Source organism: Paraburkholderia adhaesiva (assembly GCF_021390575.1).
Classification (GTDB): domain Bacteria; phylum Pseudomonadota; class Gammaproteobacteria; order Burkholderiales; family Burkholderiaceae; genus Paraburkholderia; species Paraburkholderia adhaesiva.
In genome coordinates, this window is record NZ_JAJEJQ010000001.1 from 743,115 (window position 1) to 858,457 (window position 115,343).

The window sequence follows — 115,343 nt, forward strand, 5'->3', positions numbered from 1 at the left end:
GACATGCTCGCGCGTTCGCTGCGAGCCGGGCACGCATTCGCGGCAGCGATCCAGATGGTCGGCGACGAGTTTCCCGAGCCGATGGGCGGCGAATTCCGTGTGACGTTCGACGAGATCAACTATGGCTTGTCGCTCAACGACGCGCTCACGAATCTCGCGCAGCGCGTGCCGATCCACGATTTGCGCTACTTCGTGATTGCCGTGCTGATCCAGCGCGAGACAGGGGGCAATCTTGCCGAGCTGCTGGACAGCATCACGTCGCTCGTGCGCGAGCGCTTCAAGCTGTTCGACAAGGTGCGGGTGCTGTCGGCCGAGGGCAGGATGTCGGCGTGGGTTCTCATCCTGCTGCCGTTCGTGACCGCGGGGCTGATGATGCTCATCAATCCTGGCTTTCTCGACGTGCTGTGGGAGGACCCGGCAGGCCTGAGCGTCGTCCAGACGGCGGCCGTGCTGATGGTGCTCGGCGTGTTCTGGATCCGGCGCACGATCGCGATTCGCGTGTAGTCGCGAACGCAATAACGCAAAAGCAACGGGGAACGACGATGGACCTCTTCAACATAAGCATGAGCTCGATGCTGCTGCTAGGCGGCGTGTTCTTCTTCGTATTTGCACTTGCGTTCGCGGCGATGCATATCGTCGCGTCGCGCGACCTGAGTCACCGGATCGGCCAGCCGGGCGCCGCGCCCGTCGACTCGCGCTATGGCAACGCCGGCAATGCCAGCGACGCCGGAGCGGGAGACGGCAATGTCTGGTTCGAGCGGCTCGTCGAAATCTCGCGGCCGATCTCGAAGCTCTCGGTGCCGAAGGAGGGCTGGGAAGCGTCAGCGCTGCGCGTGCGGCTCATGAACGCGGGCTGGCGCGCGCCGGGCGCGGGCGCCGTCTATTTCGCCGCGAAAACCGTGCTTGCGCTGTTGTTTCCGTTGCTTGCGGCGATCTGGCTGTTCGGCTCGCCCACGTCGACCAGCACGCTCAATTTCACGGCGTTGCTCGTCGCGCTCGGCGCGGTGGGTTATTACCTGCCGAACGTCATCGTCGCGCGTCGGGTCGAGGCGCGTCAGCGCACCATCTTCGAGGACTTTCCCGACGCCATCGACCTGATGACCGTCTGCGTCGAAGCGGGCCTCGGCCTCGATGCCGCGCTGATGAAAGTGGCCGAGGAAGTGCGACTGCGCAGCCCCGCCGTGGCGGACGAACTCGAACTGCTGTTGCTCGAAATCCGCTCGGGTTTCTCGAAGGAAAAGGCGCTGCGCAACTTTTCGCTGCGCACCGGCGTCGAGGACATCGACGCGTTTGCCACGATGCTGATTCAGGCCGAGCGCTTCGGCACGAGCATCGGCTCGTCGCTGCGTGTGCTCTCCGACACGCTGCGCGTGCGCAGACGCATGCGCGCGGAAGAGCAGGCCGCGAAGATTGCGCTGAAGCTACTGTTTCCGCTGATGTTCTGCATTTTTCCCGCGCTGATGGTGGTGCTGATGGGGCCGGCGGCACTGCACATCTATCGGTCGCTGCTTCCTGCGATGGGTAGCGGCGGCTAGGCGGTGGCGGGAAGACACGACGGGAACATCGGCGATTCGATTGGGGGAGTCATGGACACTGCAAAGACTGGCGCGCCGTCACTTCTGTTGCGCGCGGGACGGGGAGGACGGGGCGAAGCGAGCCTGCGGCTTCGACGCTGGCGGCGCGCGCAGCGCGGCGTGGCTGCGGTCGAGCTTGCGATTGTGCTGCCGTTACTGCTGCTCGTGCTGTTCGGCATCGTTGAAATGGGCGTGCTCTTTTACGACAAGGCCGTCATTACGAATGCCAGTCGGGAAGGCGCACGCGCAGGAGTCGTGCTCAAAAGCCCGAAGCCCACCACGAGCGACGTGCAAACGGTCGTGACGAACTACACGTCGAGCTATCTGATGACGTTCGGCACGCAGAACACACCGGCGGTCGTAACGTCTGGCGCCGGCGGCACTTTCGGTCAGCCGCTTTCGGTGACTGTCACTTACCGGTACCAGGGAATGGCTTTGGGGCGGCTGATAGCGCCCATCACGGGTCCAATTACGCTGTCCGCCACTACCGTCATGAACAACGAATAGAGGGGACCATCATGCGCAGCGGGAGCAGGGCGAAACAAAAAGGCGCAGTGGCCGTTACGGTCGCGCTGAGCATGGTGGCGATGCTTAGCTTCGCGGCGCTGGCCATCGACATCGGCAATCTGATGGTCGCGCGCAACGAACTCCAGAATGCGGCTGACGCGGCCGCGTTGGCGGGTGCAGGGTGCCTGAAGCCGCGTAGCGAGTGCGGCAACAGCACCGCTACCCAGCCGGATTGGACGACCGCGGCAGCAAGAGCTTCAACGTTTTCCACGGCGACCACTTCCAATAAGGTCCAGGGTGCATATCCGACTGCGAGTACTGTCGCGACCGGATACTGGAACGCTACGGGAACACCGTATGGCCTCGAGGCGCTGCCGTTCACGCCGGGCCCGAACGATCTGCCTGCCGTGCGGGTGACCATTCGCAAAGACGGCTCGGATTCGAACGGAGCCGTGCCGGTTTTTCTGGCTAGCGTGTTCGGCGCCACATTCCTGAAAGCCAGTGCGGTGGCGACGGCAGTGTTGTCCTCGCCAGGCAATGTGGGAGCGGGCGGGCTGTTTCCTTTAGCGATGTCGCAATGCTTGTTCAACACCTACTGGAATACGTCGACCGATTCGCCATCACTTTCACCCACCAGCGGCACGGTGACCGGTTTTTCGGACCCTCAGGTTGCGGGGCAGCCGTACATTTTCCGGATCGGATCCAGCTATCAATACAGCACCTGCCAGTCCGGCCAGTGGACGACTTTCGATTCCAATGACCAAAGTGCGAGCTTCGCCAAGAACCTGGTTACTAATGGCAACACCACCACGTTTTCCGTCAATGGTTCGAATGGGACGTGGATCCAGTCCGGTGAGGAAAACTCGGTCTATAACACTGTCCACGCCTGTAGCGCTGCCGGCAATGGGCAATGCGAGTGGGTAACGGTGGTCGTGGTGGCCGATCCGTCGGCGACAGGCTCGACTCAAACCGTCCAGGCATTTGCTTGCCTGCACATTCTTGATGCACAAAACGGCTCCAATCCCTATGTGGAAGCTCAGATGAGCAACGATATGAGCCACTGTGAGACAGACAATTCGGGAGGGGTCGGGCCGAGTTACGGCGCTTACACACCGCCGAGACTGGTGCAGTAAGGGCGTTCTGCCGCAGTGCACGCGTCTTGCGCGCCGCAACGCAACAGCCGCGTGCCGCGCGCTCTTGCACACCGGACGCGAGCGCGCGTGCGACTCCACGATCGCGTTATTTCCTGCGCTGCCGGTTGCAGAGCGCTTTGATGCGTTTAGGGCGCCGATACGCGCGCCCATCTCAACACTTTCTTCGGGCTTTTTCGCTCAACTCCCTCCGGCGCGCTAAAATTGCGGACCTCGTAACCCGTCGGCCCGTTTCTGCCTTGAGCGTCCAAAAGATCCTGATCGTGCGCGTATCGTCGCTTGGCGACGTCGTCCACAACATGCCCGCGATCGCCGACATCCGGCGGCGCCATCCCGATGCGCAGATCGACTGGCTCGTAGAGGAAAGTTTTAAGCCGCTCGTCGAACTCGTGCATGGCGTGCGCCGCGCGATCCCGTTTTCGCTGCGCCGCTGGCGCAAGAGCCTGCTCTCGGCGGCGAACTGGCGCGAGATCGGCGCATTCCGCCGCGCGCTCGCCGCCGAGAAGTACGACCTCGTCATCGACTGCCAGGGCCTCATCAAGACCGCGTGGGTCGCGAGCTGGGCCCATGGCCCGCTCGTCGGCCTCGGCAACCGCACCGACGGCGCGGGTTACGAATGGCCCGCGCGCTACTTCTACGACCGCTCGATCACCATCGAGCCGCACACGCACGTCGTCGAGCGCACCCGGCAACTGGTCGCCGCCGCCCTGAACGAGCCGGCGCCGCAGCCCACCGACGAAATCGACTTCGGCCTCGATACGGGCCAGGCCGCCAAGGCGCTGGCGGGCGCGGGGCTGAATCTGCCCGTGCCTTACGTCGTGTTCGTGCACGCCACCTCGCGCGCCGACAAGCAATGGCCCGACGCGAACTGGATCGAGCTGGGCCAGGCGCTGGTGCGGCGCGGCGTGTCGCTCGTGCTGCCGTGGGGCAGCGACGCCGAGCGCGCGACGAGCGAGCGTCTCGCGCGCGAGTTCGGCGAGGCGGCCATCGTGCCGCCGAGGCTGACGCTTCCAGCCGTCGTCGGTCTGATCGACGGCGCGGCGGCGACCGTGGGCGTCGACACGGGCCTCGTGCACATCGCGGCGGCGCTGAAGCGGCCTACCGTCGAGTTGTACAATTTCGCGACCGCCTGGCGCACAGGCGGCTACTGGTCGCCGGAAGTCGTCAATCTCGGCACGGCCGGTCAGCCGCCGACGCTCGCGCAAGTCAAGACCGCGCTGGCGGGTTTCGGGCTGCTGTAATACGGCGCACTGCCTTGACCCTTGACCCGCCGCACACTGCCGCCGGTCAAGGCGCCGAGCCGGGCCAACCGGTATAAGGATTGCCGCGCACGTGCGCGTGCCCTGCACGCCGTGCGCTCCCGGGAGCGGCCCGCCGCAATGCGCCCAGACGTGGCGCGCGAGGCGCGACTGCTTAGCTACGCAACCCGAACCATCGCTTTCAGGGGCGACCATGACAGAATCCCAGATCATTGAAGTCACTTCCGCCGACTGGCACGGCCAGCAGCTCTCGCAGCCGCGCAAGGTGCTGCTCGACGGCGTCGAGCAGGGCAAGGTGCTCTATTTTCCGAACCTGGCGTTCGCGGTAGAAGGCGGCGAGCGCGCTTTGCTCGACCCGGCCATCGCCGATCCGAAGCGCAAGAACATCAGCCTCGACCCGAACGGCGGCGCGCTGCACGGCGTGCTCGGCGACGCGGTCACGCAGTCCGCGGTGCGTGCGCTGGTCGCGCGTTACCAGGCCTGTGCGCGCACGCTCGTCGATGGTCTTTTCCCCGAGTACGTGGGCAAGCTGCGCGTCGCGCCGACGAGCCTGCGCCTGCGTCAGGTGGAGACGCGCCAGACGTCGTGGCGCAAGGACGATGCGCGCCTGCACGTCGACGCGTTTCCGTCGCGTCCGACTTACGGCGAGCGCATCCTGCGCGTCTTCACGAACGTGAACCCGAACGGCGTGCCGCGTGTGTGGCGCGTGGGCGAGCCGTTCGAGGACATGGCCAAACGCTTCTTGCCGAAGATCAAGCCGCAGGTGCCGGGCTCGGCGTGGCTGCAGAATCTCCTGCACATCACGAAGTCGCCGCGCAGCGCTTACGACCATCTGATGCTTCATCTGCATGACGAGATGAAAGCCGATCTCGACTATCAGAAGACGTCTCCGCAAGAGACCATCGGTTTTCCGCCGGGCAGCGTGTGGGTGTGCTTCTCCGATCACGCGTCGCACGCCGTGATGTCCGGCCAGTTCATGATGGAGCAGACGTTCTTCCTGCCCGTCAAGGACATGGTGCATCCGGACTGGGCGCCGCTCGGCATCCTCGAACGCCTCAAGGGCAAGGAACTGGTTTGAGCCTGGGCGTGTTGTCTCTGCGACCTTTTCCGCCGCTTTCTGCGCGGGTTTTCGCATCGCGTCGCGCGGTGGCGGAGGCGCGATGCTGAGGGCCGTCTATCGTGCGGTCTGGTGGATCGTCGCGCCGCTCGCGGTGCTGCGGCTCTTTATCCGTTCGCGTCGCGAGCGCGGCTATCGCGAGCATATCGGTGAGCGCTTCGGCTATTCGGCCGGGCGGCTGCCCGAGGATGACGCGCCGCTCATCTGGGTTCACGCCGTGTCGGTGGGCGAGACGCGGGCGGCTCAGCCGCTCGTCGATGCGCTTCTCGCCGCGCGTCCCGACGCACGCGTCCTTCTCACGCACATGACGCCGGGCGGGCGCGCGACGGGCGAGCAACTGTTCGGCGATCGTGTGCTGCGCTGCTATCTGCCCTACGACATGCCGCACCTCGTGCGGCGTTTTCTGCGCGCATGGCGTCCGTCGCTCGGGCTTGTGATGGAGACCGAGGTATGGCCGACGCTCATCGACGAATGCCGTCGCGCCGACGTGCCGCTCGTGCTCACCAATGCACGCATGTCCGCGCGCTCGTTCAAGCGTGCGGCGAAGTTCGGCGCTGCTGCGAAAGAGGTGTTCGGCGGCTTTGCGCGCGTGCTGGCGCAGAGTCCATCGGATGCCGAAAGGCTCACGGCGCTCGGCGCGCGCAACGTCGCGGTGCTCGGCAATCTGAAGTTCGACATGACGAGCCCGCCCGGGCTTATCGCGCGCGGACACGAATGGCGGCGCGTGATCGGTGCTCGGCCCGTCTGGGTCGCGGCGAGTACGCGCGAGGGCGAAGAGGAGCTTGTGCTGCAGGCTTTCGCGGCGCTCGGCGTGGACGACGCCCTGCTGATTCTCGTGCCGCGCCACCCGCAGCGTTTCGACGAAGTGGCGGCACTCGTTGCGCGCAGGAATCTCAAGCTCGTGCGTCGCTCGCAATGGGCCACGAGCGCCGCTGCGGGCGAAGCGGCGGGCGCGACCAGCGCCGCGGCCGCATCGGCGCACGCCGCGCCGCGTGCGTTGCCGCAGGATGTGAATGTGCTGCTCGGCGATTCGATGGGCGAGATGGGTGCGTATTACGCGGCGGCGGATCTCGCGTTCATCGGCGGGAGCCTGTTGCCGCTCGGCGGCCAGAACCTGATCGAGGCGTGCGCCGTGGGCGTGCCCGTGCTGATCGGCCCGCACGTGTTCAACTTCACGCAGGCCACTGCCGATGCCGTCGCTGCTGGCGCTGCGCTGCAGGTGCCCGATCCTGCTGGTCTCGCGACGTCGTTGCGCGAACTCTTCAACGACAAGCCACGCCGCGTGGCAATGGGCGCTGCGGCGGCCGCGTTCGCGGCGCGCCATCGCGGGGCGACGGAGCGCACTGTCGATGTGCTGACGACGTTGCTGCCCGAATCCACATCCTCTTCATCGACGCTCGACACCTGAGCGCACGACGTGGCGCGCGCTTCAGCCCGCCACGATCAACCCCCTTTTCTCGATAAACGTAACGAACTGAGCACGTCAGACGACGGACGGCAGGTACTTGACGGCACAACTGTCCTGTCGTGCGTCAACGTGGCGCAGTGCCGCGACTAGATCGTTGCGGCCGTGAGGGCGCAGGCCATGCGAGCGACATCCTCGTGTCCTGGCCACTACTAATTCTGAGCATCGAAGCAGCCTTCGGCGATTTGCGTGATCCACGCAGCCGAATCCCTGCGCACGAACTGCAGAAAATGCTGGCGGTGGCGCAATTGCGTTGCCCCGGGACAGGGATGCCAGATCCGACCAGGCTATGCCGGTGAACAGCGTCGGCACGCGACCGCACGCACCGGACAGCTTCATTGCCCGCATCGCCTTTTCGAGAATCCGCGAATCATGCGGACGCGCTCACGGTTGTATCAGCACATACAAATTAATCCGGGTCGCGACGTAGTCAAGCTACGAATGTAGCGATACCGGATCGGATTGTCTTCGCCGATCACGTCGTCGATTCGCTCCGGCGAAAGCGTTGACTCATTGCGGGCCGCACCCTCGACAAATCGCCACCATCCTCTCCTGTCGCAACAAAAGGTTGCGCGGTCCACGTGATCGGGCACGTTTTTACATCCCCCGCCGATCAGGGACGCAGAGTCTTCTGGGTCCCCGATGGTTGCCACCTCAACTTACTGTCCCCACTAAACGTTCGGAAGCAGGCGGCCATCCTGTTGCCGTCGATTTTCCAGGCTCGAATTCGGAGGTGCGGAATTGCGGCGTCAATTCCACCAGTGGCTGGTCATCTCGCGAATTCTGACAGTGCCCGATTTTTTTCAGAGCGATGTCGGGCCGTCAGTCAGTTCAGAAAATTGATGAGGCCCAAAAACGAAGTCAGAAACGTCTTAATTTGACGATCTTTAGCGTTGTCGAATTGTGAGGCGGCCAGATAATCCCCTCCGAATACCTCGCGCACTCCGCCTGGACCATATCTCAATATTCCGCCATTTGGCACGCCGAATAAACACGAAGTTAGGATCACTATGAACAAGGGACGATTCAGGAAGGTCTTCAGTAAGCGGTTGGGCATGCTTGTGGCCGTCGAGGAGACTGCAAAGAGTCAGGGCAAACAGCCGGGAGAAGGCGGCGGTATTGCGGTTCCCGTTGTCAAGTATGGCGCTGTCTCATTATTGACCTCGATTGCTCTCGCCTTTTTGCTTGTCGATCCAGCGACAGTTCTGGCGCAGTCGCTGCCTACGGGCGGGCAGGTCGTGGGCGGACAGATCGGCATCAGCGAAAGCGGCAACACGATGACGATCAACCAGACCACGCAGCGCGGTGCGATCAACTGGAACACGTTCAACATCGGTTCGGGCAACACGGTCCAGTTCAATCAGCCTAATTCCACGTCGCAGACACTGAACCGGGTCGTGGGCGGCGTGCCTTCGAATATTCAGGGCCAGCTGCTGGCCAACGGTCAGGTGCTGATCCAGAACGCGAACGGCATCCTGTTCGGCAGCGGCGCGGTGGTGAACGTGGGGTCACTGCTTGCGACGACAAAGAATATCGATCCGACCCAGTTCATGGCGGGCGACACGCTGAACCTGAGCTCGACGGGCATCAACGCCGGGATCGTCAACAACGGCACGATCAACGCGCAAGGCTATGTCACGCTGATCGGCGACCAGGTGCGGAACTCGGGTTCGATCACGGCGCCGGGCGGCAATGTGGTGCTGGCCGCGGGGGACAGCGCGACGGTGGCGCTGAATAACGGGCAGGGGATCTCAGTCACGCTGAACAATGCCACGGCCAACGCGCTGGTGGACAACAGCGGGAATATCCAGACGGGCAACGGGACGGTGCTGCTGACTGCTCGCGGCGCCGATACGGTGCTTGAGACCGTGATCAACATGTCTGGCGTGGTCAAGGCGGGAACCGTGGTGGCCGACGCGGGCAACACGGGCGATGCGATCGTGACGGGCACAATCGACGCCTCGAACACGACGCCGGGTGGCGTGGGCGGCACGGTTGTCGTCACGGGTGACCGGGTTGGCGTGCTTGGAAACGCCAGCATCAACGTGAGCGGCGATGCCCAGGGCGGAACGGTGATCCTGGGCGGCGACTCCCTGAATCACGTGTCCAACAGCTCAGCCGCATCGCTGATCTCGCGCGTGAACTTTGCGAACCTGACCGTGGTGGGTGCAGGCGCAACGATCGACGCGGGATCGGCGCACGGTAATGGCGGTTTCGTGGAGACGTCGGGTCATGACCTGGACGTTGCGGGCACCATCACGGCGGCGGCGGCCAATGGTCGCGCGGGTGAGTGGCTGATCGACCCGACGAACGTGACCATCAGTACCGGGACGGACGCGAACTATTCCGGAAACCTGGGTGACGGCACGTTTAGTGGCGGCAGCAACACGACCGCGACAGTGAGTAGTGCCACGATCAGCAACTCGCTGAGCGCCGGCACGAACGTGACGATCACGACGGCGAGCAGCGGCACTGCGACGGGCACCATTACGCAGCAGGCGGGTGCGGATATCGTTGACACCTGCACCAGTGAGACCGCGCTGACGATGCTGGCCAACGGCAGCATCACCCTCAACGGCAACATTACTGCTACGGGCGGCGGTGCGCTGGACCTGAACCTGATGGCCGATATCGGCAATAACGGTTCGGGCACAGTGACTACGTCCACAGGGACAAAGATCGATCTCGCTGGCGGTGCGCTCAATGTCTCGGGCAACACGACAAGCGGAAACGCCGTCAACCTCAGCGGTAACCTGACCAACATCGGCAGCGGCCTGGTCACCGGTAATGCGACCACCGGCACGGGTGTGCTGCTGGCGACAAATGTCGGTCTCCAGAACGACAGCAGCAGTCTGAACATTTCCGGCAACTCGACCAGCGGCGTTGGTGTGAATGTGTCTGCGTCGAACCTGGCGGTGGGCGTAGGCAGCCTGAACATCTGTGGCAGCTCGAATACCAGCAGCGGCGTTCAGGTGAATTCGAACCTGAACGTAAGCAACGGCTCGCTGAACATCGTCGGAAACACGCGCAGTACCACTGCCGGGGCTGCAGGTGTGAACCTGTCCGGGAACATCACGGTAAATGAAGGCGGGACACTGAACATCAGTGGCGTGTCAAGTTGTACGAGTGCCGCCCAGGTGTCGGGTGTCTACGTCGGCGGAAGTTCGACGACCATTCTCGGCAACGCCGCGATCACTGGCAGCTCGAACTCAACTTCGGAAGGTGCCTATGCCACCCTGTATGGCGTTGGTGTCGGCTTTAACACGGCCCTGACCGTCTCTGGCAATGGCTCGTTGACCGTGACGGGTACGGGAACCGGCACGGACGGCGTCGGCGTGGCGTGTCTGAGCGTTGTCAACGTCGCTGGCGGTGAGCTTGTCCTCAACGGGACGTCGAACTCCGGAATGGGGGTGCAGTCGCTTGGCACCGTGAACATTGGTGGCGGGGTGTTCAGCATCATCGGCCAGTCGCAGACAAGTTACGGTATCGGTCGGGCAGTAGCCGCTGGTTCGAGCCCGCTCAGCGTCACGGGCGGCACCGCGATATTCAATGGGACGACGAATACCGGCGGTGCGGGCGTGTGGTGGCGTGAGGACGGCACCACAAATGGCACGACGGTATCCGGAAACGCCAGCCTGACCATCGTCGGGAGTGCGACAAATGGGACTGGCTACGGCGTGTGCGTCGGCGGCAACGTGGCCGTGGTGGGCGGTGGAAGCTTTACGGTTACGGGCACCGCGAGCAGCGGTACGGGTGTCAATGTACAGGGCGGCTCCATCAATATGCCGGGTAACGGCACGGTAAATATCACGGGTGTGTCGACTAACACGGCCGGAAGTGGCAGTGGCGTTTATCTGCAGAACTGCATCAGCACGAACGTCGGCACCGTCACCATCAACGGTACGGCCCAGGGTTCAGGTATCGGCCTGTGCCTGTCTTCCGGGGCAGCAGTTGGGGGTACCGGTAACCTGACGCTGATCGGCAGTTCGAACAGCCAGGTTGGCGTGTCCCTGAATAACGTGCAGATAACCGGCGGCACACTGGCTGTGAGCGGCCAGTCGAACAGCTCCTACGGTGTCTACACGGCCAGTGCGCTGAATATCTCCGGTGGTGCGCTGAATATCACGGGCGTATCGAATAGCTCGACGGGTTTTTACGACACCAGCACGGTGAGTGTGACCAATGGCGGTGTCGCGACGATCAGCGGTACGACGAACGGCGGCAGCGCCGCTGGCGTGTGCACGACGGGTGCCGTGACGGTCGGTAACGCGAGTACGCTGACCATTACCGGTACGGCGAACAACGCCACCGGCAGCAGCGCTGGTGTCTATCTGGCTAGCGCAGTGAATGTGAGCGGTGGCGCATTGAATGTCGCCGGTACGTCGAACAGTTCCTACGGCGTGTACGGATGCAGCTCGGTGAACGTGACCAATGGTGGTGTCGCGACCATCAGCGGTACGACGAACGGCGGTAGTAGCGCTGGCGCGTACGTGGCTGGGACCGTTTCGGTCGGCAACGCGAGTTCGCTGAGCGTTACCGGTATTGCGAGCAATACGGCTGGTAGCGGAACTGGCGTGTACGTGGGCAACGCGCTGGCTGTGTCGGGCGGCTCCGTGACGCTCAACGGCACATCGGCTGGTTCTGGCACCAGTGTGGGCCTGGCCTCGGGTGCGACGGTCAGTGGTGCCGGCGTCCTGACGCTCATCGGCACGGCGAATACCGGCGTAGGCCTGAACATGTCGGGCGTATCGGTTACCGGCAACGGAACGTTGAACGCCACGGGTACCTCGAACGCGACCTACGGTGTTAGCGGACTCGGTTCATCGCTGACTGTGAGCTCCGGCAATGTGACCATCAATGGCACGTCGCAAGGCGATGTCTCTGGTGTGAACCTGACGGGTCCGGTGGTAGTGAATGGCACCGGCAACCTGACGCTTACGGGTGCATCTGATAGTGGGACAGGTCTGGACCTGTCGCAAGGGGTCTCGGTTAGTGCCAATGGCACGCTGAACGTGATGGGCGAGTCCAACACGGGCGTTGGCCTTGGGCTTGTCGGCAGCAATGTCAGCCTGAACGTGACGGGCGGCAGTGCGAACCTGTCGGGTACGTCCAATACGGGCTCAGGCGTGTACGTCAACGCGACCTTGAATGCCAGCGTTTCGGGCAATGGCACGCTGAACGTGACGGGTCAGTCCAACACGGGCGTTGGCCTTGAGCTTGCCGGCAGCAACGCCAACCTGAACGTGACGGGCGGCAATGCGAGCCTGTCGGGTACGTCGGATTCGAATTCTGGTGTTGACGTCAACACGACCTTGAATGCCAGCGTCTCGGGCAATGGCACGCTGAACGTGACGGGCGAGTCCAACACGGGTGTTGGACTTGGGCTTGTCGGCAGCAACGCCAACCTGAACGTGACGGGCGGCAATGCAAGCCTGTCGGGTACGTCCGATTCGAATTCTGGTGTTGACGTCAATACGGCCTTGAACGCCAGCGTTTCGGGCACTGGCACGCTGAACGTGACGGGCGCGTCCAACACGGGCGTTGGACTTGGGCTTGCCGGCAGCAACGCCAACCTGAACGTGACGGGCGGCAATGCAAGCCTGTCGGGTACGTCCGATTCCAATTCCGGTGTTGACGTCAATACGGCCTTGAATGCCAGCGTTTCGGGCAATGGCACGCTGAACGTGACGGGCGCGTCCAACACGGGTGTTGGACTTGGGCTTGTCGGCAGCAACGCCAACCTGAACGTGGCGGGCGGCAAGGCAAGCCTGTCGGGTACGTCCGACGTGAATTCAGGCGTCTATGTCAATACGGCCTTGAATGTCGGCGTTTCGGGCACTGGCACGCTCAACGTGACGGGCGACTCCAACACGGGTGTTGGACTTGAGCTTGACGGCGGCAACGCCACCCTGAACGTGACGGGCGGCAATGCCAGCCTGTCGGGTACGTCCGATTCGAATTCTGGTGTTGACGTCAACACGACCTTGAATGCCAGCGTCTCGGGCAATGGCAAGCTGAACGTGACGGGCGCGTCCAACACGGGTGTTGGACTTGAGCTTGCCGGCAGCAACGCCACCCTGAACGTGACGGGCGGCACTGCGACCCTGTCGGGTACGTCTGATACGAATTCTGGCGTTGACATCGACACGGCCTTGAATGCAAGCGTCTCGGGCAATGGCACGCTGAACGTGACGGGCAATACGTCGACGGGCATCGCGGTGGGTCAGGACGTCAATAGCACCCTGGACCTGAGCGGTAACGGCACGGTAACAGTCAATGGCACGGCGACGGGCAACGGGACGGGCGTGCGCCTGAACGGCAGCACGAACGTGTCGGACAACGCGACGCTGAACATCAATGGCAGTTCGGTGGACGGCATCGGGGTACTCGAGAGCATGACGCCGCACGCCACGATGAACATCAGTGGCAATGGCGTGGTCAACGCGTTCGGCAGCTCGGTGAACGGCACGGGTAACGATTTCAACGGCGATACGCAGATCACGGGTAACGGTGCGCTGCACCTGGCAGGCACGTCGGTCAACGGCACCGCCGTGGAGCTGAGCGCGAACCTCAGTGCAACGGACAACGGCGCGATTACGGTTTCGGGTAATTCGACCAGTGGTACGGGCTTCCAGGAGGATGTGGGCAGCAGCCTGACGCTGGGTGGCAACGCGACGGCGAATATCTCGGGCAATTCGACCACGGGCGACGGCGTAGACCTGATTGGTAACACCACGTTGACGGGGAATGCCACCCTGATTGCCCAGGGCAGTTCGGATAGCGGCAATGGCCTCGGCCTGGGCGGGACGCTCAAGTCCGCGTCGGGCACGAACGTGTCGCTGGATGGTACGTCGAACACGGGTGCGGCGATCTACCTGGGCGCGGGCGATGGCCTGACGCTGGATGGCAACACCACGATGAACATGGCGGGCAGCTCGAACGCGGGCACCGGCGTGGAACTCGGCAATGTCACGGTGACGGACACTGCGTCGCTGAACGTCACGGGCAGCACCGTGACGGGCGTTGGCGTGGGCCAGGACGCCAACGGGTCGCTGAATATCGGCAGCAACGGCACGGTAGCCCTCGATGGCACGGCGACGGGCAACGGGACGGGCGTGCGCCTGAACGGCAGCACGAACGTGTCGGACAACGCGACGCTGAACCTCAATGGCAGTTCGGTGGACGGCATCGGGGTACTCGAGAGCATGACGCCGCACGCCACGATGAACATCAGTGGCAATGGCGTGGTCAACGCGTTCGGCAGCTCGGTGAACGGCACGGGTAACGATTTCAACGGCGATACGCAGATCACGGGCAACGGTGCGCTTAACCTGGCGGGCACGTCGGTCAACGGCACCGCTGTGGAGCTGAGCGCGAACCTCAGCGCGACGGATAACGGCGCGATTACGGTTTCGGGGAGTTCGACCAGTGGTACGGGTTTCCAGGAGGATGCGGGCAGCAGCCTGACGCTGGGTGGCAACGCGACAGCGAACATCTCGGGCAATTCGACCACGGGCGACGGCGTGGATCTGATGGGCAACAACACGCTCACAGGTAACGCGGCGCTCATGGTGCAGGGAAACTCGGACAGCGGCACGGGCCTGGATCTGGGCGGAACGCTGAACGCGACGTCGGGCACGACGATGTCGCTGAACGGTACATCGAACACGGGCGTGTCCATTCAGGTGGGCGTGGGCAGCGGCCTGACGCTGGAAGGCAACACGGCGCTGGACCTGGCGGGTTCGTCAAACGCAGGCATCGGCGTGGAACTCGGCAATGTCACGGTGACGGACACTGCGTCGCTGAACGTCACGGGCAGCACCGTGACGGGCGTTGGTGTGGGGCAGGACGTCGACGGGTCGCTGAATATCGGCAGCAACGGCACGGTAACGCTCGATGGCACGGCGACGGGCAACGGGACGGGCGTGCGCCTGAACGGCAGCACGAACGTGTCGGACAACGCGACGCTGAACCTCAATGGCAGTTCGGTGGATGGCATCGGGGTACTGGAGAGCATGACGCCGCACGCCACGATGAACATCAGTGGCAACGGCGTGGTCAACGCGTTCGGCAGCTCCGTGAACGGCACGGGTAACGATTTCAACGGCGATACGCAGATCACGGGTAACGGTGCGCTTAACCTGGCGGGCACGTCGGTCAACGGCACCGCTGTGGAGTTGAGCGCGAACCTCAGCGCAACGGACAACGGCGCGATTACGGTTTCGGGTAATTCGACCAGTGGTACGGGTTTCCAGGAGGATGTGGGCAGCAGCCTGACGCTGGGTGGCAACGCGACGGCGGACATCTCTGGCAACTCCAGCACGGGCATTGGCGCGGAACTGAACGGCACGACCAGTGCGTCGGGTAACGCCACGATTAACGTGTCGGGCGACTCGGGGACGAATACGGGCGTGGAGATCGGATCGAACGGTTCCACGGACGCAACCGAAAACGGCACGATCACGATCCAGGGTTATTCGACGAGCGGGACGGGCGTCGAAAACAACGGTTCGATAAATACCGATAACGGTACAACCCATATTACGGGCAACTCGGCCAGTGGTACGGACGTTGCGAATAACGGCACGATCAATACGACCGGCAATGGCTCGACGACCATCTCAGGCAATCTTACGAACGACGGTACGATCGACACCAGCAATGGCGGGATGACCGATGTCAACGGCAGCCTGTCGAACAACGGGACGGTGGCGACGGACAACGGCTCGCTGAACGTCAACGGCAGCGTGGACAACAGCGGCACGCTGAATACGACCGGTGACAACGGCACGACCAGCATCGGTGGTGACCTGAACAACAGCGGCAATGTCAGCACGACCGACAACGGCTCGCTGAACGTGGGCGGCAACGTCACGAACGACGCGAACGGCACGATCGACACCAGCAATGGCGGCACGACTGATGTTAACGGCAGCCTGTCGAACAACGGGACGGTGGCGACGGATAACGGTTCGCTGAACGTCAACGGCAGCGTGGACAACAACGGCACGCTGAATACGACCGGTGACAACGGCACGACCAGCATCGGTGGTGACCTGAACAACAGCGGCAATGTCAGCACGACCGACAACGGCTCGCTGAACGTGTCGGGTAACGTCACGAACGACGCGAACGGCACGATCGACACCAGCAATGGCGGCACGACTGATGTCAACGGCAGCCTGTCGAACAACGGGACGGTGGCGACGGACAACGGCACGCTGAACGTCAACGGCAGCGTGGACAACAACGGCACGCTGAACACGACGGACAACGGCACGACCAGCATCGGTGGTGACCTGAACAACAGCGGCAACGTCAGCACGACCGACAATGGCTCGCTGAATGTCGGTGGCAACGTCACGAACAACGGGACGGTCGACACGGACAACGGTTCGCTGAACGTCAATGGCAGCGTAGACAACAACGGCACGCTGAACACGACCGGTGACAATGGCACGACCAGCATCGGCGGCGACCTGAACAACAGCGGCAATGTCAGCACGACCGACAACGGCTCGCTGAACGTGTCGGGTAATGTCACGAACGACGCGAACGGCACGATCGACACGAGCAATGGCGGCACGACCGTTGTCAACGGCAGCCTGTCGAACAACGGGACGGTGGCGACGGATAACGGTTCGCTGAACGTCAATGGCAGCGTGGACAACAACGGCACGCTGAACACGACCGGTGACAACGGCTCGACGAACATCGGTGGCGACCTGAACAACAGCGGCAATGTCAGCACGACCGACAACGGCTCGCTGAACGTGTCGGGTAACGTCACGAACGATGCGAACGGCACGATCGACACGAGCAATGGCGGCACGACTGATGTCAACGGCAGCCTGTCGAACAACGGGACGGTGACGACGGATAACGGTTCGCTGAACGTCAACGGCAGCGTGGACAACAACGGTACGCTGGACACGACCGGTGACAACGGTTCGACCAGCATCGCTGGTGACCTGAACAACAGCGGCAATGTCAGCACGACTGACAACGGCTCGCTGAACGTGGGCGGTAACGTCACGAACGACGCGAACGGCACGATCGACACGAGCAATGGCGGCACGACCGATGTCAACGGCAGCCTGTCGAACAACGGGACGGTGGCGACGGATAACGGTTCGTTGAACGTCAACGGCAGCGTGGACAACAACGGCACGCTGAACACGACCGGTGACAACGGCACGACGAACATCGGTGGTGACCTGAACAACAGCGGCAATGTCAGCACGACCGACAACGGCTCGCTGAACGTGGGTGGCAACGTCACGAACGACGCGAACGGCACGATCGACACGAGCAATGGCGGCACGACTGATGTCAACGGCAGCCTGTCGAACAACGGAACGGTGACGACGGATAACGGTTCGCTGAACGTCAACGGCAGCGTGGACAACAACGGCACGCTGAATACGACCGGTGACAACGGCACGACCAGCATCGGTGGTGACCTGAACAACAGCGGCAATGTCAGCACGACCGACAACGGTTCGCTGAACGTGGCTGGCAACGTCACGAACGACGCGAACGGCACGATCGACACGAGCAATGGCGGCACGACCGATGTCAACGGCAGCCTGTCGAACAACGGGACGGTGACGACGGATAACGGTTCGCTGAACGTCAACGGCAGCGTGGACAACAACGGCACGCTGAATACGACCGGTGACAACGGCACGACCAGCATCGGTGGTGACCTGAACAACAGCGGCAATGTCAGCACGACCGACAACGGTTCGCTGAACGTGGCTGGCAACGTCACGAACGACGCGAACGGCACGATCGACACGAGCAATGGCGGCACGACCGATGTCAACGGCAGCCTGTCGAACAACGGGACGGTGACGACGGATAACGGTTCGCTGAACGTCAACGGCAGCGTGGACAACAACGGCACGCTGAACACGACCGGTGACAACGGCACGACCAGCATCGGCGGCGACCTGAACAACAGCGGCAATGTCAGCACGACCGACAACGGCACGCTGAACGTGGCTGGCAACGTCACGAACGACGCGAACGGCACGATCGACACGAGCAATGGCGGCACGACCGATGTCAACGGCAGCCTGTCGAACAACGGGACGGTGGCGACGGATAACGGTTCGTTGAACGTCAACGGCAGCGTGGACAACAACGGCACGCTGAATACGACCGGTGACAACGGCACGACCAGCATCGGTGGTGACCTGAACAACAGCGGCAATGTCAGCACGACCGACAACGGTTCGCTGAACGTGGCTGGCAACGTCACGAACGACGCGAACGGCACGATCGACACGAGCAATGGCGGCACGACCGATGTCAACGGCAGCCTGTCGAACAACGGGACGGTGACGACGGATAACGGTTCGTTGAACGTCAACGGCAGCGTGGACAACAACGGCACGCTGAACACGACCGGTGACAACGGCACGACCAGCATCGGTGGTGACCTGAACAACAGCGGCAATGTCAGCACGACCGACAACGGTTCGCTGAACGTGGCTGGCAACGTCACGAACGACGCGAACGGCACGATCGACACGAGCAATGGCGGCACGACCGATGTCAACGGCAGCCTGTCGAACAACGGGACGGTGACGACGGATAACGGTTCGCTGAACGTCAACGGCAGCGTGGACAACAACGGCACGCTGAACACGACCGGTGACAACGGCACGACCAGCATCGGTGGTGACCTGAACAACAGCGGCAATGTCAGCACGACCGACAACGGTTCGCTGAACGTGGCTGGCAACGTCACGAACGACGCGAACGGCACGATCGACACGAGCAATGGCGGCACGACCGATGTCAACGGCAGCCTGTCGAACAACGGGACGGTGACGACGGATAACGGTTCGCTGAACGTCAACGGCAGCGTGGACAACAACGGCACGCTGAACACGACCGGTGACAACGGCACGACCAGCATCGGCGGCGACCTGAACAACAGCGGCAATGTCAGCACGACCGACAACGGTTCGCTGAACGTGGGCGGTAACGTCACGAACGACGCGAACGGCACGATCGACACCAGCAATGGCGGCACGACCGATGTCAACGGCAGCCTGTCGAACAACGGGACGGTGACGACGGATAACGGTTCGCTGAACGTCAACGGTAGCGTGGACAACAACGGCACGCTGAACACGACCGGTGACAACGGCACGACCAGCATCGGTGGTGACCTGAACAACAGCGGCAATGTCAGCACGACCGACAACGGCACGCTGAACGTGTCGGGTAACGTCACGAACAACGGTACGATCGACACGAGCAATGGCGGCACGACCGATGTCAACGGCAGCCTGTCGAACAACGGGACGGTGACGACGGATAACGGATCGCTGAACGTCAACGGCAGCGTGGACAACAACGGCGCGCTGAATACGACAGACAACGGCACGACCAGCATCGGTGGTGACCTGAACAACAGCGGCAATGTCAGCACGACCGACAACGGCTCGCTGAACGTGGGTGGCAACGTCACGAACGATGTGAACGGCACGCTGGACACCAGCAATGGTGGGGCGACGAACGTCAACGGCAGTGTTGATAACAACGGCACGATCGCCACGGACAACGGATCGCTGAACGTCAACGGCAGCGTGGACAACAACGGCACGCTGAACACGACGGACAACGGCTCGACGAACATCGGTGGTGACCTGAACAACAGCGCCAATGTCAGCACGACCGACAACGGCTCGCTGAACGTGGGCGGTAATGTCACGAACAACGGGACGGTCGACACGGATAACGGATCGCTGAACGTCAACGGCAGCGTAGACAACAACGGCACGCTGAACACGACCGGTGACAATGGCTCGACCAACATCGGTGGCGACCTGAACAACAGCGGCAATGTCAGCACGACGGACAACGGCTCGCTGAACGTGGGTGGCAACGTCACGAACGACGGTACGATCGACACGAGCAATGGCGGCACGACCGATGTCAACGGCAGCCTTGCGAACGACGGGACGGTGGCGACGGACAACGGCACGCTGAACGTGTCGGGCAACGTCACGAACGACGCGAACGGCACGATCGACACCAGCAATGGCGGCACGACCGATGTCAATGGCAGCCTGTCGAACAACGGGACGGTGACGACGGATAACGGTTCGCTGAACGTCAACGGCAGCGTGGACAACAACGGTACGCTGGACACGACCGGTGACAACGGCTCGACGAACATCGGTGGCGACCTGAACAACAGCGGCAATGTCAGCACGACTGACAACGGCTCGCTGAACGTGGGTGGCAACGTCACGAACAACGGGACGGTCGACACGGATAACGGTTCGCTGAACATCAACGGTAGCGTGGACAACAACGGCACGCTGAATACGACCGGTGACAACGGCACGACCAGCATCGGTGGTGACCTGAACAACAGCGGCAATGTCAGCACGACCGACAACGGTTCGCTGAACGTGGGCGGTAACGTCACGAACGACGCGAACGGCACGATCGACACGAGCAATGGCGGCACGACCGATGTCAACGGCAGCCTGTCGAACAACGGGACGGTCGACACGGATAACGGTTCGCTGAACGTCAACGGCAGCGTGGACAACAACGGCACGCTGAACACGACCGGTGACAATGGCACGACCAATATCGGTGGTGACCTGAACAACAGCGGCAATGTCAGCACGACCGACAACGGCACGCTGAACGTGTCGGGTAACGTCACGAACAACGGTACGATCGACACGAGCAATGGCGGCACGACCGATGTCAACGGCAGCCTGTCGAACAACGGAACGGTGACGACGGATAACGGTTCGCTGAACGTCAACGGCAGCGTGGACAACAACGGCACGCTGAATACGACCGGTGACAACGGCACGACCAGCATCGGTGGTGACCTGAACAACAGCGGCAACGTCAGCACGACCGACAACGGCTCGCTGAACGTGGGCGGCAACGTCACGAACGACGCGAACGGCACGATCGACACGAGCAATGGCGGCACGACCGATGTCAACGGCAGCCTGTCGAACAACGGGACGGTGACGACGGATAACGGTTCGCTGAACGTCAACGGCAGCGTGGACAACAACGGCACGCTGAATACGACCGGTGACAACGGCACGACCAGCATCGGCGGCGACCTGAACAACAGCGGCAATGTCAGCACGACCGACAACGGCTCGCTGAACGTGTCGGGTAACGTCACGAACGACGCGAACGGCACGATCGACACCAGCAATGGCGGCACGACCGATGTCAACGGCAGCCTGTCGAACAACGGGACGGTGGCGACGAATAACGGTTCGCTGAACGTCAACGGCAGCGTGGACAACAACGGCACGCTGAACACGACCGGTGACAACGGCACGACCAGCATCGGTGGTGACCTGAACAACAGCGGCAATGTCAGCACGACCGACAACGGCTCGCTGAACGTGTCGGGTAACGTCACGAACGATGCGAACGGCACGATCGACACCAGCAATGGCGGCACGACCGATGTCAACGGCAGCCTGTCGAACAACGGGACGGTGGCGACGGATAACGGCACGCTGAACGTCAACGGCAGCGTGGACAACAACGGCACGCTGAACACGACCGGCGACAACGGTACGACCAGCATCGGTGGTGACCTGAACAACAGCGGCAATGTCAGCACGACCGACAACGGTACGCTGAATCTCAGCGGTGACTTGGATAACGATGGAACAATTGACAACGACAACGTTTCGTTCAACGTTCCCGGGAACGTGACCAACAACGGCACGATTAATACAACCGGGGATGACGGTCACATGAATATTGGCGGCAATTTGACCAACAATGGTTCAATTGATACCACCAATAACGGCACGCTGAACGTGTCAGGTAATGTCACGAACGACGCGAACGGCACGATCGACACGAGCAATGGCGGCACGACCGATGTCAATGGCAGCCTGTCGAACAACGGGACGGTGGCGACGGATAACGGCACGCTGAACGTCAACGGCAGCGTGGACAACAACGGCACGCTGAACACGACCGGTGACAACGGCACGACCAATATCGGTGGTGACCTGAACAACAGCGGCAACGTCAGCACGACCGACAATGGCTCGCTGAATGTCGGTGGCAACGTCACGAACAACGGGACGGTCGACACGGACAACGGTTCGCTGAACGTCAACGGCAGCGTGGACAACAACGGCACGCTGAACACGACCGGTGACAACGGCACGACCAGCATCGGCGGCGACCTGAACAACAGCGGCAATGTCAGCACGACCGACAACGGCTCGCTGAACGTGGCTGGCAACGTCACGAACGACGCGAACGGCACGATCGACACGAGCAATGGCGGCACGACCGATGTCAACGGCAGCCTGTCGAACAACGGGACGGTGGCGACGGATAACGGTTCGCTGAACGTCAATGGCAGCGTGGACAACAACGGCACGCTGAACACGACCGGTGACAACGGCTCGACGAACATCGGTGGCGACCTGAACAACAGCGGCAATGTCAGCACGACCGACAACGGCTCGCTGAACGTGGGCGGTAATGTCACGAACAACGGGACGGTCGACACGGACAACGGTTCGCTGAACGTCAATGGCAGCGTGGACAACAACGGCACGCTGAACACGACCGGTGACAATGGCTCGACCAACATCGGTGGTGACCTGAACAACAGCGGCAACGTCAGCACGACCGACAATGGCTCGCTGAACGTCGGTGGCAACGTCACGAACAACGGGACGGTCGACACGGATAACGGATCGCTGAACGTCAACGGCAGCGTAGACAACAACGGCACGCTGAACACGACCGGTGACAACGGCACGACGAACATCGGTGGTGACCTGAACAACAGCGGCAACGTCAGCACGACCGACAATGGCTCGCTGAACGTCGGTGGCAACGTCACGAACAACGGGACGGTCGACACGGATAACGGCACGCTGAACGTCAACGGCAGCGTGGACAACAACGGCACGCTGAACACGACCGGTGACAACGGCACGACGAACATCGGTGGTGACCTGAACAACAGCGGCAATGTCAGCACGACCGACAACGGCTCGCTGAACGTGTCGGGTAACGTCACGAACGACGCGAACGGCACGATCGACACCAGCAATGGCGGCACGACTGATGTCAACGGCAGCCTGTCGAACAACGGGACGATGGCGACGGATAACGGCACGCTGAACGTCAACGGCAGCGTGGACAACAACGGCACGCTGAACACGACGGACAACGGCACGACCAGCATCGGTGGTGACCTGAACAACAGCGGCAACGTCAGCACGACCGACAATGGCTCGCTGAATGTCGGTGGCAACGTCACGAACGACGGGACGGTCGACACGGACAACGGTTCGCTGAACGTCAACGGCAGCGTGGACAACAACGGCACGCTGAACACGACCGGTGACAACGGCACGACCAGCATCGGCGGCGACCTGAACAACAGCGGCAATGTCAGCACGACCGACAACGGCTCGCTGAACGTGTCGGGTAACGTCACGAACGACGCGAACGGCACGATCGACACGAGCAATGGCGGCACGACCGATGTCAACGGCAGCCTGTCGAACAACGGGACGGTGACGACGGACAACGGTTCGCTGAACGTCAACGGCAGCGTGGACAACAACGGCACGCTGAACACGACCGGTGACAACGGCACGACCAGCATCGGTGGCGACCTGAACAACAGCGGCAATGTCAGCACGACCGACAACGGCTCGCTGAACGTGGCTGGCAACGTCACGAACGACGCGAACGGCACGATCGACACGAGCAATGGCGGCACGACCGATGTCAACGGCAGCCTGTCGAACAACGGGACGGTGGCGACGGATAACGGCACGCTGAACGTCAACGGCAGCGTGGACAACAACGGCACGCTGAACACGACCGGTGACAACGGCACGACGAACATCGGTGGCGACCTGAACAACAGCGGCAACGTCAGCACGACCGACAACGGCTCGCTGAACGTGGCTGGCAACGTCACGAACGACGCGAACGGCACGATCGACACGAGCAATGGCGGCACGACCGATGTCAACGGCAGCCTGTCGAACAACGGGACGGTGGCGACGGACAACGGTTCGCTGAACGTCAACGGCAGCGTGGACAACAACGGCACGCTGAACACGACCGGTGACAACGGCACGACGAACATCGGTGGTGACCTGAACAACAGCGGCAATGTCAGCACGACCGACAACGGTTCGCTGAACGTGTCGGGCAACGTCACGAACAACGGCACGATCGACACGAGCAATGGCGGCACGACCGATGTCAACGGCAGCCTGTCGAACAACGGGACGGTGGCGACGGATAACGGCTCGCTGAACGTCAACGGCAGCGTGGACAACAACGGCACGCTGAATACGACCGGTGACAATGGCACGACCAGCATCGGCGGCGACCTGAACAACAGCGGCAATGTCAGCACGACCGACAACGGCTCGCTGAACGTGTCGGGTAATGTCACGAACGACGCGAACGGCACGATCGACACGAGCAATGGCGGCACGACCGATGTCAACGGCAGCCTGTCGAACAACGGGACGGTGGCGACGGACAACGGCTCGCTGAACGTCAATGGCAGCGTGGACAACAGCGGCACGCTGGACACGACCGGTGACAACGGTTCGACCAGCATCGCTGGTGACCTGAACAACAGCGGCAATGTCAGCACGACCGACAACGGCTCGCTGAACGTGGGCGGTAACGTCACGAACGACGCGAACGGCACGATCGACACCAGCAATGGCGGCACGACCGATGTCAACGGCAGCCTGTCGAACAACGGAACGGTGACGACGGACAATGGCTCGCTGAACGTCAACGGCAGCGTGGACAACAACGGCACGCTGGACACGACCGGTGACAACGGCACGACGAACATCGGTGGTGACCTGAACAACAGCGGCAATGTCAGCACGACCGACAACGGTTCGCTGAACGTCGCTGGCAACGTCACGAACGACGCGAACGGCACGATCGACACGAGCAATGGCGGCACGACCGATGTCAACGGTAGCCTGTCGAACAACGGGACGGTGGCGACGGATAACGGCTCGCTGAACGTGTCGGGCAACGTCACGAACAACGGTACGATCGACACGAGCAATGGCGGCACGACTGATGTCAACGGCAGCCTGTCGAACAACGGGACGGTGGCGACGGATAACGGCTCGCTGAACGTCAACGGCAGCGTGGACAACAACGGCACGCTGAATACGACCGGTGACAACGGTTCGACGAACATCGCTGGTGACCTGAACAACAGCGGCAATGTCAGCACGACCGACAACGGCTCGCTGAATGTGGGTGGCAACGTCACGAACGACGGGACGGTCGACACGGACAACGGCTCGCTGAACGTCAATGGCAGCGTGGACAACAACGGCACGCTGAATACGACCGGTGACAACGGCACGACCAGCATCGGCGGCGACCTGAACAACAGCGGCAATGTCAGCACGACTGACAACGGCTCGCTGAACGTGGGCGGCAACGTCACGAACGACGGGACGGTCGACACGGACAACGGTTCGCTGAACGTCACCGGCAGCGTGGACAACAACGGCACGCTGAACACGACCGGTGACAACGGCACGACGAACATCGGTGGTGACCTGAACAACAGCGGCAATGTCAGCACGACCGACAACGGCTCGCTGAACGTGGCTGGCAACGTCACGAACGACGGGACGGTCGACACGGACAACGGTTCGCTGAACGTCAACGGCAGCGTGGACAACAACGGCACGCTAAACACGACCGGTGACAACGGCACGACCAACATCGGTGGCGACCTGAACAACAGCGGCAATGTCAGCACGACCGACAACGGCTCGCTGAACGTGGGCGGTAACGTCACGAACGACGCGAACGGCACGATCGACACCAGCAATGGCGGCACGACTGATGTCAACGGCAGCCTGTCGAACAACGGGACGGTGGCGACGGACAACGGTTCGCTGAACGTCAACGGCAGCGTGGACAACAACGGCACGCTGAACACGACCGGTGACAACGGCACGACGAACATCGGTGGCGACCTGAACAACAGCGGCAACGTCAGCACGACCGACAACGGCTCGCTGAATGTGGGTAGCAACGTCACGAACGACGGGACGGTCGACACGGACAACGGTTCGCTGAACGTCAACGGCAGCGTGGACAACAGCGGCACGCTGAACACAACCGGTGACAACGGCACGACCAACATCGGTGGCGACCTGAACAACAGCGGCAATGTCAGCACGACTGACAACGGCTCGCTGAACGTGGGTGGCAACGTCACGAACGACGGGACGGTCGACACGGACAACGGTTCGCTGAACGTCAACGGCAGCGTGGACAACAACGGCACGCTGAACACGACCGGTGACAACGGTTCGACCAGCATCGGTGGTGACCTGAACAACAGCGGCAATGTCAGCACGACCGACAACGGCTCGCTGAATGTGGGTGGCAACGTCACGAACGACGGGACGGTCGACACGGACAACGGTTCGCTGAACGTCAACGGCAGCGTGGACAACAACGGCACGCTGAACACGACCGGTGACAACGGCACGACGAACATCGCTGGTGACCTGAACAACAGCGGCAATGTCAGCACGACCGACAACGGCTCGCTGAACGTGGGCGGTAACGTCACGAACGACGCGAACGGCACGATCGACACCAGCAATGGCGGCACGACTGATGTCAACGGCAGCCTGTCGAACAACGGGACGGTCGACACGGACAACGGTTCGCTGAACGTCAACGGCAGCGTGGACAACAACGGCACGCTGAACACGACCGGTGACAACGGCTCGACGAACATCGCTGGTGACCTGAACAACAGCGGCAATGTCAGCACGACCGACAACGGTTCGCTGAACGTGGGTGGCAACGTCACGAACGACGGGACGGTCGACACGGACAACGGTTCGCTGAACGTCAACGGCAGCGTGGACAACAACGGCACGCTGAACACGACCGGTGACAACGGCACGACGAACATCGGTGGTGACCTGAACAACAGCGGCAATGTCAGCACGACCGACAACGGCTCGCTGAACGTGGGCGGTAACGTCACGAACGATGCGAACGGCACGATCGACACCAGCAATGGCGGCACGACTGATGTCAACGGCAGCCTGTCGAACAACGGGACGGTCGACACGGATAACGGTTCGCTGAACGTCAACGGCAGCGTGGACAACAACGGCACGCTGAACACGTCCGGTGACAACGGCACGACCAACATCGGTGGTGACCTGAACAACAGCGGCAACGTCAGCACGACCGACAACGGCTCGCTGAATGTGGGTGGCAACGTCACGAACGACGGGACGGTCGACACGGACAACGGTTCGCTGAACGTCAACGGCAGCGTGGACAACAACGGCACGCTGAATACGACCGGTGACAACGGTTCGACGAACATCGCTGGTGACCTGAACAACAGCGGCAATGTCAGCACGACCGACAACGGCTCGCTGAACGTGTCGGGCAACGTCACGAACAACGGCACGATCGACACGAGCAATGGCGGCACGACCGATGTCAACGGCAGCCTGTCGAACAACGGGACGGTGGCGACGGATAACGGTTCGCTGAACGTCAACGGCAGCGTGGACAACAACGGCACGCTGAACACGACCGGTGACAACGGCACGACGAACATCGGTGGTGACCTGAACAACAGCGGCAATGTCAGCACGACCGACAACGGCTCGCTGAACGTGGGTGGCAACGTCACGAACGACGGGACGGTCGACACGGACAACGGTTCGCTGAACGTCAACGGCAGCGTGGACAACAACGGCACGCTGAATACGACCGGTGACAACGGTTCGACGAACATCGCTGGTGACCTGAACAACAGCGGCAATGTCAGCACGACCGACAACGGCTCGCTGAACGTGGGTGGCAACGTCACGAACGACGGGACGGTCGACACGGACAACGGTTCGCTGAACGTCAACGGCAGCGTGGACAACAACGGCACGCTGAATACGACCGGTGACAACGGTTCGACGAACATCGCTGGTGACCTGAACAACAGCGGCAATGTCAGCACGACCGACAACGGCTCGCTGAACGTGTCGGGCAACGTCACGAACAACGGCACGATCGACACGAGCAATGGCGGCACGACCGATGTCAACGGCAGCCTGTCGAACAACGGGACGGTGGCGACGGATAACGGCTCGCTGAACGTCAATGGCAGCGTGGACAACAACGGCACGCTGAACACGACCGGTGACAACGGCACGACGAACATCGCTGGTGACCTGAACAACAGCGGCAATGTCAGCACGACTGACAACGGCTCGCTGAACGTGGGCGGCAACGTCACGAACGACGGGACGGTCGACACGGACAACGGTTCGCTGAACGTCAACGGCAGCGTGGACAACAACGGCACGCTGAACACGACCGGTGACAACGGCACGACGAACATCGGTGGTGACCTGAACAACAGCGGCAATGTCAGCACGACCGACAACGGCTCGCTGAACGTGGGTGGCAACGTCACGAACGACGGGACGGTCGACACGGACAACGGTTCGCTGAACGTCAACGGCAGCGTGGACAACAACGGCACGCTGAATACGACCGGTGACAACGGTTCGACGAACATCGCTGGTGACCTGAACAACAGCGGCAATGTCAGCACGACCGACAACGGCTCGCTGAATGTGGGTGGCAACGTCACGAACGACGGGACGGTCGACACGGACAACGGCTCGCTGAACGTCAATGGCAGCGTGGACAACAACGGCACGCTGAACACGACCGGTGACAACGGCACGACGAACATCGGTGGTGACCTGAACAACAGCGGCAATGTCAGCACGACTGACAACGGCTCGCTGAACGTGGGCGGCAACGTCACGAACGACGGGACGGTCGACACGGACAACGGTTCGCTGAACGTCAACGGCAGCGTGGACAACAACGGCACGCTGAACACGACCGGTGACAACGGCACGACGAACATCGGTGGTGACCTGAACAACAGCGGCAATGTCAGCACGACCGACAACGGCTCGCTGAACGTGGGTGGCAACGTCACGAACGACGGGACGGTCGACACGGACAACGGTTCGCTGAACGTCAACGGCAGCGTGGACAACAACGGCACGCTGAACACGACCGGTGACAACGGCACGACCAACATCGGTGGTGACCTGAACAACAGCGGCAATGTCAGCACGACGGACAACGGCTCGCTGAACGTGGGTGGCAACGTCACGAACGACGGGACGGTCGACACGGACAACGGTTCGCTGAACGTCAACGGCAGCGTGGACAACAACGGCACGCTGAACACGACCGGTGACAACGGCACGACCAACATCGGTGGCGACCTGAACAACAGCGGCAATGTCAGCACGACTGACAACGGCTCGCTGAACGTGGGTGGCAACGTCACGAACGACGGGACGGTCGACACGGACAACGGTTCGCTGAACGTCAACGGCAGCGTGGACAACAACGGCACGCTGAACACGACCGGTGACAACGGCACGACCAACATCGGTGGTGACCTGAACAACAGCGGCAATGTCAGCACGACGGACAACGGCTCGCTGAACGTGGGTGGCAACGTCACGAACGATGCGAACGGCACGCTGGACACGACAGACAACGGCTCGACCAGCATCGGTGGCGACCTGAACAACAGCGGCAACGTCAGCACGACTGACAACGGCTCGCTGAACGTGGGCGGTAACGTCACGAACGACGCGAACGGCACGATCGACACCAGCAATGGCGGCACGACTGATGTCAACGGCAGCCTGTCGAACAACGGGACGGTCGACACGGATAACGGTTCGCTGAACGTCAACGGCAGCGTGGACAACAACGGCACGCTGGCCACGACCGGTGACAACGGCACGACGAACATCGGTGGTGACCTGAACAACAGCGGCAATGTCAGCACGACCGACAACGGTTCGCTGAACGTGGGTGGCAACGTCACGAACGACGGGACGGTCGACACGGACAACGGTTCGCTGAACGTCAACGGCAGCGTGGACAACAACGGCACGCTGAACACGACCGGTGACAACGGCACGACGAACATCGGTGGTGACCTGAACAACAGCGGCAATGTCAGCACGACCGACAACGGCTCGCTGAACGTGGGTGGCAACGTCACGAACGACGGGACGGTCGACACGGACAACGGTTCGCTGAACGTCAACGGCAGCGTGGACAACAACGGCACGCTGAACACGACCGGTGACAACGGCACGACGAACATCGGTGGTGACCTGAACAACAGCGGCAATGTCAGCACGACCGACAACGGCTCGCTGAACGTGGGTGGCAACGTCACGAACGACGGGACGGTCGACACGGACAACGGTTCGCTGAACGTCAACGGCAGCGTGGACAACAGCGGCACGCTGAACACGACCGGTGACAACGGCACGACCAACATCGGTGGTGACCTGAACAACAGCGGCAATGTCAGCACGACCGACAACGGCTCGCTGAACGTGGGTGGCAACGTCACGAACGACGGGACGGTCGACACGGACAACGGTTCGCTGAACGTCAACGGCAGCGTGGACAACAACGGCACGCTGAACACGACCGGTGACAACGGCACGACGAACATCGGTGGCGACCTGAACAACAGCGGCAATGTCAGCACGACTGACAACGGCTCGCTGAACGTGGGTGGCAACGTCACGAACGACGGGACGGTCGACACGGACAACGGTTCGCTGAACGTCAACGGCAGCGTGGACAACAACGGCACGCTGAACACGACCGGTGACAACGGCACGACGAACATCGGTGGCGACCTGAACAACAGCGGCAATGTCAGCACGACCGACAACGGTTCGCTGAACGTCGCTGGCAACGTCACGAACGACGCGAACGGCACGATCGACACCAGCAATGGCGGCACGACTGATGTCAACGGCAGCCTGTCGAACAACGGGACGGTCGACACGGACAACGGTTCGCTGAACGTCAACGGCAGCGTGGACAACAACGGCACGCTGAACACGACCGGTGACAACGGCTCGACGAACATCGGTGGTGACCTGAACAACAGCGGCAATGTCAGCACGACCGACAACGGCTCGCTGAACGTGGGTGGCAACGTCACGAACGACGGGACGGTCGACACGGACAACGGTTCGCTGAACGTCAACGGCAGCGTGGACAACAACGGCACGTTGAACACGACCGGTGACAACGGCACGACGAACATCGGTGGTGACCTGAACAACAGCGGCAATGTCAGCACGACCGACAACGGTTCGCTGAACGTGGGTGGCAACGTCACGAACGACGGGACGGTCGACACGGACAACGGTTCGCTGAACGTCAACGGCAGCGTGGACAACAACGGCACGCTGAACACGACCGGTGACAACGGCACGACGAACATCGGTGGCGACCTGAACAACAGCGGCAATGTCAGCACGACCGACAACGGCTCGCTGAACGTATCGGGTAACGTCACGAACGACGCGAACGGCACGATCGACACCAGCAATGGCGGCACGACTGATGTCAACGGCAGCCTGTCGAACAACGGGACGGTCGACACGGACAACGGTTCGCTGAACGTCAACGGCAGCGTGGACAACAACGGCACGCTGAACACGACCGGTGACAACGGCTCGACGAACATCGGTGGTGACCTGAACAACAGCGGCAATGTCAGCACGACCGACAACGGCTCGCTGAACGTGTCGGGTAACGTCACGAACGACGCGAACGGCACGATCGACACCAGCAATGGCGGCACGACTGATGTCAACGGCAGCCTGTCGAACAACGGGACGGTCGACACGGACAACGGTTCGCTGAACGTCAACGGCAGCGTGGACAACAGCGGCACGCTGAACACGACCGGTGACAACGGCACGACCAACATCGGTGGTGACCTGAACAACAGCGGCAATGTCAGCACGACCGACAACGGCTCGCTGAACGTGGGTGGCAACGTCACGAACGACGGGACGGTCGACACGGACAACGGTTCGCTGAACGTCAACGGCAGCGTGGACAACAACGGCACGCTGAACACGACCGGTGACAACGGCACGACCAACATCGGTGGTGACCTGAACAACAGCGGCAATGTCAGCACGACGGACAACGGCTCGCTGAACGTGGGTGGCAACGTCACGAACGACGGGACGGTCGACACGGACAACGGTTCGCTGAACGTCAACGGCAGCGTGGACAACAACGGCACGCTGAATACGACCGGTGACAACGGTTCGACCAGCATCGGTGGTGACCTGAACAACAGCGGCAATGTCAGCACGACCGACAGCGGCTCGCTGAACGTGGGTGGCAACGTCACGAACGATGCGAACGGCACGCTGGACACGACAGACAACGGCTCGACCAGCATCGTTGGCGACCTGAACAACAGCGGCAACGTCAGCACGACTGACAACGGCTCGCTGAACGTGGGCGGTAACGTCACGAACGACGCGAACGGCACGATCGACACCAGCAATGGCGGCACGACTGATGTCAACGGCAGCCTGTCGAACAACGGGACGGTCGACACGGATAACGGTTCGCTGAACGTCAACGGCAGCGTGGACAACAGCGGCACGCTGAACACGACCGGTGACAACGGCTCGACCAGCATCGGTGGTGACCTGAACAACAGCGGTAACGTCAGCACGACCGACAACGGCTCGCTGAACGTGGGTGGCAACGTCACGAACGACGGGACGGTCGACACGGACAACGGTTCGCTGAACGTCAACGGCAGCGTGGACAACAACGGCACGCTGAACACGACCGGTGACAACGGCACGACCAACATCGGTGGTGACCTGAACAACAGCGGCAATGTCAGCACGACCGACAACGGTTCGCTGAACGTCGCTGGCAACGTCACGAACGACGCGAACGGCACGATCGACACCAGCAATGGCGGCACGACTGATGTCAACGGCAGCCTGTCGAACAACGGGACGGTCGACACGGACAACGGTTCGCTGAACGTCAACGGCAGCGTGGACAACAACGGCACGCTGAACACGACCGGTGACAACGGCACGACCAACATCGGTGGTGACCTGAACAACAGCGGCAATGTCAGCACGACCGACAACGGCTCGCTGAACGTGGGTGGCAACGTCACGAACGACGGGACGGTCGACACGGACAACGGTTCGCTGAACGTCAACGGCAGCGTGGACAACAGCGGCACGCTGAACACGACCGGTGACAACGGCTCGACCAGCATCGGTGGTGACCTGAACAACAGCGGTAACGTCAGCACGACCGACAACGGCTCGCTGAACGTGGGTGGCAACGTCACGAACGACGGGACGGTCGACACGGACAACGGTTCGCTGAACGTCAACGGCAGCGTGGACAACAACGGCACGCTGAACACGACCGGTGACAACGGCACGACCAACATCGGTGGTGACCTGAACAACAGCGGCAATGTCAGCACGACCGACAACGGTTCGCTGAACGTCGCTGGCAACGTCACGAACGACGCGAACGGCACGATCGACACCAGCAATGGCGGCACGACTGATGTCAACGGCAGCCTGTCGAACAACGGGACGGTCGACACGGACAACGGTTCGCTGAACGTCAACGGCAGCGTGGACAACAACGGCACGCTGAACACGACCGGTGACAACGGCACGACCAACATCGGTGGTGACCTGAACAACAGCGGCAATGTCAGCACGACCGACAACGGCTCGCTGAACGTGGGTGGCAACGTCACGAACGACGGGACGGTCGACACGGACAACGGTTCGCTGAACGTCAACGGCAGCGTGGACAACAACGGCACGTTGAACACGACCGGTGACAACGGTTCGACGAACATCGGTGGTGACCTGAACAACAGCGGCAATGTCAGCACGACCGACAACGGCTCGCTGAACGTGGGTGGCAATGTCACGAACGACGGGACGGTCGACACGGACAACGGTTCGCTGAACGTCAACGGCAGCGTGGACAACAACGGCACGCTGAACACGACCGGTGACAACGGCACGACCAACATCGGTGGCGACCTGAACAACAGCGGCAACGTCAGCACGACCGACAACGGCTCGCTGAACGTGGGTGGCAACGTCACGAACGACGGGACGGTCGACACGGACAACGGTTCGCTGAACGTCAACGGCAGCGTGGACAACAACGGCACGCTGAACACGACCGGTGACAACGGCACGACCAACATCGGTGGTGACCTGAACAACAGCGGCAATGTCAGCACGACGGACAACGGCTCGCTGAACGTGGGTGGCAACGTCACGAACGACGGGACGGTCGACACGGACAACGGTTCGCTGAACGTCAACGGCAGCGTGGACAACAACGGCACGCTGAATACGACCGGTGACAACGGCTCGACCGACATCGGTGGTGACCTGAACAACAGCGGCAACGTCAGCACGACCGACAACGGCTCGCTGAATGTGGGTGGCAACGTCACGAACGACGGGACGGTCGACACGGACAACGGTTCGCTGAACGTCAACGGCAGCGTGGACAACAACGGCACGCTGAATACGACCGGTGACAACGGTTCGACGAACATCGCTGGTGACCTGAACAACAGCGGCAATGTCAGCACGACCGACAACGGCTCGCTGAACGTGGGTGGCAACGTCACGAACGATGCGAACGGCACGCTGGACACGACAGACAACGGCTCGACCAGCATCGGTGGCGACCTGAACAACAGCGGCAACGTCAGCACGACGGACAACGGCTCGCTGAACGTGGGTGGCAACGTCACGAACGACGGGACGGTCGACACGGACAACGGTTCGCTGAACGTCAACGGCAGCGTGGACAACAACGGCACGTTGAACACGACCGGTGACAACGGCACGACGAACATCGGTGGTGACCTGAACAACAGCGGCAATGTCAGCACGACCGACAACGGCTCGCTGAACGTGTCGGGTAACGTCACGAACGATGCGAACGGCACGCTGGACACGGCGGACAACGGCTCGACCAGCATCGGTGGTGACCTGAACAACAGCGGCAATGTCAGCACGACCGACAACGGCTCGCTGAACGTGTCGGGCAACGTCACGAACGATGCAAACGGCACGCTGGACACGACGAACAACGGCTCCACGACCATCGGTGGTGACCTGAACAACAGCGGCAATGTCAGCACGACCGACAACAGCACGCTGAACGTCGGTGGCAACGTCACGAACAACGGGACGATCGACACGGATAACAGCACGACCAACATCGTTGGCGACCTGAACAACAGCGGCAATGTCAGCACGACCGACAACAGCACGCTGAACGTGGGTGGCAACGTCACGAACGACGGAACGATCGACACGGACAACAGTTCGCTGAACGTCGACGGCAGTGTGGAAAATAACGGCACGCTGAACACGAACGGCGACAACGGTTCGACGAACATCGGTGGCGACCTGACCGGCAGCGGCAACGTCAGCACGACCGACAACGGCTCGCTGAACGTGGGTGGCAACATCACCTGCACCGGGGAAATCAATGGGGTGAGTTGTGCGAATAACTCCAATGAAGATTCCGGTGCCCACGGCAACGGTTCAGGTGGCAGCTCCAGTGGAGGTACCAGTACCGCTGGCGCGGTTGGGGGCGGTATCGGTGCAGGCCTGCTTGGTGGCCTGGCTGGTCTGCTCTGGTACGACTCGACTCACGCCTGGATCCTTGAAAGTCCGCAGGCGCTGACGGTAGATGTGGGAGACCCGACGTTGTGGGCGGACGCTACCGTGGATCACGTGGAGGTTGACGCGCTCGAGCACCGTGCGATTGTCAGCCTGCACACGAGAGCTGGGCTTGTCGAACGTCGGCTCGCCTTCAAGGACCGTGCGGACGGAGTGGATCACTTCGAGGCGAACGACCAGGCGACAAAGATGCACTCGGTACTCTCGTTCAATCATCAAACCCGCGAGTACTTCTTTGAGGAAAGTGGCGTGAAGGATGGCAAGCCGTACACCGTCAAGGCACACGGCTGGCTGAACCCGCGTGCAGCGCTGGCGCGATAGTGGCGAGTTCGCTGTACCGGTTGCAGGGCAACGCGCCCTGCACCGGTACAGAGAGGTGGCCGCGCAAATTCGGACAGTCGGATAAGTGGTTTGGCCGGGGCCTGAGCCAGCGATAATGCTGGCAAAGGAACCGAGGAAATGACGAAGAGAACCCGACGGACGCACTCAGCGGCGTTCAAAGCGAAAGTGGCACTGGCAGCGGTCAAAGGTGAGCGCACGCTGGCCGAACTGGCACAGCAGTTTGATGTACATCCGAACCAGATCACGGAATGGAAGCGGCAGTTGCAGGAGCGTGCGGCAGACGTGTTTGGTGCGACAGGTGCACCGTCGAGCGATCCGCCGGTGGACGTGAAAACGCTGCACGCGAAGATCGGGCAGTTGACGCTGGAGAACGATTTTTTGTCAGGAGCGCTCGGCAAAGCCGGACTGCTGAGCGCAAAGCGATGATTGACTGTACGCATGCGCTGCCGGTTTCGCGACAGACGCGACTGGTTGGCATCGCGAGATCGAGCGCATATTACCGGGCGCAGCCGGTCAGCGAGGTCGATCAGTTGCTGATGCGGCGAATCGACGAACTGCACATGGAGTTCCCATTTGCAGGGGCGCGGATGCTGGCGCGCCTGTTGCGCCGGGAAGGCCATGAGGTGGGTCGCCGTCGCGTACGCACGCTGATGAAGCGCATGGGCGTCGAGGCGCTGTACTGCAAGCCGAACACGAGCCGCCGCAACGCGCAGCACAAGATCTGGCCGTACCTGCTGCGCGGCATGAAGATCGAGCGTGCCAATCAGGTGTTCGCCCTCGACACGACGTACATTCCGATGGCGCGCGGCTTCGTGTACCTGACGGCAGTGGTGGACTGGGCGAGCCGCAAGATTCTCGCGTACCGGGTCGCCATCACGCTGGAAGCCACGCACGCCGTCGAGGCGCTGGAAGAGGCGTTCGCCCGCTACGGACTGCCCGACATCGTGAACACCGATCAGGGTAGCCAGTTCACGGCGGGCGCGTTCACCGAGGCGGTGCTGAGCCGGGGCGTGCGGCTGTCGATGGACGGCAAAGGGGCCTGGCGCGACAACGTGTTCGTCGAACGGGTGTGGCGCAGCATCAAGTACGAAGAGGTCTACCTGAAAGCGTACGAGTCGGTCAGCCATGCCCGGCGCTCCATCGGCGAATACGTCGAGCTGTACAACCGGAAACGGCCCCATTCGAGCCTGGCGGATCAGACCCCGGATGAGGCATACTTCGCGACGCTGCCTGCGATCAAATCGGCAGCATGATTGCCTCGGACGTTCCACTTAAAAATCTCAGATGACTGTCCGAACGAGTGAGGCCACCTCTCAGCGACGTTTTGCCGTCAACCGCTACCGCACCGAACGGGGATAGAGACGTCGTTCCACGAAAGTTCCGCGCGCACTGCTTGCCAGTGCTTGTCAACGAATTGCTCCGCAGTACGTGGAAATTCGGACATGTCCTAGCGGCAGCGTGATCGATGTGCGGAGCCAATTTCCAAACGAGGGTGGACGCCGCAATCGCAAAATTGACGACCGTCAGTTTTAGTGCCGACTATCGAGATGGGGTCGTTTCATATGGTTGTGCCTGCATGCTTGGCAGGGCAACCTATAAGCACGCCGTCAGATACGGGGACCAGTGAGCATTTCAGTGGTAGTGGCCCTTGTAGCGCTGCGCAAGCAGCATGATCGATCGAAGCCAGGATTCCAGTGCCGCATGAGGCGATGGCAACGGTGCAGCCAGGTGGCAGGTTCTGGTTGCGCGTGCATCCCTTCGACCAGCTTGAACGGTCGGAGATTTAACACTTGATGAGTACTGCAATGGTGTTGTGCCGGAACGGCAAGCATTTTTGATAGTAGTTGTCTGCTTTGATTGGCGTTTTGGTATGTGCCAGTCCGTCCGGGTAGGTTAATAAGTCATGCGTGCAATCAAACGACGCGAATTGGGTTGGACTCGGGCTCGACAGTGGTTTGTTCAGGCTGGAGTCTGGACGGCAGCAGGGCTTTGCGGCGCGCTGACCGACCCTGGCGTACAGGCTGCCGAGCCTGCGACCTCTTCCGCCAGCGCGGTCACGAACGCTCCCGTCACGGTACATGTATTTCCATCCGGCAGTGCGCAGGATGCGGCCGTTCAGGCGGCGCTGCGCGATGCCTTGCAGCAGAGCACGTTGCCAACAACGTTGCAGGAGGTCGACCAGTGGTCGACACGTCTCACTGCCGACTTGCGCAAGGGGGGATTCCCTCTTGGTCAGGTGCTGATGACGCAGCAGGATTGGGAAGCTCGCTCCAAGACGGGACAGTTGGTGTTCACGGCCTTCCCGGGCCGCGTAAGCGAGATCGTCATCCATAACAAGTCACGTGTGGCGGACGACCGGCTCCGGAGCATTGTGACGCACGCATTGTGCGGGAGCGCGACGCTCGGCGAGGATTGTCTGTTCCAGACCTCGCGTTTTGAGCGGACCACTCAACTGCTGCAAGATCTCCCGGGCGTGGCGCTCGACGGTGCTCCGCAGTTCGCGCCAGGCACCGGCACGGGTACGGTGAGGGTCGAGTTCCCGGTGACGGAGAAGGGAAAGCCCGTCTCGGTGAGCGCGTCGATCGATAACAACGGGATTGAGACGACAGGGCGCACGCGCGCCGGAGTGAGCGTCTCCGCCAATAACTACTTCGGGCTCGGAGAAGATTACGCGTTCACGATCATGGGTACCGACAAGCGGATGTGGACCGGGTCGGTGGCCGGAAGTATTCCGATCTTCTCCGACGGTCTACGGCTGACTGCTGGCTTCACCCGGCAGCAATATTCCGTTCTGGCCAGCGGAACGCCTCTGGCCGGTGTAGCCAACACGGTCTCCGCGGGTTTTCTTTACCCCTTTACGCGAGGCCTCGACAGGAACGTCTGGGGGGGGCTGTCGCTGCTGCATACCAACACGTCCGTCGAGTTTAGCGATTACGGTGTCGGGACACGCAGCAAGCTCGACTCAGTGCAACTCTCGCTGACGGCCAATAACGGCGATCGCGCACAGCAGTTGCGTACCAACGTATGGAGTGCTCAGAGTGCGTTGACCGTAGGTCACCAGCGTAACGATGACCCCAGCGATTCCGTAACTCAGCGCGGAGGGACTTACGTCAAGGCGACGGGCACCGGCTTTGGCACCTATGCGCTGGACCGCGCAGGCAACCTGTTCCTGAGTGGACGCATCACGGGCCAGTTGGCGGACCGGAACCTGGATTCGAGCGAGCAGCTCATGCTCGGCGGCCCGACGGCTGTCCGCGCGTACCGCCCCGACGAGCCGTCAGCCGACGAAGGCATTGTTGCGAATGTGGGGCTGTACCGGCGGTTTTCTGTAGCCGCGGGCCACCAGATCCAGCCCGGAGTTTTTGTCGACTACGCGATCGCCCGCATGAACCACAGCCCATGGACGAACTGGGCGTCCAGCTACCCCGGGGTGCCCAACGTAAAAAATCGCCGGAATCTCGCCGGTTACGGAGTGAGCGTGGACTGGCTCACCCCCTACGGTGCAACTGTTTCGGCATCTGTCGCAAAGCCATTTGGTTTCTCGGATGGCTCATGGGTTGAGCCGGGCCGCAAGCCCGTGCAGTTCTGGCTCGGTGTCACCTGGAATCACTGATAGCTCCGTCTTTACTTTGTGAATACATCATGGCAGACAAGTTTCCACTGAACGAATTCGAATACCACGCCTACCGGCGCGACCGCGAGCAGGCTGCGCGCACGCTGATCCGGCTTCTCGAGATCGTCGACGCCAACTACGGCGTGCTGATGGACATCGATACGTGGGCGCAGTCAGAATCGGCCCGCGACATCATGGATGATCACCTGCTTACGCGGCTTACGAGCGCGGTCACCACCCTTGCAACGGACCCCGAATTCTCGGTCTCGGACTTCGGCGTAGCCCGCCTGGCGTTGTTTCACCGGTGGTTGTCGGCGCTCTTTTCGGCGAGCCCTTTCCGTAACGCGGATCACATCCTCCGTTCGCTAGGCACGGAGTCGGACGCCAAGAATATCCTGCAGCTGCGCAACGCCGAATCGCGGAAGTTCCAGCTCTTTTACCTGACCGACTCCGAGGTGCGGCTCGACTGGGATGTTTTCTGGGAATTCGACAAGGTGCGTGCGGCCAACCTTGCTATTTCCATTCTTTCCACTCGGCTGATGGCATCGCCTGCGGCTCACGAAAAGCGGGAAATGCTGCTGCGCTGGTTGCCGCCACGCTTGCCCGAGCTGGAGTGGGATCAGTTGCCCGGCGGCGTCATCCACGATGCCTACATGCACTGCTCGTATGCCGACTTGCCCAGCAAGCACGACATCAAGCGCTCCATCAACAAGCTGATCGAGCGGAAACTCGAAAGTCTGGAGATGTTCGACGTGACCCGTCCGGCACAGCCGCCGGCACACGGCGAAAAACCGGTCATGCTGGTCGTGCTGGAGTGGTTTTCCAAGAATCACTCGATCTACCGGACCCACTCGCAGACGATGGTGGCCATGCGTGACAAGTTCCACTTGGTCGGCATGGGCTACGAGAACCGGGTTGACGACGTCGGCAGGGAAGTGTTCGACGAGTTTATCCCGCTGAAGGGCGCTCACCTCTGGGAGCATGCAGCCCACGTGCGTGAGGTGAGTGAGACTCGCAACGCACAGGTTATGTACATGCCCAGCGTTGGGATGTTCCCGATCACGATGGTTCTTGCATGCTTGCGCGTCGCGCCACTGCAAATGATGGCGCTGGGCCATCCGGCGACGACCCATGGACACGCGATGGATTACGTCGTCGTGGAAGAGGACTACGTGGGTGACGAGGCATGCTTCAGCGAGAAGCTGCTGAAACTTCCCCGCGATGGGATGCCATACCGTCCGCCGGCAGCGATGACGCAGTTGAAGCTCGAGCAAGGGCACCTCGGGGCGCGTTCGACCCCGGATACGGTCCGAATTGCGGTGGCGGCTACCATCATCAAGCTGAACCCGGGGTTCCTGCGCATGTGCGGACAGATCGTGCGCGAGGCGAAGGTGCCCGTCGAGTTCCACTTCCTGGTGGGCCAGGCCAGCGGGATCACCTATCCGCAGCTTTGCCACATTATCCGGCGTCTGGTGGGCAAGGAAGCTGTCACGCACAAGCACCAGAACTATGAAAGCTACATGAAGGTGATCGCCGACTGCGACATGTTCATGAATCCGTTCCCGTTCGGCAATACCAACGGGATTGTGGATACTGTCTGGGCAGGGCTCGTGGGCGTGTGCAAGACCGGACCGGAAGTGAATGAGCACATCGACGAGGGTATGTTCAGGCGGCTCGGTTTCCCGGAGTGGACGATTGCTGACACGCATGAGGACTACAAGGCGGCCGCATTGCGGATGATCCACAACGTTGAGGAACGTCACCAGCTTGCTGCGGAGCTGGCCGGCCCGCAGGCGATCGAGAAACTGATCTTCAAGGGGCGTCCAGAAATTCTGGGCGAGCGGATCGTGGCGCTGTGGCGAGGACGCTTTGCTGCTGCCGTTCCGACCGATACGGGCAAGTCCGATACCGGCAAGTCCGATTTCGGCAAACGCAAGAAGAAGCGGGGTAGAACGCCAGTAGCCGCGTGAGGAGCCCATGGCCCGGATCATCTATCTAGCCTATGGGGTGCCGAGGACTGGCGGGGATTTCGTGAACATCGAACACGTGTGTGCACTGAACGCCATGGGGTTCGACGCGACTCTCGCGTATTTCGACGATGGCGTCGACCCAAGCCAGATCGCCTGTCGTTCAGCACATTTCAATGACGTGCGGTACAAGCCGGATGACGTCGTGGTGTGCTTCGAGGATAACCGTGAGGCGCTGGAACGGGCCGCGCGATTGTCCTGCCGCAAGGTGTTGCATAACCAGAATACCTGGCTGCTGATGCAGGCACTGCAGTCGCTCGAAGAGATCGGGGCGATGGGATTCGAGTCGGTTATCTGCCCATCGCGTTACGGAATCGAGATGATGCAGGAGGCGGGCTACGACGGGCCCGTCGAACTGATCAGCCCCTATGTTCCGGATTTTTTCGCGCCACAGGAGAAATCGCTGGCCATTGCATGGTCGCCGAGGAAGCGACCACTTGAAGCGGCCTACGTGCGCACAGCGTTCCGGTCAAAGTATCCGCAGCACCGGGACGTGCCCTGGATACTGATTCAGCATATGCCGCGCGAGGAGGTTGGCCGGGTGCTCGGCACGGCGGCTATTTACGCCAGTTTCGCGAAACACGAGTCGGTCTGCCTGTCGGTGCTCGAAGCGATGAGATCTGGCTGCATCGTCGTGGGCGACCACGGCGGAGCCGGGCTGGAGTATGCGGACGTGACCAACGGCCTGTGGCTGCGTGAACACGAGTACGAGCTGTTTGCTGATGCGCTGAATCACGCGGTGGAGATTTTCCGGTGCGGCGGGGCCGACAACGCATTCTCGCTTGCCGCGAGGAAGACGGCCCGTCGCTACAGCGAGAGTGATTTCGGCGCGATGCTTGAGCGTTACTGGAGCGGCCACGGGCTCAGTCGAAGCGGAAGAGCAATCCATGCATGAAACCCGTAAGTCAGCGGTTCGCTGGGTGCACGAACCCGCATTCGTCGACCACCATTTCCGCGGCGACGGTATCGACGTCCGGACAGGCGATGATCCGCTGCGCAGTTACGCGCACATGTAGCTGCGGCGATGGACAAGCCCGTCCGGCTGATGCTGCAGTTGATCTGTGACTGGCGCTGGCATGACCTGCGAAAGGATAACCGCTGGTATCCGACGCTATAGGTATTCCACACCAGCTGGAATCGCAGCAGCCGGGACTGGAATGGTGTGGTTGGCCGGATACGACGCGAGTCGCAGGTGTGGCGAATCTGGCTGACGTATCGGGCGGATCCCGGCGAACGCACCGCGGCCGATTGGGTATGACGAAGGCATTGGACGGATTTACGACTTCAGGACCAACATCATGTTCAACAATTCAACAGACCGGCTCGTTTCGGGCGCCATCACCGGCGCGTTGCTCACGGCGGCTATCGTCATCCTGGCGATCTGGCTGGATTTCCCTTCGCGGCGCTATGCCGACTCGTTTGTACGCCTCGCGGTGCCGGTGATGATTTCGGCGGCGGTGCTGTTTCCGCGGCCGCTGCTGCTACGCACGATATGGAACGGCCGACGCCAGCCATGGGTCCTCGACGAGGACCTCGACCAGCTTATGCGGGGTCGCACAGTCGGGCTGATCGGCGGGGTTCTCATCGGCATTACGATGGCCGGGCAGATGTTCTGAGAAAGACCGTGTCACGGATGCATCATGGCGATGCAGGGCAGTTGGTTGTAGCGAAAGCAAACGGTAGCCGGTTTCCGCAGGTTCGACGACAGCAACCGTAATGTTGTGCTTCCCGCTCGGCGACTTTCCTTCTATCGTTGGTAGCGCTGGCCCGATGCCATTTGCACCCCATGGGCGTGTGGGCAATGGACTTACGTTTGTTTCTGAATGACGGTGGGCTAAAGGCGCTGATCGCCCCGATCAGGCGCAATATTGGGGCAGGTCACTTGTAGCGCGAGCATGAGGCGTACAACAACGCCGGGCGTATTTCAAACGATGTCGATCGATTTTGTAGACGACAGCAACTTTGCGTGCTTCGCTGGGCAGTGACGTCTGAATCTGGAACGACAAATTGCGGGATGCTGGTGTGAATGAAGTAGTGTGAGACTGGCACGCCGCAGGCTGTGACTTGTAGCATGGGGTTGGAGACCGAGCCTTGCTGCGGCGCGAATTGAGATGCCGCGACATGTCCGGGATTGCGGGATGACACATTGAGACGGGGCGGCGATGATGCCACCATGGGGCAAGGGACGATTCAAACTGTTCTTCGGTGCAAAGGGGACCGTGGTCCGCGTGACTACCGTCCAGAGCACTGGCAGCGCTGAACGCGACAAGGAATGCATCGCGTATTGCTGGAACCGCACCGTTCCGCTGCCTAAGAAGGGAGTGCGGACTAACGCGCAGTGGTTCATCCTCGACATTGACGCAAATGCGGTACTGGACGCGCCGCCACGGTGACGAAGTAGCCTGGATCTTAGCCGGCAGGGAAGCGTGATCGACCGGATGGTTTTCTGCGTCAGGACAGATCGGGAGCGCCGCGCAAGCGACGGCTTGCGGTTTTCTAACGCTGCCTCGCATTGCGGCTACGGACTACGCCATCTGTGCCAATGCGAGCCAAAAACAATAAATACACCGAACGACTCAGGAACGGAAAATCATTCGTGGCAAGGCATGCATGCCAGAACTGGATCGGCAAAGTCAGCCAGGTGCCTGCCGCCTGGTGGTTTTTTCGCGTCGCGGTCTCGGTCTGCCATCCAGGTATCGCGCTTTCTCCCCCCACGCGAAATACGGGTATGAATCGCGCGGTGAAGCGGTTGTCGGCTAGTGGCAAGGCGCCGGACATGAGATTGCCTGCACGAGGTTTCAGATAATCCTCCGGCGCGAAGGGACAAACGCCGTTCAGCGTGGGCGTTCCACTGCGGTACGGGGCCTGGACGCTGCGGGGAAGGTCGGCAAGGTACGGTTGCATTCGCAGCGATGGCTGCGGACACATCACGAAAGGGAACAACATGAGGCGTCGTATTGCAGTAGTAGGCGACACGCTGGACGGCGGCGGCGAAATTCTCGCTGGTGATCAAGGGACCGGTTTCCGCGCGCACGGTCACGTGGCCGCGCTGATTGGCAGCAAAGCATACTGCAGCGTGTGCGAGAGCACTGGCGTGATTGCAAAAGCGGGTGGTCCGCATCGCCCCGTTTATGGAGGCTCGCGGGAAATTGCGTTAGATGGCGATATCGTGTGCTGCAATTGCTCGACGCCCCGCCGTGTCGTCGCCACCCTTGCGGGCGAAACATGGCACGACGATCTCGCTGAACGCCAGGACGGAAAGGCAGTCGCGAAGCCCAAAGCGAGTTAGGCATTTTTCGCAAGTCGTGGGAAATAGACGGTATCCGGAATTTCGTGTGTGAGGCTCGATGACGGTATCAGGCCACCAAACTCGTCGATCAGATACCACTGTCAACAGGTGACTCCATGCAGATCGCCGATTGTGTCGAACTGCACTTTCAGGTGTCGCGCCACTGCGCTGGGTGTTCGTTTGCGTTGTTGGAGCCGTGCCAGTGTCTGTGAGAGCTCAATGCCGGAGCTTGCAGCTTCTCCGTCGGGTCTTCCTGGCGCTTCCGCCGTGAAGATCGTGAACATGGTCTGAGCCCATGGCGTCGCACGACCCTCATCGCGCCACGAGCAAACCCTTTTCCTCGATGAACGCAACGACCTGATCGAGGCCATCCAGGGCCTTCAGGTTGCACATCACGAACGGCCGCTCGCCGCGCATCTTCTTCGCATCCGATGCCATGACGTCGAGGTTCGCGCCCACGAGCGGCGCGAGGTCGGTCTTGTTGATGACGAGCAGGTCCGACTTCGTGATGCCGGGGCCGCCCTTGCGCGGAATCTTCTCGCCGCCCGCGACGTCGATCACGTAGATCGTGAGATCCGAAAGCTCGGGGCTGAACGTGGCCGCGAGATTGTCGCCGCCCGATTCGATGAACACGATGTCCGCCTCGGGAAAGCGCGTGAGCATCTGGTCGACGGCTTCGAGGTTGATCGATGCGTCCTCACGAATCGCCGTGTGCGGACAGCCGCCGGTCTCGACGCCCATGATGCGCTCGGCGGGCAGCGCGCCCGCTACGGTCAGGAGACGCTGGTCCTCCTTGGTGTAGATGTCGTTGGTGATGGCGACGAGGTCGTAGCGCTCGCGCATCGCCTTGCAGAGCATTTCGAGCAGCGTGGTCTTGCCGGAGCCAACCGGCCCGCCGACGCCGACACGCAGCGCCGGCAGCTTCTTCGTTCGCTTCTTCGTCTGTATCGTGTTCATGTCGCTTGGGCACCTAGGAGCGGAAAAGCCGCGAGTATTGCGATTCGTGCCGCGCCGAGAGAATCCCGAGTTGCGGCGCGAATGTATTGAGTGCGTCGGGTGGCGTGGCGAGCGCGCGCGCGACAGCCTTTTCGATCAGCGGACGCAGCGCGACGATGATGCGCGCGCCCGCTAGCTGGCCGAGCGGTACCGCTTTGAGCGCCGCGGCCGTCTGGTTTTCGACCCAGCTGAACGCGTAGGCCGCAAGCGCCGATTCGGCGGCGGCGTCGTGAGTAGAGGCCGCGAACGCAAAGGCGCTGGGGTGAGCCACGGGCGACATGCGATCGAGCGTGGCGCGCCGTGCGGCGTCGCCCCATTCGAGCTGCGTGCAAAGCTGGCGCAGCGACCAGCCCATCTGTGCTGTTTCGCGTCGCAGTTCCGCCGATTCGCGGCTCGCGATGAATTGCGCGTTTGTTTCGATCAACGCTTGTGCGTCGTGTTCATCGTGAGTGCGCCAGCGCGCCATCTGATGAGCCACGAACGGCAGTTCGCCCGGCGCGAGCACGGTCGCGAGTCCGCTTTCGATCCAGCGCGCGCAGTCGTCGGCGTTCGTGACCAGTTGGGCGTCGATGGCCGCTTCGAGCCCCTGCGAATAGCTGAATGCGCCGACCGGCAGCGCCGGCGAGGCGAGATGCAGCAGCGCGGTGAGTTCAGCGATGTGCATGGCCGTGGCCGTGATCGTGGTTGTGGCCATGTTCGTGCGGATGCTCGTGGCCGTGATGCTCGTCGAAGACGCGCTGCGCCAGTGCGTAGTCGTCCGCGTAGGTGTCGTCGTGGCCGTGTCTGTGCCCGCCGCCGTAGGCGCCCGTTTCGGGCTGAAACGGCAGCGTCGCATGCTCCACCTGAACGCCGAGGCGCTTGAGCATGTCTTCGAGCACGGGGTCCGCTTCGAGCTTGAGTTCGTCCGTGCCCACCTCGACCGGCGTGTGCCGGTTGCCGAGGTGATACGCGGCCCGTGTGAGCGTGATGGGCTCGCTCGCGCGCACGAGCAGCACGCTTTGCGCGGCGGCGATCACGCGCACGAGGCCGCCGTCGTCGGCGACCAGCATGTCGCCGTCGCGCAGCACCGTGCCGCGCGGCAGCACGACGCCCACGTCTTCGCCCGTATCGAGCGTAGCCGCGAAGCGGCTCTTGCAGCGCGCCTCAAAGGGCAGCGTGAGCGTCGGCGCACGCCGGATCAGCACCGCTGCGAGCTTCGTGTTGAGTCGTTTGTCGATCGTGCGCATGTCAGTACTCGCCGGGCCCGGAGCTTCAACTCAGAACAGGAAATATCGCTGCGCCATCGGCAACACCGTGGCGGGCTCGCACGTGAGCAACTGGCCGTCCGCGACGACCTCATAGGTTTCCGGATCGACGCTGATCGACGGTTGCCACGCGTTGTGAATCATGTCGGCCTTCGTCACGTTGCGGCAGTTACGCACGGCCACCACATGTCTTTGCAGGCCGATGCGCTCCGGTATGCGCTTGTCGAGCGCAAGCTGCGAGACGAACGTAAGCGAGGTCTGCGCGAGCGCACGACCGCGCGTGGCGAACATCTCGCGATAATGAACCGGCTGTGGTGTCGGGATCGACGCGTTCGGGTCGCCCATCTGCGCGAGCGCGATCATGCCGCCCTTTAGCACGAGCGAGGGCTTGACGCCGAAGAACGCGGGCTCCCAGAAGACGAGGTCGGCCCACTTGCCCGGCTCGATCGAGCCCACTTCATGCGCGATGCCGTGCGTGATGGCAGGATTGATCGTGTACTTCGCGACGTAGCGCTTGACGCGGAAGTTGTCGTGACGCACGGTGTCTTCGGGCAGCGCGCCGCGCTGGACCTTCATCTTGTGCGCGGTCTGCCACGTCCGGATGATGACCTCGCCCACGCGGCCCATTGCCTGCGAATCCGAAGAAAGCATGGACAAGGCGCCGAGGTCGTGCAGGATGTCTTCGGCGGCGATCGTTTCGCGGCGGATGCGCGATTCGGCGAACGCGATGTCCTCGGCAATCGACGGATCGAGGTGATGGCAGACCATCAGCATGTCGAGGTGCTCGTCGAGCGTGTTGACCGTGTACGGGCGGGTGGGATTGGTCGAGGAGGGCAGCACGTTCGGCTCGCCGCACACCTTGATGATGTCGGGCGCGTGGCCGCCGCCCGCGCCTTCGGTGTGGTACGTGTGGATCGTGCGGCCCTTGAACGCCGCGACGCTCGCTTCCACGAAGCCCGCTTCGTTCAGCGTATCGGTGTGGATGGCGACCTGCGTGTCGGTGGCGTCGGCCACGGTGAGGCAGTTGTCGATGGCGGCGGGCGTGGAGCCCCAGTCCTCGTGCAGCTTCAGGCCGACCGCGCCCGCTGCGATCTGCTCCAGGGCGGGCTGTGGCTGGCTCACGTTGCCCTTGCCGAGAAAGCCGAGGTTCATCGGCCAGCCGTCGGCGGCCTGCAGCATGCGCTCCAGGTGCCACGGACCCGGCGTGCAGGTCGTGGCGTTGGTGCCCGTCGCGGGACCCGTGCCGCCGCCAAGCATTGTGGTCACGCCCGAGGCCAGCGCTTCGTCGATCTGCTGCGGGCTGATGAAATGGATGTGCGAATCGACTCCGCCCGCGGTCACGATCAGCCCTTCGCCCGCGATCACTTCGGTCGCGGCGCCGATGGGAATCGTCACGCCAGGCTGCACGTCCGGATTGCCCGCCTTGCCGATGCGCCAGACACGCCCATCCTTGACGCCGATGTCGGCCTTCACGATGCCCCAGTGATCGACGATCACCGCGTTCGTGACGACCGTGTCGGCCACTTCAGCCGCGAGGCGTTGCGACTGGCCCATGCCGTCGCGGATCACCTTGCCGCCGCCGAACTTAACCTCGTCGCCATAGACGGTGTAATCGCGCTCGATTTCGATGAGGAGTTCGGTGTCGGCGAGCCGCACGCGGTCGCCAGTGGTCGGGCCGAACATTTCTGCGTAGGCGCGGCGGCCGATTTTCAAAGGCATATCGGATTCCTGATGAATGTGGGGCGCGTCGTCGGCGCTCAGAGCGGGCCCATGATCTTGCCGTTGAAGCCGTAGACGGCACGATCGCCCGCGAGTGCGACCAGTTCGACGGTGCGCTCCTGGCCGGGCTCGAAGCGCACGGCCGTGCCCGCCGCGATGTTCAGGCGGAAGCCGCGCGCGGCGTCGCGGTCGAACGCCAGCGCTTCGTTGACTTCGTGGAAGTGGTAGTGCGATCCGACCTGCACCGGACGATCACCCTTATTGGCCACCGTCACAGTGACGGTCGGGCGGCCCGCGTTCAGTTCGATTTCACCGTCTTCGATCAGCATTTCGCCGGGGATCATGCGCGGCCCCATTCACAGGTTCACGGAATCGGATGATGGACGGTGACGAGCTTCGTGCCGTCCGGGAAGGTTGCTTCGACCTGGATGTCGGGGATCATCTCCGGCACGCCCTCCATCACATCCTCGCGCGTGAGCAGCGTGGTGCCGTAGTGCATGACCTCGGCGACTGTCTTGCCGTCGCGGGCCGCTTCCATGAGCGCGGCGCTGATGAACGCGACCGCCTCCGGATAGTTGAGCTTGAGGCCGCGTGCCCGGCGCCTTTCGGCAAGCAGCGCGGCGGTGAAGATCAGAAGCTTGTCTTTTTCGCGTGGCGTGAGCTTCATTGTTCGGAGTCGGTTGGGACGGGCGGCGCGCAAATTTGCGCCGCGCCGCAGCGTAAAAGAGCCCGGTTGCGGTCGCTTTGCAGCACGCGAACCCTCAGCAAGGCCCATGCCAGTGATGGGGACAGCCTGGATGCACCATCTTCATGATGTCGATGCACCACAATGCACCGCGATGGCGTTGCTGCGCCGCGATGCGGTGCGTGAGGATTCCGTGATGGTGCGTGCGCTGCGGATCAGGTGGATCAGGTGGTCCAGAGGCGCAGCGGCGTGGCGTCGACGCCGTGGATTGTGTGACGCAATGCCGTCCAGCAGCGCGTGAGCGTTTGTTGCAACGGCTCCATCGATCGCGCGAGCACGCGCACTAGCAGGACGCCGGGGCAGACGCAGGTCACGCCGCCGCGCAGCGCGTCGCCAAACGGTAGCGAGGCGGCGAGTTGCTGCGCGAGCGCGTCGTCGCAGGCGGGGCTCACAGCCCACAGCACGCCAAACGCCGGATAGCCCGCGAGGCCTTGCGGTGCATCGCGCAACGGATCGTCGGCGTCGAGCAGCGTGCGTTCGAACCAGAGCAGATCGGCAGGCTCGTCGTGGTTCTGCGCGGCTCGCTCGACGCGTGTCAGCGAGCGCAGCATGCCCGCCGACCAGCGTTCGCCTGCGGCCTGGCGTCCCAACTGCACGGCGTCCCAGCCGATGGCCGTCGCGTTCGCGCCAAGCGTCAGCGAGAACTCCAGCTCGGCGTGGGCGTGATCGAAGATCAGGTTGTTTTGCGGCAGCCAGTCGAGCTTCGCGCCGTCGCCGAGGTGGAGCGCAATGCGCTGGCGCGCCACGCGTCCGTTCGACTTGTACCATTTCGTCGCGCCGGGCGTGGTCAGTACGGCGTGCGCGTGGTCGCCGACGCTCACGTCGATGTCGAGCCTGTCGCCGCCTGCAATCCCCGCGGGTGGATGCACGATCACCGCATGGCAGATCGCATCGCCTTCGGGATAGAGCGGCCGTTGAACGCGCAGCGGCCCCACGTGACGCCGATGTGCGAGCACCGTGCGCGCGCCTTGACGTTCGAAGCCAAGTTCGAGGCGCGCCGGCCATTCCTGCGCGGTGGCGCAACGAGACTGGAGAGCCGCGGCAAGCGCGGCGTGGTCTTCGTGAAGCGACATGCTGGGGACAGGAGGGGGGCAGGTGGCGTCGAGGATAGCACGCGCGTTCACGCCGGATGATCCTCGTTCAAACCGCGATCAGGGCGCGTACGCCATCGGCGTCCATATTCGCGCCATCGCCGCCCGCGACGATTTCTCCGCGGCTCATGACCCAGTAGTGGTCCGCGATGGCCTTCGCGAAATCGTAGTACTGCTCGACGAGCAGCACCGTCATGTGCATCTCCTCGACCAACGCACGCAATGTTCGCCCGATGTCCTGAATGATCGAAGGCTGGATGCCCTCGGTGGGCTCGTCGAGAATCAGCAGTTGCGGCTCGCTCATCAGCGCGCGGCCAATCGCAAGCTGCTGCTGCTGGCCGCCGGAGAGATCGCCGCCGCGCCGCGCCCTCATGTCCTTGAGCACGGGAAAGAGCGTGTAGATGTGATCGGGAACGCGCGCGGGCGCGCGCTTTTTGCTCGCGGCGCCAACCAGCAGATTCTCCTCGACGGTAAGCCGCCCGAAGATGTCGCGGCCCTGCGGCACATAGGCAAGGCCATTGGCGACACGCGACCACGTCGGCAGTTTCGTGAGGACCCGGTCGTTCCACGCGATCGAGCCGCTTTTCGCGGGCACGATGCCCATCAGGCAGCGCAGCAACGTGGTCTTGCCCACGCCATTGCGCCCGAGCAGCACGGTGAGCTTGCCCTCCGGTACGGTCATCGAGACATCGCGCAGGATGTGGCTGCCGCCGTAGTACTGGTTCAACGATTCAATTGTCAGCATGTCGATGCCTGTCGTGTACGCGGGGTGGACTCGGGGTGGACTCGGGGTGTACTGTCACCGGCCAAGATACGATTCGATCACCGCCTCTTCGCGCTTCACATCTTCGAGCGTGCCATCGGCAAGCACGCTGCCTTCTGCCATCACGGTCACGCGGCCGGTTGCGCCCGCCAGTGCCGCGACGAATTCCATGTCGTGCTCGACCACCATCATCGAGCAGCTGCCGCGCAGGCGGTTCAGCAGGGCGGCGAGTTCCATCGTCTCGTCGTCGGTCATGCCCGCGGCGGGCTCGTCGAGCAGCAGGAGCGCCGGGCGCTGCATCAGCAGCATGCCGATTTCGAGCCGCTGCTTCTGGCCGTGCGAAAGTTCGCCTGCGAGCCGACGCGCGTCGCTTTCCAGACGGATCACTTCGAGCGTCTCTTCGATCTTCGCCTGCGCCTCGCGGTCGAGCCTCGCGCGCAGCGTGGCGAACCAGCCCTTGTCGGCCTTCATGGCAAGTTCGAGGTTCTCCCACACGGGATGCTGCTCGAACACGGTCGGTTTCTGGAACTTGCGCCCGATGCCCGCGCGCGCGATGGCTGGTTCGTTCATGCGCGTGAGGTCGAGCGTCTGGCCGAGAAATACCTTGCCCGAGTCGGGCTCGGTCTTGCCGGTGATGACGTCCATCATCGTCGTCTTGCCCGCGCCGTTCGGGCCGATCACGCAGCGCAGTTCGCCTACGTCGATCGAGAGCGTGAGCTTGTTGAGCGCGCGAAAGCCATCGAAGCTCACCGTCACGTCCTCCAGATAGAGGATCGTGCCGTGCGATGTGTCGATCACGCCCGGCTCGACGACGTGGCCCATTTTCGCCACGCCGGAGAGCGTCGGCCGGTCGAAGTCGTCGGATGAATCGGCGTTGAGCGGGGCGCTTGGTTGGGCGTTTGCGTTCATTCGCGCTTCTCTCGCTTCGTGACGAGTTCGATGAGGCCCATGATGCCGCCCGGCAGCAACAGCGGCACGAGCACGAAGATGAGGCCGAGGAAGAAGAGCCAGTACTCCGCGAAATACGCGGTGAAAAAGCTCTTCGCACCGTTCACGGCGAACGCGCCGATGATGGGGCCGATCAGCGTGCCGCGTCCGCCCACGGCCACCCAGATCGCCATTTCGATCGAGTTGCCCGGCGACATCTCGCTCGGGTTGATGATGCCGACCTGCGGCACATAGAGTGCGCCCGCGATGCCGCACAGGATCGCCGAGACGGTCCACACGAACAGCTTGTAGCCGAGCGGGCTGTAGCCGAGAAACATGAGCCGCGTTTCGCCGTCGCGCACGGCGGTGACGACGCGGCCGAGCTTCGACGTGACGATCGCGCGCGCCGCGAGAAACGCGAGCACGAGCGTGGCGAAGGTCATGAGAAAGAGCACGGTGCGCGTGCCTGGGTGCGTGATCGGAAATCCGGCAATGCGCTTGAAATCGGTGAACCCGTTATTGCCGCCGAAGCCCGTTTCGTTGCGATAGAAGAGCAGCATCGCGGCGAACGTCATGGCTTGCGTGATGATCGAGAGATACACGCCCTTCACGCGCGAGCGGAACGTGAAGAAGCCGAACACCCACGCGAGCACCGCGGGCAAGAGCACGACGAGCGTGAGCGCGTAGGCGAGATGCTGCGTGCCGTGCCAGTACCACGGCAGTTGATGCCAGTCGAGGAACACCATGAAGTCGGGCAGGTCGCTGCCGTACTTGCCCTCATGGCCGATCTCGCGCATCAGGTACATGCCGATCGCGTAGCCGCCCAGCGCGAAGAAGAGGCCGTGGCCGAGACTCAGGATGCCGCAGTAGCCCCACACGAGATCGAGCGCGAGCGCCGCAATTGCATAGCACATCAGCTTGCCGGCGAGCGTCAATGCGTAGGCAGAGAGATGGAACGCGCTCGACTGCGGCAGCACGAGCGCGCACAGCGGCACGCCCGCGCCGATGGCGAGAATCAGCGCGATCAGTGCGTACCAGGCGCGCCGTGTGAGCAGCGGCGCACGCGCGGGCAGGCCGAGCGCGAAGGTTTCGGGGCCGTCGCCGCTGGGCGGCGCGGGCGGACCATACGTGGTGCGCGGGGGCGTCGAGGTGATGGTGGTCATGTCAGTACTCGCCGGGCCACGACCGAAGGGCGCATGGGGGTCGTTTCATTTTTATGCCTCAGCGCTACGGCCCTTCAGGGCAAAGAGCCCCTGCGGACGCTTCTGGATGAACAGCACGATCAGCACGAGCACGGCGATCTTGGCGAGGACCGCGCCCCAGAACGGCTCGATTGCCTTGCTGACGAGCCCGAGACCGAAGCCGCCGATAACAGTGCCCGCGATCTGGCCGACGCCGCCCAGCACGACGGCCATGAACGAATCGATGATGTAGTTCTGGCCGAGATCGGGGCCGACATTGCCGATCTGCGAGAGCGCGCAGCCGCCGAGGCCCGCGACGCCCGCACCGAACGCGAACGCCCAGGCATCGACGCGCGCGGTCCGCACGCCGACGCACGCGGCCATGCGGCGGTTCTGCGTGACGGCGCGCACGAAGAGGCCCAGGCGCGTCTTCGTGAGCACGGCCCACGCGATGCCCACGACGATCAGCGAGAACGCCAGGATCGCGAGGCGGTTGTACGGGAGGATGAGGTTGGGCATGACGGTGAGTCCGCCGCTCATCCACGCGGGGTTTTCGACTTGCACGTTCTGCGCGCCGAAGATCGTCCGCGTGACCTGAATGAGGATCAGGCTGATGCCGAACGTGGTGAGCAGGGTTTCGAGCGGGCGTCCATAGAGATGGCGGATCACGAGCCGCTCGATGATGGCGCCCACGAGCGCGGCGGCAACGAACGAGGCGGGAACCGCGAACAGCGGATACCAGTTGAACGCGCCCGGCGCGTAGTGCTGCACGAGCGTCTGCACGACATACGTCGCGTACGCACCGATCATCAGAAACTCACCGTGCGCCATGTTGATGACGCCGATGAGGCCATATGTGATCGCGAGCCCGAGCGCGGCGAGCAGCAGCACGCTGCCGAGCGAGAGCCCGGCGAACAGCGTGCCCGCGATGGCGCTGCGGCGCTGGATCGCGTCGAGTGCGGCGATGCCTTCCTGGGCGGCGGCGCGCACCTGCGCATCGGGTTCGGCCCACGCGCCCGTTGAAGTCTTCGCGACGAGCGGGCGGAGCAGTTCGTACATGTCGAGGTCGTGCCGCGACGCGACGAGCTTCGCGGCTTCGCGGCGCGCGGCCGCGTCGGGGTCGTGCAGCGCGCTCATCGCCCAGAGGACGTCGAGGCGGCGCTTGAGCGCCGGGTCGGTTTCCTTCGCGCGCGCGGCGTCGATCATCGGCTTCATCGCCGGGTCTGGATTCTTCAACAGTCCTGCGATGGCCGCGCGACGCGTTTCGATATCGGGCGATGCGAGTTGCAGGCCGGACACCGCGCCCGCCACTTTCGAGCGCAGCAGGTTGTTGAGCGTGACAGGCTGCGCGTTGCCCGCGACTTCGGCGGAGACGGGCTTGCCGGTGATCGCGTCGCGTGCGCTTTGTGCATCCGCGCCGTCCTGCACGAGCACAACGCCTGAATCGGTCGCCGTGACGTTGTTGTCGGAGAGCGCCTTGAGGAACGCGAGCGAGGCGGCGTCGTGCGCCGCGATGAGTCTGTCGATGGCCGCGGACTTCGCGTCGAAGTCGTCGCCGCCGAGCGGTGTCACGTCGGCGGCGTCGAGTGCGTGCGCGCTTTGGCACAGCATGGCGAACAGCACCGGCAACAGCGCGCAAGCTCGGGCCAACCTCTGGAGAGAGTGCACCATGGTCGCTCTTTATCGAAGGGGGAGCCGCCGCGTAATGCCGCGCGGCGGCAGGTCTGGCCTGGACTGGCCCGGTGTGACTCAAGCGCCACGCACCGCGCCCACGAGGCGCGCGGCGCGAGCGTTGCGTCAATGGGTCAGGCCACGCGCGAGCGGCGCAGGAAGTCGGGCAGCACGGTCGAGCTGACCACGTCCGGCTTGCCCTCGTTTCCGGAGATGAACGGGCTCCACGGCTGCGCGCGGATCGCCTTGTTCGTCTTCCAGACCACGTTGAACTGACCGTCCGCGCGAATTTCGCCGATCATCACGGGCTTGTGCAGGTGATGGTTGCCGTCCATCGTGAGCGTGAAGCCCGAAGGCGCCGCGACGGTTTGCCCGATCATCGCCATGCGCACCTTGTCGACGTCCGTGCTCTTCGCCTTTTCGACCGCCTGTTTCCACATGTGGATACCGACGAGGGTCGCTTCCATCGGATCATTGGTTACGCGTTTGGCGCCGCCCGGCAGATTCTGCGTCTGCACCCAGTTGGCGAACTGATCCCTGAACTTCGTGTTCGCCGGACCCTTCACCGACATGAAGTAATTCCAGGCCGCGAGGTGGCCGACGAGCGGCTTGGTGTCGATGCCACGCAGTTCCTCTTCGCCCACCGAGAACGCGACGACCGGCACGTCGGTGGCTTTGAGCCCCTGGTTGCCGAGTTCCTTGTAGAACGGAACGTTCGAGTCGCCGTTGATCGTCGAGATGACCGTGGTCTTGCCGCCCTGCGAGAAAGTCTTGATGTTCGCGACGATGGTCTGATAGTCGCTGTGTCCGAACGGTGTGTAGACCTCCTGAATGTCCGCATCCTGAACGCCCTTCGAATGGAGGAAGGCGCGCAGGATCTTGTTGGTCGTGCGCGGATAGACATAGTCAGTGCCGAGCAGGAAGAAGCGCTTCGCGCCGCCGCCTTCGGCGCTCATCAGGTACTCGACGGCAGGAATCGCCTGCTGGTTCGGCGCGGCGCCCGTGTAGAACACGTTGCGCGACATTTCCTCGCCTTCGTACTGCACCGGGTAGTAGAGCAGGCCGTTGAGTTCCTCGAACACCGGCAGCACCGACTTGCGCGACACCGACGTCCAGCAGCCGAATACACATGCCACCTTGTCCTGGGTGAGGAGCTGGCGCGCCTTTTCGGCGAAGAGCGGCCAGTTGGAGGCCGGATCGACCACGACCGGCTGGATCTGGCGGCCCATCACGCCGCCGTTCTTGTTGATGTCGGCGATCGTCATCAACGCGGTGTCTTTCAGTGAGGTCTCCGAAATCGCCATCGTGCCCGATAGCGAGTGCAGGATGCCAACCTTGATCGGGCCGGTGTCCGCGTGGGCGAACGGTACGCGCCCCGCAGCAGCAAGCGCCGCCGACATCGTCCCGAGTTTCAACAGACTTCGACGTTTCATGCTTTTCCCCTTCACGGTGGGATGGTTGAAATCGTGAGCCCGGCGCATGTGGGTACGCGCCGCCCATTGAGTGGCCTGTCTTGCGAGCAGTGCTACTGCAAGCGTCGTGCCAGTGGGGCGCTTGTGCGCGATGCTTGTGGAATAAGGCCCGCGACGTCACGCTGTGGTTGTCCCGGCGGATGGATGTGGTGCACCAGGTTGCATGTTCGGGCGCAGTGCATCGTCGCAGTGCGTCGTTGCATCGATGCGTGCGCTAACATGCAGCGCGCGTCACGCGAGGCGTTCCTGGTAGTGCAAAGGGGTCCGGCGATGCGGTTTGTGCTGCATTGCTGTGCATGCACGGCACGGTGCCTGGGCTGGATTTCGCCGTCGAGCATCGTCGATGAGGCGCGGATCGGGGAAATCTTCTCGACGGTGGCGCTTGTTCTGCGCGAAGTGGCGTAAACGAAAAAGGCGCGGCATGCGCCGCGCCTTTCATCGACTGCGAGTCTGGCGGCAAAGCTTGGTGCCGCGCCGCCCGCGATCCATCAATAAGTCGGCACCTTGGGGTCGACCTGGCGCGACCACGCGTCGATGCCGCCCTGCAGGTTGAACACCTTCGTGAAGCCGCGCGATTCGAGGAACATCGCGACATTGGCGCTGCGCGCGCCATGGTGGCACACGCAGACGATCTGCGCTTCGTCGTCCAGTTCCTCGCTGCGTGCGGGGATCTCGCGCATCGGAATCGACACGCTGCCTGCGATCTTCGCCGTCTCGATTTCCCACGGCTCGCGCACGTCGAGCAGCACGGGGGCCGCGCGTGAGTTATCGGCGAGCCATTCGGCGAGGGCGGGAGCGGTCAGATTCTGCATGAAAAACCCGGTCGGATAAAAAGCCACGCCGGGCCATGGGGCCCGGCGCGCGTAGTACGTCAAAATCGGCGTCAAATTCGGCGTCGAAGCCGGCGTCAGAACTTGAAGCGCGACGGCTGGACGGCGTTCTTCAGCGGCTCGACATACGTCTCGAACACGCTGGCGATGCGGTATTGCTTGTCGTCGATGCGGGTGATGATCTGCGCTTCCATCACCGGCGCGGTGCCGACGAACGCGGCGAGACGCCCGCCCACCTTCAGTTGCTCGAGCAGTTGCTGCGGCAGGACCGGCAGGCCGCCCGAGACGCAGATCACATCATACGGCGCATTGGCGGGCCAGCCGTTCGCGCCGTCACCGAGCGCGACTTCGGCGTTGAGCACACCGTTCTTCGCCAGGTTGGCGCGCGCGAATTCCGCGAGTTCTGCGTCGATTTCGACGGTCAGCACCTGCTGTGCGCGATTCGCGAGCAGCGCCGCCATATAGCCCGAACCGGCGCCGATTTCGAGCACGCTCTCGTGCTTCTTGATCGCAAGCTCCTGCAGCACGCGTGCTTCGACACGCGGTGCGAGCATGTGCTGGCCGTTGGGCAGCGGAATTTCGAGGTCGGCGAACGCGATGTCTGCATAGGCCGCGGGGACGAATTGCTCACGCTTGACGATCGAAAGCAGGTTCAGCACGTCCTGGTCCAGCACTTCCCAGGGGCGAATCTGCTGCTCGATCATGTTAAAACGCGCTTGTTCGATGTTCATGGTGACTCGGCGTTGTGGTTCGATTTCGGAACGGACAGCCCGGCCTGAACAGCTGATGCGCGGGGTCCGCGCGGCCGCTGGAAAACGGTGCCAGGCAACCGCAGGATTGTACCAAAGCGCCTCGCGTCGGCATTGTCCCGGATTCAGCCGGGCGCCTCCGTGTCGCGCGGGCGCCGCATCGAGGCGCCCCCGGGGGCCACGCCGGCATGCATTGCAAACTGGCGCGGCGAGGCGCTAGCGCCGCCTCACCGCGCGAGATAGACGAACTTGCCGCCGCGAATCGTGCCCATCACGCTCGCGCGCTGGTCGAGGCCGACGTGGTCGGTCGCGCTCGTGTTCACGACGCCGTTCGGCACCACCAGCTCATGTGCGTGCTCAAGCTCGCCGCGCAACGCGACGCGGAACGCTTCCGTTCCCGGCTGCGCGGTCTTCAGTGCGTGAGTTACAGCATCCTGCAGGCGGGCATAGACGCCCGCGGCATCGCCCGCGAACTGCGTGACCGTATCGGCGCCGTACTTTGCCTCGTAGGCGTCGACAAACGCGAGCGCCGCCTTCTGGGCCGGCTGGTCGGCGGGCAGCGTACGCGCGACGACGACCGGCTGCGTCGGGAACAGCGTGCCTTCCACGTCCTTGCCGCCGAGCTTGATGAACTCGGGCGTTGCGATGCCGTGCGTCTGATAGATCACGCCCTTGTAGCCGTACCCGGCCAGCGTGCGCTGCGGCAGCACGCTCGGCGTGCCTGCTCCTGCGATCAGCACGGCGTCGGGCTTCGCCGCGATCAGCTTGAGCACCTGGCCGGTGACGCTCGCGTCGGTGCGGTTATAGCGCTCGGTCGCCACGATCTCGATGTGGCGCGCCCCGGCCGCCTTCGTGAATTCCTTGAGCCAGCTGTCGCCGTAGCTGTCCGCGAAGCCGATGAAGCCCACCGTCTTCACGTTGTGCGCCGCCATGTAACGGGTCATCACGTCGGCCATGGCGGCGTCGGTTTGCGCCATCTTGAACGCCCACACGCGAGCGCCTTCCTGCGGTTCGACCACCGATCCCGACCCGACCAGCGTAATCATCGGCGTTTTGCCCTCCGACACGGGATCGAGCGCCGCGAGCGCAGCCGGCGTGATGTTCGGTCCGACGATCACGTCGACATGGTTCTCGTTGATGAGCTTGCGGATATTGCGCACCGCCACGCCCGGATCGGAGCCATCGTCGAGCACGATGTAGTCGGTTTTCTGGCCCGCGATCATGGCGGGCCACATCAACATCGCGTTCTTGCTCGTGATGCCGATCGCGGCGGCGGGGCCGGTGCTCGACAGGTCGATGCCCACTTTCAGGTCGGCGTGGGCGCTGGGTGCGGCCGTCGCGGCGATGAGCGCGGCCGTCGCCGTGACGGCGAGCGGGCGCAGGAACGGGTGCGACTTCATGCGATGAGTCTCCAGCGTTAAAGCTGCATGCGACCGGATTGGGCCGGAGTCTGGGCTAAAGGGCCTGACTCCGGCTGGCGAGCGCGTAAGCGCTTACTCACGCTTGCTCCAATCGACGGCCACTAGTTGTCGTTGTGATGCGCCTTGTCCTGCTGTGCTTCGGGTCTTGCTCACTAATGTGAAGCTCCGAAGTGAAGCGCCGAAGCATTAAAGCTCGTAAGTCTCGTGTTCGCCCTTGAGCGCCTGCTCGATGAGCTTGCGGTTCAGGGTCGGCGAAAGCAGCTCGACGAGCGTGTACACATAGCCGCGCAGATACGCGCCTTGCTTGAGTGCGACACGCGTGACGTTGCTGCCGAACAGATGCCCGACCGGCACCGCGCGCAGGTGGCGGTCGCGTTCGGCGTTGAAGGCGATGTCGGCCATGATGCCCACGCCGAGGCCCAGCTCGACGTAGGTCTTGATGACGTCGGCGTCGATGGCCTCCAGCACGATGTCGGGCGTGAGGCCGCGCAGGCGGAATGCCTCGTTGATCTTCGTGCGGCCCGCGAACGCGTTGTCATAGGTGATCAGCGGAAATTGGGCCAGATCGTCGAGCGAGAGCGGCTTGCGCTCCAGCAGCGTGTGATCGTCGGGCATGACCGCCACATGGTGCCAGGTGAAGCAGGGCAGCGACACCAGTTCCTTATAGCCGGAGATCGCTTCCGTCGCGATGGCGAGGTCGGCCTGGTCGTGGAGCACCATTTCCGCGACCTGGGTCGGGCTGCCTTGCAGGATCGACAGGTGGACCTTCGGGAAGCGCCGCTTGAATTCGGCGATCGCCGTCGGCAGCGAGTAACGCGCCTGGGTGTGCGTGGCGGCGATGACCAGGTTGCCCTGATCCTGCGCGGCGTAGTCCTTGCCGACGCGCTTCAGGCTCTCGACCTCCTGCAGGATGCGCTCCACCGAGGCGAGGATAAGCCGCCCCGGCTCGGTGAGCGAGCGCACGCGCTTGCCGTGCCGCTTGAAGATTTCGACCCCAAGCTCGTCCTCCAGCTCGATGATCGCCTTCGAGACACCTGGCTGACTTGTATACAGCGCCTTGGCGGCATCGGTGAGATTGAAGTTCTGCCGAACAGCTTCGCGCACGAACCGGAACTGGTGCAGGTTCATATATAACCCCTTGGCATATAAACCTAATTTTTAAGTCGTTTGAAATATAAAGCCAGTTTATTACGATTCCCTCAACTTTTCCAATATGGATATCTGTTTTGGTCATAAGCACATGACTGGCGGCACTAAAAGCGCCGGTGGTGAGCGATGACTGGAACGCAGTCGAAGTCGGAGTGCGCGGCGTAACAGGAGAGCTGCAGGAAAACCGCAGGAAAGCTGCGGGAACACTGCAGGAAACGCCGCGATCGAGCCAAACCCCTGGGGTCCCCGAATGTACCAATACGACCAGTACGACCAGACTATCGTCGACGAACGCGTCGCTCAGTTCCGCGACCAGGTTCGCCGCCGCCTGTCGGGCGAATTGACCGAAGACGAATTCCGCCCGCTTCGCCTGCAGAACGGCCTGTACATGCAGCGCCACGCGTACATGCACCGCATCGCGATTCCGTACGGCAACCTTCGCAGCGACCAGTTGCGCATGCTGGGGCGCATCGCGCGCGAGCATGATCGCGGCTACGGCCACTTCTCGACGCGCACGAACATCCAGTACAACTGGATCAAGCTCGAAGAAACGCCGGAGATCCTCGCGAAGCTCGCGTCGGTGCAGATGCACGGCATCCAGACCTCGGGCAACGACATCCGCAACATCACCGCCGACCAGTTCGCGGGCGTCGCGCCCGACGAGATCATCGACCCGCGTCCGTGGGCCGAAATCCTGCGTCAGTGGTCGACGTTCCACCCCGAATTCTCGTGGCTGCCCCGCAAGTTCAAGATTGCCGTGTCCGGTTCGAAGGAGGACCGCGTGGCCGTGCAGATCCACGACCTCGGTGTCTATCTCGATCGCAATGAAAACGGCGAAATCGTCGCGAGCATCCTCGCTGGCGGCGGGCTCGGCCGCACGCCGATCGTCGGCGCGATCATCAGGCGTGATCTGCCGTGGCAGCATCTGCTGACCTACTGCGAAGCCGTGCTGCGGGTGTACAACCGCTACGGCCGACGCGACAACCTCTACAAGGCGCGCATCAAGATCCTCGTGAAGGCGCTCTCGCCCGCGAAGTTCGCGCAGCAAGTGGAAGAGGAGTGGCAGCACCTGAAGAACGGCCCGTCGACGCTCACGCAGGCCGAAGTGGACCGCGTGTCGCAACACTTCGTGCCGCCCGCGTATGAGAAGCTCGCCGACACCGACGCCTCTTACGAAACGCACCTGCTGGAGAACCGCGCTTTTGCGCGCTGGGTCGAGCGTAACGTGCGCACGCATCGCGTGTCGGGCTACGCGTCGGTGACGCTCTCGCTCAAGCCGCACGGCATCGCCCCCGGCGACGCCACCGACAAGCAGATGGAAGCCGTGGCCGACTGGGCCGACGAATACGCGTTCGGCTATATCCGCGTGTCGCACGAGCAGAACCTGATCCTCGCCGACGTCAAGAAGCGTGATCTTTTCGCGCTTTGGGAAAAGGCAAAGGCGGTGGGTTTTGCGACGCCGAACATCGGCTTGCTGACTGATATTATCGCGTGCCCGGGCGGCGACTTCTGCTCGCTCGCGAATGCGAAGTCGATTCCCATCGCGACGGCCATCCAGGCACGTTTCGACGATCTCGACTACGTCCACGACCTGGGCGACCTGTCGCTCAACATCTCGGGCTGCATGAATTCGTGCGGTCACCATCACGTCGGCAACATCGGCGTGCTCGGCGTCGATAAGGACGGCGCCGAGTGGTATCAGGTCTCGCTCGGCGGCGAGCAGGGCACGGGCGCAAACGGTACGCGTCTTGGCCGCGTGATCGGCCCGTCGTTCTCGGCCGAAGAAATGCCGGACGTCGTGGAGAAGGTGATCGCCACGTTCGTTGCGAACCGCATCAACGGTGAGCGCTTTATCGACACCTATGACCGCATCGGCATCGCGCCCTTCAAGGAACGCGTGTACGCATCGCGCCAGCCGGCCCACGCCTGAACCGAACCGCACGAAAACGAGGATTGAGTTTCATGACGCTGATTATCAAGAACCGCGCGGTCGTCGAGGACAACTGGACGGTCGTGCGTCCCGCCGAAGACGGCGCGCTGCCTGAAGTCGCCGCGCTGCCCGCCGGCAAGGTCATTGTGCCGCTGGCGCTGTGGCAGTCTTCGCGCGAGGCGCTTGTCGCCGAGAAGTCGCGCGATGAACTCGGCGTGTGGCTCGCGCCCGATAGCGAACCCGCCGACATCGCCGCGGACTTCGACAAGCTCGCGCTGATCGCCGTCGATTTCCCGGTGTTCCGCGATGGCCGCGGCTATTCGACTGCGCGTCTGTTGCGCGAGCGCTTTGGCTACAAGGGCGAGCTGCGCGCGATTGGTGACGTGCTGCGCGACCAGTTGTACTTCTACGAACGCTGCGGCTTCGACGCCTACGCTGTGCGCGCCGACAAGGACATCCACGACGCGCTGAAAGCATTCACGGAATTCACCGTGCAGTACCAGGGCGCGTTCGACGAACCGTCGCCGCTCTTTCGCCGCCGCGCCGCACAGCAGGCACAAACCGGTAGCGCAGCATGAGCACCGTCGCTGACGAAATCACGCCTGAGCTGCAGACGAAGATCGCGCGGCTCGACGCGCTGCTCGGTTCGATCGCGGCACGCCACGCGAGCGTGAAGTTCGCGAGCAGTCTCGCCGCCGAGGACATGCTGCTCACGCACGCAATCCTGTCGCGGTCGGTTGCGATCGGCATCTTCTCGCTGAACACCGGACGTCTCCATGCGGAAACGCTCGGCATGTTCGACCGCGTGCGCGAGCGTTATGGCTACGAGATCGAGCAGCTTCACCCGCAGCAGGACGCCGTTGACGAATACGTTGCGCAGCACGGTCTGAATGCGTTCTACGAGAGCGTCGATCTGCGCAAGCGCTGCTGCGAAATTCGCAAGGTCGAGCCGCTGAACCGCGCGCTCGCCGGTGTGTCGGCCTGGGTGACGGGCCAGCGCCGCGAACAGTCGGTCACGCGCGCGGAACTGCACGAGGAAGAGCGCGACGACGCGCGCGGTATCGCCAAGTTCAATCCGCTCACCGACTGGACCGAAGCCGAAGTGTGGGCGTATCTGCGCGCCTTCGACGTGCCGGTGAACCCGCTGCACGCGCGCGGCTATCCGAGCATCGGCTGCGAACCCTGCACGCGTGCCGTGCGCCCCGGTGAAGACAGCCGCGCGGGCCGTTGGTGGTGGGAGTCGCGCGACACGAAGGAATGCGGGCTGCATATCACGGCGTTGTCAGCGATTCCGGTCGTCGAAATGCGGCAATCGGAACGCGAGAGCTAATATCAAGGTCTGGTGCGTGAGTTTGATCTGCGGATTTGAACCGCAGCATGCGCCAGAGTAGAGCAAGCATTCCGTGCCCCTGATGGCGGCACGGAACAACGAAGGACCTCAATATGAGCACGACGCTCGATTCCACCGTGAACGCTCCACAACAAGTCACCGCGAACCGCATTGACCACCTCGACTGGCTCGAAGCCGAGTCGATCCACATCCTGCGCGAACTGGTCGCCGAATGCAGCAAGCCCGCGCTGCTGTTCTCGGGCGGCAAGGATTCCGTGGTCGTGCTCGCGCTCGCCCTGAAGGCATTCGGCCTCGGCGCGAACCGCAAGACCTCGCTGCCGTTTCCGCTCGTGCATATCGACACGGGACACAACTACGAAGAAGTGATCGACTTCCGCGACCGCCGCGCTGCCGAAATCGGCGCGCAGCTCGTGGTCGGCCACGTCGAGGATTCGATCAAGCGCGGCACCGTGCGTCTGCGCCGCGAAACGGATTCGCGCAACGCCGCGCAAGCGGTCACGCTGCTCGAAACCATCGAGCAACATGGTTACACGGCGATGATCGGCGGCGCGCGTCGCGATGAAGAGAAGGCTCGCGCGAAGGAGCGCATTTTCTCGTTCCGCGATGAATTCGGCCAATGGGACCCGAAGGCGCAGCGCCCCGAACTGTGGAGCCTCTACAACGCGCGCCTGCATAACGGCGAACACCTGCGCGTGTTCCCGATCTCGAACTGGACCGAACTCGACGTGTGGCAGTACATCGCGCGCGAAAACCTCGAACTGCCGCCGATCTACTACGCGCATGAGCGCGAGATCGTGCGCCGCAATGGTCTGCTCGTGCCGGTCACGCCGCTGACCCCAATGAAAGAGGGCGAGACGAGCGAAACGGCGGTCGTGCGTTTCCGCACGGTGGGCGACATCAGCTGCACGTGCCCGGTGGAAAGCGATGCGGACAACGTCGAGAAGATCATCGCCGAAACCGCCGTGACGGAAATCACCGAGCGCGGCGCGACGCGCATGGACGACCAGACGTCCGAAGCCGCGATGGAACAGCGCAAGAAGCAAGGTTATTTCTAAGGCACCACGAGGAAAAATTCGATCATGAGCCGCATTGAGCAACCCGCGTATCAACATGAAGACCTCGGCGTGCTGCGCTTTATCACGGCGGGCAGCGTCGACGATGGCAAGAGCACGCTGATCGGCCGCCTGCTTTACGACAGCAAGGCCGTGCTCTCGGACCAGCTTTCGGCGCTTTCGCGTGCGAAGAACAAGCGCACCGTGGGCGACGAGATCGACCTTTCGCTCCTGACCGACGGCCTCGAAGCCGAGCGCGAACAGGGCATCACGATTGACGTGGCGTACCGCTATTTCGCCACGGCGAAGCGTAAGTTCATCATCGCCGACACGCCGGGCCACGAGCAGTACACGCGCAACATGGTGACGGGCGCCTCGACGGCGCACGCCGCGATCATCCTCGTCGATGCGACGCGCGTCACGGTCGAGGACGGCGTCACGCAACTGCTGCCACAGACGAAGCGCCATAGCGCGATCGTCAAGTTGCTCGGCCTGCAGCACGTCATCGTCGCGATCAACAAGATGGACCTCGTCGAGTACAGCGAAGCAGTTTTCGATCAGATCCGCGAAGCGTATGTCGTGCTCGCGCGTCAGCTCGGCCTCGAAAACGTGCGCTTCGTGCCGGTCTCGGCGCTCAAGGGCGACAACATCGTAACGGCGAGCGAGCGCATGCCGTGGTACGCCGGCGAGCCGCTGCTCGACGTGCTCGAATCGCTGCCGGTCGGACAGGCAGCGGGCGAAGCGCTGCGCTTCCCGGTGCAGTGGGTCGCGCGCCAGGACGGTTCGAGCGCCGACGATTTCCGCGGCTACATGGGCCGCGTCGAGTCAGGCGAGGTGAAGGTCGGCGATGCGATCACCGTGCTGCCCGCGGGCCGTCAGGCCAGCGTAGCGGAGATCATCGCGCCGGTGCCGGGCGGTACGGCGCAGGTCGAGCGCGCGTTCGCGGGCCAGACGGTCACGATCCGGCTTGCGGAAGATGTGGATGTCTCGCGCGGCGACACGTTCGTGCCCGCCACGGATGCGGTGGAGCCGGCGAAGAAGCTCGAAGCCGACCTCTGCTGGTTCGACGACGAGCCGCTTTCGACGCAGCGCAAGTACCTGCTCAAGCAGACGACGAACACGGTGTTCGCGAAGATCGGCGCGATCAAGCAGGTGCTCGACGTGCACACGCTTTCGCATGCCACCGACCGCCACAATCTCGCGATGAACGATATCGGCCGCGTCGCGCTCACGCTGCAAAAGCCGCTCGTGTGCGATCTCTACGATACCCATCCCGGCACGGGTGCGTTCGTCCTGATCGACGAAGCCACGCACCACACGGTGGCGGCGGGCATGATTCGCGCATTCGCGGCGTGAGTCTGGAAACGCGAGGTACGAAGTCGATGGGCAAATTGGGCAAGGTCTATCTGATCGGCGCGGGACCGGGCGCGGCGGACCTCATCACCGTGCGCGGCGCGCGGCTCCTCGGCACGGCGGACGTCGTGCTGCACGACGCGCTCGTCGAGCCGGCGATGCTGGAGTACGCGCCGAAGCACGCGAAGTTCGTCGCGGTGGGCAAGCGCTGCGGGCAGCGCTCGACGGCGCAGCACTTCATCAACAAGCAGCTCGTCGATGCGGCGCGCGAACACGGCGTGGTCGTGCGCCTGAAGGGCGGCGATCCGATGTTGTTCGGCCGTGCCGACGAAGAGATGCGCGCGCTCGAAGCAGCGGGCATCGAGTACGAGGTCGTGCCCGGCATTACGGCGGCGCTCGCGAGTGCCGCCGCGCTGCGTCGGCCACTCACGGTGCGCGGTGTGGCGCGCAGCGTCGCGCTCGCGACGCACTCGCGTGCGGCCGATACTGCCGATATCCGCGAGCAGGTCAACGCGGATTCACTCGTGTTTTACATGGGCCGCGACAGCGGTCCCGACATCGCGCGCGAGTTGATCGAGGCGGGACGCGCGGGCGCCACGCCGGTGGCGATCGTCGAGGCGTGCAGCACGCCGCGCGAACGCACGCTCACGCTTACGCTCGCGGCGCTGGCGGCGGGCGAGGCGCAGGACTGGCTCGACGCGACGCAGCCGAGCCTGTTGATGATCGGCGAGGCGTTTGCGGCGCGCGCCGGGCAGCTCTGCAACGAAGACCTCATGGCCCCGCAGGTGCAAGGCCAGCGGGCAGCCGCTTAAGAGCACAAGGGGCGCAATTCGCGCCCCTTTGCACTTTCGTACCGTTTGCGTGCGGTGCGTCGATTCCGTCTCGCGTGCTGCACGTCATGCTGCGGCCTATGCATCACGCATTTCACTCCCCACAAGCACTGAGCTTTTGATCGGCTGGCGGCTTCCGCTGGCAGACCAGCTCGACTCCCTTCGCTTGCGCGAGACACGCGCGACAGCGCTGTCCCACAACTTGTTGCCGCGCGATATCCCGGCGTCTGGCAACCCCTCCCGGGACTGAGTCCGGCGAATCCTGCTGGCCACACGGGCCAATTTGCGCCGCGAATTACCTTCACCGAGCCCTTTTTTATTGGCCGACATTCAGGGATTCTGAGTGATGTGTAGGGGTCGCACCCTAGGCATGTAAGCGCCGTATTACAATGTCGGCAAAATAATCAATGTCCGGCACGCCGGCATACAGACCAGAATTTTTCGATGTCGACCCAGCTTTCGAATCTTACGTCGCTAGCCACGGCTTCCGACGAACGTGCCGTCGCACACAACGCTTCACTCCGCTGGTTGTTGCCGCTCCACGCGATGGTCTGGACGCTGGCCGCCTGGCTCGCACGCGGCAATCTCGACATCCAGGGCGACATGGTCGAGACGTATGTATGGGGCCTCGAATGGCAGGCCGGTTACGCGAAGCACCCGCCGCTTTCGTCGTGGGTTGCAGCGGCCTGGTTCAGCGTGTTTCCGCATACCGATCTCGCCTATTTCGCGCTGTCGGCGGTGAACGTGCTGGTCGGCCTCACGGGAATCGTCGCGCTCGCCGCGTGCTTCGTGCCGCGTCGGCTCGCGATCGTCGCCGGGCTTGCGATGGCTGTCTCGCCGCTCTACTCGAATCTCGCGATCAAATTCAATCCGAATGCGATCCTGCTGTCGGTCTGGCCGTGGACCGCGTACTTTTTCGTCCGCTATGTGCAGCCGGGCAGCCGTCTCGCGCGCAGCGGCGCGGCGCTCGGTCTCGGGGTGTGCGCGGCGCTTGCGGTGCTCGGCAAGTACTTCTCGATCGTCCTGCTGCTCGGGCTGTTGCTCGCGTTGCTCGTACGTCCCGCATGGCGTGCGCGCCTCATCAGCGTCGATTCGCTGATCGCGGTGGCGGCGGGTGTCGCGGTGCTGACGCCGCACGTGCGCTGGATGATGCTCAATCATTTCCCGACGCTGGAATACGCCGCGCAGCGCACCGGAGGCACGCTCTTCGCCGCAGTGGGGCGGTTCGGCATTTATACGCTCGCGCAGATTGGATATCTCGCGCTGAGTTTCGTTTTCGTGCTGCTGATGGTGCGCAAGTCGGGCGCTGCGCGGCGCATGGCGCTGAGCGTTGTTCGTCCCTCGCTGCATCCGGATCTCTGGTGGCTCGCGCTCGGGCCATTATTCGCGGTGGGTGTGCTGTCGGTGATCGGCAAGACGCAGATGGCCTCGGTCTGGGGCATGGCACAGTGGTTCGCCATCGTGCCGCTCTGGCTCGCCGTGCTCGAGCAGGGCCGCTTCGAGATCGCACCGCAGCGGGCCGTGCGCGTCATGGTGGTGTACTGGGCGCTGGTGCTCGCTGTGTCGGCCGTGGTGGGCTACACAGGCGCGCGGCGCAATACCGACGACGCGGCCGAGCCGCGCGCGGAACTCGCAACGGCCGCGCAGACGGTGTGGCGCGAACGCACGAGGCAGCCGCTATCGATCGTGGCGGGTTCGACGCACGAGGCCGGTTCGGTGATTTTCTATGACGGTGGCCGCGCCCGTTTCTGGGACCTCGACTGGCCGGCGTTGACGCCCTGGTTCACCCCCGCCGAGTTCGCGCGCCGTGGCGCGCTGTTTGTGTGCCGTGGCGACGACGCCAACTGCATCGCGACGGCATCGGCGCTAAGCCATGCTGCGCCGGTCGCGCTCAAGGTCAGCAAGAACGCATGGGGACGGGAGTTGCCTGCGCGCGCCTACCAACTGTTCGTGCTCGCGCCGCAGTCATGAGCCACGTGCCGATGACGCCGTATCGCAGTCGGCCGCTCGTCGTCGATCTTGACGGCACGCTGTTGCGCTCCGACGTCCTGATCGAGTGTGTGTGGGCCTTTCTAAAGTCCTCGCCGCTGCGGTGCTGGCAACTGCTGGTCTGGCTGCTGCGTGGCGGCAAGGCGGGCCTGAAGGCGCGGCTCGCGGCTGCCACGGATCTCGATGTCACGGGGTTGCCGTATGACGCGTCGTTGCTCGCTCAACTGGCGGCGGAGCGTGCGGCCGGTCGCGCGCTCGTGCTTGCGACTGCCACGCACCAGCGTTATGCGCAGGCCATCGCGGACCACCTGGGCTGTTTCGACGAGGTCCATGCGACCGAGGGCGCGGTCAACCTGTCGGCGCGCCGCAAGCGCGATCGTTTGATTGCCGTCTTCGGCGAGCGTGGGTTCGACTACGCGGGCAACTCGCACGACGACGTGCCGGTCTGGGCCAGCGCGGCGCGAGCGTGGGTTGTGAACCCCGAGCGCGGCGTTGAGCGCGCGGCGCTCGCGCAGGGCAATGTCGATCGTGTGATCGAGAACCGGCCGGCGCGCCTGAAAGTGCTCGGCAGGGCGTTGCGCCTGCACCAGTGGCTCAAAAACCTGCTGATTTTCGTGCCGGTACTCACCGCGCACCAGTTCGGGCAGCTGGCGACGATGCGCGCTGCAGGGCTCGCGTTTGTCGCATTCGGGTTCTGCGCCTCGAGCGTGTATCTGCTCAACGATCTGATCGATCTCGAGGACGACCGCCACCATCCGACCAAGCGCAACCGGCCGCTCGCGTCCGGTGCGTTGCCGCTGCGCTGGGGCGTTGCGTTGTGCCCGGTATTGCTTGCGGGTGCCGTGCTGCTCGAGTTCTACTGCCTGCCGCTGCGCTTCGCGTTCACGTTGTTCGCCTACTACGCGCTCACGCTTGCGTACTCGCTCTACCTGAAGCGTCTGGTGATGGTCGACGTGGTGGTGCTTGCGGCGCTCTACACCGCGCGCATCGTGGCCGGTGCGGCCGCGATCGGGGCGCATTTGAGCTTCTGGCTGCTCGCATTCTCGATGTTCGTGTTCCTGAGTCTCGCGCTGGTCAAGCGCTATGCGGAACTACAAGCCCTGCAGGACCGAGGGCTCGCGAAGACACGCGGGCGCGGCTATCAGGCCGACGACCTGTCGCTGATTGCATCGCTCGGGTCCGCGTCCGGCTATCTTGCGGTGCTGGTCCTCGCGCTCTATATCCAGGACCGCAATACCGCGCTGCTTTATCGTCATCCGCCGATGATCTGGCCGGTGTGCGCGATCCTGTTGTACTGGGTCAGCCGGATCTGGCTGATCACGCATCGCGGACAGATGCACGACGATCCGGTGCTGTTCGCCGCGAAAGACCGTGCGAGCTGGCTCGTCATCGCGCTTTGCGCGGCATGTTTCTGGATGGCGATCTAGGTGGGCGCACTGCAGTCCTGGGGGCGCTATCCGTGCGCTCCGCAGCAAGCGCACACGGTCGCGTGGCGCGATGCGCTCCCGCTCGCCTGGCGAGACGCGGCCGCGGGCACCGGCACGACGCTCGGGTTCGGCAACGGCCGCAGCTACGGCGACAGCTGTCTCGCCGCATCGGGCGAAGTGGTGCACATGCTGCCGCTCGACCGGATGATCGCGTCGGACTGGCAGACAGGCGTCGTGCGCGCCGAGGCGGGCACGACGCTCGGCCAGCTGCTTGCGCTCGCCTTGCCGCACGGCTGGATGCTGCCAGTCACGCCGGGCACGCAGTTCGTGACGCTTGGCGGCGCGGTAGCGAACGATGTGCATGGCAAGAACCATCACGTTCGCGGGACGTTCGGGCGCCATGTGCGCCGCTTCAGCCTGTTGCGCAGTGACGGGAGCCGGCTCGATTGCTCGCCCGCGACAGAGCCCGATTTCTTCGCCGCAACGGTAGGCGGTCTCGGCCTGACCGGCCTGATCGAATGGGTCGAGGTGCAGTTGATGCCGGTTGCGTCGAGCCGCATCGACGTCACGCGGATCCGCTTCGATAATCTCGACGGATTCTTCTCGCTGTCCGAACAGCTCGACCCGCTTCATGAATACAGTGTCGCGTGGGTCGACTGCCTGGGGCGCGGTGCCTCGCTTGGACGCGGCGTGTTCATGGCGGGCGATCATGCACCCGATGGCCCGCTCACTCTTGCGCCGCGACGCGCGCGGACCGTGCCGTTCACGATGCCGGTGCCGCTCTTCAACCCGCTCACGCTGCGCGCACTCAACGAGGCGTATTTCCGCCGGCAGCGCACGCGCGCGACGCCGGTTGCGATGGACTGCGACACATTCTTTTATCCACTCGATGCGATCCGCGAATGGAACCGCATTTACGGCCGCGCGGGCTTCCAGCAGTATCAGTGCGTGATACCGCCCGACGCGGCGCGCGACGCGGTTCGCGAGATGCTCGATGCGATTGCGCGCAGCGGTACCGGTTCGTTTCTGGCGGTGCTCAAGCGTTGCGGCGCGATCGAATCGCCCGGGTGGCTGTCGTTTCCGCGCGAGGGAACGTCGCTCGCACTCGATTTCCCGCAGCGCGATGCGTCGAACCGGGCGCTCTTCGCGCGGCTCGACGCGATCGTGCGCGCGGCGCGCGGCCGTCTGTATCCGGCCAAGGACGCGCACATGTCCGGCGAGGATTTCCGGGCCGCCTATCCACGCTGGGAGCAGGTCGAGGCCCTGCGCGATCCTGCTTTGCTGTCACGTTTCTGGGAGCGTACGACCCGTACATGAAAAACATCGTCATCATCGGCGCCACTTCGGCCATCGCCACGGCCTGCGCGCGTGCATGGCTCGACCCGCAGGCGCGTTTCGTGCTGGTCGCGCGCCACGCGGAACGTCTGCAACATGTCGCGGACGATCTGCGCGCGCGCGGCGCTGCGGACGTGTCGTGCATCCCGCTCGACATTGACCGGCACGACGCGCACGAGGCCGTGGTGGGGCAGTGCGTAGAGATGCTTGGCACACTGGATATCGTGCTGGTCGCGCCAGGCACGCTGCCTGACCAGCAGGCCTGTGAGGCCGACGCAGCACTCGCGGTGCGCGAGTTCACGACCAATGCGACCTCGGTGATCGCGCTGCTGACGCACGTCGCGAACGTGCTTGAGGCACAGCGCGGCGGCACGCTTGCGGTGATCTCGTCGGTGGCGGGGGAGCGCGGACGGCCATCGAACTATTTGTATGGCGCCGCGAAGGCCGCACTTTCTACGTTCTGCGAAGGATTGCGCGTGCGCCTGAGACGCGCAGGCGCACGGGTCGTCACGATCAAGCCGGGCTTCGTCGCCACGCCGATGACAGCCGGCCTGCCGCTACCGGGGCCCCTGGTTGCGACGCCCGAGAAAGTCGCGCGAGATATCGCGCGGGCCGTCACGCGCGGCCGCGACGTGCTTTATACGCCATGGTTCTGGGCGCCGATCATGCTGATCATCCGCTCGATCCCGAAGCGCGTCTTCAATCGGCTGTCGCTATGAACGTGATCTCGGCCACCGAACCCCGCGAGCTGTCCCTGACCCATCTGACGCTGCTCTACGGCGCGTTCGCGCTGCTCTCGATCGTGGCGAACCTCGGTTTGCAGAAACTCGCGCTGCTTGCCTATGAGGGGTGGTTTGCGGTGCCGCTGTCGGTTGTGATCGGCACCGGAGGAGGGCTCGTACTGAAGTTCCTGCTCGACAAGCGCTGGATCTTTCGCTACCGCCACCGCGATCTTTCGCATGGCGTGCGCAGCCTGCTGCTCTATACGCTGATGGGCGTGGCGACGACCGTCGTGTTCTGGGGCTGCGAATTCGGCGCGTGGGCGCTCTGGCGCTCGGAGCACGCCCGATTTGCTGGCGGCGCGTTCGGCCTGACGCTGGGCTACATCGTCAAATACCGGCTCGACCGGCGTTTCGTGTTCGCGTAGCGCTCGCCTACTGGAGCGCGCCGCTTTTGCCCGCCGCGCCGACGGTTATAGCAGCGCTTCAAGCAGCTTTCCGCGCACGGCAGTCAGTCGTGCGCGGCGCCGAGACAATACTGCACGATCGCATCGAGCACGGCATCGTCCTCGCCGACCGCGCCCGCGCAGCGCAACTGCACGCCGGGATGCTCTGCCTGGCAGCGCGCGACGATCTCCGGCAAGTCGCGCCGCACGTGCCCGCCCTGGCCGAAGAACACGGGCACGACCGTGATCGACTCACAACCGGCATCGGCCTGAGCCGCGATGGCAGTCGGAAGGTCGGGGGTCATGAGTTCGAGAAAGGCGAGTCCGACCGGACCCGCTTCACCACGCGCTGCGGCGAGTTTCGCGGAGAGTCGCGTGAACGGCTCTTTCCAGCGCGCGTCGCGCGCGCCGTGGCCGAAGAGGATCATGCCGTGCTTGCCCATCGTCGCGAAGTCTCAATGAGTCTCGAAGCAAACTCGAAGCAGTTTCGAAGCGCGTGCGCCCCGTGGCGATGCCGACGGGCGCAGCGGGATTCACAAGGCTGGCGTCAGTGCCGTTCGACCCATTTCAGGCCGATCAGCCCAAGCGCGAGATAGATGATGCCGGGTGTGGCCGCCGTGAGCGGCGCGGGCCACGTGTTCAGTGTACCCATGTGGGAGAACAGCGTGTTGATGAGCTGGAAGCTCATCCCGAGCATGATCCCGCCGAACACCTTCACACCGACCACGCCCGCGCGAGTATGCAGATACGCGAACGGCAGCGAGAGCACGAGCATCACGAAGACGGCGAACGGGTAGACCAGCTTGCGCCACAGCGCGACCTCGTAGCGCTGCGTGTCCTGATGGTTCTCGTTCAGGTGCTGGATGTAGCGGAACAGGTTGAACATCGACATGCGATCCGGCGACACAAGCAGCACCGACAGGATCTGCGGCGTGAGTTCGGAGCGCAGCGAATACTCGGGCAGCGTCGACTGCTCCGCGCGATAAACCGGGCTGAGCGCGTCGGCGGGCTGGTTCGGCGGTGGCGGTACGCTGATGAGTCGCGTGTCGGTGACGTCCTTCAACAGCCAGTGGCCCGGCGGCTGGAAGCGGCCTGTCTTCGCGAGCCGCACGTTCGAGAGCCGGAACTGCGAGTCGAATTCGTAAATGCGCACGTTGGCGACCGTCGCATCGGGCTGCAACTGGCCGACGTTCACGAAGCGCGTGACCTGCTCGCCGTCGGCTCGCGCGGTGAGCGTGTCCTTGACCCAGACGCCGGACTTGAAGTCCGAAGACACGGCCGAGCCGAGCGCTTCGAGGCGCACGCGTTCCGAGAGCTGGTCCGTGTAAGGCCCAACCACTTCGCCGATCAGATAGGTCAGGAACACGAGCGGAATGCCGATCTTGAGCAGCGAGCCGAGCGCTTGTCGCGTCGCGAGCCCTGAAACGCGGAAGATCGTGTATTCGGAGTTCGCGGCCATCTGCGCGAACACGTAAATCGCGCTGATGAGCGCGGCGACCGGGATGATCTCGTAGAACCGCGACGGCGCTTGCAGTGCAACGCGCAGCACCGCATAGCTGAACTTGTAGTTGCCGTGGCCGACCGAGTTCAGCTCGTTGATCAGGTCGAAGAAGAAGAACAGACCCGAAAACGCGAACAGGATGAAGATGAAGGCGACATAAACCTGCTTCGCGAAATACTTCTCATAGATGCGCATCGGTCAGCTCCCCTGCGTTTCGCGCGAGAACATTGCGCGAGTAAAGAGCGGCCGGTTGCGCACGCGCAGCCAGAACAGGAACGCGACGAGCGCCAGCACCACGATGTGTAGCGATACGAGCCCGACGCCGAACGGCAGCTTGCCTTGCTCGATCTGCGACTGCACGACGTTGAGCAGGTTCGAATAGGTGAGATAGATCAGCACGGCCATGACGAGGTTGATCGTGCGGCCGCGGCGCGGATTCTGGTAGGCGAGCGGAATGGCAAGCAGCATCAGGTTGATCGCGATGAGCGGCAGACCGCAGCGCCAGGCGAGTTCCGCGAGGTTTTCGGCGGTCGGCTGGCGCAGCAGGCCGAGCGTGGAGGTGCTGCTGGCCGTGGGCGTCGCGACGACAGGCTGGCTCTGGATCTTCACGCCGTAGCGCTGGAACTCCGAAATGCGAAAGTCGGGGTGGCCCGGTTCGCCGTCGTAGCGGCGGCCGTTTTCGAGCACGACGAAGCGATCGCCGTTCTTGTGGGTCTCGGTGTGGCCGGTGCGGGAGACGATCACGCTGACCTTGCCGTTCTCCGTCGTCGTGACGAACACGTTCTCGACGCGCGCCTGGTCGGAGCTCATGCTCTCGATGAAAAACACGCGGTGCGTGGCGGGCGATTCGCGGAACTGGCCAGGCGCGAGCAGCGACACTTCGTCACGCTGCTGGAAACGCGCGCGGATCAGCTTGCTCTGGGCGTTCGACCACGGCCAGCCGACGAAGGCGAAGAACAGGATCAGGATCAGGATCGGCGTGGCAAATGTGGCGACCGGCTTGATGAGGCGCGTGAGGCTCACCCCGGAGGCGAGCCACACGACCATTTCCGAATCCTTGTACCAGCGCGTGAGCACGAACAGGATCGACACGAACATCGTGACGATCAGCATCACGGCCATATAGCCGATCACGGTGAGACCGATGAGGACGAGCACGTCGCGCGGGTCGACCTGACCTTGCGCGGCAAAGCCGACGATGCGGATCATCATCGTCGTCAGCATGATCGTGAGCAGAACCATGAACACGGCGCCGGCCGTGTACGCGAGTTCGCGCTGCAGGGAACGTTCGAAGATCATTCTTGATGGACAGGGAGGCCCGTGCCAGACGCTGCTCAGCTCAACTCAGCTCGCGCATCCGACCTGGAGCCGCCGCGGGAAAAATAGCGGATAATTGCGGCTTTCATCCTAAGCCCTGATTTTATCCGAGGACAAGCGCGATGGACTTTAGCATAAAAGCCTGTGACTGGAGCAAAGGCGGACAGGGCACCTTCCTGACCGGCAAGTCGGATTGTGTCGTGATCGGCGTGTTCGAGGCGCAGACCCTGTCGGGCCCGGCGTTTGTGATCGACAACGCGATCGGCGGCACGATCTCGCGCGTGGTCAAAGCCGGCGATATGAGCGGCAAGGCCGGCTCCACGCTGTTCCTGCCCGAAGTGACGGGAATCGGCGCTTCACGGGTGTTGCTGGTCGGTCTCGGCAAACAGGACGAATTTGGCCAGAAGGCCTACGGCGAAGCCGTCAAGGCGGCCTGGCGCGCTATCCTCGGCACGAAAATCGCGCAGGTCACGTTCACGATCACCCACTTGCCGGTCAAGGACCGCGCGGGTGACTGGGCCGTGCGCGCCGCCATCCTTGCGCTGCGCGGCGAGACCTATCGCTTTACGCAGATGAAGAGCAAGCCGGACACGACCGTGCGCGCGCTCAAACGCGTCGTCTTCTCCTGCGACTCCGCCGACGAAAAAGCCGCGAAGGTCGCGGCGAAGCACGGCGCGGCGATCGCCAACGGCATGGATCTCACGCGCGATCTCGGCAACCTGCCGGGCAACGTCTGCACGCCCACGTATCTCGCGGCCGCCGCGAAGAAGATCGCGCGCGACTGGAAGCTGAAGGTCGAGGTGCTCGGACAGCGCCAGATCGAGGCCCTCAAGATGGGCTCGTTCCTTTCGGTGACGAAGGGCTCGGTCGAGCCGCCGCAGTTCATCGTGCTGCACTATCAGGGCGCGAGCGCGAAGGCCGCGCCGGTCGTGCTGGTCGGCAAGGGCATCACGTTCGACACGGGCGGCATCTCGCTCAAGCCCGGCGAGGGCATGGACGAGATGAAGTACGACATGTGCGGCGCGGGCTCCGTGCTCGGCACGATTCGCGCGGTCGCCGAAATGGGCCTGAAGCTCAACGTGATCGGCATCATCCCGACCTGCGAGAACATGCCCGCGGGCAACGCGACCAAGCCGGGCGACATCGTCACGACGATGTCGGGCCTGACCGTCGAGGTGCTCAACACCGACGCCGAGGGCCGCCTGATCCTGTGCGATGCGCTCACCTACGCCGAGCGTTTCAAGCCGGCCGCCGTGGTCGATATCGCCACGCTCACGGGCGCGTGCATCATCGCGCTCGGCCATCACAACAGCGGGCTGTTCTCGAAGGACGACGCGCTCGCGGGCGAGCTGCTCGACGCTTCGCGCGAAGCGGACGACCCGGCCTGGCGCCTGCCGCTCGACGACGAGTATCAGGACCAGCTGAAGTCGAATTTCGCGGACCTCGCCAACATCGGCGGCCGTCCGGCGGGTAGTGTGACCGCCGCGTGCTTCCTCTCGCGCTTCGCCGAAAATTACCCGTGGGCGCACCTCGACATTGCGGGTACGGCCTGGAAGAGCGGTGCTGCGAAGGGCGCGACGGGCCGTCCAGTGCCGCTGCTGTCGCAATTCCTGATCGACCGCGCGGCGCAATGAAGTTCCGTGCAAGGCGGGTGGCGGGCAGATGACGCGCATCGACTTTCACACGAACGTCGGCGACTCGCTGGCGTACGCGTGCCGGCTCGTTCGCAAGGCGTATCTGGCGGGCGAGCAGGTGGTCGTGCTGGCGGAGCCGGCGCGCTTGCGCGCCTTCGACGAGATGCTCTGGACCTTCTCGCCCCTCGACTTCGTGCCGCACTGCATGGCCGACAGCGCACTCGCGAATGAGACGCCCATCGTGCTCGCGGCGGATCTCGAGCGTGCGCCGCATCATCGTGTGCTGCTCAATCTCGGCGCGACGGTGCCGCCGCAGTTCGCGCGCTTCGAACGTCTGCTCGAAGTGATCGGCGATACGCCGGATGAACTCGCGGCAGGTCGCGACCGCTATCGTTTCTACCGCGACCGCGGCTATGCGCTGAACAACTACAAGCAGGGCGGATGAAGCCCTGTGTGTACGGCGCGTTTGGATAACGCGCGTTCTGCTGAGTGAAGGAGGTTTTCGTGCCGGACGAACACGACGTAGATGACACTTCGATTCCGCTCCTGACCGACATTCTCGTGCCGGGCAATGTGCTGCGCGCTCGGGGCGGTGTCGCGCCGGCCGCCGTGCCCGCCGGGGTCGAAGGCTTGTTCGCCGGCGATGTCGATGCGCTCGCCGAGCGGCTGCGCGGGCGGTGCCTCGGCTGGTTGACCGGCGATGGCCGGGGGGTGATCGAGTCCCGTTGCAGCGCCGCATTGCAGGAGCATTCGCGCTGGCTCGTGGGGCAGGTGTCGCGCGAGATCGGTCTTGCGCTGGAAAGCGAGCTGAAGGGATGGGTGAAGGCTGCCGTGCGCGAGGAACTGGCGGCGCGTGCCACCCATGGACCCGGTTCCGGTCCGGGCTCGTCGGCGGGCGGCGCCTGAGCCGACCGCAAGATATCGATGCGGCGCAACGCGCTGCCGCACAACTTATCGTTTATTTGAGCGTGAGTATCCAGCCCGCGAGCGTGGCCGCCTGACCTGGGCTTAGCTGTGTGTTCGCGGGCATCGGCACGGTACCCCATGCGCCGCTGCTGCCGTCCTGGATTTTGTGGGCGAGATACGTTTGCGCGTCGGGCTTCGACGCGTATTTCGACGCCACGTCCCGCAGCGACGGTCCCATCAACGTGCGGGTCACCGAATGGCAGCTCATGCAATTCTTCTGCTGCGCGAGCGCGAGGCCGGACTGGCCCGCCGTGGGATTCTGCGCAACGGCAGTCCCTGCTGCGAAAGCCAGCGGGAGCGCGGCGGTGAGCGTGGCTGTTGTCTTTTTCACTAGCGACTTCAGGTTCATGCTGGTCTCCGCCGACGTGAGCGCCGACTATTGTGTGGTCGCATTATAAAAGCAAAGGACGCACGGCTTTCGCGTGCGCCCTTGTTCGTTGACGGTCGTCTCGCGAGCGGCCGCATCCGCGCTGCGATTGCCCGGACGCCTAGCCCGTCACCGCGCCCTCGTTTGCCGGGCGCGCGAGCGCCGCGTACTTCGCAAGCACACCGCGCGTGTAGCGTGGGGCAGGCTGCTTCCACGCGGCACGGCGGCGAGCGAGTTCCGTGTCGTCGATGTTGAGTTGCAGCAGCAGCTTGTGCGCATCGATGGTGATCGAATCGCCTTCCTGCACGAGCGCGATCGTGCCGCCCTCGAACGCTTCTGGCGCGACGTGGCCGACCACCATGCCCCACGTACCGCCAGAGAATCGGCCATCGGTGACGAGGCCCACGGATTCGCCGAGACCCTTGCCGATGATCGCCGAAGTCGGCGCGAGCATTTCCGGCATGCCCGGGCCGCCCTTCGGACCGAGGTAGCGCAGCACGACGACGTCGCCGGCCTCGATCCTGTCCGCGAGAATCGCTTCCATCGCGCTTTGCTCGTCGTCGAACACGCGCGCCGGGCCTGTGATGACCGGGTTCTTCAGGCCCGTGATTTTGGCGACGGCACCTTCGGTCGCAAGGTTGCCCCTGAGGATCGCGAGGTGGCCTTCCCTGTATAGCGCTTTGTTCAGCGGGAAGATGACCTTTTGATCGGCGCGCGGCACCGATGGGACATCCTTCAGTTCCTCGGCGATGGTCCTGCCCGTAATGGTCATGCAGTCGCCGTGCAACAGGCCCCCGTCGAGCAGGAGCTTGAGCACTTGCGGAATGCCGCCGGCCTTGTGCAGGTCGGTCGCGACGTACTGGCCAGACGGCTTCAGGTCGCAGAGCACCGGCACTTTCTTGCGCATGCGCTCGAAGTCGTCGATGGTCCAGTCGATTTCCGCGGCGCGTGCAATCGCAAGATAGTGCAGCACGGCGTTGGTCGAGCCGCCCGTCGCCATGATGAGCGCCACGGCGTTCTCGATCGACTTTTTCGTGATGATGTCGCGCGGCTTGAGGTCCTTCCTGACTGCTTCGACCAGCACGCGCGCCGATTCGGCCGCCGAGTCGACCTTTTCCTCGTCGGGGTTGGCCATCGTCGACGAGTAAAGCAACGACATGCCGAGCGCTTCGAACGACGAGCTCATCGTGTTCGCGGTGTACATGCCGCCGCACGAACCCGTGGACGGGCACGCGTTCTTCTCGATCCCTTCGAAATCCGCTTCGGACATGCGGCCGGCCGTGAATTCGCCGACGGCCTCGAAAGCCGACACGATCGTCAGATCCTTGCCCTTCCAGTTGCCCGGGCGGATTGTGCCGCCATACACGTAGATGCCCGGCACGTTGATGCGCGCGAGCGCGATCATGCCACCCGGCATGTTCTTGTCGCAGCCGCCGATCACGACCACGCCGTCCATCCACTGACCTTGCACGCAGGTCTCGATACAGTCGGCGATCACTTCGCGCGACACGAGCGAATACTTCATGCCTTCGGTACCCATCGACATGCCGTCCGAAATCGTCGGCGTGCCGAAGGTTTGCGGGTTCGCGTCGGCGCCCCTGATGGCCGCGACGGCCGCGTCGGCCAGGCGCTGCAGGCCCGCGTTGCAGGGCGTGATCGTGGAGTGACCGTTGGCGATGCCGATCATCGGCTTGTCGAAGTCGGCCTTTTCGTAGCCGAGTGCGTAATACATCGAACGGTTCGGCGAGCGGGCGACGCCTTGCGTGATGTTCTTCGAACGACGGTTATACGACATGGGGAAGCTCCAGTGGGATGTGTACCGGATGCTGGGCCAGGGCTTTTTCTTGTGTTCTTTGCTTGTGTGCTTTATTGCGCGCGCCGGCATGCTCGCGAAAGCATGCGATTTCGCGAGCACAATGTCCAGTATATTATTCCCGTCTCTCAAGGTCGGAAAACATATCACTTCGCATATGATTGCGCATGGCACCCATGGACTCGACGATTCCAGATCTGCGCCAACTGCGCTACTTCGTGGCCGTGGCCGAAGAGCAGCATTTCGGCCGCGCCGCCGCGCGCCTTTCGATGACGCAACCGCCGCTTTCGCAGGCGATCCGCGCGCTGGAACAGACGCTCGGCGTCGAGTTGTTCGCGCGCACGCGCCGTTCGGTCGAGTTGACGGCGGTGGGTGCTGACCTGCTGCCCGAGGTGCGTCGCATCCTCGCGTCGGCGCAGGCGCTGCGCCCGCTCGCGCAGAGCCTCGCGCGCGGCGAGGCGGGCGTGCTGACGCTTGCCTTCGTCTCGACCGCCGACTACGGTCTCCTGCCGCTCCTGCTGCGCGACTTCGGCGCGCGCTATCCGCGCGTGCGGCTGCAACTGGTCGAAGCGACGAGCGACGTGCAGGTGGAGGAACTGGTGGCGGGGCGCATCGACGCGGGCCTCGTGATTGCACCCTTGCCGCCGCGCCACGCGGCACAGCTGTCCTGGCTGCCGATTGCGCGCGAGCCGCTGGTGATTGCGATGCCGGAGGCGCTGGCGGCGCGCGCGGGTGGCCCCTCGGATGACGACTGGTGCGAAGCACCGGTGAGCCTGCGCGATCTCGCCGACGCGCCGCTCATCGTCTTCCCGCGCCATCTGGCACCAGGCTTTTATGACATCATCATGGACTGCTACGGCGCGGCGGGACTCGTGCCGCGCGTGGGGCAGGAGGCGATCCAGATGCAGACGATCGTGAGCCTCGTCTCGGCGGGCATGGGTGTCGCGCTCGTGCCGCAATCGCTGCGTCACCTGCGGCGCACGGGCGTGGTCTATCGCCCGCTCGCGGAAGCGGTGCCCGCCATCGAAACAGGGCTCGTCTGGCGTTCGGCGGAGGTGAGCCCGGTGCTGGCGGCCTTCATCGAGATCGTCCGCGCCCATGCGTCGACGCCCGATGCGCCGGGCTGAATGGCGGGCACGCGGTGTTTCATCATTCGAAATCGCGCGCGACGTCCCGACTCGGCGATAATGCTGGCGCTGCGAACCGCATCGCGCCGCAACTGCGTCTGGACCCTTCGACGCGCGCAACACGATCCGCAACCCTGATGACACCCTTCGTCGACAAGAACTGATCCTCACGATGCTCATCCACCCGAACTTCGACCCCATCGCCATTCATCTGGGGCCGCTTGCCGTGCGCTGGTACGGCCTGATGTATCTCGTCGGTTTCATTCTTGCCATCGTGATCGGCCGCCTGCGTCTGCGGCTGCCGTACGTCGCGGCGCAAGGCTGGACCGCGAAGGACATCGACGACATGCTGTTTTATGGCGTGCTCGGCACGATCCTTGGCGGGCGCCTCGGCTATGTGCTGTTCTACAAGGCGAGCTGGTATTTCGCGCATCCGCTCGACATCTTCAAGGTGTGGGAAGGCGGCATGTCGTTCCACGGCGGCTTTCTCGGTGTGACCTTCGCGATGATTCTGTTCGCGTGGCAGCGCGGCCGCACGTGGCTGCAGGTGACCGACTTCGTCGCGCCGATGGTGCCGACGGGTCTCGCCGCCGGACGTCTCGGCAACTTCATCAACGGCGAACTGTGGGGCCGCGTGACGTCGCCCGACGCGCCGTCGGCGATGCTGTTCCCGAGCGCCGCCAACGAGGATGCCGCCTGGCTTGCCGCGCATCCGCAACAGGCGGCGCAATGGCACCTCGGCGACGTCTTCGCGCAATATCACCTGCTGCCGCGGCATCCGTCGCAACTCTACGAGATCGCGCTCGAAGGGCTTGCGCTATTCCTGCTGCTGATTTTCTTCTCGCGTAAGGAGCGGCCAGTGGGCGCCATATCGGCGGTGTTCCTGATCGGCTATGGCCTCGCGCGCTTCACCGTCGAGTTTGCGCGCGAGCCCGACGACTTTCTCGGCTTGCTCGCACTCGGGCTGTCGATGGGCCAGTGGCTTTCGCTGCCGATGGTCATCGTGGGTGTGTGCGTGCTCGTCTGGTCGTACCGGCGCGCGGGTCGCAACGGAGCGCAGGCGGTCGGCGCGAAGAGCTGAACGAACTTCATCGCATCGTCGAGTCCACGAAAAAGCCTCGCAAAATGCGGGGCTTTTTGTTGTGCGCGGCGCTCGTGCGTCGCGTGTTGCTTAGCGTCGCTTCGCTTCACGTCACTTCATCTGCACGGACCCCGAAACGTTGACGGTCACGGTCGACGTGCCGGCTTCGAGCGGTATCGGCTGCGCCATTTTCGCGTCGGAGGACATCGCGCGTGCGCTCATCATCATGACCGGGCGAGGCTGGTTGAACCCGTGGCCCACGTTCACATCGCGGATCGTGTAGCTGCTGTAGCCGAAGGCGCGCGCAGCGGACATGGCCTGTTCGCGGAACGACGCGATGGCCTGGCCCGAGAGCTTTTGCTCGGCGGCGCGTTGCGCCTCGGGCGAGAGCGAGAACTGCACGTTGCCGACCTGCATGCCAGGAGAGATGTCGCCCGCGAGCTTCGCGGCGGCAGCGAAGTCGTGCGATTCGAGCACCACTTCCGTGCGGCCACGCCACGCCGAGATGCGGCCGTCACGATCGGTGGACGGAAAGATCGAGAACTGACCCGACCGCGCGGTGACGCCGGACACGCCGCGTGCTTTCTGCAATGCGGCATCGGCGCGTTGATTGAGCGTGGCGGCGAGGGACGTGGGATCGTTGGCTTCCTGCTCGAAGAACAGCGTGATCGTCACGACGTCCTGCGGTACTTCCGCGCTCGCCTGCGCGGAAAGCGACAGCACGCCAGCAGGCTGGAAGCGCGCGTCGCTCTGGGCGAGCGCGGCGCGAGGCGCGAGCGTCAGCCCAAGAGGTGCGGCCACGGCGAGGGCGGCGGCAAGGACGGGTGCAAGCGCCGCGGCAGTATTGCTCTTCATTGTCGACTCCTTGCTAAACGGATTTCGCGGTAGCCACGCGTGCAGAAATGGCCGCACGAAGGCGAGTGCATGCGTGTGTCTCGCACATGCTCGTGCGGCATGCGTTCCCACGTGTCATCTGCGTGAGCGTTAGTCGGGTGCGGCGCGCGCACAGTTCCCGTCAATGTAAGGCTTTTTAAAACTACCGAGTGCGAAGGTGCACGCAGTGCCGTCGCCAAGCGGGCATCACATCAGATGGTTGGTGATGAACGCCCATTCGGCTTCGGTCACGGGTGTGATCGAAAGTCGATTGCCTTTCGCCAGCACGCGCATATCTGCAAGTGCTTCGTGGTCGCGCAACGCTGCGAGCGGAATCAGCGCGCACTTCTTTTCGAACACGACATCGACGAGCATCCAGCGAGGATTCTCTTGCGTCGATTTTGCGTCGTAGTAAGGGCTCTTCGGATCGAATTGCGTGGGATCGGGATAGGCCGTCGACGAGACGTGGGCGAGCCCCGCAATGCCGGGCTCGGCACAACTCGAGTGATAGAAGAGCACGCCGTCGCCGATGCTCATCGTGTCGCGCATGAAGTTGCGCGCCTGATAGTTACGCACACCCGTCCAGGGCAGCGTGCGATGCGGTGCGTGAGCGAGGTCGTCGATGCTTGCTTCGTCGGGTTCGGACTTCATCAGCCAGTAGCGCATGAGTCGGAGGTCAGATCGAAAGAGAGCGGGGGACGTGAGCGCGATTCTCAGCGCGCGGGCGTTTGGGGACGGCCAGATGGAACGAAAAAGCGTGGAACGATGAGGCGATGCTACAACGGGCGCTACAAAGAAAAACGGCACCGGACACAAGTCCGATGCCGTTCGAATTGGTCCCCGCCTTAGCCGCTAGGCCGGCATCCTGAACCGAGGGTTCAGAATTGGTCGCAGTAAGCAGCACTTCGGGTACATCAGACAGAGTGACGTTCACGCCCGTGCTACAAATTTCCGCAACCGTGCACATGGCATTGGTTCAAGGAATATATGACCTTGGCGAACCAGGCAGGGAAGCTAACTAAACCTTTTAAAACGTGTTATTGCTGCAACTCGTGAAGTGCTTGAGCACTTGTTACTGCGCGCCACCTGCTGCTGAATGCTGCTGGATGACCGCGCCGAGTTGTTCATTCATTGAGCGCATTGTACGACGGATTTCTTCGGCTGGGAATGCTTCGCCGTGTCGCACACTCGCCTGCAGACGCAGCAGTTCCGACGCGAGCGAGAGTGCAGCCATCACCGCGATTCGATCAGTGCCGCGCACGCTGCTATGTGTGCGGATTTTAGACATTTCCGCATCCACGCGTGCGACGGCTTCGAGCAGCGCGCCTTCAGTTTCCGGCGAACAGGCGAGGCGATAGGTCTGTCCGAGAATCGTCGCTTCGATCTGCTTGGTGGTCATGCATTTTCTCCGTGGCGGGCCGCGTTGCTGTCGTCGTTGCCCGGCGACTGTTCAAGCAGATCGAGCTGGCTGTCCGCTTCACCGTGCGCACGTGCGCGCGGCAGCTTTTCGAGAATCGCGTTCAGGCGCACTTGCGCGTCGTCGATTTTCGCGGTCAGCGCGTCGCGTTCCGCTTGCAGCGCGTTGCGCTCTTCGCGCACCTGCTCGAGTTCGGCGCGAGCCGCATCGCACTGCGCCTGCGACTGTGCAAGTTGCGCTTCGAGTGCGAGGCGTGCTTCGTGTTGGCGCTGATTGATCTCGATCAGCCGCCCAATATTCTGTGAGAGTGTTTCGAGTTCGTTGAGCATGTGCTGCGTCCTCTAAAGACAGGCATTCTAGCGCGGATTACCGCGTTTTCCGATAATTGTGTCGTTTCCAGTCGTAACATCCCTGCTTCTTGCTGATAACGGCAGCGAGCTGGCGCAGCAGGAACGCATTTTGCCAACGTTTGCGCCTTAAAGCGAGCAGGGCGCGGGGGCGTTCCTTGACGTGCATGCGGGCCCCTCCTACACTTGCCGCACCCTTGGTGAGGGTGCCTGAACTGTGCCATCAGCTGTGCTGTAGAGCGGGAAACAGTGAGCGAAGTTCGGCCGGTCCTGCGCTATGTGTTGCAGCGCAGTCGTGGCGGCGCGAGTCTTCTACATGACGCGCTCACGCAGCCCGATTCCAGTTCACGCGGTTCGCGTGTGTATCCGTCGCCGTTGGTGGTACGTGTGCGCAGGTGGATCGTGTCGTCGCCAGTCCGGATACGGGGCGCAGCGCGAGGCGCCGGCGATGTGATGGCGCTGCGCTTCACGACGCAGCATTGCTGTGAGTGGAGCACGTGCAGGATCGCTGCCGGAAGGTCACCGTCACGTGTTAGACGCTCGCCGTCGCAATTACGTGCGATGCGTTATTGCGACGTGCTTTGTCGTCGTGGAGTTGCCACAGGCACGCTGTGCGCGTCCGATGCGCTCGCAGCGCGCCGCTTCCAGCGAGCGCGTATGGCCAGGGCATGCAGTCTCAAAACGATGCGTGCGCATCGTTCGTGTTCGAGCGTGTCGTACGAATGCATTGCACGCGCCTCGGCAGTGGGGTCACGCGTTTTGCCCGATGTAGTGCCAAACACAGTAACCCCATTCGCGCGAACCCGGCGATGGCATCTCTAATTTCCCGTCGCGTTATAACATCGCGAAGTCGCAGTACTTCGCCGCGCACCGTTCTGACTCTTTCGAATTTCACAACGTACCCGTCCGACCCGCACGATGCGATCCGCCCAACGCGATAACATCCCCGCCGCGCGCGAGCGCACGCTCAGACCGTCGATGAGCGCGCGCCGCGCGGGAACCATCTGGCTCGCGCTGGCGCTCGCGGCGCTCGTCGTGTTCGTCATGTCGCTTGTTGCGGGTAGCGTGCCGGTGACGCTGGCCGATGTGTTCAGCGCGTTGTCGCCTTCGCACTCCGGCGCCGACATGGCCGCCGAAATCGTTCGCACGCTGCGCCTGCCGCGCGCGCTCGGTGGTTTCGTGTGCGGCGCATTGCTCGCGATCGCCGGAGCGCTCTTGCAGGTGCTGCTGCGCAATCCGCTCGCAGAGCCGTATGTGCTCGGCGTGTCGGGCGGCGCAGCGGTGTTCGCGCTCGTCGCGATGATGTCGGGCGTCGCGTTTTGGGGTGTGCAGGCGAGCGCTTGCGTCGGGGCATTTGCTTCGATCCTGATCGTGCTCGGCCTCGCGCGCCGCGAGTTGTGGCGCGGTGAGCCGCAGGACAGCTCGCCACGTCTTCTGCTTACCGGTGCCGTGACGGCGGCGGGGTGGGGCGCAGTGATCACGCTGCTTTTGACGCTCGCCCCCGATGCACAACTGCGCGGCATGCTGTTCTGGCTCACCGGCGACCTCGACGGCGCGGGGATGCCGTGGGCGGCGCTCGGCGCGCTTGTGCTCGTGCTGGTGGCCATCGTGCCGGTCGCGCCGCAACTGAATGTGCTTCTGCGCGGCGATGCAGCCGCACAGGCGCTCGGCGTGCCGGTGCTGCGCCTGCGCTCGCGTGTCTATTTCGCCGCTTCGATCGCAGCGGCCGCCGCGGTCACGACGGGCGGCACCATCGGCTTCGTCGGCCTCGTCGTGCCGCACATGCTGCGGCTCGCATTCGGCAACGATCAGCGCATGTTGCTGCCCGCCGCCGCACTCGCGGGCGGTGTCGCCGTGATGGGCGCCGATCTCGTCGCGCGCACCGTGGCCGCGCCCGCGCAGTTGCCGGTCGGTGTCGTGACTGCGCTCGCGGGCGTGCCCGTGTTCCTGTGGATGCTGCTTCACCGGCGCACGCGATGAACCAGAGGACCCCGACGACCTCGAAGACCCCCGGTGAGCCGCCCCTTGCGGCCCACGCGCTGACTTTGCGGGCCGGGACACGCACGCTCGTCGAGTCCCTCACGCTGCCCTTCGGTGTCGGCGAAATCTGGTGTGTCGCGGGGGCGAACGGTGCGGGCAAGACCACGCTGATCGGTGCGCTGGCCGGACTGCGCGCGAGCGCAGCGGGCCGCGTCGAGATCGACGGCCGCGCGCTCGAAGATTGGGCGCCCGTCCGGCTCGCGCAGCGTCGCGCGCTCATGCCCCAGGACGCGCATGACGCGTTCAGTGCGAGCGTGCTCGACATCGTGTTGCTCAACCGCTATCCGCATCTCGCGGGCTGGGGGTGGGAGCGCGACGAGGATCGCGTGGCCGCGCACGACGCGCTCGCGGTGCTCGGACTCGAAGCGCTGGCCGCGCGCGACGTGCTTTCGTTGTCCGGTGGCGAACGGCAGCGCGTCGCGCTCGCCGCCGTGCTGTGCCAGGACGCGCCGCTTCTACTGCTCGACGAACCGCTTTCGCACCTCGACCTGCATCACCAGATCGCCTGCCTTGAGGCGCTTGTCCGCTGGGTGAGCATCGACGCTCGCACCATCGTTTTTTCCTGTCACGATCTCAATCTGGCGCGGCGCTACGCAACGCACGCGCTGTTGCTCGATGGTCGCGGTGGCTTCCACGCAGGGCCGGTGCGCGAGGTATTGACGCCCGCGCGCGCAAGCGATGCGTTCGGACATCCGCTTGTGCTGATCCGCGACGGCCCTCACGAGGCGCTTGTGCCCGCGCTTTCGCGCGGGTCAGTGCAGTCGCCCGGCGGCGATGCATGAACGTCGCGCCCGTATGACCTTGAATCCTCTGAAACGAACATGACGCCGAATCTTTCCCATCTGCTCGACATCGAGCCGCTAGATCCATCGCTGCGCGACGAGCTGCAGCACAAGATCGACACCCGGACCAAACCTCCGGGGAGTCTTGGGCGCATCGAGACGCTCGCGCGCCAGCTCGGCATGATCCAGCGTACGACGAGCCCGACCGTCACACGCCCCGTGATGATCATTTTCGCGGGCGATCACGGCATTGCGAACGAAGGCGTGAGCCCGTATCCGCAAGCCGTGACCGTGCAGATGGTCGCGAACTTTCTCGCGGGCGGCGCGGCGATCAACGCGTTCAGCGGCGTCGCGGGCCTGACGCTCGAGATTGTCAATGCGGGCGTTGCCACCCCGTTGCCTCCATCGCCCTCACTCGTCGAAGTGCCCATCGCGCGCGGCACACGCAACTTCGCGCATGAGCCGGCGATGACGCGTGACGAGGCCATCGCCGCGCTCGAAGCGGGCGCGGCGCGCGTGCGCCATCACGCGGCGCTTGGCACGAACGTGATCGGCTTCGGCGAGATGGGGATTGCGAATACGTCGGCTGCTGCGTGCCTGATGAGCCGCTTGTGCGGCGTGCCCATCGACGAATGCGTCGGGCGTGGCACCGGTCTCGACGACGACGGCCTCGCGAAGAAGCGCAACGTGCTCGCAGCGGCGCTCGCGCATCACGCGGACGCGCGCGAGCCGCTCGACGTGCTCGCGACGTTCGGCGGCTTCGAGATCGCGATGATGACCGGCGCGTATCTCGAAGCGGCGCGCTCGAATATGGCGATTCTCGTCGATGGCTTCATTGCCACGTCGGCACTGCTGGTTGCCGATGCGCTCGCGCCGAACGTGCGCGATTACTGCGTGTTCGCGCATGCGTCGAACGAGGCGGGGCATCGGCGCATGCTCGACCACTTCGGTGCGCGCGAACTGCTTGCACTCGACTTGCGGCTCGGCGAAGGCACGGGCGCGGCGCTCGCCGTGCCGCTTCTGCGAGCGGCGTGCGCGTTCCTCAATGAGATGGCGAGCTTCGAGTCGGCGGGCGTGACGGACCGCGACGACGGTGGCGCGTGATGTTTGCGCGAGGCCGCGCGCGCATGAGGCATGAGCGATGAATCCGCTTGCCGAATTGCGCTACTTCTTCACGGCGCTGGGTTACTTCACGCGCGTGCCGGTGCCGCGCTGGGTCGGGTTCGAACCCGAGTGGCTCAACGCGGCGGCGCGCTATTTTCCGCTCGTGGGCGCGCTGCTCGGCGCGTTCGCCGCGCTCGTGTATCTCGCGGCGCTGCACGTCTTTCCGCCCGGTGTTGCCGTGCTACTGTCGATGGTGGCAACGCTTCTTGCGACCGGCGCCTTCCACGAGGACGGACTCGCCGATTGCTTTGATGCGTTCGGCGGCGGCTACGTGCGCGAGGACGTGCTGCGCATCATGCACGATTCGCGGATCGGCGCGTTCGGGGCGATCGGGCTCGTCGTTGCGCTCGCGTTGAAGTGGCAAGTGCTCGCATCGTTGCCGCCCATGCGCGCTGCGATGCTCATGATCGCCGGGCACGCCGCAAGCCGTGCGTGTGCAATCAGCTATCTCGTTTCGCTCGACTACGTTCGCGCTGAAGGCAAGGCGAAGCCCGTTGCGCAGCGCATGAGCTTCGCTGCGTTGCTGTGTGCGTTTGCGTTCGGGCTGCCGTGGCTCTTCTGGCCCGCGTGGCCCGACTGGCGCGCGGGCATCGCTACGCTCGTTGCACTTGTCGTACTGCGCTACGCGCTCGGGCGTTATTTCGTGAAGCGCATCGGCGGCTATACCGGCGACTGCCTCGGCTTCGCGCAACAGGTGTTCGAACTGGCGATCTATCTCGTGGGGCTCGCGTGGATCTCGTTCTGATCCGGCATCCGGCCGTGGCCGTCGAAACGGGCGTTTGCTACGGCAGCAGTGACGTGCCGCTCGCAGGCGACGCAGCGCACGAAGCAACGTGCCTCGCGCGGCGGCTCGCGGCGCTCGATGCCCCTGTGCCACTGCGGATCGAATCGAGTCCGCTTACGCGGTGCGAGCGCGTCGCCAATGCGCTTGCGTTGGCGCACGGCCTCGCGCCGTGCGTCGATCCCCGGCTCGCGGAGATGGATTTCGGCGCGTGGGAGATGCAGCGTTGGGATGCCATCGAGCGCGCACAGATCGACGCCTGGGCCGCCGATTTCGAGCATGCACGCGCGCACGGCGGCGAAAGCGTTGCACAGTTCGATGCGCGCGTCGGCGCGTGGTTCGATGATGTGCCCGCCAGGGGCTCCGGAGAGACAACCTGGGTGGTGACGCACGCTGGCGTGATCCGGTCGATCGCGGCTCGCGCGCTGGAACTGCCGTTGTCGCGCTGCGTGCGCTGGCCGCTCGAAATGGCCGCGCTCGTCTGGATGCGGCGTGATGCGCCTAGCGGGCAGTGGCAGCTAGTTCGCTGGAACGTCTAGTCATTCGATTCGGATGCCGAATCAATTTGGCGCGCTCGCATCCCGCTTGCGAGCCTGATCCAGATCCTCGCACAGTTGCGCCGCGCCTCGCGCGATGCGCGGCGCGGGACGCGTGAGCAAATCGCCATCGATGGAGAAGAGGTTGCCGTGCTTGACGGCCGATAACGCAGGCCACTTGCGCCAGCTTTCGAGCGTGGGCAGCGGACGCTCGGGCGCGGTCGCACCTTGCGACGATGTCACGATCGCGTCGGGGTTCGCCGCGAGCACCGCTTCAGTCGAAACGGTCGGCACGAGCGGCTTTAAGGCCGCGAATACGTTGCGCCCGCCGCACAGCCCGATTACGTCGCTAACCATGTGCTCGCCGTTGAGGGTCATCAGCGGCTGATTCCAAACCTGGTAGAAAACGCTGACCGGCGTGCGGTTCGCGTAACGCGCGCGCAATTGAGCGATGTCGCGGCGAAAGGCCAGGGCTGCGGCCTGCGCGGCCGGTGACGTGTCGAGCAGCACGCCGAGGCGTGTGAGCGAAGTCGCGATGTCGTCGAGTCGCCGCGGTTCGCTGAAGAACAGGGGAATGTGCAGGGCGCGCAGGCGGTCGATCTGCTGGTCGGCGTTGCCGTGCTGCCAGACGACGATCAGGTCCGGTTTGAGCGCGGCGATGCGTTCGAGGTCGAGCGCGAGGCTATCGCCGACGCGCGGCACACGCTTCGCCGCGCCGGGGTAGTCGCTGTAGCTCACCGCGCCGACGAGCCTGGCACCTCCGCCTGCCGCGTAGATCAGTTCGGTGACATGCGGTGCGAGGCTGATCACGCGCTGTGCGGGCGCGGGGAGCGTGATGGTGTTGCCGGCGTCGTCGACCACGCTGACCGACGCCAACGCGGCGCGTGTACCAAGCGCTAGCACCACGCCGGCGAGAATGCGCCTCATCGCGACGCGGCTGACGGGTCCGCGCGGCCTCACGGTGCTTTGAGCGTGAGCGGCAGGCCGGCGGCGACGAGTGTCGCGCGGTCCGCGAGGGCGGCAATGCGCTGGTTCAGCCGGCCGAGTTCGTCGACGTAGAGACGCGTGGCCGCGCCGAGCGGCACCACGCCCATGCCGATCTCGTTGCTCACGATCAGCACCGTGCCTTGCGCGCGCTCGCAGGCGGCGGCAAAGGCGTTTAGGTGCGCGGACCAGTCCGGCAGCGGGGCTTCGGAGTCGGGCGGGCAGAGCAGGTTGGCGAGCCAGAGCGTCAGGCAGTCGATCAGCACGCATCGGCCTGTAACGGCGGCGCTGTCAAGCGCGCCCGCAAGATCGAGCGGCGCCTCGACGAGCGCCCAGTGCGCGGGTCGCCGCGCACGATGATGCGCGACGCGCGCGGCGAATTCGTCATCCGCGATGCGCGCCGTTGCGATATAGGTGACCGGCAGGCCGCTTTCGAGGGCGAGGCGCTCGGCGTGCGCGCTCTTGCCCGAGCGTGCGCCGCCGACGATGAAGGTGAGGTCGCGCGAAATCATCGCGTGATTGTACCGGCGTGTACTGGCGCGGCTGCGCGGGTCAGTAGAGCACCATCTGCGTGCAGCGAAAGAGCGCGATGGTCTTGCCGTCGGGTCCGCTCACCGTCGCGTCCCAGACCTGCGTGCTGCGACCCAGATGGACGCCTGTCGCGACCGCCGTGATCGTGCCTTCGAGCGCGGTGCCGAGAAAGTTGCTCTTCAGTTCGATCGTCGTGAAGCTTTTTGCGCCCGGCGGCAGGTGCGCAAGGCACGCGTAGCCGCAAGCCGTGTCCGCGAGCCCGACCACGGTCGCCGCGTGGAGGAAGCCGTTCGGCGCGAGCAGATCGTCGCGCACGTCGAGTTCGGCGCGCAGCATGCCCTCTTCGAGTGCCGTCGCGCGAAAGCCCAGCAGATCCGGCAGACGCCCGCGCTGGCGCTCGCGCAGGGCGTCGATCGTGAAGTCGGTACGCAGCTTGCTCATGGTCGAATGTTCCGTGGAAAATGGGGGGCAATGATGGTGGCCGTACGTCCAGGGCTTCGGCGGCGACGGATTTGCCGATATTATCGGGCGGTTGAGTGCGCGCGCGGTGCCATTCCGGCGCGCGGGCGATCCGCCTGAACGCCGCGGCAAGCGGCCCGCGTCGCGTCACAGACGCACACAGATGCATCTGGCATACACATCGGCAATCCGGCTGGCCCGCGCGCCAGCCATCCTGACGGGAGTATTCATGACGGTAATCGTGGTGGCGAATCCCAAGGGCGGCGTCGGCAAGAGCACGCTGTCCACCAATCTGGCGGGCTTTTTTGCCGCGCAGGGCGAGTGGGTGGCGCTCGCCGACCTCGACCGGCAGCAGTCCGCGCATTCGTGGCTCGACCTGCGGCCCGAGACGCTGCCAGCCATCGAAAGCTGGAACGTCGACCTGGACAACCCGCAAAAGCCGCCCAAGGGGCTCGAGCATGCGGTCATCGACACGCCCGCCGGCCTGCACGGCAACCGGCTCGCCACGATCGTCGAACTGGCGGACAAGGTGATTGTGCCGCTGCAGCCGTCGATGTTCGACATCCTCGCCACCCAGGACTTCCTCGACCGGCTCGCGAAGGAAAAGTCGGTCCGCAAGGGGGCGATCGAGGTCGGTGTCGTGGGTATGCGGGTGGACGCGCGCACACGCTCGGCAGACCAGTTGCAGCGTTTTGTCGAGGGGCTGAATCTGCCGGTGCTCGGTTATCTGCGCGACACGCAGAACTACGTGCAGCTGGCGGCGCACGGGCTCACGCTGTGGGACGTCGCGAAGAGCCGCGTGGAGAAGGATCTGGAGCAGTGGCAGTCGATCCTTGCCTGGGTCAATGGGAAATGACCGGCAGGTGAGTGCTCGAGGTGCAGTGCGCGCCGCCTTAACGGCGCACCGCCTGCCAGGAGCCAGGCGGCGCGCTTGAAAGCGCCTGCCAGGCGCGGGCGGCCGAGGCAGGACGCCCGCTGCCCGCAGCCGGACTTCAGGTCCAGTTCTGGGTCGGCACGTGGTCGCGGCTGCCCTTGATGCGGTTGTTTCCGTCGACGAAGACCAGATCCGGCTTCCAGCCCGCCTTGAGCTCTTCCTCGTCCACGTTCGCGAAGGCCGCGATGATCACGAGGTCGCCCAGTTGCGCGCGGCGCGCGGCCGAACCGTTCAGCGAAATCATGCCGCTGCCACGCTCGCCCTTGATCGCGTAGGTCGAGAAACGTTCGCCGTTGTTGACGTTCCAGATGTCGATGCGCTCGTTTTCGACGATGTTCGCCGCTTCGAGCAGGTTTTCGTCGATCGCGCACGAACCTTCGTAGTGCAGTTCGCAGTGCGTGACGACGGCGCGGTGGATCTTCGACTTGAGCATGTGGCGTTGCATGAGACTTCTCCTCTCGCGAGCGGGCGTGCGGCCCGCCGCAGGTCAGGCCAGGGGTGGCGAGGCTGCCGCCCGTAAAGCAGGTGTCAAAACAGGGTACACACGGCCGCAGTCAGGTGCGGCGGCCGGGTCAGATTTCGAGGTTGTCGATCAGGCGCGTCGCGCCGATTTTCGCGGCGGCCAGCACGACGAGCGGGGCCTCCGCGTCGCTTGCTACGCCTGGGGCCGGCGGCAGCAGGTTCGCGCGCTTGCGGATCGCGATGTAATCGGGCTTCCAGCCGCGTGAGGCGAGGGTCGCCATCGCGTCGAGTTCGATCTGCTGGAAGTCGCGCCGGCCCGACAGCACCGACTCGCGCACCGCGCGCAGCACGCCGGCCAGTTGCGGCGCTTCCGCGCGCTCGAGTTCCGTCAAATAGCGGTTGCGCGAACTGAGCGCGAGGCCGTCGGCGTCGCGCACGGTTTCGGCGGCGATGATTTCGGTCGGAATCGCGAGCTGTTGGCACATCCCGCGCATGATCATCAGTTGTTGGTAATCCTTCTTGCCGAATACGGCGACGCGCGGCTGCACGCACGACATCAGCTTCATCACGACCGTGCAGACGCCCTCGAAGAAACCGGGGCGGAATTCGCCTTCGAGGATGTCGCCGAGGTTGTGCGGCGGGTGGACGCGATATTCCTGGGGCTGCGGGTACATGTCGGCCTCGGTGGGCGCGAACAGCACGTAGACGTTTTCCTTCTGCAGCTTGTCGATGTCGGCCTGGAGCGTGCGCGGATACTTGTCGAAGTCCTCGTTCGGGCCGAACTGGAGCCGGTTGACGAAGATGCTCGCCACAACCGGATCGCCGTGCTGGCGCGCGAGCCGCATCAGCGACAGATGGCCCTCGTGAAGGTTGCCCATGGTCGGCACGAACGCGGTGCGGTTTTGGCCGCGCAACTGGTCGCGCAGTTCCTGAATCGAGCTGATGACTTTCATGATCGGGTGCGTTATGCCTCGCTCGGGGCAAGACTTGGGTTACAGCCACCGGCGGCCGGGTGCGGCGGGCCGGTTCGGGAGCCGTCTGGAGCCCGCCAGGAGTCCGGCTGGCCTGGTCGGAGCGGCGCTCGCCCGGCCGCTGACGGCAAGGCAGGCGCGGGCGATTGTAGAGGATTTATCCGGGCAGCGCAGCCGCTTCGGTCACACGGGCGTAAGACGAAACGCCGGGCCGGAGCGGAAAAATCGGGGTCATGGCGGGGCGCGCAGAGCCCGAGGCCCGGGGCGGCATCGTCCGGTGTCACGGTGCGTCTGCTGAAGAGGCCGCTCACGCGCGCCAGATGCAGCGGCATCGCGCCACCGGCTCAGGCTGGCAGGTAGGCGAGCCTGACGTAGATCGGCGCGAAGGGTTCGGCCTGGGTAATCTCGATCAGCGATTCGCGCGACAGTTCCAGCATGGCGATGAAGTTCACGACCACGACCGGCACACCGCGCGAGACGTCGAACAGCTCCGAGAACTCCATGAATCGCGTGTTCTGAAGCTTGCGCAGGATCACGCTCATGTGCTCGCGCACCGACAGCTCCTCGCGCGAGATCTTGTGGTGCTGCACGAGCTTCGCGCGCTTGATGACGTCGGCCCACGCGGCGCGCAGGTCGACCGTCTCGACGTCGGGAAAGCGCGGCGTGATGCTCTGCTCGATGTAGACCTCGGCGCGCAGGAAGTCGCGGCCCAGTTGCGGGAGCTGGTCGAGGCGTTGTGCAGCGAGCTTCATCTGCTCGTATTCGAGCAGGCGGCGCACGAGTTCGGCGCGCGGGTCTTCGGCTTCTTCGCCCGTGTCGGCCTTCTTGACCGGCAGCAGCATGCGCGATTTGATCTCGATGAGCATCGCGGCCATCAGCAGATATTCGGCCGCGAGTTCCAGATTGGTCTTGCGCAGTTGCTCGACGTAGCCGAGGTACTGCGTGGTGACCTCCGCCATCGGGATGTCGAGGACGTTGAAATTCTGCTTGCGGATCAGGTAGAGCAGCAGGTCGAGGGGGCCTTCGAAGGTCTCGAGAAAGACTTCGAGCGCATCCGGCGGGATATACAGATCCTGCGGAAGCTTGAAGAGCGGCTCGCCGTATAGACGCGCGAACGCGACGCCGTCAACCGTGTCGGGCGTCGAGTCGGTTACGGGCGCGGTCAGCGCCTCGTCCGCCGCTTTGTGCGCCGGCGCGCTCGCGGCGTGACCCGCCTCGTGCGCGCTGGCCCCGTCGGCCTCGGCCATCAGAAGTTCTGGTAGTAGGCGTAGGACGTCTGTTTGACGCGCGAGGCCTGCTGGCGCTCGCGCTCGTCGAGATCCAGAGGCTGCTTGTCCCACAGGAGCGAGCGGCCCTTGCGCTGTTGCTCCTCGAGTTGCGGCTTTTGTTGCTTGAGCTGATTCAGGAACTGCGTGATGTCCGACTGATACATGGCCGACGTCCGTCAAAAAATGGCGGGCTGCACTACTGCGCGCCCGCCGCTGTTCGTGTAGCCGGCAATTTTACAGCAAGCGACGGCTGCGGAACATCCGGGACGGGAGGTGCGCGGTCGGGGCGAAGTCCGGGCACGGTCGGAACGTAGACTGGACACAGACGGCGCTGTACGTACGATTTCATCTGACGGAGCTGGCGTCGCAGCAGTCGGCCCGAGCGGGCGATTGCCGCTCTTTGCGCGTCGTTCCTGGGTTTGAGCCTGCCGATGTGGTGAAATAACACGTTTGCGCCCCAAACCCGCCACGCGCTGCCATCGCGCGCGGCACGGCACCGGGCGGCCAGTTCTACGAAGGCCGGAGGTTTTGTTTGGCGGGATCGGTGATCGAAGCTTCGTGCGCGTCGCGGCGCCCCTCGGGGACGGCGCGGTCGGCGTGCGCCAGCCGCGCCACCACGGCGGATGGCGCGCCGCTCGGGCGCAGCCGGGAAGCGGTCATCGCCCGTCTTGCTGTCTGCTTTTTCGCCCGGTTTGCTGCCAGCTTCGCAGCCCGGGTTGCAGCCCGTTCCGCTGCACGTTCCGCAGCCGGTTTTGCCGCTTGCCTTGCCGTCGCGCTCGTCGCGGGCCTGTTCACCGCGACATCCGCGCAAGCCGCATCCGACAGCTGGCTGCCGTGGGCACGCGCGCGCACGTACTACGACGTCGAGATCGACGCCACGCCGCGCGAGTTGCGCAAGCTGCTGGAGACGCACCTCGACATCGCGCGCTTCGCGACGCGCAGCGACATCAGCGACGACCAGTACGCGTTCCTCGTGACGGCCACGCCGCAGCAGGTGCGCGACCTCGCGTCCACCGTCGGCTATTTCACGCCGGTCGTACGCACCGACTCGAAGATCGTGGAAGGCAGGCGGCGCGTGCGCGTGAGTGTCGATCCTGGGCCTCGCACGACGATCTCGTCGGTGACGCTCACGTTCCGGGGCCCCGTGCTCACCGAAGACAAGACCCAGGAGAACGCCGCCCGGTTCGCGTTCTCGCTGCATGACGGCGACCCGTTCACGCAGTCGGGCTGGGACGACGCCAAGAACGGATCGCTCAAGGCGCTGCAGTCGCGGCGCTACCTCGGTGCGAAGATCGTGCAGTCGGAGGCGCGCATCGATCCGCTGAAGCGCGATGCGCGGCTTTCGGTGACCTACGACAGCGGCCCGACTTTCACAATGGGCGAGCTCGACGTGCAGGGCATGCGGCGTTATCCCGAGTTCATCGTGGCCAACGTCAATCCGATATCGCCAGGCGAGAACTACGACGCCAGTCGCGTGACGGAACTGCAGCGCCAGATGCAGAACACGCCGTATTTCGCGAGCGTGGCGATCGCCGTGGACGACAATCCCGAGAAGCCGCAGCAGACGCCGCTGCATGTCAAGGTGAGCGAGTTCCCCTACAACAACTTCCGTGGCAGCGTCGGTTACTCGACCGATACCGGCCCGCATGTGCAGGGCTCCTACACGTATCTCGACACCTTCGGCGCCGCCTGGCCGTTCCAGGTGCAGGGCCGGCTCGACCAGATCCAGCAGTTCGGTCAGATCCAGCTCTCAATGCCGCCGGGGCCGCGCGCCTGGACCAACAGCGCGCTCGTCTCGTACACGACCACCGATGTGTCCGATACGAAGATCTTCAGCCTCCGCGGGGGCGTGCAGCGAGCGCGCACAGCGCAGAACATCGACATCGCGTACTCGCTGCTCTATTACCAGGACCGCCTCGAACAGAACGCTGCGCCGCCGTCGATAGCCCGCGCGCTGGTGCCGTCGTGGTCGTGGACGCGCCGAAGCGTCGACGATCCGATATTCCCCCGCTCGGGCAACATCATCCGCGTGGAGGCCGGCTTCGCCGTGAAGGGCGCGATCGCCGACGCGACCTTCATCCGCGGCTACATGCGCGGCCAGCAATATCTGCCGATTGGCCGCAGCGATCTCATGCTGTTTCGTGCGGAAGTCGGCGGCGTGTTCACGGGGGCCAGTTCGAGCGACGTCCCGGCCTCGCTGCTGTTCCGCGCGGGCGGCTCGAATTCGGTGCGCGGCTACTCTTTCCAGAGCATCGGTAACGATGTCGACGGTTCGATTTTGCCGACCAAATATCTCGTCACGGGAACGGCGGAATATCAGCACTGGTTCAGCCACGACTGGGGCGCTGCGACATTCTTCGACATCGGTACCGCAACCGACACCTGGGGCGAAAAGGTCTTCGATCCGGGCGCGGGTTTCGGCGCACGCTGGCGCAGCCCGGTCGGTCCTGTCAATCTCGATCTGGCGTATGGCTTTCGCACGCACAGCGTGCGGCCCTATCTGACGCTCGGGATCGCTTTCTGATGATGACGCACGCCACGTCTCGCTATATTTCGATGCCGCCGCCCGCCGGGAGGGCCGCCGCATGAGTGCGCGTTTCGTCATCCGCTTGCTTGCGCCTGCTGTGGCTGCGCTCGACGCGCCAACGCCTGGCGCCGGTGTTCCGCCCGAAGGGCCGCCTCCCGCTGATCCTGGCGGCGGCGACGGGCCGCCCGCGCCGCCGCCGCGCCGCCCGCACCGCATCTGGCACTCGCTCGTGTGGGCGGTGGCGGCGCCGGTCCTGATCGTCGCGCTCGCGGTGGGGCTGCTTTACGGCGCTGTGACCACTGAACGCGGCACGGCGCTAGTGTGGCGCGCCGCGGTGAAGGTGCTCGGCGGGCAACTCGCGGGCACGCTCGATGGCGGCACGCTCGCGACGGGTCTGCAACTGCGTAACGTGAGCTGGCGCGGCGCCGACGGCACGACTTTCGCCGTCGATCACGCGAGCGGCAAGTGGGCGCTCTCCAGCCGGCCGTGGCATTTCGTCGTGGACTATCTGCATATCGGCGACGTCGATCTGCGAATCGTGCCGTCCACCGAGCCGTCCACGCCGATGACGCTGCCGAAAGACCTGCAACTGCCGCTCGCGCTCGACATTCGCGACTTGCGAGTGGCGAAGCTCACGCTGCACCAGGGTGCGTCGACGACCGAATTCTCCCGCTTCGCGTTTCACGCGCGCAGCGACGGGCGGCACCACGCGGCCACCGTTGAGCAACTCGATACGCCGTTTGGCGCGGTTAGCGCCAGCGCGAAGCTCGACGGTGTGCGGCCGTTCCCGCTTTCGGGCGAACTGGGCTATGCGGGAAAGGTCAACAACGAGGACGTCCAGGTCAACGGGCGCATCGGCGGGACGCTCGAGGCGCTGACCGCCGACCTCGACGCGACCGGCATGAAGCTCGCGGGACGTGCGCATATCGAGGCGGCACCGTTCGAGGCCGTGCCGCTCGAGCGCGCGACGCTCGCGTTCGATCACGTCAATCCGCAGGCCTTCGCGCCCGGTGCGCCGTTTGCCGATCTCGCGGTGCGTGCCGATCTGAAGCCCGTGGACAGCACGGCTGGCGGCGCGGATTCCGGGGGAGCGGCGTCGACGCACGCGCCGGCTCCCCACACCAGTGCGAATAACCGCGCGGCCGGTTTTACGGTCGCTGGCAACGTGTCGATCGTGAATGCGAAGCCGGGTGCAATCGATGCGAATCTGCTGCCGCTCGTCTCTGCGCGCACGGACGTCGTACTCGACGCCCACACGCAGCGGCTCGCAAACCTCGACGTGCGGCTCGTGAAGGACGCCACGCTGACGGGCGGCGGGACGATCAGCGGGCGTAACGGCCGCTTCGACCTCAAGGTGGCGCGGCTCGATCTGAACGCGTTCGAAGCGCGCGTGCGCCCGACCCAACTGGCCGGCCCGATCACGGTGCATCTTGCCGGCGACGTGCAGAGCATCACACTCGATCTCGCCGATCCACAGGCCGCCCTGCGCGCGCAGGGCAAGGTCACGTTCGATCCTGCGCGACTCTCGTTGAGCGACGTGCGCGTGACCTCCGGCGCGGGGCGGATCGACCTGTCTGGCGCGATCAAGCACGACGCGAATTCCACGTACACGCTCAAGGCGGCGATGACCGATTTCGATCCGCTCTCGCTTACGTCGCAGGTGCCGTCGCGCGCGGCAGCGAGGCCGTCCACAGCGGCCCAGGGTGCCGCGCGCAACCGGCCTGTGCACGCGGCTGGAAGCGATGCGCCGAGCCTTGCGCAAGCGCCCGCACAGGCAGACGCACAGAACACCGCACACAACACGACGCAAAACGGCACGTCGACGTCTTCCCCGGTACCGCGCGCCGCGCCGCGCCGTATCGAGGCGCGCGTGAACGGCACGATCGACGCGAGCGGCACGCTCGCGCCCGCGTTCACGACCAGGGCTCAATTCCGGCTCGGTCCGAGCGTCTACGACGACCTGCCGCTCACCGGCGAGGGTATTGTTCAGCTCGCTGGCTCGCGCATTCTGCCGAGCCAGGCGCATCTGTCGGTGGCGGGCAACGACGTGGCGCTGCAAGGCAGCTTCGGCGCGCCGGGCGACCGGCTGCGCTTCACGGTGGACGCGCCGCAGCTCGACCGGCTCGGCTTCGGCGTCGCGGGGCAGGTCGCGGCGAGCGGCGATCTCTCTGGTACCTTCGCGCAACCCGACGTTGCGCTCGAGTACAAAGCCGAGCACGTCGTCTTCGGCGACACCCGGCTCGGTCATGCGCAAGGGCACGCGGAACTGCACGCCGGCGCGAATGGCGCGCTCGCGTTCAGCACCGATGCCAGCGAAATCGCCGTCGCGGGCGTCGAGGTCTCGACGCTGACCGCGCGGCTCTCGGGCACGCGCGCGAAGCACACGCTCACCGCAAGCGCGAAGGGCAAGGTGCACGGCCAGGCGGTCGACGTTCAACTCGCTGCAAACGGTGCGCTTTCGGACACGCACGACGGCACGCGCTGGACCGGCGCCGTCACGCAGTTGCAGAATCGCGGCGCGCCGGCCATCGAACTCGAAGCGCCGCTTGCAGTGAGCGCAGGCGCTGGCAAGGTGACGCTCGGCGCAACGCGTCTTACGCTCGAAGGCGCGTCGCTCGACCTGAAATCGTTCGATCTCGACAACGGGCGCATCCGTTCGGCGGGGGCACTCACCGGTGTGTCGCTCGGCCGCGTACTGCAACTGCGTCAGCAACTCACCGGCGTGCAGTCGAACCTCAAGACCGACCTCGTCTTCGACGGCGACTGGGACTTCTCGATCGGCCCGAGCGCCACGGGCCACGTGCAGATCAGGCGCCGCTCGGGCGACATCACGGTCGAGGTCGGACGCGGACTCGCCTCGCTCGGCATCAGCGATATCAACGCGCGCGCGGCATTCAGCGGCAGCAACCGGCTCGACGTGACCGCGCACGCGAAGGCGATGCGCGTAGGCACGCTCGACGTCGCTACGTACACGTCGCTCGTGCCGCGTGACGGCGTCCTCACTATCGCGGACGAGTCGCCGCTCGGCGGCACGATCGTGGCGAACGTGCCGTCGCTCATGACCACGGGCGGGTTGTTCGGCCCGGGCTATCTGCTCGATGGACACATCGCGCTGCAGCTCGTGCTGAACGGTACGGTCGCGCAGCCGGCCGTGTCGGGGTCGCTCGTCGGTGACGGCATTTCCGCGACGCTCGTCGACCAGGGGCTCCAGCTCAAGGACGGTGTGGTCCGCGTGCTGCTCTCGCACAACCTCGTCGACTTCCAGCAGGTGGAGTTTCGTGGTGCGAGCGGCACGCTGCGCGCCACGGGGCGCGTGCGGCTCGACAACAACGAACCCGATCTCACGGCGAGCATCGTCGCCGACAAGCTCGAACTGTTCGCTTCACCCGACCGGCAGATGTCGCTCTCAGGCAGCGCAAGCATCGCGAACCAGGGGCAGGCCGGCGGCCTGCAGATCAACGGCAAGTTCACCGTCGATCACGCGCTGTTCGATATGCCCGAATCGCCCGCTCCCGAACTGAGCGACGACGTGGTGATCGTGCGTCCGGACGGCACGACACGCGGCGGCCCGCCGCCGCTGGACGTAGCGGCGGAGAAGGCTGGGACGAGGCCGGCGTCGCGTTTCGCGCCAAGCGCGAACATCGGCATCGACCTTGGCCACAACTTCCGTTTCCGCGGCCGGGGCGCGGATCTGGGTCTCGCGGGCATGATCACGGCGATGAGCGAACCCAGCGTGCCGCTGCGCGCCGTGGGCAACGTGCGAGTGACGGAAGGCTCTACGTACACGGCATTCGGCCGCAAGATCGCCATCGAAAACGGCTTCTTCACGTTCAACGGGCCGGTTGCGAACCCGGGCATCAACATCCTCGCGATGCGGCGCAACCAGCAGGTCGAGGCGGGCGTGCAGGTGACGGGCACGATCCAGTCGCCCGTTGTGAAGCTCATCTCCGAGCCCACGGTGCCCGACAACGAAAAGCTTTCGTGGCTGCTGTTTGGCCACGGTACCGATCAGGGTAATAACCTCGGGCAGCAGAGCGCGATGACGACGGCGCTTGCGCTACTTGGCAGTGCGAGCGGCAAGCGTATCGCGCAGTCGGTGGGGCTCGACGAATTTTCGATTGGGCGCAGCGAGGTGGGGCTTACCGATCCGCAGGTCGTGATGATCGCGAAGGTGATCAACGAGTGGCTCGTGATTGGATTCGAGCAGGGGTTGCAGTCGGCACAGAACGCGGTCAAGGCGACTGTCAATCTCTCGCGGTACTGGTCGGTGTCGGCGTATGGCGGAACGTTTAATGGCGCTGATGTTTCTTATACGCGGAGGTTTGACCGGATTGGTGGGCGGTAGGGGTGTGTTTCGTGTGGGGTGAAACTCTTTGCCGATTTGTGGCGCGTAGATGGTGCTTGCTGACCCAGAAGGAACCTACGCCTCGCAATAAAGCGGTCCTTCGTCAACGAGCACAGAGCCATCAGAACGGCTCCGGCCACCTATAGCCCAGGACCGAGGCGATCGGGTAAGCGAGCTCGCGAACCTCATCCAGTTGGTTTCCGCCAAGTAGATAAATATATTCATCGTCGTGACGAAGGTAAAAGCCCACATGACCTTTCCAGCTCGTCGGATCGTCGCGCGTCAACACGGTGACGCAACCGTAGACCGGGCTCTCGAGGGCGACGCCCCAATCGAGCCAGGACCGAGCCAAGGCTGACCGCGTCCCACGAACGCCGGCACCTGCGAGGCACCAGTTAATAAATGAGGAGCACCAGGAGATTTTGTCGTCATAGCCAACGAGGTTGGTTTGGTTGTTATATTCGACTATCCGTGGATTGGTTTCTCCAACCGGAAAGCGCCTGACGCCCCGTTCGGCAATCGCCACAGGCATCCAGCCAGGTTCGGCGGCGGTATCTCTGGTATCTCTGATCATTTGCGGTCGACGGTTTATTAAGTTGTCTCCGGGATTGTCACCGATTCGAGCCACTTGGTCGACTGACCCTCCCTGGCCGCACGGCGCCTGTCATGCACCTGCCGTAGTTGACGCCAGGACGGTGCCCTGACTGGTAGCGCCCGTCACACACAATTGAAGCAGCGCCACGGAAACCATTGATCACCCGCTGCGTACGCTTGCTTTACACTAAAGCGGCACCTGCTCCAGTTCAGGGAAAAGATGATCTGGATAATCAATACCGTCGCGCACCTTTCCGATTTCGCGATCCTCGCCGCGGGTGGGATTTCGACTGCCGTCATCGCCGCTGGCATCGCCTGGGGCTCTGCGCGTGTGCTGGAGAAACTCGGCCTGGGCAATCCCCGCAGTACCATCGCGGACGTCGTGCATGGCAGTCTGCTTGCGTTCATCGTGTTCGTCCTTGCGCACGTGTTGACCGATGTACGCGCCAACGAAGGCCGTGCTGCAGACGATGTGTTACGTGAGGCCTCGTTCGTGGCGCGACTCGACCGCCAGTTGCGGTCTATCGGCGGAGCGGATGGCGATACTGCGCGCGAGGCGCTCCGGCTCTACGTGATGAAAGTGGCCGAGGACGATTGGCCCGCACTCGCCGCAGCTGAGCCGGATCTGTCGCCACGCGCGAGCGAGGCACTTGATCATCTGGTCAACGTGTCGCAGCGCGCCGGCGCGTACGCCCCGGCGTATGCCGAAGATTTGCAGACGTTGCTACGCGAAATCGAGGATAGCCGCCAAAAGAGGCTGGAGAATGCCACGCGAACTGTGCCGCGTGTGTTCTGGTGGGTTATCTGGGTATTTCTGCTGGGCGCCATGGTGATGAATGGGCGTTTCCCAATCAACCGTGCGACCCTTAGCGTGATTGCGTTGCACATGGCGGCCATCGGGATGGTCGTGGCCTTGATCGTGATCCTGGACGAACCCTATCGCGGCCAGAGCGCGATTTCGCCGGTCCCTCTAGAGAAGGCTATCCATGTCACGATGAATTGAAGGGCGGCGGCGCTTACTGCACTGCATTCCGGAAGGCGGCCATCCGTATTGGCGTCTTCATTGACGGCCGCTGTTCGAGCCGGGTCCGGCGCCAAATGGAGGGCGCGGCGCCAGAACGATCGCCCTGCGTCAGGCGCAAGTCGACCCATAGTGGAAGTTGCTTCGTCTGCAAAGCGGTAGCCCAGCGCGTAACCTGGGGCCTGGTGTCACCGCGCCGATATCGGTCGGGCAACTATCGAAAGCGGAGATTGCCGCGGGAAAGCTCGCTAACCGAGCTACATCCCATCAATTTCATCCCGCGCTCCAACTCCGTTTTCATCAAGGCCAGTGCCCGCTCAACGCCAGCCTGCCCGCCCACGGCCAACGGGAACAAATAGTAACGTCCGACGCCGACGGCTTTAGCTCCTAGCGCCAGCGCCTTCAGCACATGTGTTCCGCGGTGAACCCCTCCATCCATCACGACGTCCAGCTGATCGCCCACGGCGTCTACAACTTCTGCAAGCTGGTCGAACGCGGCTCTCGAACCATCCAGCTGCCGACCGCCATGATTGGAAAGCACGATGCCAGTGCATCCAATTGCAGCCGCACGCTTCGCATCCTCCACGGACATCACGCCCTTGAGACAAAACTGCCCATTCCAATCGCGGACCATCGCGGCAACGTCGTCCCAATTCATTGACGGGTCCAACATTTCCGTGAAGTAGCGGCTAATAGAAATCGCACCCTCGCCAAAGTCGACGTGGTTTTCCAGTTGGGGTAAGGAAAAGCGTTCATGTGCGGCATAGTTCAGAAGCCAACGGGGCTTCAGCGCGAATTGGACCATACCGCCCAACGTGAGCTTGAATGGAATTGTGAAGCCTGTACGCAAGTCCCGCTCACGATTTCCACCAGTGATACTGTCGACCGTCAGCATCATCACATCGATGCCAGACTCCTTGGCACGCTGCAGCAGTGCACGGTTTAAACCGCGGTCTTTGTGGAAGTAGAACTGGTACGTCTGCGGTGTTGAAAACGATTTACGCAACTCTTCCATGCTGACTGTGCCGAGCGAAGAAACGCCAAACAACGTTCCGAACTTCGACGCCGCCGCGGCGACTGCGCGTTCGCCCTCGTGGTGGAAGAGGCGCTGAAGCGCGGTCGGGGAGCAATAGACAGGCATCGCCAGCCGCTGGCCGAACACGGTCACCGAGAGATCCACGTCGCCGACGCCCCGCAACACATTGGGTACGAGGTCGCATTCCTCAAAGCTCGCGGTGTTCCGGCGATAGGTCACTTCATCGTCAGCGGCGCCATCGATGTAGTTGAAGATGGGTCCCGGCAACTTGAGCCGGGCCAGTTCGCGGAAGTCATGAAAGTTGTGGCAATCGCTGACGTGCATTTTGTGCCTGCAAACATTGTGGCTGCCAGTGCGACCCGTTCTGCGTTTTTCGCATCTCGATGTGGACGCGAAGAATTACGCTACACCCTCCGCTATTGCCGAATGTGCTGATCCGAACATATTGGAGCGAGAAAATCGATTGGCGCCCCCGCCTCTCCGCGCTGATTCGCTAACTAACTGCTGCGTCTTGTGATGTCGTGCTACTTCTCGTGGCTCCCGGCGTTCAACGTGTTCACTGTGAAGCTAAGGCTTCAGCACGGTCTTAACGATCTCGCCGACTGCTGCTTTGGCCTTGATCGCCGCGTTCTCGTCGTACGCGATGGTTGTCCCACGCTCAATACATGAGTCGCTGTAACTAAACGGTTGCCTCGTCTTGGCGTCGACGAGAAGCCCGGTTTCGGCCTCAACGATCCGGCAGTTTCGTGTCGTCTGCGCTTGCGATAGCTGTTGCGGTTGCTTGAGCGCTCGCGCGTCAAAGAAATGGCTGGCGCCGTCGTATTCGGTCAACTGGACGTCATCGACTTTCGTTTTCAGACGTTCCACATAATCACGGCACGAAGCGACTGGATTGTAATTGTCTGCAGTCCCCTGGAAAATGCGAACAGGTCTGGCAACGACGTCCTCGTCTTCGAGAAATGTGAAAGTACAGTCCGGATAAAACGCGATGAACGCCGCGAACTGGGTGCCGGGTTGCGCGTGCATCTTCTGGAACCGGTTCAGGCTCGCATAAAGCGCGTTCTGCGCTCCACGCGAAAATCCCATGAGCATGATCCTGTTCGGGTCGATTCTCGGGTGCTTCGAAAGAGTCGCGAGCGCTCGATAGGCATCCTCGGTCTGCGCCAGGCGGCCGAGTTGCGATTGATCGTTGATGGTGTTGGCGATACCTCGGCCCGAAAAGCTGTCGATCACAAAAGTAGCGACACCAAGCGAAAGAAAGTACTCCTCCCAGTCTGTGACGCTGCTGCCGATTCCGCCGGACGCATGCAGCAGGATGACGAGCGGAAGCCGATCAGTACCGTTGTTTCGGGGAAGCCGAAGTTCGCCTGCCACCGTGACAGGTTTGCCATCCTCGCGGCCGCTCAGAAATTCCTGGTCAGTGAGCGTCACGGACGGAATCGGGATTACCTCCATTCGCGTCACCTGCGCGCGTCCGGCGTTCGCGAGGCAGCTGAAAATGCAGATCAATGCGACTCGGATCAGCAGATTTTTGCTTGTTGTCGACATGGCGTCCCTCTTCTTCGGTGCTGGTTCGCGCGATGACTCGCGAAGTCCAGTATAGGCAGACGTAGAAGAGAGTTGTCGATTGCCTTGCTATTGAACCGAGAAGTCTTGGGCTGTCGCGCTATGGTTCGCGGGCGACGCTTCTACGTCCACTGCGCTCTTCTCATGGCGGGGGGCAATCAGGCAGTCGCAACGTTTCAGCGAGCGACTCATAGTGGCCGAACTCCGCGCGAATAACGCGCTAAACGCGGCGTTGCCGCGCGCATCACCTGGCGGGGTCTCGACAGTCGGAAACGTCCGTGCCTGCAACGCCGGATCGTCCAGCACGTGCACGTTTCTCGTGCACGTACCGAGCCATCACTTCAAACCCAGTCGCGACGCCAGTCGATGCAGGTTCGCCGGATCGACCGATAGCTGGCGCGCCGCCGCGGCCCAGTTGCCGCCACAGTCGTCGACTGCCTTGCGGATCATCTTGCGCTGGAAGGCGTTGGTGGCGTCGTTGAGGCCGATCTCTTGCGCGATATCGGGCGTCGCCGACTGTGGAGCGAGCCGGGCGATGGGCTGGCCATCGCCCGGACAGATGTGCCGCTCATGGATGACCGCCGCATTTCCTCCCTGCTCGGCGCGCGCGAGCACAGCCGCGCGTCGCAGGACGTGCTCCAGCTCGCGCACGTTGCCGTGCCACTCACGCCCGGCCAGGGCATTCAGCGTTTCCGGGTCGATCGAAAGGGTATTGAGGCCCATCGTGCCGCGCCAGCGCTCGAGGAAAAATCCCGTCAGCAGGGGAATGTCTTCGAGATGCTCGCGCAGCGCCGGTGCGTGCAGCGGAAACACGCTCAGTCGATGGTACAGATCGGCGCGGAACTGGCCCGCCACAATTTCGGCCTTGAGGTCCTTGTTGGTGGCGGCGATGACGCGGACGTCGACCTTGCGCTGGGTGTCGTCGCCGATACGCTGCAGGTCGCCATATTGCAGCACCCGCAGCAACTTGGCCTGCAATGACAGCGGGAGTTCGCCGATCTCGTCGAGAAACAGCGTGCCCTGGTGGGCCAGCTCGAACTTGCCCGTGCGGTTGTGGATGGCCCCGGTGAAGGCGCCTTTCACGTGGCCGAACAGCTCGCTCTCGGCCACGTTCTCCGGCAGCGCTGCGCAGTTCAGGTAGACGAGCGGGCTTGCACGGCGCGTCGAGCCGATGTGGACCGCCCGTGCAATCAGCTCCTTTCCGGTTCCGGTCTCGCCGAGGATCAGCACGTTGAGATCCGTGACCGCCACGACGTCGATCTCGCAGCGCAGCCGCTGCATGGCCTCGGATTCCCCGATCATCTCGCCCTCGCCGGCGGTTGCGGCAAGTCGGCGCACGGGGGGCGTTCCGGCCCCGTGCGGGTCGCTCGCCATCTGCTCCAGCAGCAGCGCGTTCGCGAGTGCCGCCGAGGCCAGCGCGCCGATTAGACCAAGATCCTCATCATCGAAGTCGTCGAATTGCGAAGGGTTCAGACCGTCGATGGTCAGCGCGCCGATGAGCACCCCTTCGCTCAGCAGCGGGATTCCCATGCAGGCGTGGACGGGCAGATATCCCAGGCTGGCAATCAGGTTGTCATAGGGGTCGGGCAGATCGCTGTCCGGCGGAAAGCGCACGACATCGCCTGCGCGCGCAATGGCTTCCAGACGCGGATGCTCGCTGACGCGAAAGCGCCGGCCCATGACGTCGGGTGACAAGCCGTCGATAGCAAGCGGCACGAATGTGCCGCGGTCGTAACGCAGCAGCGCCGAGGCGTCCGAGTGGAATAGCTGCCGCACGCTCTGGATCAACTGCTCGAAGCGCTCGCTATGGGAATTGCCCCGCTGCAGATCGAGGGCGATGCGGGTGAAGGTGTCGGCACTAAGCATGATTGTCGAACGGACAATTCGATTGTCAAAAGCACAATCTGTGATTGTAGTCCTTTTGACAATGCGTGTGCCGACGACGTCGGTGAATCAGCGGTTTTCAGGCTGGCACGCAGTTTGCGTTAGTTGTTCCCGCAACTGCTCACACACCAAAGGAAACACCATGTCAATTCTGGTCAAAAACAACGTTCACTGGGTCGGTCAGCGCGATTGGGAAGTGCGCGATTTTCACGGGACCGAATACCGTACGTTGCGGGGCACCAGCTACAACAGCTACCTGATCCGCGAGGAGAAGACCGTCCTCATCGATACCGTGGATCATCGCTTCAGCCGCGAATTCATCCGTGACCTGGCTGCCGAAGTCGACCTCAGCACGATCGACGCCGTGGTCATCAACCACGCCGAGGAAGACCACGCCGGCGCGCTGGGAGAACTCCTGGCCCTGATTCCCGGCACGCCGGTCTACTGCACCAACAATGCGCTCGACTCGATCGTCGGACACCATCACCATCCCGAATGGAATTTCCAGCCCGTGTGTACGGGCGACAAGCTGGACATCGGCAATGGCAAGCAACTCGTCTTCATCGAGACGCCGATGCAGCACTGGCCCGACAGCATGATGACCTACCTCACCGGCGATGCCGTGCTGTTCAGCAACGACGCCTTCGGCCAGCACTACTGCGACGAACATCTGTTCAACGACGAGGTCGATCAGGGCGAACTGATGGACCAGTGCCTGCGGTACTACGCGAACATCCTCACGCCGTTCAGCCCGCTGGTGACGGCGAAGATCAATGAAGTGCTCGGGTTCGGCTTGCCCGTCGACATGGTGGCCACCTCGCACGGCGTGGTCTGGCGCGACAACCCGACCCAGATCATCCTCAAATATCTGGAGTGGGCGAACAACTACCAGGAAGACCGCATCACGCTGTTCTACGACTCGATGTCGAACAACACGCGCATGATGGCCGATGCGATTGCCCAGGGCATCCACGAGGCCGACCCGCTTGTCACCGTGAAGATTTTCAACGTCGCCCGCCACGACAAGAACGAAATCCTCTCGAATGTGTTCCGCTCGAAAGGCATCCTCGTGGGTTCTTCGACGATGAACAACGTCATGATGCCCAAGGTGGCCGGCATGCTCGAGGAAATCACCGGGCTGCGGTTCCGCAACAAAAAGGGTTCAGCCTTTGGCAGCTTCGGGTGGGCCGGAGGCGCGGTCGATCGCATCCAGACCCGTCTCATGGACGCCGGCTTCGATATTGCACTGTCGCTGAAGGCCAAGTGGCGCCCCGATGCGCGGACGGTCGAACTGTGTCGTGAGCATGGCCGCCAGATCGCCCGCCAGTGGGCGCTGCATCGCCTCGAGCCGGCCCGTAGCCTCGCAACACTCGGCGCGGCGAATGACCCGGCCGTGAGCAATGTCCCCGCCGTGAGCAAAGCCCCCGCCGTGAGCAAAGCCCCCGCCGTGAGCAAAGCCCCCGCCGCAAGCAAAGCCGCGGCCGCCACGTGCGCCGGCGAGTCCATGCTGTGCACGGTGTGCCAGTGGGTCTACGACCCGGCGCTCGGCGAGCCGGATCAGCTCGTGGCGCCTGGCACGCCCTGGGACGCTGTGCCCGAGACCTTCCTGTGCCCGAAGTGCGGCATCGGCAAGGCTGTGTTCGAACCGGTATTGGGGAAGGCTGCAGCATGAACCGCACTGTCACAATCGTCGGCAGCGGTTTCGCTGCCCAGCAACTGGTGCGCAGCCTTCGCAAACGCGACACCGATGTGCCGATCCGCATGATCACCGCCGACAACGGCGACGAATACAACAAGCCCGACCTGAGCCATGTGGCCAGCCGCGCCACCACGGCCGCAGGTATGCCGCTGCGTTCGGGCGAAGCGTTCGCCGCGGAACTGGGCATCACGCTGCAGGCGCGCTGCCGGGTTGAGTCCATCGACCCGGTGCGCCAGGTACTCGTTACTTCGCAAGGAGAGTGCGCCTACGAGCAGTTGGTGCTGGCCACCGGCGCACGCGCGGTGCGGCCTGGAGTCGGGGGGGCGCATCTGATGCACACGCTCAACAGTCTGGAAGAATTCGCGAGGCTGGAGCCGCAGCTTGCGACGGCGCGCAGCGTGCTGGTGCTCGGGGCAGGCCTCATTGGAACGGAGCTGGCCATGGATATCGCCGGTACCGGTCGTGAGGTTACGCTCGTCGATATCGCGCAGAGCCCGCTCTCCGCGCTACTGCCTGCTGCATTGACTCAGCCACTGGTCAAAGCGCTGCAGGCTGCCGGGGTACGGCTGCAACTGGGCCGTGGCCTGCACTCGATCGAAAAAGCTGGCAATGGCCTCCAGGTCAACATGAGCGACGGTTCGAGCAGCCAACACGACCTGGTCCTCGCCGCGATAGGTCTTGCACCTGAAGTCTCGCTGGCCCGCGACGCGGGGATCGACGTCGGGCGCGGCATCATCGTGGATGATCACCTTCGCACCAGCGTCCCCGATATCTACGCGCTCGGCGACGGCATGGAATTCCAGGGCACGCTCCTGCCTTTCCTGCAGCCCGCCTTGCTCGGGGCCACCGTACTGGCGGCGACCCTGCTCGGCAAGCCGACACCGCTCGTGCTCCCGCACATGATGGTGCGCGTCAAGACACCGGCCTACGTCATGCAAATGGCCGGACGCACGCGCGGCGATGGACTCTCCTGGCAGTCCGAATGGAACGAGAGCGGCATGCTCGCGCGTTCCTTCGATGCGGCCGGCAAGCTGTGCGGTTTCGTCGTCGGCGGTGACCGTATAAGCCAGGCCTTTGCCGTGTACCGCGAACTTCCGCGGCTGGCCGCCTGAACGGGACGACGTAACGCGGGGGATCTCCCGCGTTACGGCAGTTCGATTCGCGCCTCAGGAGGCGCGTTCGATTGCAGGCGAGGAGGCCGATAGCGCTGAACTTCCCTGGCCGCGCCAGACCCGCCACGCAATCGCAGGGTGCAGCAGCGATGGCGGCGGGACCATCAGGTTGACGACCTTGAGAAGGGCCCACTCGCTCGCAACGTCGTAGCAACGATGTTGTGGCCCGATAGCGGCGAAGATGCTGTACGTGCGCGGCTGCGGCGTCTCATGTGCCGCCTTCAGCTCACGCTCGGCGCTGATGATTGGGCTTTCGCGGGCGACCAGCGAGTTGCTCTCGCCAGCATCAAGCAGTTTGTCGACGGTCTTGCAGCATGAACGCAAACAAGCGACACAGCGGATGTGCCTGGCAAATACAAAGCGTCGCACAACCATCACCAAAGCCCGAAAGTTGTTGCTGACTTTTCACCGTTGTGAACATGGGCAAGCATGTTTGCGGACTTCATCGATTCTGGGGTAGCGACCACGCCCTGGAGGCGTGAAGCGCGTTCACCCTGGACCGTTTCGACCTAGACTTTAAGGTATTCGCAAGCCTGATCCGGCGTCCCGGAGTCGATATTGGCGCGCGCGAATGTTCCGTGCCCGAACGCGAGCACATCTTGTCCACGACGACGACAGAGGTGAGCACAATGGCCGAGAGCTGGAAAGTTGCCGGTACTTATTTCGAGAGTTGCAATTGCTACGCCCCGTGCAATTGCGTTTGCCTGGGGCCGCCTTCGGATGGAGACTGCGCGGTGCTGATCGGCTGGCACATCGATCAGGGAAAGTTCGCCGCCGTCACGCTGGACGGACTCAACATCGCGCTCTTTGCGTATTCGCCGGGCCACATGTTGCAAAACAAGTGGAGAGTCGCCCTCTACCTGGACGAACGCGGCACGTCTGAGCAGCACGAGGCGTTGGGCAAGATATTTTCCGGCCAGGCTGGCGGGCCGCTGTCGGCGCTCGGGCCGCTGATTGGCGAGGTCATGGGCGTCAGGCCGGCCGTCATCAATTATCAGCAGAACGGGAAGAGTCGCAGCCTGCACATCCCCGATGTGGCGAACATGGAAATCGAGGCGTTGCCGGGACAGGATGGTGGCGAGGTAACGATCAGCAATCACCCGTTTACGCCTGTCCCAGGGTTTGCGGCAGTGGTCAGTAAATCGAAGGAATTTCGGTTCACAGACTATGGCTTTACTAGAGAGATCTCCGACCGAAACGGATTTTATTCTCCGTTCGCCTACCATGGCTGAGTCTGGCTTACTGGGCAGACACGCGACGCGACGGCTGCCGGTGCGCGACCACGTGGTCGCGCTGTCCGGGCTCACGGCTGCCGCAACGCTCGCGTGGGCCTACCTCGTGTACATGAGTTGGGGCATGGAGCACATGGACGTCGGTGCGACCATGGCCATCATGCCGCGCATGACGCATTGGCATACCGTCGATCTGCTTCTGGTATCGGCGATGTGGGCCATCATGATGGCCGCCATGATGCTTCCGTCCATGGTGCCAACGGTTCTGGGTTTTGCATCCATCAACAACCGACGGCGGGAGCAACATCTGCCACGTGTGCAGACTGGCGTGTTCGTTCTCGGCTACCTCACCGTCTGGTCCGGCTTCAGCCTGTTCGCGACGCTCGCGCAGTGGGGCTTGCTCAAGGCACGACTCGTCACGCCGATGATGGTGAGCGCGACACCCTTCCTTGCGGGTGCTCTTCTGGTCATTGCTGGCGTCTTCCAGTTGACACCTGTAAAGCACGCGTGCCTTGCGAGGTGCGTGTCGCCGCTCGGCTTTCTTCTAACGGAGTGGCGCGACGGCACACGTGGCGCCTGGATCATGGGATTTCGTCATGGGGCGTATTGCGTAGGCTGCTGCGGACTACTCATGACACTTCTCTTCGTATTCGGCGTGATGAATCTGCTTTGGATTGCCGCGCTGTCGATCTACGTAATGCTCGAAAAATTGCTTCCGCAAGTGCGATGGCTTGCTTTTGCACAGGGGGTGCTGCTGATTTGTTGGGGAATTGCGGTTGCAGCGGGGGGATAAAGTCGCGAATAAGCGGTATAGCCACGCTGGCTGCAGCATATCCCGTTGAAGTCGGCTATGAATCTGCAACCAACCCTTTGTCGAGCGTGACTCCGGCGTGTTTACCTGGCAAGACGGAGCGCGTTCATATAAGGACCAAAGAAAATCCCCCGCCAATCGGCGATGAACCCACTGGTTCGTTGCAGATTGGCGGGGGACGGATAGCACGTACGGACCTGAAACGGCATTTGCTCGTGCGATGGTCGTTTCCCGAAGGCGTAGCAGCTATTCGACGTCTGCCGCCGAACAACTGCCGCTCTGCAGGAAACGCCCCGTTTCGCCTTACTTGCGCTTGAGTTGCGAGAGATCCCGCACGGCGCCACGATCGGCCGACGTCGCGAGCGCAGCATAGGCCTGCAGCGCCTGGGACACCACGCGATTGCGATCCACCGGCATCCAGGCCTTGTCGCCGCGCGCTTCCATGGCTGCGCGACGGCGAGCCAGCACGTCGTCCGACACCACGAGGTGCATCTTGCGCTTCGGGATGTCGATCTCGATGACATCGCCGTCTTCCACGAGACCGATCGTGCCGCCTTCGGCCGCTTCGGGCGACGCATGCCCGATCACGAGGCCCGACGACCCGCCGGAGAACCGGCCATCGGTGAACAGCGCGCAGGTCTTGCCCAGCCCCTTCGATTTCAGA

83 protein-coding genes and 1 other RNA gene (2 of these 84 cut by a window edge) are annotated in these 115,343 nt (G+C 63.6%); 44 read left to right on the forward strand and 40 right to left on the reverse strand.

The genetic code is table 11. The features are described from left to right. From L0U80_RS03355 to L0U80_RS03415, 13 genes are all read left to right on the forward strand, one after another. On the forward strand, positions 1-504 hold the 3' portion of the coding sequence (locus L0U80_RS03355; RefSeq protein ID WP_233862514.1) for a type II secretion system F family protein. The gene continues 474 nt to the left of window position 1, outside the view; 504 of the gene's 978 nt are visible here — the last part of the coding sequence; its start codon lies beyond the left edge, outside the window; the stop codon is at positions 502-504. Between the two features lie 38 nt (positions 505-542). Next, a complete protein-coding gene (locus tag L0U80_RS03360; protein ID WP_233862516.1) occupies positions 543-1,535 on the forward strand; it encodes a type II secretion system F family protein in 993 nt (330 codons plus the stop codon). A gap of 51 nt (positions 1,536-1,586) precedes the next feature. Continuing rightward, on the forward strand, positions 1,587-2,081 hold the full coding sequence (locus tag L0U80_RS03365) for a TadE family protein (protein ID WP_233862518.1): 495 nt from the start codon (positions 1,587-1,589) through the stop codon (positions 2,079-2,081). Between the two features lie 11 nt (positions 2,082-2,092). After that, positions 2,093-3,214 carry a TadG family pilus assembly protein gene (locus L0U80_RS03370; protein ID WP_233862519.1) on the forward strand — a complete coding sequence of 374 codons (1,122 nt, stop codon included), beginning with the start codon at positions 2,093-2,095 and terminating at the stop codon, positions 3,212-3,214. 257 nt (positions 3,215-3,471) lie between these two features. Continuing rightward, complete coding sequence (gene waaC / locus L0U80_RS03375; protein ID WP_233862521.1) at positions 3,472-4,473, forward strand: lipopolysaccharide heptosyltransferase I; 1,002 nt, start codon at positions 3,472-3,474, stop codon at positions 4,471-4,473. A 211-nt stretch (positions 4,474-4,684) separates the two neighbouring features. Then, positions 4,685-5,569, forward strand: a complete 885-nt coding sequence (gene kdoO / locus L0U80_RS03380; RefSeq protein ID WP_233862522.1) for a Kdo hydroxylase KdoO — start codon at positions 4,685-4,687, stop codon at positions 5,567-5,569. Positions 5,570-5,651: 82 nt separating this feature from the next. Further along, a complete protein-coding gene (gene waaA, locus L0U80_RS03385) occupies positions 5,652-7,016 on the forward strand; it encodes a lipid IV(A) 3-deoxy-D-manno-octulosonic acid transferase (RefSeq protein WP_233862523.1) in 1,365 nt (454 codons plus the stop codon). A 1,067-nt stretch (positions 7,017-8,083) separates the two neighbouring features. Beyond that, a complete protein-coding gene (locus L0U80_RS03390; protein WP_233862524.1) occupies positions 8,084-36,097 on the forward strand; it encodes an ESPR-type extended signal peptide-containing protein in 28,014 nt (9,337 codons plus the stop codon). A gap of 138 nt (positions 36,098-36,235) precedes the next feature. Then, positions 36,236-37,371, forward strand: a protein-coding gene (locus L0U80_RS03395) for an IS3 family transposase (RefSeq protein ID WP_373322092.1) whose coding sequence is annotated in 2 segments (ribosomal slippage) — positions 36,236-36,491 and positions 36,491-37,371 — 1,137 coding nt in all. Because the reading frame shifts where the segments join, the coding sequence is not laid out codon by codon here. Between the two features lie 650 nt (positions 37,372-38,021). Further along, a complete protein-coding gene (locus tag L0U80_RS03400; RefSeq protein WP_233862526.1) occupies positions 38,022-39,731 on the forward strand; it encodes a ShlB/FhaC/HecB family hemolysin secretion/activation protein in 1,710 nt (569 codons plus the stop codon). Positions 39,732-39,760: 29 nt separating this feature from the next. Further along, the gene (locus L0U80_RS03405; protein WP_233862527.1) at positions 39,761-41,701 is read left to right on the forward strand and encodes a peptide transporter; all 1,941 of its coding nucleotides are present in this window, start codon (positions 39,761-39,763) and stop codon (positions 41,699-41,701) included. A gap of 7 nt (positions 41,702-41,708) precedes the next feature. Beyond that, positions 41,709-42,653 carry a glycosyltransferase gene (locus L0U80_RS03410; RefSeq protein ID WP_233862528.1) on the forward strand — a complete coding sequence of 315 codons (945 nt, stop codon included), beginning with the start codon at positions 41,709-41,711 and terminating at the stop codon, positions 42,651-42,653. A 403-nt stretch (positions 42,654-43,056) separates the two neighbouring features. Then, positions 43,057-43,374, forward strand: a complete 318-nt coding sequence (locus tag L0U80_RS03415; RefSeq protein WP_233862530.1) for a hypothetical protein — start codon at positions 43,057-43,059, stop codon at positions 43,372-43,374. Between the two features lie 880 nt (positions 43,375-44,254). On the opposite strand, the gene L0U80_RS03420 is transcribed toward L0U80_RS03415, so the two are convergent. Next, the gene (locus tag L0U80_RS03420) at positions 44,255-44,704 is read right to left on the reverse strand and encodes a hypothetical protein (protein ID WP_233862531.1); all 450 of its coding nucleotides are present in this window, start codon (positions 44,702-44,704) and stop codon (positions 44,255-44,257) included. Between L0U80_RS03420 and L0U80_RS03425 the strand changes: the two genes are divergently transcribed. Then, on the forward strand, positions 44,703-45,047 hold the full coding sequence (locus tag L0U80_RS03425) for a PAAR domain-containing protein (protein WP_233862532.1): 345 nt from the start codon (positions 44,703-44,705) through the stop codon (positions 45,045-45,047). The genes L0U80_RS03420 and L0U80_RS03425 overlap by 2 nt on opposite strands. Before the next feature lie 312 nt (positions 45,048-45,359). Here the strand turns inward: L0U80_RS03425 and ureG are convergent, their stop codons facing one another. The 12 genes from ureG to urtA form a co-directional block, all read right to left on the reverse strand. After that, positions 45,360-46,004, reverse strand: a complete 645-nt coding sequence (ureG, locus tag L0U80_RS03430; protein WP_233862534.1) for an urease accessory protein UreG — start codon at positions 46,002-46,004, stop codon at positions 45,360-45,362. A 13-nt stretch (positions 46,005-46,017) separates the two neighbouring features. Further along, positions 46,018-46,707 (reverse strand): urease accessory protein UreF, encoded by a 690-nt coding sequence (locus L0U80_RS03435; protein ID WP_233865623.1) that lies wholly within the window; start codon positions 46,705-46,707, stop codon positions 46,018-46,020. Continuing rightward, positions 46,694-47,269, reverse strand: coding sequence for an urease accessory protein UreE (gene ureE, locus L0U80_RS03440; protein WP_233862535.1), 576 nt, complete (start codon positions 47,267-47,269; stop codon positions 46,694-46,696). Before ureE ends, L0U80_RS03435 begins: the two co-directional genes overlap by 14 nt. Positions 47,270-47,299: 30 nt before the next feature. Next, positions 47,300-49,006, reverse strand: coding sequence for an urease subunit alpha (gene ureC, locus L0U80_RS03445; protein ID WP_233862537.1), 1,707 nt, complete (start codon positions 49,004-49,006; stop codon positions 47,300-47,302). A 38-nt stretch (positions 49,007-49,044) separates the two neighbouring features. Continuing rightward, the gene (locus L0U80_RS03450; protein WP_233862538.1) at positions 49,045-49,350 is read right to left on the reverse strand and encodes an urease subunit beta; all 306 of its coding nucleotides are present in this window, start codon (positions 49,348-49,350) and stop codon (positions 49,045-49,047) included. A gap of 20 nt (positions 49,351-49,370) precedes the next feature. Continuing rightward, positions 49,371-49,673, reverse strand: a complete 303-nt coding sequence (gene ureA, locus L0U80_RS03455; RefSeq protein WP_028214299.1) for an urease subunit gamma — start codon at positions 49,671-49,673, stop codon at positions 49,371-49,373. Positions 49,674-49,915: 242 nt separating this feature from the next. Next, on the reverse strand, positions 49,916-50,824 hold the full coding sequence (locus L0U80_RS03460) for an urease accessory protein UreD (RefSeq protein WP_233865625.1): 909 nt from the start codon (positions 50,822-50,824) through the stop codon (positions 49,916-49,918). Positions 50,825-50,891: 67 nt separating this feature from the next. Beyond that, on the reverse strand, positions 50,892-51,587 hold the full coding sequence (gene urtE / locus L0U80_RS03465) for an urea ABC transporter ATP-binding subunit UrtE (RefSeq protein ID WP_233862539.1): 696 nt from the start codon (positions 51,585-51,587) through the stop codon (positions 50,892-50,894). A gap of 54 nt (positions 51,588-51,641) precedes the next feature. Further along, positions 51,642-52,427: an urea ABC transporter ATP-binding protein UrtD gene (gene urtD / locus L0U80_RS03470; protein WP_233865628.1), complete on the reverse strand. Its 786-nt coding sequence runs from the start codon at positions 52,425-52,427 to the stop codon at positions 51,642-51,644. 83 nt (positions 52,428-52,510) lie between these two features. Next, positions 52,511-53,695, reverse strand: a complete 1,185-nt coding sequence (urtC, locus tag L0U80_RS03475) for an urea ABC transporter permease subunit UrtC (RefSeq protein ID WP_233862540.1) — start codon at positions 53,693-53,695, stop codon at positions 52,511-52,513. Between the two features lie 51 nt (positions 53,696-53,746). Continuing rightward, positions 53,747-55,384, reverse strand: coding sequence for an urea ABC transporter permease subunit UrtB (gene urtB, locus L0U80_RS03480; RefSeq protein WP_373322094.1), 1,638 nt, complete (start codon positions 55,382-55,384; stop codon positions 53,747-53,749). Positions 55,385-55,518: 134 nt separating this feature from the next. Continuing rightward, positions 55,519-56,817: an urea ABC transporter substrate-binding protein gene (gene urtA, locus L0U80_RS03485; RefSeq protein WP_233862541.1), complete on the reverse strand. Its 1,299-nt coding sequence runs from the start codon at positions 56,815-56,817 to the stop codon at positions 55,519-55,521. Between the two features lie 309 nt (positions 56,818-57,126). Here urtA and L0U80_RS31490 point away from each other — a divergent pair, with 309 nt between their 5' ends. After that, positions 57,127-57,261 carry a hypothetical protein gene (locus L0U80_RS31490; RefSeq protein WP_267954662.1) on the forward strand — a complete coding sequence of 45 codons (135 nt, stop codon included), beginning with the start codon at positions 57,127-57,129 and terminating at the stop codon, positions 57,259-57,261. A gap of 83 nt (positions 57,262-57,344) precedes the next feature. Here the strand turns inward: L0U80_RS31490 and L0U80_RS03490 are convergent, their stop codons facing one another. The 4 genes from L0U80_RS03490 to L0U80_RS03505 form a co-directional block, all read right to left on the reverse strand. After that, positions 57,345-57,668 carry a rhodanese-like domain-containing protein gene (locus tag L0U80_RS03490; protein WP_233862542.1) on the reverse strand — a complete coding sequence of 108 codons (324 nt, stop codon included), beginning with the start codon at positions 57,666-57,668 and terminating at the stop codon, positions 57,345-57,347. 95 nt (positions 57,669-57,763) lie between these two features. Then, positions 57,764-58,417: a protein-L-isoaspartate O-methyltransferase family protein gene (locus L0U80_RS03495; protein WP_233862543.1), complete on the reverse strand. Its 654-nt coding sequence runs from the start codon at positions 58,415-58,417 to the stop codon at positions 57,764-57,766. 245 nt (positions 58,418-58,662) lie between these two features. Further along, positions 58,663-59,835 (reverse strand): ABC transporter substrate-binding protein, encoded by a 1,173-nt coding sequence (locus tag L0U80_RS03500; protein WP_233862544.1) that lies wholly within the window; start codon positions 59,833-59,835, stop codon positions 58,663-58,665. Between the two features lie 207 nt (positions 59,836-60,042). Continuing rightward, a complete protein-coding gene (locus L0U80_RS03505) occupies positions 60,043-60,984 on the reverse strand; it encodes a CysB family HTH-type transcriptional regulator (RefSeq protein WP_233862546.1) in 942 nt (313 codons plus the stop codon). A 271-nt stretch (positions 60,985-61,255) separates the two neighbouring features. On the opposite strand from L0U80_RS03505, the gene L0U80_RS03510 reads away from it, so the two are divergent. From L0U80_RS03510 to L0U80_RS03560, 11 genes are all read left to right on the forward strand, one after another. Beyond that, entirely contained in the window at positions 61,256-62,935 is a 1,680-nt protein-coding gene (locus tag L0U80_RS03510) for a nitrite/sulfite reductase (RefSeq protein WP_233862548.1), read from the forward strand. A gap of 32 nt (positions 62,936-62,967) precedes the next feature. After that, the gene (locus L0U80_RS03515; RefSeq protein WP_233862549.1) at positions 62,968-63,513 is read left to right on the forward strand and encodes a DUF934 domain-containing protein; all 546 of its coding nucleotides are present in this window, start codon (positions 62,968-62,970) and stop codon (positions 63,511-63,513) included. Then, the gene (locus L0U80_RS03520; RefSeq protein WP_233862550.1) at positions 63,510-64,265 is read left to right on the forward strand and encodes a phosphoadenylyl-sulfate reductase; all 756 of its coding nucleotides are present in this window, start codon (positions 63,510-63,512) and stop codon (positions 64,263-64,265) included. Before L0U80_RS03515 ends, L0U80_RS03520 begins: the two co-directional genes overlap by 4 nt. 113 nt (positions 64,266-64,378) lie before the next feature. Next, on the forward strand, positions 64,379-65,341 hold the full coding sequence (cysD, locus tag L0U80_RS03525) for a sulfate adenylyltransferase subunit CysD (RefSeq protein WP_233862551.1): 963 nt from the start codon (positions 64,379-64,381) through the stop codon (positions 65,339-65,341). Positions 65,342-65,365: 24 nt separating this feature from the next. Continuing rightward, positions 65,366-66,694 (forward strand): sulfate adenylyltransferase subunit 1, encoded by a 1,329-nt coding sequence (locus tag L0U80_RS03530; RefSeq protein ID WP_233862552.1) that lies wholly within the window; start codon positions 65,366-65,368, stop codon positions 66,692-66,694. Positions 66,695-66,729: 35 nt separating this feature from the next. Then, a complete protein-coding gene (cobA, locus tag L0U80_RS03535; RefSeq protein ID WP_233865631.1) occupies positions 66,730-67,503 on the forward strand; it encodes a uroporphyrinogen-III C-methyltransferase in 774 nt (257 codons plus the stop codon). A gap of 462 nt (positions 67,504-67,965) precedes the next feature. Continuing rightward, positions 67,966-69,492, forward strand: coding sequence for a glycosyltransferase family 39 protein (locus L0U80_RS03540; protein WP_233862553.1), 1,527 nt, complete (start codon positions 67,966-67,968; stop codon positions 69,490-69,492). Continuing rightward, positions 69,489-70,937, forward strand: a complete 1,449-nt coding sequence (locus tag L0U80_RS03545) for a UbiA family prenyltransferase (RefSeq protein ID WP_233862554.1) — start codon at positions 69,489-69,491, stop codon at positions 70,935-70,937. The genes L0U80_RS03540 and L0U80_RS03545 overlap by 4 nt, the downstream gene beginning before the upstream one ends. Next, positions 70,938-72,254 (forward strand): FAD-binding oxidoreductase, encoded by a 1,317-nt coding sequence (locus L0U80_RS03550; protein WP_233862555.1) that lies wholly within the window; start codon positions 70,938-70,940, stop codon positions 72,252-72,254. It begins immediately after the preceding gene. After that, a complete protein-coding gene (locus L0U80_RS03555; protein WP_233862556.1) occupies positions 72,251-72,991 on the forward strand; it encodes an SDR family oxidoreductase in 741 nt (246 codons plus the stop codon). Before L0U80_RS03550 ends, L0U80_RS03555 begins: the two co-directional genes overlap by 4 nt. Next, positions 72,988-73,419 (forward strand): GtrA family protein, encoded by a 432-nt coding sequence (locus L0U80_RS03560; protein WP_233862557.1) that lies wholly within the window; start codon positions 72,988-72,990, stop codon positions 73,417-73,419. Before L0U80_RS03555 ends, L0U80_RS03560 begins: the two co-directional genes overlap by 4 nt. An 83-nt stretch (positions 73,420-73,502) precedes the next feature. Here the strand turns inward: L0U80_RS03560 and L0U80_RS03565 are convergent, their stop codons facing one another. The 3 genes from L0U80_RS03565 to lptF form a co-directional block, all read right to left on the reverse strand. Next, the gene (locus L0U80_RS03565) at positions 73,503-73,880 is read right to left on the reverse strand and encodes a sirohydrochlorin chelatase (protein ID WP_233862558.1); all 378 of its coding nucleotides are present in this window, start codon (positions 73,878-73,880) and stop codon (positions 73,503-73,505) included. A gap of 104 nt (positions 73,881-73,984) precedes the next feature. Beyond that, a complete protein-coding gene (gene lptG, locus L0U80_RS03570) occupies positions 73,985-75,133 on the reverse strand; it encodes an LPS export ABC transporter permease LptG (protein ID WP_233862559.1) in 1,149 nt (382 codons plus the stop codon). A 3-nt stretch (positions 75,134-75,136) separates the two neighbouring features. Continuing rightward, complete coding sequence (lptF, locus tag L0U80_RS03575) at positions 75,137-76,237, reverse strand: LPS export ABC transporter permease LptF (protein ID WP_233862560.1); 1,101 nt, start codon at positions 76,235-76,237, stop codon at positions 75,137-75,139. Positions 76,238-76,377: 140 nt separating this feature from the next. Here lptF and L0U80_RS03580 point away from each other — a divergent pair, with 140 nt between their 5' ends. Genes L0U80_RS03580 through L0U80_RS03590 form a run of 3 tightly spaced genes read left to right on the forward strand, consistent with a single transcriptional unit; the run spans position 76,378 to position 78,795 of the window. After that, positions 76,378-77,889 (forward strand): leucyl aminopeptidase, encoded by a 1,512-nt coding sequence (locus tag L0U80_RS03580; RefSeq protein WP_233862561.1) that lies wholly within the window; start codon positions 76,378-76,380, stop codon positions 77,887-77,889. Positions 77,890-77,917: 28 nt separating this feature from the next. Further along, positions 77,918-78,334: a DNA polymerase III subunit chi gene (locus L0U80_RS03585; protein WP_233862562.1), complete on the forward strand. Its 417-nt coding sequence runs from the start codon at positions 77,918-77,920 to the stop codon at positions 78,332-78,334. A gap of 44 nt (positions 78,335-78,378) precedes the next feature. Further along, on the forward strand, positions 78,379-78,795 hold the full coding sequence (locus L0U80_RS03590) for a DUF2486 family protein (protein ID WP_233862564.1): 417 nt from the start codon (positions 78,379-78,381) through the stop codon (positions 78,793-78,795). A 52-nt stretch (positions 78,796-78,847) separates the two neighbouring features. Here the strand turns inward: L0U80_RS03590 and L0U80_RS03595 are convergent, their stop codons facing one another. Continuing rightward, the gene (locus tag L0U80_RS03595) at positions 78,848-79,204 is read right to left on the reverse strand and encodes a c-type cytochrome (RefSeq protein ID WP_233862566.1); all 357 of its coding nucleotides are present in this window, start codon (positions 79,202-79,204) and stop codon (positions 78,848-78,850) included. A 139-nt stretch (positions 79,205-79,343) separates the two neighbouring features. Further along, positions 79,344-81,017: a dihydroxy-acid dehydratase gene (ilvD, locus tag L0U80_RS03600; protein ID WP_233862568.1), complete on the reverse strand. Its 1,674-nt coding sequence runs from the start codon at positions 81,015-81,017 to the stop codon at positions 79,344-79,346. 194 nt (positions 81,018-81,211) lie between these two features. Between ilvD (L0U80_RS03600) and L0U80_RS03605 the strand changes: the two genes are divergently transcribed. Next, complete coding sequence (locus tag L0U80_RS03605; protein ID WP_233865633.1) at positions 81,212-82,162, forward strand: LysR family transcriptional regulator; 951 nt, start codon at positions 81,212-81,214, stop codon at positions 82,160-82,162. Positions 82,163-82,334: 172 nt separating this feature from the next. Beyond that, the gene (lgt, locus tag L0U80_RS03610; RefSeq protein ID WP_233862569.1) at positions 82,335-83,243 is read left to right on the forward strand and encodes a prolipoprotein diacylglyceryl transferase; all 909 of its coding nucleotides are present in this window, start codon (positions 82,335-82,337) and stop codon (positions 83,241-83,243) included. A gap of 111 nt (positions 83,244-83,354) precedes the next feature. Here lgt and L0U80_RS03615 read toward each other — a convergent pair whose 3' ends face one another. The 5 genes from L0U80_RS03615 to L0U80_RS03635 form a co-directional block, all read right to left on the reverse strand. Then, complete coding sequence (locus L0U80_RS03615) at positions 83,355-84,098, reverse strand: SIMPL domain-containing protein (protein WP_233862570.1); 744 nt, start codon at positions 84,096-84,098, stop codon at positions 83,355-83,357. A 225-nt stretch (positions 84,099-84,323) separates the two neighbouring features. After that, positions 84,324-84,782: an EVE domain-containing protein gene (locus L0U80_RS03620; protein ID WP_233862571.1), complete on the reverse strand. Its 459-nt coding sequence runs from the start codon at positions 84,780-84,782 to the stop codon at positions 84,324-84,326. Positions 84,783-84,949: 167 nt separating this feature from the next. Beyond that, a non-coding RNA gene (gene ssrS / locus L0U80_RS03625) (6S RNA) lies at positions 84,950-85,131 on the reverse strand. A gap of 57 nt (positions 85,132-85,188) precedes the next feature. Beyond that, positions 85,189-85,515, reverse strand: coding sequence for a cell division protein ZapA (locus tag L0U80_RS03630; protein ID WP_233862572.1), 327 nt, complete (start codon positions 85,513-85,515; stop codon positions 85,189-85,191). Then, complete coding sequence (locus tag L0U80_RS03635) at positions 85,512-85,862, reverse strand: ATPase (RefSeq protein ID WP_233862573.1); 351 nt, start codon at positions 85,860-85,862, stop codon at positions 85,512-85,514. Before L0U80_RS03635 ends, L0U80_RS03630 begins: the two co-directional genes overlap by 4 nt. A gap of 936 nt (positions 85,863-86,798) precedes the next feature. On the opposite strand from L0U80_RS03635, the gene L0U80_RS03640 reads away from it, so the two are divergent. Genes L0U80_RS03640 through cobC form a run of 5 tightly spaced genes read left to right on the forward strand, consistent with a single transcriptional unit; the run spans position 86,799 to position 91,186 of the window. After that, on the forward strand, positions 86,799-87,860 hold the full coding sequence (locus L0U80_RS03640; protein WP_233862574.1) for a FecCD family ABC transporter permease: 1,062 nt from the start codon (positions 86,799-86,801) through the stop codon (positions 87,858-87,860). Then, positions 87,857-88,702 (forward strand): ABC transporter ATP-binding protein, encoded by an 846-nt coding sequence (locus L0U80_RS03645; protein WP_233862575.1) that lies wholly within the window; start codon positions 87,857-87,859, stop codon positions 88,700-88,702. The genes L0U80_RS03640 and L0U80_RS03645 overlap by 4 nt, the downstream gene beginning before the upstream one ends. Positions 88,703-88,741: 39 nt before the next feature. Next, positions 88,742-89,806 carry a nicotinate-nucleotide--dimethylbenzimidazole phosphoribosyltransferase gene (gene cobT, locus L0U80_RS03650; RefSeq protein ID WP_233862576.1) on the forward strand — a complete coding sequence of 355 codons (1,065 nt, stop codon included), beginning with the start codon at positions 88,742-88,744 and terminating at the stop codon, positions 89,804-89,806. 37 nt (positions 89,807-89,843) lie between these two features. After that, a complete protein-coding gene (locus tag L0U80_RS03655; RefSeq protein WP_233862578.1) occupies positions 89,844-90,611 on the forward strand; it encodes an adenosylcobinamide-GDP ribazoletransferase in 768 nt (255 codons plus the stop codon). Then, a complete protein-coding gene (gene cobC, locus L0U80_RS03660; RefSeq protein ID WP_233862579.1) occupies positions 90,596-91,186 on the forward strand; it encodes an alpha-ribazole phosphatase in 591 nt (196 codons plus the stop codon). Before L0U80_RS03655 ends, cobC begins: the two co-directional genes overlap by 16 nt. 21 nt (positions 91,187-91,207) lie before the next feature. Here cobC and L0U80_RS03665 read toward each other — a convergent pair whose 3' ends face one another. The 3 genes from L0U80_RS03665 to L0U80_RS03675 are packed head-to-tail and all read right to left on the reverse strand — an operon-like array spanning position 91,208 to position 93,139. Next, positions 91,208-92,110, reverse strand: coding sequence for a cobalamin-binding protein (locus L0U80_RS03665; protein ID WP_233862581.1), 903 nt, complete (start codon positions 92,108-92,110; stop codon positions 91,208-91,210). A gap of 29 nt (positions 92,111-92,139) precedes the next feature. Further along, on the reverse strand, positions 92,140-92,679 hold the full coding sequence (gene cobU, locus L0U80_RS03670) for a bifunctional adenosylcobinamide kinase/adenosylcobinamide-phosphate guanylyltransferase (protein WP_233862582.1): 540 nt from the start codon (positions 92,677-92,679) through the stop codon (positions 92,140-92,142). A gap of 40 nt (positions 92,680-92,719) precedes the next feature. Next, a complete protein-coding gene (locus L0U80_RS03675) occupies positions 92,720-93,139 on the reverse strand; it encodes a PaaI family thioesterase (protein WP_233862583.1) in 420 nt (139 codons plus the stop codon). A gap of 247 nt (positions 93,140-93,386) precedes the next feature. Between L0U80_RS03675 and L0U80_RS03680 the strand changes: the two genes are divergently transcribed. After that, complete coding sequence (locus L0U80_RS03680; protein ID WP_233862584.1) at positions 93,387-94,013, forward strand: nucleotide-binding protein; 627 nt, start codon at positions 93,387-93,389, stop codon at positions 94,011-94,013. A gap of 136 nt (positions 94,014-94,149) precedes the next feature. Here the strand turns inward: L0U80_RS03680 and panD are convergent, their stop codons facing one another. The 4 genes from panD to L0U80_RS03700 all read right to left on the reverse strand — a co-directional run bounded on the left by panD (position 94,150) and on the right by L0U80_RS03700 (position 96,956). Further along, positions 94,150-94,536 (reverse strand): aspartate 1-decarboxylase, encoded by a 387-nt coding sequence (gene panD / locus L0U80_RS03685; protein ID WP_233862585.1) that lies wholly within the window; start codon positions 94,534-94,536, stop codon positions 94,150-94,152. A 127-nt stretch (positions 94,537-94,663) separates the two neighbouring features. Continuing rightward, positions 94,664-95,506 carry a pantoate--beta-alanine ligase gene (panC, locus tag L0U80_RS03690; RefSeq protein ID WP_233862586.1) on the reverse strand — a complete coding sequence of 281 codons (843 nt, stop codon included), beginning with the start codon at positions 95,504-95,506 and terminating at the stop codon, positions 94,664-94,666. Positions 95,507-95,868: 362 nt separating this feature from the next. After that, positions 95,869-96,771: a segregation and condensation protein A gene (locus L0U80_RS03695; protein WP_233862587.1), complete on the reverse strand. Its 903-nt coding sequence runs from the start codon at positions 96,769-96,771 to the stop codon at positions 95,869-95,871. Beyond that, the gene (locus L0U80_RS03700; RefSeq protein WP_233862588.1) at positions 96,771-96,956 is read right to left on the reverse strand and encodes a DUF3460 family protein; all 186 of its coding nucleotides are present in this window, start codon (positions 96,954-96,956) and stop codon (positions 96,771-96,773) included. Before L0U80_RS03700 ends, L0U80_RS03695 begins: the two co-directional genes overlap by 1 nt. A gap of 494 nt (positions 96,957-97,450) precedes the next feature. On the opposite strand from L0U80_RS03700, the gene L0U80_RS03705 reads away from it, so the two are divergent. Together L0U80_RS03705 and L0U80_RS03710 are read left to right on the forward strand one after the other, a co-directional pair. Next, positions 97,451-99,316: an autotransporter assembly complex protein TamA gene (locus tag L0U80_RS03705; RefSeq protein WP_373322178.1), complete on the forward strand. Its 1,866-nt coding sequence runs from the start codon at positions 97,451-97,453 to the stop codon at positions 99,314-99,316. 61 nt (positions 99,317-99,377) lie between these two features. Continuing rightward, the gene (locus tag L0U80_RS03710) at positions 99,378-103,664 is read left to right on the forward strand and encodes a translocation/assembly module TamB domain-containing protein (RefSeq protein ID WP_233862590.1); all 4,287 of its coding nucleotides are present in this window, start codon (positions 99,378-99,380) and stop codon (positions 103,662-103,664) included. Positions 103,665-103,785: 121 nt separating this feature from the next. Here L0U80_RS03710 and L0U80_RS03715 read toward each other — a convergent pair whose 3' ends face one another. Then, positions 103,786-104,196 (reverse strand): TIGR02594 family protein, encoded by a 411-nt coding sequence (locus tag L0U80_RS03715; protein WP_233865637.1) that lies wholly within the window; start codon positions 104,194-104,196, stop codon positions 103,786-103,788. 282 nt (positions 104,197-104,478) lie between these two features. On the opposite strand from L0U80_RS03715, the gene L0U80_RS03720 reads away from it, so the two are divergent. After that, positions 104,479-105,261, forward strand: a complete 783-nt coding sequence (locus L0U80_RS03720; protein ID WP_444544277.1) for a bestrophin-like domain — start codon at positions 104,479-104,481, stop codon at positions 105,259-105,261. A gap of 232 nt (positions 105,262-105,493) precedes the next feature. Here the strand turns inward: L0U80_RS03720 and L0U80_RS03725 are convergent, their stop codons facing one another. The 3 genes from L0U80_RS03725 to norR all read right to left on the reverse strand — a co-directional run bounded on the left by L0U80_RS03725 (position 105,494) and on the right by norR (position 109,747). Further along, positions 105,494-106,639, reverse strand: a complete 1,146-nt coding sequence (locus L0U80_RS03725) for an alpha-hydroxy acid oxidase (protein WP_233862593.1) — start codon at positions 106,637-106,639, stop codon at positions 105,494-105,496. 243 nt (positions 106,640-106,882) lie between these two features. Then, the gene (locus L0U80_RS03730) at positions 106,883-107,863 is read right to left on the reverse strand and encodes a dienelactone hydrolase family protein (RefSeq protein WP_233862595.1); all 981 of its coding nucleotides are present in this window, start codon (positions 107,861-107,863) and stop codon (positions 106,883-106,885) included. A gap of 354 nt (positions 107,864-108,217) precedes the next feature. Next, positions 108,218-109,747 carry a nitric oxide reductase transcriptional regulator NorR gene (gene norR / locus L0U80_RS03735; RefSeq protein ID WP_233862597.1) on the reverse strand — a complete coding sequence of 510 codons (1,530 nt, stop codon included), beginning with the start codon at positions 109,745-109,747 and terminating at the stop codon, positions 108,218-108,220. A gap of 160 nt (positions 109,748-109,907) precedes the next feature. Here norR and norV point away from each other — a divergent pair, with 160 nt between their 5' ends. Both norV and norW read left to right on the forward strand, forming a co-directional pair. Beyond that, a complete protein-coding gene (norV, locus tag L0U80_RS03740; RefSeq protein ID WP_233862598.1) occupies positions 109,908-111,437 on the forward strand; it encodes an anaerobic nitric oxide reductase flavorubredoxin in 1,530 nt (509 codons plus the stop codon). After that, positions 111,434-112,576: an NADH:flavorubredoxin reductase NorW gene (gene norW / locus L0U80_RS03745; protein WP_233862600.1), complete on the forward strand. Its 1,143-nt coding sequence runs from the start codon at positions 111,434-111,436 to the stop codon at positions 112,574-112,576. The genes norV and norW overlap by 4 nt, the downstream gene beginning before the upstream one ends. Positions 112,577-112,630: 54 nt before the next feature. Here the strand turns inward: norW and L0U80_RS03750 are convergent, their stop codons facing one another. Continuing rightward, positions 112,631-112,960 carry a hypothetical protein gene (locus L0U80_RS03750; protein ID WP_233862602.1) on the reverse strand — a complete coding sequence of 110 codons (330 nt, stop codon included), beginning with the start codon at positions 112,958-112,960 and terminating at the stop codon, positions 112,631-112,633. A gap of 305 nt (positions 112,961-113,265) precedes the next feature. Here L0U80_RS03750 and L0U80_RS03755 point away from each other — a divergent pair, with 305 nt between their 5' ends. Together L0U80_RS03755 and L0U80_RS03760 are read left to right on the forward strand one after the other, a co-directional pair. Continuing rightward, positions 113,266-113,868, forward strand: coding sequence for a DUF1326 domain-containing protein (locus L0U80_RS03755; RefSeq protein WP_233862604.1), 603 nt, complete (start codon positions 113,266-113,268; stop codon positions 113,866-113,868). Positions 113,869-113,992: 124 nt separating this feature from the next. Beyond that, a complete protein-coding gene (locus tag L0U80_RS03760; protein WP_233862606.1) occupies positions 113,993-114,661 on the forward strand; it encodes a DUF2182 domain-containing protein in 669 nt (222 codons plus the stop codon). A gap of 321 nt (positions 114,662-114,982) precedes the next feature. On the opposite strand, the gene ilvD (L0U80_RS03765) is transcribed toward L0U80_RS03760, so the two are convergent. Next, positions 114,983-115,343, reverse strand: the 3' portion of a protein-coding gene (gene ilvD / locus L0U80_RS03765; RefSeq protein WP_233862608.1) for a dihydroxy-acid dehydratase. It continues 1,502 nt past the right edge of the window; 361 of the gene's 1,863 nt are visible here — the last part of the coding sequence; its start codon lies off the right edge, out of view — the gene reads right to left on this strand; it ends in the stop codon at positions 114,983-114,985.

Excerpts from the sequence above, each read along its gene's own strand:
- lptF (WP_233862560.1), bottom strand. The coding sequence starts at position 76,237 with ATGATCTTCGAACGTTCCCTGCAGCGCGAACTCGCGTACACGGCCGGC.
- L0U80_RS03565 (WP_233862558.1), bottom strand. The coding sequence starts at position 73,880 with ATGGGCAAGCACGGCATGATCCTCTTCGGCCACGGCGCGCGCGACGCG.
- L0U80_RS03435 (WP_233865623.1), bottom strand. The coding sequence starts at position 46,707 with ATGCACATCGCTGAACTCACCGCGCTGCTGCATCTCGCCTCGCCGGCG.
- L0U80_RS03500 (WP_233862544.1), bottom strand. The coding sequence starts at position 59,835 with ATGAAGTCGCACCCGTTCCTGCGCCCGCTCGCCGTCACGGCGACGGCC.
- L0U80_RS03450 (WP_233862538.1), bottom strand. The coding sequence starts at position 49,350 with ATGATCCCCGGCGAAATGCTGATCGAAGACGGTGAAATCGAACTGAAC.
- L0U80_RS31490 (WP_267954662.1), top strand. The coding sequence starts at position 57,127 with ATGCGGTTTGTGCTGCATTGCTGTGCATGCACGGCACGGTGCCTGGGC.
- waaA (WP_233862523.1), top strand. The coding sequence starts at position 5,652 with ATGCTGAGGGCCGTCTATCGTGCGGTCTGGTGGATCGTCGCGCCGCTC.
- L0U80_RS03555 (WP_233862556.1), top strand. The coding sequence starts at position 72,251 with ATGAAAAACATCGTCATCATCGGCGCCACTTCGGCCATCGCCACGGCC.
- L0U80_RS03635 (WP_233862573.1), bottom strand. The coding sequence starts at position 85,862 with ATGCTCAACGAACTCGAAACACTCTCACAGAATATTGGGCGGCTGATC.
- L0U80_RS03510 (WP_233862548.1), top strand. The coding sequence starts at position 61,256 with ATGTACCAATACGACCAGTACGACCAGACTATCGTCGACGAACGCGTC.
- L0U80_RS03560 (WP_233862557.1), top strand. The coding sequence starts at position 72,988 with ATGAACGTGATCTCGGCCACCGAACCCCGCGAGCTGTCCCTGACCCAT.
- L0U80_RS03515 (WP_233862549.1), top strand. The coding sequence starts at position 62,968 with ATGACGCTGATTATCAAGAACCGCGCGGTCGTCGAGGACAACTGGACG.
- panD (WP_233862585.1), bottom strand. The coding sequence starts at position 94,536 with ATGCAACGCCACATGCTCAAGTCGAAGATCCACCGCGCCGTCGTCACG.
- L0U80_RS03620 (WP_233862571.1), bottom strand. The coding sequence starts at position 84,782 with ATGCGCTACTGGCTGATGAAGTCCGAACCCGACGAAGCAAGCATCGAC.
- L0U80_RS03645 (WP_233862575.1), top strand. The coding sequence starts at position 87,857 with ATGAACCAGAGGACCCCGACGACCTCGAAGACCCCCGGTGAGCCGCCC.
- L0U80_RS03425 (WP_233862532.1), top strand. The coding sequence starts at position 44,703 with ATGAGGCGTCGTATTGCAGTAGTAGGCGACACGCTGGACGGCGGCGGC.
- urtE (WP_233862539.1), bottom strand. The coding sequence starts at position 51,587 with ATGCTGACAATTGAATCGTTGAACCAGTACTACGGCGGCAGCCACATC.
- L0U80_RS03545 (WP_233862554.1), top strand. The coding sequence starts at position 69,489 with ATGAGCCACGTGCCGATGACGCCGTATCGCAGTCGGCCGCTCGTCGTC.
- kdoO (WP_233862522.1), top strand. The coding sequence starts at position 4,685 with ATGACAGAATCCCAGATCATTGAAGTCACTTCCGCCGACTGGCACGGC.
- L0U80_RS03410 (WP_233862528.1), top strand. The coding sequence starts at position 41,709 with ATGGCCCGGATCATCTATCTAGCCTATGGGGTGCCGAGGACTGGCGGG.
- L0U80_RS03675 (WP_233862583.1), bottom strand. The coding sequence starts at position 93,139 with ATGAGCAAGCTGCGTACCGACTTCACGATCGACGCCCTGCGCGAGCGC.
- L0U80_RS03370 (WP_233862519.1), top strand. The coding sequence starts at position 2,093 with ATGCGCAGCGGGAGCAGGGCGAAACAAAAAGGCGCAGTGGCCGTTACG.
- urtA (WP_233862541.1), bottom strand. The coding sequence starts at position 56,817 with ATGAAACGTCGAAGTCTGTTGAAACTCGGGACGATGTCGGCGGCGCTT.
- L0U80_RS03760 (WP_233862606.1), top strand. The coding sequence starts at position 113,993 with ATGGAGCACATGGACGTCGGTGCGACCATGGCCATCATGCCGCGCATG.
- L0U80_RS03665 (WP_233862581.1), bottom strand. The coding sequence starts at position 92,110 with ATGAGGCGCATTCTCGCCGGCGTGGTGCTAGCGCTTGGTACACGCGCC.
- L0U80_RS03420 (WP_233862531.1), bottom strand. The coding sequence starts at position 44,704 with ATGTTGTTCCCTTTCGTGATGTGTCCGCAGCCATCGCTGCGAATGCAA.
- L0U80_RS03585 (WP_233862562.1), top strand. The coding sequence starts at position 77,918 with ATGACGCGCATCGACTTTCACACGAACGTCGGCGACTCGCTGGCGTAC.
- L0U80_RS03415 (WP_233862530.1), top strand. The coding sequence starts at position 43,057 with ATGTTCAACAATTCAACAGACCGGCTCGTTTCGGGCGCCATCACCGGC.
- L0U80_RS03580 (WP_233862561.1), top strand. The coding sequence starts at position 76,378 with ATGGACTTTAGCATAAAAGCCTGTGACTGGAGCAAAGGCGGACAGGGC.
- lptG (WP_233862559.1), bottom strand. The coding sequence starts at position 75,133 with ATGCGCATCTATGAGAAGTATTTCGCGAAGCAGGTTTATGTCGCCTTC.
- ureE (WP_233862535.1), bottom strand. The coding sequence starts at position 47,269 with ATGCGCACGATCGACAAACGACTCAACACGAAGCTCGCAGCGGTGCTG.
- L0U80_RS03720 (WP_444544277.1), top strand. The coding sequence starts at position 104,479 with ATGATCTGGATAATCAATACCGTCGCGCACCTTTCCGATTTCGCGATC.
- L0U80_RS03630 (WP_233862572.1), bottom strand. The coding sequence starts at position 85,515 with ATGACCACCAAGCAGATCGAAGCGACGATTCTCGGACAGACCTATCGC.
- L0U80_RS03360 (WP_233862516.1), top strand. The coding sequence starts at position 543 with ATGGACCTCTTCAACATAAGCATGAGCTCGATGCTGCTGCTAGGCGGC.
- L0U80_RS03460 (WP_233865625.1), bottom strand. The coding sequence starts at position 50,824 with ATGTCGCTTCACGAAGACCACGCCGCGCTTGCCGCGGCTCTCCAGTCT.
- L0U80_RS03710 (WP_233862590.1), top strand. The coding sequence starts at position 99,378 with ATGAGTGCGCGTTTCGTCATCCGCTTGCTTGCGCCTGCTGTGGCTGCG.
- cobT (WP_233862576.1), top strand. The coding sequence starts at position 88,742 with ATGACGCCGAATCTTTCCCATCTGCTCGACATCGAGCCGCTAGATCCA.
- L0U80_RS03595 (WP_233862566.1), bottom strand. The coding sequence starts at position 79,204 with ATGAACCTGAAGTCGCTAGTGAAAAAGACAACAGCCACGCTCACCGCC.
- L0U80_RS03530 (WP_233862552.1), top strand. The coding sequence starts at position 65,366 with ATGAGCCGCATTGAGCAACCCGCGTATCAACATGAAGACCTCGGCGTG.
- ureA (WP_028214299.1), bottom strand. The coding sequence starts at position 49,673 with ATGAAGCTCACGCCACGCGAAAAAGACAAGCTTCTGATCTTCACCGCC.
- L0U80_RS03390 (WP_233862524.1), top strand. The coding sequence starts at position 8,084 with ATGAACAAGGGACGATTCAGGAAGGTCTTCAGTAAGCGGTTGGGCATG.
- L0U80_RS03700 (WP_233862588.1), bottom strand. The coding sequence starts at position 96,956 with ATGTATCAGTCGGACATCACGCAGTTCCTGAATCAGCTCAAGCAACAA.
- urtC (WP_233862540.1), bottom strand. The coding sequence starts at position 53,695 with ATGACCACCATCACCTCGACGCCCCCGCGCACCACGTATGGTCCGCCC.
- urtB (WP_373322094.1), bottom strand. The coding sequence starts at position 55,384 with ATGGTGCACTCTCTCCAGAGGTTGGCCCGAGCTTGCGCGCTGTTGCCG.
- L0U80_RS03605 (WP_233865633.1), top strand. The coding sequence starts at position 81,212 with ATGGACTCGACGATTCCAGATCTGCGCCAACTGCGCTACTTCGTGGCC.
- L0U80_RS03520 (WP_233862550.1), top strand. The coding sequence starts at position 63,510 with ATGAGCACCGTCGCTGACGAAATCACGCCTGAGCTGCAGACGAAGATC.
- norR (WP_233862597.1), bottom strand. The coding sequence starts at position 109,747 with ATGCTTAGTGCCGACACCTTCACCCGCATCGCCCTCGATCTGCAGCGG.
- cysD (WP_233862551.1), top strand. The coding sequence starts at position 64,379 with ATGAGCACGACGCTCGATTCCACCGTGAACGCTCCACAACAAGTCACC.
- ureG (WP_233862534.1), bottom strand. The coding sequence starts at position 46,004 with ATGAACACGATACAGACGAAGAAGCGAACGAAGAAGCTGCCGGCGCTG.
- L0U80_RS03680 (WP_233862584.1), top strand. The coding sequence starts at position 93,387 with ATGACGGTAATCGTGGTGGCGAATCCCAAGGGCGGCGTCGGCAAGAGC.
- norW (WP_233862600.1), top strand. The coding sequence starts at position 111,434 with ATGAACCGCACTGTCACAATCGTCGGCAGCGGTTTCGCTGCCCAGCAA.
- L0U80_RS03695 (WP_233862587.1), bottom strand. The coding sequence starts at position 96,771 with ATGGCCGAGGCCGACGGGGCCAGCGCGCACGAGGCGGGTCACGCCGCG.
- L0U80_RS03615 (WP_233862570.1), bottom strand. The coding sequence starts at position 84,098 with ATGAAGAGCAATACTGCCGCGGCGCTTGCACCCGTCCTTGCCGCCGCC.
- norV (WP_233862598.1), top strand. The coding sequence starts at position 109,908 with ATGTCAATTCTGGTCAAAAACAACGTTCACTGGGTCGGTCAGCGCGAT.
- L0U80_RS03640 (WP_233862574.1), top strand. The coding sequence starts at position 86,799 with ATGCGATCCGCCCAACGCGATAACATCCCCGCCGCGCGCGAGCGCACG.
- panC (WP_233862586.1), bottom strand. The coding sequence starts at position 95,506 with ATGAAAGTCATCAGCTCGATTCAGGAACTGCGCGACCAGTTGCGCGGC.
- L0U80_RS03365 (WP_233862518.1), top strand. The coding sequence starts at position 1,587 with ATGGACACTGCAAAGACTGGCGCGCCGTCACTTCTGTTGCGCGCGGGA.
- L0U80_RS03730 (WP_233862595.1), bottom strand. The coding sequence starts at position 107,863 with ATGTCGACAACAAGCAAAAATCTGCTGATCCGAGTCGCATTGATCTGC.
- urtD (WP_233865628.1), bottom strand. The coding sequence starts at position 52,427 with ATGGGCCACGTCGTCGAGCCGGGCGTGATCGACACATCGCACGGCACG.
- L0U80_RS03540 (WP_233862553.1), top strand. The coding sequence starts at position 67,966 with ATGTCGACCCAGCTTTCGAATCTTACGTCGCTAGCCACGGCTTCCGAC.
- L0U80_RS03755 (WP_233862604.1), top strand. The coding sequence starts at position 113,266 with ATGGCCGAGAGCTGGAAAGTTGCCGGTACTTATTTCGAGAGTTGCAAT.
- L0U80_RS03490 (WP_233862542.1), bottom strand. The coding sequence starts at position 57,668 with ATGCAGAATCTGACCGCTCCCGCCCTCGCCGAATGGCTCGCCGATAAC.
- L0U80_RS03400 (WP_233862526.1), top strand. The coding sequence starts at position 38,022 with ATGCGTGCAATCAAACGACGCGAATTGGGTTGGACTCGGGCTCGACAG.
- L0U80_RS03495 (WP_233862543.1), bottom strand. The coding sequence starts at position 58,417 with ATGAACATCGAACAAGCGCGTTTTAACATGATCGAGCAGCAGATTCGC.
- ureC (WP_233862537.1), bottom strand. The coding sequence starts at position 49,006 with ATGCCTTTGAAAATCGGCCGCCGCGCCTACGCAGAAATGTTCGGCCCG.
- L0U80_RS03505 (WP_233862546.1), bottom strand. The coding sequence starts at position 60,984 with ATGAACCTGCACCAGTTCCGGTTCGTGCGCGAAGCTGTTCGGCAGAAC.
- L0U80_RS03725 (WP_233862593.1), bottom strand. The coding sequence starts at position 106,639 with ATGCACGTCAGCGATTGCCACAACTTTCATGACTTCCGCGAACTGGCC.
- ilvD (WP_233862568.1), bottom strand. The coding sequence starts at position 81,017 with ATGTCGTATAACCGTCGTTCGAAGAACATCACGCAAGGCGTCGCCCGC.
- L0U80_RS03715 (WP_233865637.1), bottom strand. The coding sequence starts at position 104,196 with ATGCCTGTGGCGATTGCCGAACGGGGCGTCAGGCGCTTTCCGGTTGGA.
- L0U80_RS03655 (WP_233862578.1), top strand. The coding sequence starts at position 89,844 with ATGAATCCGCTTGCCGAATTGCGCTACTTCTTCACGGCGCTGGGTTAC.
- lgt (WP_233862569.1), top strand. The coding sequence starts at position 82,335 with ATGCTCATCCACCCGAACTTCGACCCCATCGCCATTCATCTGGGGCCG.
- L0U80_RS03405 (WP_233862527.1), top strand. The coding sequence starts at position 39,761 with ATGGCAGACAAGTTTCCACTGAACGAATTCGAATACCACGCCTACCGG.
- cobU (WP_233862582.1), bottom strand. The coding sequence starts at position 92,679 with ATGATTTCGCGCGACCTCACCTTCATCGTCGGCGGCGCACGCTCGGGC.